Origin of the sequence: Rhodococcus sp. MALMAid1271, assembly GCF_049195265.1 — a bacterium.
Taxonomy (GTDB): Bacteria; Actinomycetota; Actinomycetes; order Mycobacteriales; family Mycobacteriaceae; genus Rhodococcoides.
On the sequence record NZ_JBMIRQ010000111.1, the window covers coordinates 1 to 112518 of the forward strand.

Sequence of the window (112518 nt, forward strand, 5' to 3'; positions counted from 1 at the left end):
GACATGCACCACGCACTCGTCGGCACCGGCCCCGGCACATGGGCCACCACCAAAACCACCGCACGCCACCGCTACCCGGGCCGCACCCTCTGGCACCCACCCGCCGACATCGACCCCCAACGTCGCGGGCTGATCAACCACGCACACCACCCCGAAGAAGTACTGCACCCACCCGACCACCACAACCACAACACCGGGGACACCGAGGACACCGGCCGAACCGGCGACGAAGAACCACGACAACCCGCGTAACCACCCATACCAGCACCAGGGCACAGCCCTGCCTACTGCACCCACCTGCGCTGAAGCCAACGGCATGCCACACAGCGAGGATCCACGGTTGCGCCCACTACCGATCAGGTCTTCGATGAGAGCCACGATGACCGGAAAGGCGCAAGCGCATGGCGTACGACGAGCTTCTTGCCGATCGCATCCGCGGCATCCTCACCGACCAGAAGAGTCTGCGGGAGCAGAAGATGTTCGGCGGTCTGGCTTTCCTGGTGCGAGGCAAGATGGTGGCGTGCGTCGGCATCGGAGATCGAGCTCTACTGGTTCGAGTGGATGGAGATCGCGAACCCGAATTCCTGCAGTTCGACGGAGCCCTGCACGCTGTCATGGGCCGAGGTCGCTCGATGGGCGCAGGGTGGATCACTGTCGACGCAGCGGCACTGGAGAACGAGGCAGCACTGCAGTTCTGGGTGTCCGCGGCTCTCGAGCACAATGCGAACACAGCCGGCAAGTAGCAACCGTCGAAGCCCCTGCCTCGACAGCACCGGGAAAACCTGGAAACCGAATCACGTTGACTCGAAACCTTGCCCGGTGCAGAGATTCTCGCGACCATCGTTCGAGTCAGTCACCGATCGAGGGAACGGGGGAGTCATGATCGAGCACGTCGAATCGTGGAACTGCTCCCGCCGCCGTCGAACCGTTCGGCGTCTGGGGTGGCACCACGGCCCGCGAAACGCCAACTTCACAGAGCCAACTCCCGGCTCGCCGAAGATCGAGCGGCAAGTTGGTAGCAGGACCGAAGCCGGCGGAACGACCCGATAGTTCGGCAGTCGAGCCTGAGCGCGACCGGCGTAGTTCACAATGGAAGGGTGAGCGAAACAGACAAGCCCCAGCCGTGGACGTATCTGATGGACATGGACGGTGTCCTCGTACACGAAGACCACTTGATCCCCGGCGCAGATACGTTTCTCGCCGAGTTGCAGGCCAACGAGATTCCTTTCATCGTGCTGACCAACAACTCGATTCGTACCCCTCGCGACCTGCGGGCCCGTTTGGCGTTCACCGGTTTGGACATTCCGGAGAAGTCCATCTGGACATCGGCTCTGGCCACCGCGACGTTCCTCGGTAATCAGCGCCCCGGCGGCAGTGCATACGTGGTCGGCGAGTCGGGTCTGACCACGGCTCTGCACGACATCGGCTACACGCTCACCGACTCGAGTCCCGATTACGTGGTGCTCGGCGAAACCCGGACGTACTCGTTCGAGGCCATCACCACCGCCATTCGTCTCGTGGAGAAGGGGTCGCGTTTCATCGCCACCAACCCCGACGCCACCGGCCCGTCCCGTGAGGGTTCGCTGCCCGCGACGGGTTCGGTGGCCGCGTTGATCACCAAGGCCACCGGCAAGGAGCCCTACTACGTGGGCAAGCCCAACGCGTTGATGATGCGTTCGGCGCTGCGCGCGATCGGCGGCCACTCCGAGAACACGTTGATGATCGGTGATCGGATGGATACCGACGTACTCTCGGGTCTCGAGGCGGGGTTGCAGACGATCCTCGTTCTCACCGGAATCTCGACGGTCCAGTCCGTCGAGCAGTATCCGTTCCGGCCGACCATGGTCCTCGATTCCGTCGCCGACTTGGTGGGCCGCACTCAGAACCCCTTCCGATGACACTCGAATTCGTGCTCTCCCGCCTCGATCATCACGTCGTCGGACGGGGCGTTCGGCACGCGTTTCCCGATATCGCCGACGCGGTGGCCGCGGTACGCGAGGGCCGAAATGTGCTCGGTGCGATCCCGTTCGATATGTCCGAGGCCACCGCTCTGATCGAACCGGAGGAGTTCTACCGACTCGACGGGCCCTGGGCGACGGTGGATGCTCAACCGCCGCTACCCACGGTCACCGTGGCAGGACAGGTCCCCGACCCGAGCGTCCATGTGCAGCGAGTGCGAGATGTCGTAGAACAATTGAAAGCCGGTGTCGCCGAGAAGATCGTGCTCGCGCGGGCCATCGAGGTGACCGCGGATTCACCGATCGATCCCGCCTCGATGTTGAGCGCGCTGGTCGCGCGCGATCCGATGGGCAACGGTTTCCTGGCCGACCTCGCCCCCACGAGCGAATCCGGCAGGCACATCGTCGGTGCGAGTCCTGAGTTGCTGGTTCGCAAGCGCGGCAACATCGTCAGCTGCCACCCGTTCGCGGGGACGGCTGCCCGCTCGGCCGATCCCGATGAGGACACGCGCATCTCGGCGGCGTTGACGGCGAGCGCCAAAGACCAGGCCGAGCATCGATTCGTCGTCGACGAGATCCGTGCTGCATTGGCACCGTTCTGCGAGACGCTCGAGGTGCCCGAGACACCCCAACTGAGCAGCACTCCGCAGCTGTGGCACCTGTCGACACCCATCGTCGGGGACCTGACCGATCCCAGGACATCGGCGCTCGACCTGGCGCTGGCCCTGCATCCCACCGCCGCCGTCGCCGGGGTTCCCAGGGCCGCAGCGATGGATGCCATCAGAGACCTCGAGGGTTCCCGCGGCTTCTACGCCGGTGCCGTCGGGTGGACCGACGGCAGCGGAGACGGCGAGTGGATGGTTGCGATCCGCTGCATCGAACTCGCCGCCGACGGGTTGTCCGGTACCGCCACCGCAGGCGGCGGCATCGTCGCAGGGTCCGATCCCGACGCCGAACTCGAGGAGACGACGGCCAAATTTCGCACCGTTCTCAGCGTGTTCGAGCGCTGATACCGCTATTTCAAAGCCTGGTCCAAGTCTGCGAGCAGATCCTCTGTGTCCTCCAGCCCGATCGAAATGCGCACCACCCCGTCGGTGATGCCCACTGCCGCACGACCTTCCGGCCCCATCGCACGGTGTGTGGTGGTGGCCGGGTGGGTGATGAGCGACTTGGAGTCACCCAGATTGTTGGAGATGTCGACGATACGCAACGCGTCGAGTACCTCGAAGGCGCGCTTCTTACCTTCCCCCTCGGGGGCGTCGAGCTCGAACGTCACCACGGTGCCGCCGCCGGACATCTGCGATTTCGCCAGCTCGTGCTGCGGATGTGACTGCAGGAACGGATATTTCACCCAACGCACCGCGGCGTGACCTTCGAGGAACTCGGCGACCTGCAGCGCGGAGTTCACCGAATGTCGCACTCGCACCGGCATGGTCTCCAGTCCTTTGAGCAGCGTCCAGGCATTGAACGGGCTCAGCGCCGGGCCGGTGTGACGCATCAGAGTCTGCACCGGTCCGTCGATGTACTCCTTCGATCCGAGGATCGCTCCGCCGAGCACCCGACCCTGACCGTCGATGTGCTTGGTGCCGGAGTACACCACCACATCGGCACCGAGTTCGAGGCTGCGCTGCAGCAGTGGCGTCGCGAACACGTTGTCCAACACCACCGTTGCACCGGCAGCATGAGCCATCTCCGAAACACGCCTGACATCGACCAGCGACTGCATCGGGTTGGACGGCGTCTCGAAGAACACGGCCGTCGTCGGCACCGACAACGCCTGCTCCCACTGCTCGAGGTCGTCTCCGTCGACGAAGACGGTCTCGACGCCCCAGCGCGGCAGGATCTCGTTGCACACCACGAAGCAGGATCCGAAAAGGCTACGCGCAGCGACCAATCGGTCTCCGGCCTTCAACAATGCGCCCAACGCGGTGAACACCGCAGACATTCCGCTGGATGTACCGAAGCAGGCCTGCGCCCCCTCGATCAGTCGCAGACGCTCCTCGAACATCTTGACCGTCGGGTTGCCGTAGCGCGAGTACACGAAATGATCGATGTCACCGGTGAACGCCTGCTCCGCCGCACCGGCACTCTCGTAGACGAAACCCGAAGAGAGATAGAGCGCCTCGGCATTCTCGTCGAACCCCGATCGCATCAGGCCGCCGCGGACGCCCAGCGTTCCCTGACCGACCCCCTCGGGCAAGGGCTTGTCGAATCCGCCGCCGCGTGGCATCCCCTTGTCGCTCCGCTCCTGCCCGCCGGTAGAACTCCCCGTGTCGCTTCGCTCCTGCCCGCCGGTAGAACTCCCCTTGTCGCTTCGCTCCTGCCCGCCGCCCGGAATACTCACGACTGCCTCCACGGCAACCCGACCGCACGCCAGCCCGTGGCTCCGCGGTGTCCCTCGGCATCGGTGGCTCCTTCGAAGCCGTCGAGCACGTTGTAGGACGGGCCGATCCCGGCGGCCGTCGCGGCTTGCGCGGCACCGATGGACCGCTGACCGGAGCGGCACAGGAACACCACCGGCCGTTCACCGTCCACTCCCGCTGCTTTCAGGTCCTCGACGAAGTTGGTGTTTCGGGCACCGTCGGGAAAACTGACCCATTCGATCAGGTGGGTCGGACGGTCGATGCTCGATGTGTCCGGGACTCCGACGTACTGCCACTCGGCGCGCGTCCTGACGTCCACGAGCACGGCCTCGGGGTCCCGTGAAAGCAACTCCCACGCCGCCTCGGGAGTTATGTCACCTGCGTAGGTCACTTGATCAGCCTTCCGTCACTCACTGTTACCTCGACACCGGTCCACGAATCAGACATTGCATACCAACCACTTGTCGTCGATGCGCACGAACTTCCACTTCTCGTCGGTCTGCACTCCGGATTTTGCTTCCTTCAGCGGGACCGTCACCACACCGCGGTCGCCGTTGATCTCGTAGTTCGAGGGCACGCCGTCGATGGAGGTCTCGCCGTTGCGCTCCACCTCGCCTTCCCGATCGAGTCGGTACTGCGCATCGTCGCCGGGAATGAGCAGCGCAACCTCGTCGAAGCAGGTGTTCTCGCGCAGCAGATCCGCGTTGCCGGTGTTCTGCGCCTCGAGGAATCCCTCGACGCTGTCGGTGAGCAGCTGAGCTTGCGTCACGTTGTTCTCGGCAGGAGCGAGTTTCGAGGCCACGAAAATGCCGACGAGCAGGACGACGGCGACGCCTGCGGCGATGATGAACGGCCATGCGTTGGGCTGACGCTCCTCGCCGGAGTTCGCAGCCGTCGCCGACGCGTTGTTGCGCGCTTCCTCGCGACTGTCGACCCATTGCTGTCTACGTTCACTCCATGACGCCATGCGGCCAATCTTCCTCGATCCGACCGTTCAGTCACTAGTTGGGGCCGACCGGGATATCGCCACGCAGGGTGATGCGGTGCATTGTGCGATGCTCGGTGCCGTAGTCACGATTGGCGTAGTGCGAGGTGCTGCGGTTGTCCCACAGCACCAGATCGCCCAGCTGCCAGCGGTGCCGCACGATGTGCTCGGGCTTGGTCAGGTGCGCGTACAGCATGTCGAGGATCCCGCGGCTCTCGGCCTCCGACACCCCGACGATGTGGGAGGTGAAACCCGGATTGACGAACAGCCCCTTGCGGCCGGTCTCCGGATGGACCCGCACGACGGGATGTTCGACGGGGACCAGGGCGGTGACTTCCTTGCCGTCCCACACGTTGCCTTTTCCGCCGCGTGTGCGCGCGAGGTAGTAACCGAATTCGCGGTTGCCGTCGTGTACTGCCGTGAGCCCGTCGATCATGCTGCGCACCGGCGCGGACAGCGACTCGTAGGCCAGTTGGCTGTCGGCCCAGTTGGTGTCGCCGCCGTGCGCGGGCAGCACGACGGGCCGCAGGATCGAGCCCATCGGTGGCCGTTCCATGAACGTGACATCGGTGTGCCACACGTCGGCGAATCCGTTGTCCTGACTGTCGAGGGCGTAGACCTCGGGAGCGACGTGGCCGCTGTCGTGTACCGGGTGGCCTGCGGTGAGGTCTCCCAGACGTCGACCGAATTCGATGTGTGCCGCGTCGTCGAGCGTCTGTCCGCGCAGCACCAGCACCTTGTGTTCGACGAGGGCTGCCCGGAGGGCGAGGATCTGCGCATCGGAGGCCGAGGCGACGTCGAGTCCGAGGATCTCGGCTCCGAACGACGGGCCGAATGTGGCGACGGTGAGAGTGGCGGGCTGTTCCAGAGTGGTCATGTGTCCTCGAATCCGTGCACGGCGAGCGAATTGCATTCAGGCAGCGCTGCCGTCGAGAGAGGTCCCGTCCTGATTTTCTCGAGGAACCGGGATTGTGGGCGTCGGGTCAGGTCACCGACAACACATGTTGGTGCAGGTACGACAGAAGTCGACGGTGAACCGCCGGACCAGGAATGTCGTCTGCACAGCCAATTCCTACCGGAAACCGGGAAATACGGCAACTTGCCCACCGCCCCAGCTCAGGTAGTGCTTAATTTATGCTGGGGTGTCCGCACTTCCCTCGAAGAAGGTAGCTCGCTGCACATGACTGATCAGACTCGTCCACTCCGCGTCGCCATCGTCGGTGCCGGACCGGCAGGCATCTATGCCGCCGACGCGCTCATGAAGTCCGACCACAATGTCAGCGGACCGGGCGTGAGCATCGACCTCTTCGAGCGTATGCCTGCCCCGTTCGGGCTCATTCGCTACGGCGTGGCCCCCGATCACCCGCGCATCAAGGGCATCATCACCGCGCTGCACAAGGTGCTCGACAAGCCACAGGTTCGCCTGCTCGGCAACATCGACTACGGCACCGACATCGACCTCGACGACCTGCGCCGCTTCTACGACGCCGTCATCTTCTCCACCGGAGCCAACGCCGACCGTGCGCTGAACATCCCCGGCATCGACCTCGACGGTAGCTACGGCGCCGCCGATTTCGTCTCCTGGTACGACGGCCACCCGGACGTGCCGCGCACCTGGCCGCTCGAGGCCGAGAAGGTCGCAGTACTCGGCGTCGGCAACGTCGCCCTCGACGTCGCGCGCGTCCTGGCCAAGACCGGTGACGAACTCCTGCCCACCGAGATCCCGTCCAACGTCTACGAGGGCCTCAAGGCCAACAAGGCCCTCGAGGTACACGTCTTCGGCCGCCGCGGGCCAGCTCAGGCCAAGTTCACCCCGCTGGAGCTGCGCGAGCTCGACCATTCACCGAACATCGAGGTGATCGTCGCCCCCGAGGACATCGACTACGACGAAGGCTCCGAGCAGGCCCGCCGCAACTCCAAGCAGGTCGACATGGTCGCAAACACCCTGCAGGACTGGGCCATCCGCGACGTCGGTAGCCGCCCGCACAAGCTGTTCCTGCATTTCTTCGAGTCCCCCAGCGAGGTACTCGGCGAGGACGGCAAGGTCGTGGGTCTGCGTACCGAGCGCACCGAGCTCGACGGAACCGGCAACGTACGCGGCACCGGAAAGTACAACGACTGGGAGGTCCAGGCCGTCTACCGTGCCGTCGGTTACCTGAGCCAGAACATCAGCGCGCTCCCCTTCGACGAGCAGGCGGGCACCATCCCCAACGAGGCCGGCCGGGTCATGGAGTCACCGCACTCGAGCACACCCGTGCCCGCCACCTACGTCACCGGCTGGATCAAGCGCGGCCCCGTCGGCCTCATCGGTCACACCAAGGGCGACGCCAACGAAACCGTCGCGAATCTGCTCGAGGATGCGCCGAGCTTCGCCGGTGCGGCCGAGCCCGACCTCGATGCCGTCACCTCGTTCCTCGAGGGCAAGCAGGTTCCGTTCACCACCTGGGACGGCTGGTACCGCCTCGACGCACACGAGCGTTCCCTCGGTGAGCCCGAGGGCCGCGAGCGGGTCAAGGTCGTCGAGCGTGAGGACATGCTCAAGGCCTCCGAGCCCGACAAGGCCTAGAGCGGCTGGCACCGCATGTGAGTGCGGAGCCTGCGGGTCGTTCCGCAGGCTCCACTCCTGCCTCGGCCCCTGCTACGAAGTTCCACTCACATGCGCGAAGCGCTCTACACCCGAACCGCCAGCAACTTGCCCTCGGTTTCGACCTTGCGCTGATGTTCGTTGAAATCCGGTGCAGCGCAGACGAACAGCGTGCGACCGTCGACGCCGCCGAGCCCGCAGGCGAACACCCCGAGGTCGAAATCGAGCTGTTCGAGAACCTCACCGCCTTGCTCCACGTGCAGTACTCGCTGTCCCAGCGCATCGGCGATCCACATCGTGCCGTCGGAGTCGATGCAGCACCCGTCGGCGGCAACCTTCACCTCACCGATCGCCGTGGCCATATCCGTCGACGTCGGCACATCGCCGAAGATCGCCCAGTCCCGCCGCTCCCCCAGCGACCCGTCCGCTGCGATGTCGAACGCACTGACCCTGTTGCCGACCGTCTCGTCCACCAGCAGCTCGCCCGATGCCGTGAACGCCATTCCGTTGGGGAAGTACAGGTCCGAGGCAACGACATGGGCCGAACCGTCCGGGTCTACGCGAATCAGTTCGGCTGTCTCCACCGGGGCGAAATTCATCAGATCGAACCCGAAGTTCCCGACGTAGGCGCGGCCCTGCGGGTCGACGAGCATGTCGTTGAGGTTCGCGGTCACATAGGTCGAGAGGTCGGCGTGGACGGTCAGCGAACCGTCGTGCTCACGCAGCAGCAGCTTGTAGTCGCGCATGGACACGATCAGCAGTCGGCCGTCGGGTAGCCACCCCAGCCCCGAGGGCTGATTGGGTACCTCGGCTTCGACTCGTGCATCGGAGCCGTCCTCCAGAGCAGACACGACGCGGTGAGAGTAGAAGTCCGATACCCAGATCCTTCCCTCGTGCCAGCGTGGACATTCGAAATAGGTGTAGCCGTCGAGAACGACAGTGGTCTCCGGTTTCATGTTTCGCATTCAAACACCGCGACGGTCGGTCGCAACGGCAATTGCTCGAGCTGGCATGCTTGGACCCGTGTTCGACGCCCACCTGCACATCATCGACCCTCGGTTTCCGCTGGTCGAGAACCACGGATTTCTGCCCGATCCCTACACGGTTTCGAACTACCTGTACGACGTCGACGGGCTCGGCATCACCGGAGGAGCGGTGGTATCGGCCTCGTTCCAAGGTACCGATCAGAGCTATCTGCTCTCGGCCCTCGCGACCCTCGGGCGCGGCTGGGCCGGCGTCACTCAGATCGATCCCGAGTGCTCCGACGAGGACATCCTCGCGTTGCACGACGCGGGCGTGCGGGGAATGCGGTTCAACCTCAAACGCGGCGAGACCGACGTCGAGATGCTCACCACTCAGGCTCGGCGCGTGCACGAGTTGGTCGGCTGGCACGCAGAGCTGTATGTCGATGCATCCCTGCTGCTCTCGCTCGAGCCCATTCTCGCGAAGCTACCGGCGGTGAGTATCGATCACCTCGGCCTGTCGACTCAGGGGCTGCCGTATCTGCTCAACCTGGTCGACCGCGGAGTACGCGTCAAGGCAACGGGATTCGGCCGCGTCGACCTCGACATCGCCGATACGCTGAAGCAGATTCATCGGGTCAATCCCGAGGCGTTGATGTTCGGCACCGATCTACCTGGTACCCGCGCCCCACGTCCGTTCTCGGAGAACGACATCGACATCATTTCCCATGCCGTCGGCGGCGATCTCCCCGCTGTGCTCGACGGTAATGCCAGGGCCTGGTACCGGATCGACTAAACCAGCACTGCTCCGCCGAGCCACACTGCGGACGCGAGCAAAGCCCCGAACAGCTCGACCAAAATCGACAACCCGGCCGCCTTGGTGGCGTGAACTGTCGATTGCCACGCCTGGGAATGATTGCGATGCCTGGGCACTTCCGCGATGTACACCCCGCCGATGAAGCCGATGAACAGTCCGACGACGGGGATGACGAAGAACCCGACGATCCCGAGCAGTCCGCCGAGCACCAGCGATCGCATCGGCACGCCGGCCTCCCGCATGCGTCGGCCCGGCCACGTGTATTTGACGACCCCGCTGATCACCAGCAGCAACGTCGCGATCGCGAACACGGTCCAGGCGGCGGCGCCGCCGGTGAGCCACGCCCACACTGCGACGGCCGCGAAGATCACGATGGTGCCGGGCAGAATCGGGACGACGATGCCGACGAGCCCGATCACAATCGCAAGGCCGACCAGGGTCTCTCCGAACACACTCATGCGCTCAGTGTGCCTTGTCCCGGAAGCAGGCGCGGTGGGTCAGGCAGTGGGTCAGGCAGTGGGCCGCACCTCGCCCGCGGCCTCGCGTGCCCTGGCCCTGGCGGTGTCGATGTCCGAGGCCGTCGACACCGCGACGCCCATCCGGCGGCGGACGAAGCTGGTCGGCTTGCCGAACAGCCGCAGGTCGGTCTCGGGGACTTTCAGCGCGGCGGCGACGCCGCCGAAGTAGATTCCGTCCGCGTCGACGCCTCCGTAGATCACTGCCGAAGCGCCCGGCGAGAGCAGTGTCGTGTCGATCGGCAGACCCAGTATCGCGCGGGCATGCAGCTCGAACTCCGAGAACCGTTGCGTACGAAGCGTGACCAGGCCGGTGTCGTGCGGCCGAGGACTGACCTCGGAGAAGTACACGTTGTCGCCCTGAACGAACAGCTCGACGCCGAACAATCCGTACCCACCGAGCGCCGTCGTGATGCGCTCGGCGACTTCGCGGGCACCCGCGAGCGCTGCGTCGGACATCGGTTGCGGCTGCCAGGATTCGACGTAGTCACCGGATTCCTGGAGGTGGCCGATCGGCTCGCAGAACGACGTTCCGTCCACCCCGCGGACCGTCAGAAGTGTTATCTCGTAATCGAAGTCGACGAACCCCTCGACGATGACGCGGCCGAGGTCGACCCGGCCGCCTTTCAGCGCGTACTCCCAGGCCGCCTCGACATCGTCCTCGCTGCGAACGACGGACTGGCCCTTGCCCGAGGACGACATGACCGGCTTGATGACGGCGGGAAAGCCGATGGTGGACAACGCTTGCCGAACGTCGTCGAGCGAATCGGCGAAGGCGTAGGGCGACGTCGGCAGTCCGAGCTCCTCGGCTGCGAGTCGCCTGATGCCCTCACGGTTCATCGTCAACTGCGTAGCCCGAGCCGTCGGAACCACCGTGGTTCTGCCCTTGGCCTCCACCTCGGCCAGTGCATCGGTGGCGATGGCCTCGATCTCCGGGACGACGAAGTCCGGCTGTTGCGCATCGATCAGTGCCAGCAGCTCTTCGGGGTTGCTCATGTCGATGGTGAACGCGTGATGGGCCACTTGATGGCCGGGGGCGTTGTCGTAACGGTCGACGGCAATGATTTCGACACCGAGGCGCTGGAACGCGATGATCACCTCTTTGCCCAACTCACCTGCTCCGAGCAGCATCACCCGGGTGGCCCCGGGAGTCAGCGGAGTACCGATGCGAACGGAATCTGGGGCAGTCACGGCCATCATTATCCACACCCGAATCGGTTGGACGCCCTAGTACACGTTAGTCTCCAGTCACATTCGCAGCTGACGAGTCGGAACGGGGCAACAACGTGTCGAACAATGGTGGACCGCTCGCAGGGCTTCGCGTCGTCGAACTCGCAGGCATCGGACCCGGCCCGCACGCGGCATTGCTGCTGGCAGACCTCGGCGCAGACGTCGTACGCGTCCAACGCGCCGGGCAGATCGCGCCCCACGACCACCAGCTACGCAGCCGCACCGTCGTCGAGGCGAATCTCAAGGACCCCGCCGACATCGAGAAGATTCTCGGGCTGCTCGAGCGCGCCGACGTGCTGATCGAAGGTTTCCGCCCCGGCGTCACCGAACGCCTCGGACTCGGACCCGACGACGCCCTGGCCCGCAATCCGCGCCTGGTCTACGGCCGGATGACCGGCTGGGGGCAGGACGGCCCGTGGGCGCAGACGGCCGGCCACGACATCAACTACATCTCGGTCACCGGGGTGCTCAACGCCATCGGCCGCGCCGGCGAGCGTCCGGTGCCGCCGATGAACATGGTCGGCGATTTCGGTGGCGGTTCGATGTTCCTCGTCTTCGGCATCATGGCGGCGCTCTACGAGCGTCAGAACTCCGGGCAGGGCCAGGTGGTCGACGCGGCCATGGTCGACGGCACCGCTGCGCTGTCGCACATGATCTGGGCGTGGCGCGGGGTCGGCGCGTGGAGCGATGACCGCGGCACCAACTTGTTGGACACCGGTGCCCCGTTCTACGACACCTACGAGACGTCCGACGGCGGCTACATGGCCGTCGGATCGCTCGAGCCGCAGTTCTACACCGAACTGCTGAAGGGCCTCGGCCTCACCGACGCCGACCTGCCCCCGCAGATGGACAAGTCCCGCTGGCCGGAGCTGCGCGAGAGATTCACTGCCACATTCCTTTCGAAGACCCGCGACGAATGGGCCGCGATCTTCGACGGCACCGACGCGTGCGTGTCGCCGGTCCTCACTTTCGCCGAGGCCCCGGCGCACCCTCATATGAAGGATCGCGGCTCGCTCATCGATGTCGGCGGCGTCACGCAGCACCGTCCGGCGCCGCGGTTCTCTCGCACCGAAAACGCGGTCCCGACGCCACCGCCTGCTGCGGCAACCGATATCGCCTCGGTCTGGAGCTAGCCTGCCGCACAACTGGGTCATTCCGCAGGCTCCACTCCCGGTGCCGAACTCGAAGTTATGGATGCTTTTCAGCTGATTTCCGTCCTTGACTTCGAGTTCGCCGACAGGACTGGGCCACTCAGAAGACCAACGCGGGCTGCTCCGATTCGACGCCCGTGGCGAGGGCTCGATACGCTGCGGCAGTGGCCACCACCGCGGCCCGAAGCTCTTGCGGCTCACGGGTGTACGGGAGCCTGAGGTAGCGCTCGAAGGCACCTTCGACGCCGAATCGCGGCCCCGCCGCCAGCACCGCCCCGAAGGCAGGAGCGGTAGCGGCCAGAGCACTCGACACCGGCGCAGGCAGCTGCAGCCACAGCGACATACCTCCGGAGGATCGGCGATAGCGCCAACTCGGAACATGCTCGGCCAGAGCGTCTTCGAGCGCGTCGCGGCGCTCACGCAGCTGTGAACGGCGTAGCTCGAGGGCTGGTTCCGCGTCCTGCAGCAGAAACGAGGACGCCAATTGATCCATGATCGAGGTGCCGAGGTCGTGGGCGGCGCGCGAGCCTGCGAGCTGCGAGACCAAGGACGGGTGCGCCCTGATCCACCCGATGCGTAGACCACCCCAGAACGATTTGGATGCCGAACCGATCGTGATGATGTCCGATCCCGACACTCGCCCGAACGAGGCCACCGGGGGCGGCGGCGGAGCGTCGAGCCACAGATCCACCATCGTCTCGTCGACGATGAGCGTCATGCGGGCATCTCGGGTGATGCGGGCCAGTTCGGCCCGACCCTCGGCGTCAAGAACCTGCCCGGTCGGGTTGTGGAAATCCGGAATAAGATACGCGATCTTCGCGGCGGTTTGTCTTGCAGCACTACCGATTCCGTCGAGATCCCAGTCGCCTTCGGCGGGGCGCACCGGCACCGGCACCGGCCGAGCGCCCACCCGCCTGATGGCTTCGAGCGCATTGGGATAGGTGGGGTGATCGATCAGGACGCGGTCGCCGGGCGCGGTCAACGTACCGAGCAGCAGCCGAACCGCTTGCTGCGCACCGGACGTCACCATGATCTGATCTGCAGTGGTGGGCAGCCCACGTTCCACGAAGCGTTGCGTGATGGCCTCGCGCAGCACGGCCAACCCGATGGGTTCCATCCCGTGTGTCGACAAATACGTCGGGAGGGCTTGTAGCGCGGATTCGTAGGCGTCCGTCATGGTGCCGTCGGCCGCGGACATCGCGGCGTGAGACATGTCCACCACCGGTCCTGACGGCGCGCTCGAGTGGATCAGCAATCCGTTCGGGGTGAGCGGAGCGGGCAGCGCCACGGTACTGCGCGAGCCCTGCTTGCTGATCAGATAGCCCTCGTCACGGAGTACCGAGTACGAGGACGTGATGGTGGTACGACTCAGGTCGAGGGCCGCCGACAGGTCACGTTCACTCGGCAGACCGACTCCGAGTGGAATACGTCCGTCGTGAATGAGCAGTCGCACGCCGTCCGCCAACGCACGATAAGTCGGACGCGAGGTCTTGCGCTTGCCCGATCCTTCCGAGGACGCCTCACCCCGCCAGCTGCCGAGATCGCGGGCCAGTGACGTTGCGTTGAGGACTCTGGAGGCCATGATTGCCAGTATTCGCCCACTGGCATCGAATATTCAAGTCCATTGCCTGACCTACTGGACTGCTGGACGCACTCAGGTGGATACTGAGGCAATGCCGAGCTACACGCTCTTCGACACCGCCATCGGCCGCTGCGGACTTGCGTGGACCGAGGACGGTGTCATCGCCGTTGCGCTGCCCGAGCCGTCGAGCGAGGCCATGACGGACTACCTGGCCGGCTTCGGAGCCACGGCGGGTCCGATCGAAGCCGTGGCGGCCGACGCGATCGCTCGAGTCTCCGAACTCCTGGAGGGCAGGACGGTGGACATGAGCCCGATTCCACTGGTACTGAACGTCTCCGAATTCGATGCGGCGGTCTACACCGTCTGCAGCACGATTCCCCGTGGTGCGACACTGACGTACGGCGATATCGCGCGCAGACTCGGCCACCCCGGCGCAGCCCGAGCGGTGGGCGGGGCGCTCGGACGCAACCCGGTGCCGATCATCGTTCCGTGCCATCGCGTTCTCGGGGCGGGCACGGAAGTGGGCGGCTTCTCGGCACCGGGTGGTGCGAATACCAAACAGCGAATTCTCGGCATCGAAGGTGTCGCGGGATTCGACGAGCCGACTTTGTTCTGAACTAATTCCGAGGGGTAATTCGAACTTTCGGACCGGATAATCAGCTCGAAACAGCGGCGAAGAATTCTTTCAGGCAGACACCTCGAAGAACGACTGATCTTCTGGCACCGACTCCACACCCGATTCCTCATGCCGACCGCCGATGGTGAAGGCACCCAGATCCGGCAACCATCCTATGGCTCCGCGTTGAAATCGATTGTATCGACCGGATCCCGTCGGCGTCGGACGCTCGTTGCTGATCGGATAACCAAGTGCACCATAGGGTCCGCCGTGACCGAGATACCAGTCGAGGATGGGGCCGTGCACCTCGTGCGCACCTCCATCGGGCAACGCGAAGACCGTGGCATGTGCAAATTCGAGCATTCCCCCGCCTTCGGGGCCGAGCATGAATTCGCCGGTTTGCGCGCCGATCCATGGATGTTCGTAAGCGAAGCGATCGAATTGGTACCCGAAAACTTCCAATCCGTTGTAATTCTCAGTCATCGACCGGCCCTCCGTCGCTGTACGTGAGAGCAATTATCCACATTCACCCGGGTCGGCGCAGTCCAATTCGGACATATCTGGAAAAGGGTCACTGTTCGATTTCTCGATAGAAAGAGAACAGCCCCGAGGCGATAAGCCTCGGGGCAGTCGATTCGCGCGAACTACCTACCGCAGAATGTCTCGACGCACGATGGTCTCGTCGCGCCCCGGTCCGACGCCGATGCACGAGATGTATGCGCCCGACAGCTCTTCGAGGCGCAGCACGTAGTTCTGCGCGTTGATCGGCAGTTCTTCGAACGTGCGGGCACCGGAGATGTCCTCCCACCAACCGGGCATCTCCTCGTAGATCGGCTTCGCATGATGGAAACCGGTCTGTGTCATCGGCATCTCGTCGTGCCGAACGCCGTCCACGTCGTACGCGACGCAGATCGGCACCGTATCGAGGCTGGAGAGCACGTCGAGCTTGGTCAGGAAGTAATCGGTGATGCCGTTGACACGGGTGGCGTAGCGCGCGATGACGGCATCGAACCAACCCGTCCGCCGTGCGCGACCGGTGGTGACACCCACCTCGCCGCCCTGCTTGGCCAGGTACTCACCGTGATTGTCGAACAGCTCGGTCGGGAACGGACCCGAACCGACCCGCGTCGTGTACGCCTTGAGGATGCCGAGCACCGTGGTGATCTTGTTGGGACCGATTCCCGATCCGACCGATGCGCCGCCCGCCGTCGGGTTCGAGGACGTGACATAGGGGTAGGTGCCGTGATCTACGTCGAGCAGGGTGCCCTGCGATCCCTCGAGCAGCACGGTCTCGCCGCGCTCGAGTGCCAGGTTCAGCTGCAGCCTGGTGTCGGTGATCCGGTGCTTGAAGCCCTCTGCCTGTTCGAGCACCTCGTCGACGACCTGCTGCGAATCCAAGGCGCGCCGGTTGTAGATCTTCGAGAGCACCTGGTTCTTGAATTCCAGTGCCGCTTCGACTTTCTGGGTCAGGATCTTCTCGTCGAGCACATCGGCTGCTCGCACTCCGACCCGCGCCAGCTTGTCCTGGTAGCAGGGCCCGATGCCGCGCCCGGTGGTGCCGATCTTCTTGGCTCCGAGGAAGCGCTCGGTCACTTTGTCGATGGCCACGTGGTACGGCATGATCAGGTGCGCATCGGCGCTGAGCAGCAGGTTCGAGGTATCGACCTCGCGCTTTTCCAGGCCGTCGAGCTCGGTGAGCAACACACCCGGATCGACGACGACGCCGTTGCCGATCACGTTCTTCACGCCAGGGGTGAGGATTCCGGAAGGAATCAGATGCAGCGCGAACTTGTCGCCGTTCGGAAGAACGACGGTGTGCCCGGCGTTGTTGCCACCCTGGTAGCGGACGACCCACTGGAGGCGTTCGCCGAACAGGTCGGTGGCCTTGCCTTTGCCCTCGTCGCCCCACTGGGCGCCGATCAGGACTATCGCCGGCATGTGCTCTCCTACGTTGCTTTCGTGCGAGGACGTGCTGCGGGTCTGCTCGAACGAACCCAGCAGTCACCATTTGCCGCAGGCGCGACAGTGGCCGGGAGAACAGTCTAGCCGAGCCGGTGAGCTGGCCCGCATGCCACTACGGTCGGGCCGAAACGGGGGCACTATGGTCGTGACGAGGATTCATCGGAGATCGAGGAGCGCTGTGACACCGTTCGTTCTGCAGTGCGGAAGCCCGCCGCTGCCGATCACGCTGACCGACGTCCCTCTGCGCAGCGCACAACCGGTTCCAACCGATGACGACTGCAGCGCGATCTTCTCCGACATCGAATCGGCCTCGACCCCCCGCATCATCGTCCTGGGCGACGATGCCTCGCTGGCCGCGGTCCTGACCCGGTTGATGCGCACCGACCGCCTACACATCGAGATCGCGTTCGTGCCGGAGACCGCAACCAACGCAGCGCACATCTACAAACTCGGCACCGGATCACGCGCGGCCAAGGTGGCACTGACCGGCACGGCGTCGAGCACGCCCCTGATTCGCGACGACGCAGGCAAAGCCGTCGTCGGTCGGGCCCTTCTCGGTGGTGCCGACGGCGCCGAACTCGAGGGCGAGGCCTACGTCGACGACGCTCGGCTGTTCTCCGGCTTCGTCCCCGGCGTCGAGGTGGCACCGACCCCGGAACTGCCTGGTCTGCGTGCACGCGTGATCAGTCGACGACGCCTGCTGCCCCGCCGCTGGGTGAGCGGGCGGGCGATGCAACTCGGCTCCCCCGCCGCTCAACTGCTGCGCGACGGCATTGCCGGCGACCGAACGGTGAAGCGTTCGACGTTCTACCGCCACGATCAGGAATGGCTGCTGGTCCGATGACCGTGCCGCTGCGCCGCAGCCCCGTTCTGCCCAGCCCGGTGTTCGTGGCCGTTCTGGCCGTCGCCGCAGTGGGCGGAGCTCTTGCCTGGACGGCCGAGGACGTCACGTCCGTCACCGCGCGCCTCGGAGTGTTCGTGCTGGTCCTGGCCGGATGGATCGTCTCGGTCTGCTTGCACGAGTTCGGCCACGCGGTCACCGCATTTCGCGCCGGAGATCGCGAGGTCGAACTTCGCGGCTATCTGACGCTCAACCCGCTGAAATACACCCACCCGTTGCTCTCGATCGTGCTGCCGGTGGTTTTCATCGCAATCGGCGGTATCGGCTTGCCGGGCGGTGCGGTGTACCTACGCACGGGCCAGTTCACGCCGTCGACGCAGCGACGCATCGCTCTCGCCGGCCCGCTCGCCAATGCCGTTGTCGCCGTGGCTCTTCTGGTCACCATCAGGCTGTTCGGCACCGACGGCACCCACTCCGCATTCTGGTACGGGCTCAGTTTCCTGGCGTTCCTGCAGATCATGGCCACTGTGTTGAACCTGATTCCGGTGCCCGGTCTCGACGGATATGCCGCACTCGAACCCTCGCTCTCACCCGCCACTCGGGCGTCGCTGGCCCAGTTCAAGACCTACGGTCTGCTCGTCCTCGTAGCCCTGCTGTTCGTACCGGCAGTCAATTCCGCATTCTTCGGGGCGATATACACCCTCTTCGGGCTGTCCGGCATTCCCGAGTTCTACGCGGGCAACGGCAACTTCCTGATGCGTTTCTGGTTGTAGCTCAACGGTTGTCGAGAGCGATCTCGGACGCGAGGTCATGCAGAGATCGCCGCAGCGACGCCGGCACCTGAACGCGAACTCCCCCGCCGAGGGACAGGAGCTGCCCCAGGGCCACTTCCTCGCTCTCGAGCACGAGGTCGAGGGTAGTCCAGCCATCGCGGTCGGGCGGTGCGACGGCAGGCATCGCCGTGGTGCCGATGAACCGCGGCAGTGCACGACATGCTCGATCGGACAGTCGAACTCGACACCGATACTTCAGCAACGATCGGTCGAACTCCGCCATCGACGCGGTCCACCACTGGGCCAGATCGAACCCCTCGGGCCGAAACACGGCCGACGCCAACTCCGTTACCTCGCCGACCCGGTCCACCCGAAACGACAGTATTTTCGTTCCCAGCCGCGCCACCAGATACCAGACCGAAGCTTTCACCACCAGACCCAGCGGACCGACGACGCGTCGTTCGCCTCGGTAGGTCATCTCGATATCGTGACCGGCCAGCACTGCCCGGGCCAACACGGGAACGACGTCGTTCGATGCGGGAACGGTGAACCACCCGGGCACGTCCACGTGGAGGCGATCACGCCACAGTCGAGCACTCGACCGAAGCGGCGCGGGCAGCGCGCCGAGGAGTTTGCTCTCGGCCGCCGCCGTGGCATCGGACAACCCCAGATCGGCGGCGACCGACGGCAGGCCGAGGAACATCAGTGCCGATGTCTCGGTGCCGGTCATGCCGGTCAGCGCGGAGTTCCAACCGTCGAGCAGCCGGATGCCGCCGCCGGGGCCGGTTTCGGTCCACAGCGGCACGCCCGCCGCACCGAGTGCACCGATATCGCGGTAGATGGTCCGGACGGACACCTCGACCTGCTCGGCCAGCGATTGCGCCGTCGCCGTCCGCCCGCTCTGGAGCAGCAGCATGATGCGGAGCAACCGCGCGGAACGCATTGCTCGATATTACTGACACAAGATGTCAGTAATAGTGGCGAATACTCGAATTCATGACGACGTGGAACGAGTTCTCGACGGCAGCACCACACCTGGCATCGGCAGTCAGGGCCAGATTCACCGCCCACAAACACCACGTGCTCGCGACGCTGCGAGCGGACGGCTCACCCCGGGTGAGCGGTACCGAGGTCGAGTTCACCGACGGTGGCCAAGCGCGGCTGGGTTCGATGCTCGGCGCGGTCAAGGTCCTGGACCTGCAGCGCGACGGACGGTGTGCACTGCACAGCAATCCGGGTCATCACACGATGGAGGGCGGGGACGCGAAGATCGGCGGGCGAGCCATCGAGATCACCGACCCGGCTGTGCTGCAACCGATATTCGAAGCCGCACCCGACATGGCCCCGTACCACGTGTTCGACATCGACATCACCGAGGTGGTACTCACCTCGCTGGTGGACGATCACATGCAGATCGACCTGTGGCGGCCCGGACGCGAGGTCCGCACCGTCACCAGGTGAGCTCTTCCTTGCATGTTCGACCGTGTGCGGCCGGCTCGACCTGCACCGTCGCGTGGTCGAGTCCGTAGGTCGAGAGCAACGACCTGGCGCGGTCCAGCACCATCGACGTTGCCCCCTCGCACTCGAGATGCACTGTGGCCACATCCATTCCGGTGGTCAGCGTCCACACGTGCAGGTCGTGCACGCCCGTCACCCCGGGCAGCGCCCGCAGATCCCCGGTCAGCGCGTCGACGTCGATATCGGCCGGGCTCGCCTGGGTGAGAATGCGCAGCGCCGAACCGGCGAGCTTGATCGCACGCGGTATCACCCACAGAGAGATCAGGACGCCGACGACGATATCGGCCCAGGTCCACCCGAATGCGACCATCGAGATGCCTGCGACGAGAACTCCGACACTGCCGACCGCGTCGGCCAGCACTTCCATGTACGCGCCGCGGACCGCGAGGGAATCCTTGGCGTCGCCGCGAATGAGAAGCATGACTACGATATTGGCGGCCAGTCCAGCGGTTGCCGTGAGAACGAGTGGCACACCGGGGATTTCCGGAGCGTCGCCGATGCGGGATATGGCCTCGTACATGATGAAGGCCGCAACACCTAGCAGCAGAACGGCATTCGCGATGGCCGTGAGGACCTCGGCGCGGTGCCAGCCGAAAGTTCTTCCGGCAGCGGCACTTCCCTTGCGGGCCAGCAGCAGGGCAATCAACCCCATCGACATTCCGAGCACATCGGTGAGCATGTGCCCGGCGTCGGCGAGCAGACCCAATGATCCGATCGCAAGCGCGACGGTGGCCTCCACGACGAGGAACACCACCAGAATCGCCAAGGCGATGACCATCTTGCGAACCCGGGACTTCGGCGGCCCCGCACCGGCGTGGGAACCTCCCACGCCGTGACTGTGCCCGTGACCCGCGCCCATGACTCCCCCTCGCTCACCGAAATCTGCTTCCGGGAGTCACCATATGCGTACATACGCATATGTGCAATGGTCTGCCGTCTTCAGACCCTCTATTCCTCCGGCGGGACGTGCGGATTCTTCACCGTCGGCGGAAGCGTGGCCAAGGCGGAGATGCGTTTGAGCCCGGCGACCTGCAGCAAATCGACGATGATCGACCGCAACTGCGCCAGCACCACCGTCGCCGACAGACCGGCATCGGCGATCAGCTCCGGCTTCGCACCGGCGGCGACCGAACGCAACACCCGAGCCGCCTCAGCCGCATCCGGCTTCTGCCCCGGATCGGCGAGAACCATCTGACGCAGCACATCCACCGCATGCGCCAGTTTCTCCACCTCGTCGACCACGCGGGGATCGAGAATCTCGTCGTCTCGCACCAGCGTCAGCGATCGCCGCGCAAGGACCCGAATGTTGCGTACGGCATTGTCGATGGGATCGGCGGTCGCCGCGAGAGCCGCCAAACGCGTGCGGTGATTCCAGTACATCGGCGAAATCCGGGCAATTTCCCGACCGCCCCTGAGATCGGTCCGCAGAGCATCGATACCGGACTGTGTCGCGCGCGCCTTCCGCAAGGCCTCTTCGATCGGCTTGGGATCGTTGGCCACCAAGCCGTCGGCCACCTTCTGCAAGATGTTCGACGCCGTAGCCAGCACGTTCGCCGCGTCCTTACGAGCCCGCCAGACCGGATGCGTCGGAATCAACGCCACGATCGCGATGCCCACCAGACCACCGACCAACGCGTCGACCATGCGGTTGGGGCCGCCCATGTCGCCCGGCGGTATGAGGGTCGCCACCAGAACCGCCGACGAGCCGGCCTGCATCGAAATGATGGGGCCGCCGTCGAGGAACACGGCACCGGACATCGCCAGCACCACCACGAGCGCGATCTGCCAGGGCCCGCTACCGATCAGCGCAATCAGCAGGTCGCCGACGCCGATGCCGACGGTCACCCCGACGACGAGCTCTGCCGATCGGCGCAACCGCGCGCCGAGCGAGACGCCGAGCGAGACGACAGCGGCGATCGGCGCGAAGAACGGCCGTTCGTGACCGACGATGTCCGTCGCGACCCACCACGCCACCCCTGCGGCAAGAGCGCACTGAACGATCGGCAGCATCGACAATCTCAGCCGGGCCGAACCCGTCGTCAGTCGCGTCCGGCCACGCGCACGACTGGCGCGGGCTCGATCAGCCCAGGCCGAGCGCTTCTGCTGCCCTGGGATCACAGTCTTCGAGGAGGTCGAGGCAGCGCGCGTACTCGTCGTGCTCGCCGATGTCACGGGCAGCTTTGGCGAGGACTGCGACGCATCGGAGGAATCCGCGGTTGGGCTCATGGCTGTACGGGACGGGCCCGAATCCCTTCCATCCATTACGACGCAGCTGGTCGAGACCTCGGTGGTAACCGGTACGTGCATAGGCGTACGCGGTGATGGTCGCACCCGAGTCGAGCGCCCCCTCGGCGAGATATGCCCAGGCTATGGACGCAGTCGGATGCGCAGCGGCCACCGTCTCGGGGGCCTCGTGGTTCAACAGTGCGGATTCGGCCTCGTCGTCGCCGGGCAACAGGGTGGGTTGGGGTCCGAGCAGATCACCGAAAGAAGTCATGGCGCTCATTGTGCCCCTACGTCACCGAATCGTGTCCGAACACCCCCGGTGCCGCTCACGCCGGGCCGCACAGACGGTCGATAGGCTGCCAGCGGACGAAATCGAGACACACCGCTCGGAAGAATTCGGTGAACGAGGGAGAACGCATGCCGGACGAGAAGAACAATGCGCCCCCCGAGGTCGAGTCCACTGCTGCCCCTGAGTCCAGCGCCGAGGTCGAGTCCACCACTGCCCCTGAGTCGGACCCTGCCGAGAACGTGCCGACCGAGAAGTCCTCCGCGACCGTCGATGAGGACTCGGTCTCCGCCAATGAAGACTCGGTCTCCGCCGATGAAGACTCGGTCTCCGCCGATGAGAACTCGGTCTCGGCCGACGAGGAATCAGTGTCGAAGACCGCGAAGCCGACCCCGGCGGCGGAACCTCGAACCGACGAACCTGAGCAGTTCGAACCCAAGCAGGTCGAACCCAAGCAAGACAGGCCCCAGAAGGTGGTTCCCAAGAAGGTCGGACCCCAGCGCATCGGGCCCGCGCCTGCCCGGACCGAACAGCCGAGCCACAAGAAGTGGTGGGCGGCACTGGTCGCGGCGGTGGTCGTCATCGCTGCGGTGGCCGCCGGAGCGTACCTGCTACTCGACCGCTCCAGCGTCGACGATTCCCCGGAGGCGCAGATCCGGTCGACGGTCGAATCGTTCACCAGGGCGCTGGCGAGCGGGGACCTCGCGACGTTGCGCAGCAGCTCGTGCGGGGATCTGGCGGCCTTCTATCGCGACATCCCGGACGCCGAGTTCGCCGACGTCCACCGCGTCACGCAGGAACAGGGCAGCATCCCGACCCTCGACAGCATCGACGCCATTCAGGTCGCCGACGACGGCACCGCCATTGCTCAGGTGATCACGCACACCGAGGACAACCCCAGTGATCGGTCGCCGCGCACCTTCGACCTACGCCTCGAGGACGATCGGTGGAAGGTGTGCAGCTGACGCTGCATGTGAGCGGAAATTCGTAGTCCACTACGAATTTCCGCTCACATGCGGCGAAGCCGCTCTATCCGGCGCTCACGCTACGACCGGCGGACTTGAGGTCGTTGCACGCCTCGACCACGCGCGCGCTCATGCCTGCCTCTGCCTTCTTGAGGTAACTGCGCGGGTCGTAGGTCTTCTTGTTGCCGACCTCGCCGTCGATCTTGAGGACACCGTCGTAGTTGGAGAAGAAGTGCCCGGCGATGGGGCGGCTGAACGCGTACTGGGTATCGGTGTCGACGTTCATCTTCACCACGCCGTACTCGAGCGCCTCCTCGATTTCGCTCTTCGCCGAGCCGGATCCGCCGTGGAAGACGAAGTCGAACGGCTTCGAGCCCGAGGCCAGGCCGAGCTTCTCCGACGCGACCTTCTGACCGTCCGCCAGCACCGAGGGCTTGAGCTTGACGTTGCCCGGCTTGTAGACGCCGTGCACGTTGCCGAACGTCGCCGCAAGCAGGTACCGCGAGCCCGCGTCACCTGCGCCGAGAGCCTCGACCGTCTTGAGGAAGTCCTCGTTGGAGGTGTAGAGCTTGTCGTTGATCTCGGCCTCGACGCCGTCTTCCTCGCCGCCGACAACACCGATCTCGATCTCGAGAATGATGTTGGCCGCCGCAGCGCGCGCCAGCAGATCCTTGGCGATGTCGAGGTTCTCGTCGATCGGGATGGCCGAGCCGTCCCACATATGCGACTGGAACAACGGGTTCTTGCCTGCGTCGACGCGTTCCTGCGACACCGCGATCAGCGGGCGCACGTACGTGTCGAGCTTGTCCTTGGGGCAGTGGTCGGTGTGCAGAGCGATGGTGACGTCGTACTTCGCGGCGATCACGTGCGCGAACTCCGCGAGCGCGACTGCGCCGACGACCATGTCCTTGACGCCCAGGCCGGATCCGAACTCGGCACCGCCGGTCGAGAATTGGATGATGCCGTCACTACCTGCGTCGGCGAAGCCTTTGATGGCGGCGTTGATGGACTCGGAACCCACACAGTTGATTGCCGGAAAAGCGAACTTGTGTTCCTTCGCCCGGCCCAGCATCTCGGCGTAGACCTCGGGAGTTGCGATAGGCACGGCGTCATTCCTCCATTGAGAGTTCGATTGTGTCCTGTGCAGTATGGCAACCTCGCGCCCCGGTGTCGTGCGTACCCACTCGCGTTCACCATTCGAACCCGGCCACCGAGTCCCACGAACAGGCAATCGCGTTCACAGCAGCCGGACACCAGCTGTTCAGGAATTCACAGCCTCGGCCGGTAGTGTGGGCGCGGTGAGTCTTCAAGCTGCATCGGAATCGGTGACGACAAATCTGGCCCTGCTGCCTGGATTCCTCGACCCGGTGAACCTGCTCAACTCGTTCGGCCACTGGGTGCTCATCGGCCTCCTGCTGGTGGTGTTCATCGAGTCGGGGCTGTTGTTCCCGCTTCTCCCCGGCGATTCGCTGCTGTTCACGGCCGGTCTGATCGCCGCTTCGAAGTCCACCGAGATCGAGCCGTTCGCGTCCATCTGGACACTGGTCATTCTGATTCCGATCGCGGCAATCCTCGGTGACCAGGTCGGCTACCTGATCGGCACCAAGGGCGGTGCTGCCCTCTTCAAGAGCAACGACGCGCGATTCCTTAAGAAGAAGTACATCGACGAATCGCACATCTTCTTCGAAAAGCATGGCCCGATCACCATCGTTCTGGCCCGCTTCGTGCCGATCGTGCGTACGTTTGCGCCCGTGGTCGCCGGTGCTTCGCATATGAGGTACTCACTGTTCCTGACCTACAACGTCATCGGCGGCGTCGCCTGGGGCGCGGGCGTGACCGTCCTGGGCTACTTGCTCGGCCAGATCGATTTCATTCGCGAGCACGTCGACATCATTTTCCTGCTGATCGTGGCGGTCTCCGTGGTGCCCATCGCGATGGAGGTCGGCAAGCGCATGGTCAAGGCGCGCAAGACTCCGCTCGGCGAGGCGACGGACGCGATCGAGGCCGACGCCTCGGACTCCACGTCCTGATCCAGATCTTGCGAAAGCGATCAAGACCGTGCATTCGATTACCACTGCGCTGAGCGCCGCGGCCCTGCCGACGGTGTCGCATGACGCCGCAGGCACCTTCGGTCCGCTGCAGAGCGCGGGCCCGCTCGTCGTATGGATCGTCGTGATGACATTCGTATTCGTCGAATGCGCTGTGATCATCGGCCTGTTTCTGCCCGGAGATTCGATGCTGATCACGGCGGGCATCGTGATGGCCACTCACGCCTCGGGCACCGGACACATCTGGGCGCTGTCGGTCGGTGCGATGGTGGCCGCGATCGCGGGCAACCAGGTGGGATACATGATCGGGCACCGGACCGGGTCGACGTTGGTGGCGCGCAAGAATGGCAAGTACCTCAATACCAAGAACCTCCACCGAGTCAATGTCCTGCTGGAGAAGCACGGATTCAAGGCGGTGCTCGTTGCGCGGTGGATCCCCTGGGTGCGCACACTGTGCCCGCTGGTGGCAGGCGCGGCAAAGATGGATCACCGCAGGTACACCATCGCGAGCACGCTCGGCGCGATCATCTGGGCCCCGGTGCTGCTGTTGGTCGGGTTCTACTTCGGTTCGTTCCTCGAGAACATCCCGTGGCTGCTGCCCGCAGTTCTCATCGGCATGATCCTGGTGTTGGTGGTCGGCACCGGTCTCGGCATCTGGCAGTACCGGAAGGAAATGGCTCGACCCGAGGAGACCATCGAGGTCGACGAGGTCGTCGAGTAGCGGCTGCGGGCAGTATCGAAATCCAGCAGCTCAGGATCCAGCAGCTCAGAATCCACTAGCTCAGAATCCTGCGGCCGAGACGCGGTAGGCCGCCTCCATGAGCATCCAGCCACCCAGCTGCACCGAGAGGTCTCGCTCGGGCACCTCGGAGGGGCGCACGGTCCCCTCGGCGAAGGTGGCGATGCGCAAGCCCTGCCCCGGGAACCGGGCCTCGCGGGTCCAGTCGGCCCCGAACAGGGGGTTGTCCTCCACTTCGAGTCGGTTCTCCCACGCGGCCTCGGCCGAGTTCAGCACGATCGCCGCTGCGGTTTCGCGCGCTCGGTCGTCGGCGTCCGAGTTGCTGGGTAGTTCCACGGCGACCACGGCGAGGTAGCGGGCGAGGATGGAGTTGAACAGGCCACCGTCTCCCCCGCCGCCGCCGGTGATGACGAGAGTGCGGGTCAGGTGGTTCTCGACGGCGTCGACCAGCGCATGAACCCGCTCCGCGTGCCTGGCTTCGCCGAGCCGCACAGCGAGTTCGGTCTCGAGGCCCAGGGCGACGCCCTGACAATAGCTGTAGATCGCGCGCTCGAGCTCGCCCGGTTGTCCTGCTTCGACGAGTGCGCGCGTGGAATGCATCCCGTCGAAGATCAAACCGGTTCGGGTGTCGAGCAAAGTGCGGTTCATCCAGTCCGACATTTCCTGCGCTCGCCACAGTCGACCGGTGCGCGCGAGCATGATCGCGGCCGGACCGTTGGCCGGGGCATTGTAGAAATCGGACTTGCGACGCCAGGGAATGCCGCCGCCCTCCGCCGGAGCCCACGCGTCGAACAGCGCCATCTCTATCTGTGCGATGCCGTGGCGGTTGGCGACGAGCTGCTGTCGTTGGGCCCGTTCGAGCGCCAACCCGAGCCAGGCCATGTCGTCGTAGTAGTTGTTGGTCCACCCGGTGATGTTCCGAATGCGGTGTGCCCGGGTGATCTTGTTCAGTCGGCGACGACGTTTGGCGGTGGGATTGCGGTCTGTGGCGTCGACGGCGCAGTCGAGCAGATGTGCCTGCCACCAGTAATGCCAACGCAGGAATAGTCGCTCGCGGCGCGCCGGGGGCCAGGCGACGACGCCGAGCGTCGTTCCCGGCAAGCCCCAGAGCCGGCGCGCATGCCGCTCGAGGACGGCCCCCTCCGCAGCGTCTGCACGCTGCGACCACAACTGCTGCATTCTTCTGATCCTGCCACTACCGTTGCTGATTCGTTACATCACGCCCAGAAACCGGGGGCAGGCTCACCACGCGGCGTCGAGATCGGCGTGCTGCCGAATCCACGAGTGCATGGCGATCCCCGCGGCAACACCTGCATTGATACTGCGGGTGGACCCGAATTGCGCGATGGACACCGTCATCGAGGCCGCCGCACGTGCATCGTCGGTGACACCCGGTCCCTCCTGGCCGAACAGGAGAAGACACTCTCGCGGCAACTCGGCTGTCTCGATCGGTACCGATCCCGGGGTGTTGTCGACGGCGACGACGACGAGGCCCTGCTCCGCTGCGAACGCCATCAGCGCCGCCACCGAATCGTGGTGCTGGATGTGCTGGTACCGGTCGGTCACCATCGCGCCGCGGCGATTCCACCTGCGTCGCCCGACGATGTGCACCGTCTGTGCGGCAAAGGCATTCGCTGTGCGTACGACCGTGCCGATATTGGCATCATTGGTGAAGTTCTCGATGGCAACGTGCAAGCAGTGCCGTCGGGTGTCGATATCGGCGACGATCGCCTCACGTCGCCAGTAGCGATAGGCGTCGACGACGTTGCGGCGATCGCCCTCGGCAAGTAGTTCGGGATCGAACCGCGGATCGTCGGGCGGAGGTTCGGTGTGGGTGTCGACCCAGGGCCCGACACCGTGGGGATTGACGCCCCACTCGGTGGGACCGACGTCCTCCGGGGAACGGCGGTCGATCGGCTTCTCGCTCAATAGACTTCGTTGCTGTCGGGCGCGATTCGGAATCCGTGGCCGGTGGCATCGTCGACGCACGAGATGCCGTTCTCGGCGGACGAGCAGGTGAAGCCGTTGCCGGTGATGGTCGCGCCTACAGCCAGCGGTGGATCGATCGTCTCACCGCCCGAGGTGTACACCACTCCGCCCGAGCACATGAACGCGGCGGGGCCCTCGTTGGTCACCCGAATGCCATTGCCCCAGTTGACCATGCAGTCGTCGGGCCGGGGCGGGACCGGCGTGGTCGTGCCCTGACATCCGGCCTCGGTGCGGCTCGACAACGGCACGATGCCGCACTGGAACAGGCCGTCGGGCGAACTGAAGTAGTACGCGCCGCCTATCGGGGCGTATGTCGTCTGCGGTTCTGCGGTGGGTGGCTCGACCGGCGGCGGAGGCGGCGGAAGCGGTTCCTCGGTGGTGGTCGGCGGCGCAACCTCGGTGGTCGGCATCGTCGTGGTGACCGCGGGCTCCGTGGTCGTGGTGGTCGTCGACGCCGGCGGCGGAGATTGGGCGGCGGATTCACCGCCGCATCCGGCGAGGGCGAGAACCGTGCTCGCGCCGATCCCGATGGTCCAGGCACGCACCGAGCCCGGTTTCGCGGCCCAGCTCGACCCCGACGTTGGCAGCATGAACAAACCCCGACCCACCTCTCGACACAGCGCTCTCGAAAGACCGACGATACCGGCGGCGGGCCGGCATCGTCCGGGGAGGAGTCCTAGGTGTGGCTCAGCCGCCGGTTCACCTCGCGGGTGAGCCACGCGGGTGAGAAGCGTGAACCCAGCGAGAGGGCCTTGGACTGCAAGCCGACCGGGAAATGCACCTTGTGCAACCGACGCTTGACCGGACGGGTCGCGTCGAAGATCGCCTCGGAGACATCTTTCACGGTGAGCTTGACACCCAACGAGCTCGTGGTTCCCGTCGAGACGTCCTTGGTCATCGCCGTCTGGACGAACAGTGGCCACATGGCCTTGACCGAGATGTCGTACTTACTCCACTCGAGATCCAACGCCTCGGTGATGCCGCGCACGGCGAACTTGGTTGCGCCGTACGTCACCAACTCGGGCTGACCGTAGATGGCCGACGCCGAACACAGGTTGATCACCTGCGCCCCCGGGGTGTCCTTCAAGTACGGGAACGCGGCAAGCGTGCCGTAGACGACGCCGTTGAAGTTGATGTCGATCTGGCGGCGATGCACCGCAAGGGGCATGTCCTCGAACGGGCCTGCCACCAGAATGCCTGCGTTGTTGATCAAGATGTCGAGTCGACCGTCGCCCTCGCCGACGAACTCCTTCAACCGGGTTTCCCACTGGTCGGAGTCGGTTACATCCAAGGTACCGGTGATCACGCGACCGCTGAGCGAGGAGGCCTCTCGGCCCAGCGACGCCAAGCCGGTCTCGTCGATGTCGTATGCACCGACGAGGTAGCCACTGGCTGCGAACTTGAGAGCAGTCGCTCTACCGATTCCTGCTGCTGCGCCGGAGATGAAAACAGTTGGTCGAGTCACATCGAACACCGTACATGTAACCCTACTTACCGGTAACCCCATATCGTCGAATACCGAATCACCGCCGCCCGCGGCCCCAGGAGCACCGAAGTGAACGACGCGAGAATCGTACGAGCCGTGGTCAGCGTGACGATCGCCTACGCGATAGCCCTGGCCGTCTGGATCGGTTGGCTCCGCGATCGAACTCCCCCGGAAACGCTGCCGTATCAATTGGCGGCCCTGGTCGCTGGATTCGGTGCGGCCCTCGGGCTGGCAATGATGATCGCCGGACGCCCCACTCGCGAGCAGAAGGCCCTGATCGAACACGGCGTCGAGGGTTGGGCCACGGTCGATGCCCTTCGCCGCATCGACGACGAGACGGCCGAGTTGGATCTGGAATTCACCGTGCCCGGTTCGGGCAGTTACTTCGGCACGATCGTCCACGCCGTCCCGAAGTCGGACACGACGCGGTTCGAGCCGGGCACCGTCATCGCGGTCCGCGTCGACCCTGCTCATCGCGAACGGGTGCTACTACTGCCCCGACCTCGCGGCCTCGACGAGTAGGACCTGCGCAGCCACGTACGACGACAGAACGAGGGCCTCCGCAATTCGGCGATGCCGCTCCCGGGTCAGGAAGAGTCGCCGAAAGACGATCAGCGCATCGGAGGCGGTGAACAACGCGCCGCCGATCACGAGCCGTCGATCGCCGCCGCGCGACGGCGAAGCGGCAGACAGAGTCGATGTGGTGGCCAGCACTGCGCCGTACCCCGACAGGGTCGCCGCCACGGCGGGCTGCCGCTCGAACAGCAGTACCGTCACCGCCGCCCACCCGCCGTACCGAGCAATGGCGTCGATCGGGGTGGGGCGCGCGCCCCGGCGCAGGAGCAGGTACGCATAGCTGCACTGCATCACCGCGAAGGCGCGTGCCCCCCACTCCAGTGCGGAGTCGTCGTCAGGATCGATCAACAGCACGTCGCCGACGGTGGCCGCGGCGAGACCCGTCAACAAGACCCGATCCCGGGCCGGATCGAGCCCGGTGGCCAGGGCCGGGACGATCAACGGTTTGGCGAGGCGTTGCAGCGCCGACGAGCCGGTGCAGGCCCCGACCACCGTCACGGCACCGGCGACCAGTGCAGCTGCGCGAGCACGACGTATCCGAGTGTTCTTCAATCCGCCACCTCCATCACGACGATCGTCACATGTGACGCTGCCCCCTATTGCTTGATACTCGCAGTTCGCGTGGGCATCGTGGACTGGTAGGTCGGATCATCTCGAACACTGTGGGGAACCATCATGCGCCGAAAAGCCAGTGGGCAGAGCAGTTCCGCACACGACGACATCGCCGGCCACCTCAATCCTCTGCTGCGCGACTGCGATGTCCGCCAGACCCGCATCAAGCATTGGGTCATCGCACTGATGGTCGTCATGATTCCGGTATCGCTGTGGATCGGTGCGTCCGCCCATACCGCTCAGCAACAGCGTCTCGACAACCAGCGAAGCTCGATTCACCAGGTCACCGCGACCACGACGGCAGCGGCAGAGGCCGCGCCCGTCGGCTCGACCGAATTGGGCTCGACCGTCGTCGCATCGAGCACCTCGGTCGACTCGCGCTGGACGTATCAAGGCGTCGAGCACACCGGACTCGTCAGTGTCGACACCGGTTCTCCGGTCGGCACCACCACACCGATCTGGGTCGACAACAACGGTGACCGGACGGTACGGCCACTGACGTCCGCCGATGTCACCACCGCGTACATCTTCGACACGATCGGTAGTTGGGTGCTGGTGGCGACCGTTCTTCTCGGCTTCTACCACCTGATGCGCTTGCGCTACGACGGCATGCGGTACGCCGAGTGGGATCGCGAGATCGCCGATCTCCTCGGCAAGCACTGACCGGGCTCGACCTGTTTCGTTCGAGGCCGTTTTCCCGCCTTGTGATAGATAGTTAGAGTATGTAACAATAAATCGGTGAGCCACGACGACGACATCATCCGGGACCTGCTCTCGCAGCTGGTCACCAGTTCGTCACGCTTCGTCCGATTGGCCGCACGGTTCGGCAGTGACGAATGGCCCCGCGCCTGGATGCGCGCCCTGTCGCTGCTCGAGGAGTACCAGCCCCTGCGCATCAGCACCTTCGCCGAGCTGGACCGCTGCTCCCAACCATCGGCGACGGCACTGCTCGCCAAGCTGAACACGGCCGACCTCGTCACCAGGAGACCCGATCCCGAGGACTCGCGCGCCGTTCTCGTCGAGATGACCGAGGCAGGCCACCGATGGCTCGCCGCGAGTCGACGCCACATCGTCGACGGCCTGGTGCCGTACCTGTCCGACCGTGACCCAGAACAGATTCAGAAACTGACCGACGGTCTGAGCGAGCTGCGTAGCATCCTCGAACCCGTCGATCGCACAACGAGAGGAACCCTGTCGTGACCACGAGCACGTCCCCCGACAGCCTGCTGAAACAGCCGCGCGCGGTATGGGCCGTCGCGTTCGCCAGCGTCATCGCCTTCATGGGCATCGGCCTGGTCGACCCCATCCTCAAACCCATCGGCGAGCAGCTCGACGCCTCACCGTCTCAGGTGTCCTTGCTGTTCACCAGCTACATGCTCGTCACCGGTGTCGCAATGCTGATCACGGGAGTGGTGTCCAGCCGTTTCGGACCCAAGCGCACCCTGCTGGTCGGCTTGGCGATCATCGTCGTATTCGCTGCTCTCGCAGGCACGTCCGGATCGGTCGGCGAGATCATCGGTTTCCGCGCCGGTTGGGGACTCGGCAACGCCCTGTTCATCGCGACTGCGCTGTCGACGATCGTCGGCGCTGCATCCGGTGGGGTCGCGCGGGCGATCATTCTCTACGAGGCAGCACTGGGAATCGGCATCGCGACCGGCCCCCTCGTCGGCGGTGTTCTCGGCGGGTTCAGCTGGCGCGGGCCGTTCTTCGGCGTCGCCGCCTTGATGGCCATCGCGTTCATCCTGCTGATCGTCATGCTCCCGGACACCCCCAAGCCCGCGCGCACCACGTCGATCCTCGATCCGTTTCGCGCGCTCAGGCACCGCGGACTATTGACCGTGGGCATCACCGCTCTGCTCTACAACTACGGCTTCTTCACCCTGCTCGCGTACACACCGTTCCCGCTGGACATGGGCACGTACTCGATCGGTTTCATCTTCTTCGGCTGGGGCCTGTGCCTTGCGGTGGCCTCGGTGTTCATCGCACCGAAGCTGCAGCGTGCCTACGGAACGCTGAACATGATGATGCTCTCGCTGCTGCTGTTCGCCGTCGATCTGGGCGTGATGGCGCTGTTCACGGAGAACAAGACCGTCCTGATCGTGGGAACCGTCGTCGCCGGGTTGTTCCTCGGCGTCAACAACACCTTGATCACCGAGACCGTGATGATCTCGGCACCGGTGGAGCGTTCTACGGCATCGGCGGCGTACAGCTTCGTTCGTTTCGTCGGTGGCGCTGCCGCGCCGTACCTGGCCGGAAAGCTGGGCGAGTCGAACATGCATGTGCCGTTCTGGGTGGGTGCCGTGTGCACACTGCTCGCGATCATCGTGCTGTCCACCGGCCGCACTGTTCTGGCGCACGTCGACGATCACGATCCTGCGCCACACAGCATCGACGAGGCGCGCGCGGTGACCGTGGGGGACTGATCCGCCCGATCGAACAGGCATCGACGACGGCCGAGATCACCGATCTCGGGCGTCGCGCCGCATCGGCAACCCCTTTCGTCACATTGACCCCATACGTAACACTTTTATAACCAAACGACTGGTAAAGGGCTTTTCGGTTTGTTGGACCGTCCGGTTGGTTTACGGTTCCGGGATCACGCTTGTTCGTGTGACTCACCAACAACACTCGTTCCGCGCGGGAGGACGAGTGCGCGCAGCACGATGCTGCCACCGACCGAAGGGCCACCATCTCCATGTCGCACAAGTCGATCGCCAGGTCCAAGAAGGCGCGCCTCGCCGCTGCCGGGGCCGCCATGGCACTGTCCCTCTCCATCGCCGCACCGGCAATCGCCAGTGCCCAGCAGCCCACGACGCCCGGAAGCTCCGCCGTCGAGCAGCCTCCCACCGAGGGCGATACCGAGTCCGGAACTCCCACCGGCGAAAACGGTGCAGCCGTCGAAGGATCGGCCACCGCCGACGGGCAGGTCGAAGCACCAGCCCCTGCGGTCTCCCCAGAAGATGCAGCAGCGGCAGCCGCCGCTGCGGTTCCGGCTCCCGAGACCCCGTCCGCCATCCGCCCGTTGCCGCAGGTGACCGGTGGCGTCGTCTTCAACGAGGACGGAACAGCGACGGTCAATCTCGACGTCATCCCACAGCTCTCGGATGCCGAGAAGAAGGCGATCACCGACGCCGAAGCACAGAGCAAGGATGCAGCCGCTGCATCCGCAGCCGCTCAGGTGCGACTCGAGACCGCCAAGGCGGCCGAGGCCACCGCGAGCAACGACGCCACCAAGGCCGAGGTCGCCGCAGCCGAGGCAGACGTCAAGGCCAAGACCGCTGCCGCAGAGGCCAAGGCCGCCGGAGTTGCCAGCGCGGCTGCCAGTGCCGCGGTCACCGCGGCCAAGAGTGATGTGCAGGACTTGCAGAACAAGGCCGAAGAGACCAAGTCCGCGGCAGACCAGGCCGCAGCCGACGCTGCCGCCGCCGAGCAGATCGCCGTCGAACTCGAAGCCGAGGCCGTCTCCGGCGACCCCGAAGCCACCGCAGCGGCCGCCGCCGCTCGCGCCGACGCAGACGCCAAGGCCGAACTCGCCGCCAGCGCGCAGGCAGAAGCGGAGGCGTCGAACAAGGCGGTCGAAGACGCGGCGCAGGCATTGCAGGACTCCTTCAAGACCTTCAACGTCGCCAAGATCGCAGCTGCCACCAGGGCCGCAGCTGCCACCGCGGCCAAGTCGCTCGCTCTGCACGTCGAAGCACAGACTGCAGCCGCAGTGGCCGCTATGGCCGAGCAGAACGCCAAGAACCTTCAAGCAGCAGCTGAGGCCGCGGCGGGCGAGCAGACCGAATCCCAGAAGGCGGCAGCCGAGGCAAGGACAGCCGCCGACTCGGCCAAGGCCGATGCCGATGCCAAGGCCGAGGCAGCTGCCGCAGCCCAGGCCGCACTCGACGCGGCACCGTCCGACGCCGACATCGCCGACCTGCAGACGACAGCCGATCAGGCTGCGCAGGCACTGGCGGACGCGAACGCCGCAGCCGAGGCCGCAGACGAAGACCTGCAAGCCAAGACCGAGGCCGCCGCCGCAGCCGAGGAGAAGGCCGCCGCGGCCGCCGCAGCGCTGAAGACCGCCCAGGACGACGCGGCAACAGCCAAGGCGACCGCAGACGAGAAAGCCGAGGCCGAGGCCGAACTGAAGGCTGCAGCAGCCGAACTGGCCGCGAGCGGACCGAAGTTCGAGTGGACGATCAATCTCGGCGACACCGTCCGTGACGATGTTCCGGTTACCGAGGTCGACGAGAACACCGTGGTCGTCGACGAGACAGGGGTCTCCCTGATCGGCGTCAAGAACGAGGACGGGTCGTTCACCGTCGCGGACTACTTCACCACCGACGACAACGGCGTCGTCAGTGTTGCCGGCAATCTGCCGCCGGTCGATCTGGCCCTCGGCGACTCCTCCGACGAGGCCTCGGGCGGCTCCGACAGCTCCTCCAACACCCCGGCCATTCTCGCGGGCGTCGGCGTGGTCGTCGTGGCCGCTGCGGGTGGAGCGTTCTACCTGCGTCGCCGCAACTCCACCGATGCCACCTCGTAACACCTGCTGGTTGTCGGCGGCGATCCTGACCTTCGTTCTACTCGTATCAGGTTGCGCGAGTGACGAAGTCGGGATCGCCGCACCTGATCGATCGCCGGTGCAGTCACAGATTTCGGTGGCTGCCCCGGCGAACGATATCGCTCCCGCTGCGCCGGAACACATCGAGCTTCGATCCTCGGACGGCACGACCTATCTGAGCAGCCCTATCCATCCCGATCCGCTCTACCGCGGCGGCGAGAGCGGTCAGGTACTGAATCCGGTGGACGAATTGCCGGCCTGGTGGGCCGAGAGCGGTATGCCGGGAACCAGCACCGAACAAACGGTAGTTGTTGCCGGACACAACTACTCGAAGCGTGACGCTCCGTTCAAGGCCTTGCGGGTGGTGACGCCCGGGGACACCGTCGTATTACGCACGGCCAACGGCGTTCTCGAGTACACGGTCGAATCCGTCGGGCCCCTGTCCAAGGGATCATTGTTGGCCGACAACGAACTCAGACGCTCGGTGCCGGGACGACTGATCCTGGCCAACTGCGATGTACAGGGCGGCGAACCCACCGACGACAACTACGTCGTCGTCGCGCAACTGGTTCGTTAGCGAGCGGTTCGTCAGCGAGCGGTTGTTCAGCGAGCGGTTGTTCAGCGAGCGGTTCGTCGGGCCCCGGTCACAGGCCGAGGTCCGACAAACCGAGCAAGGAACGATATTCGAGACCCTCGGCAGCGATGACCTCGTCCGCCCCGGTCGCCCGGTCCACCACAGTGGCCACCCCGACGACGGTCGCACCAGCGTCCCGCAGCGCCTGGACCGCGGTGAGGGGCGAATTGCCGGTGGTCGTCGTATCCTCCACCACCAGAACACGTTTGCCGACGATGTCCGGCCCCTCGATCTGACGCTGCATGCCGTGCGCCTTGGCTGCCTTGCGCACCACGAACGCGTCGATCGGACGCCCCTGGGCATGCATGATCGACATCGCAACCGGGTCGGCACCCATGGTCAACCCGCCGACGGACGCAAAGTCCCAATCGGCGACCAGCTCACGCATCAACGAACCGATCAACGCACCCGCCCGATGATGCAGCGTCGCGCGCCGAAGATCGACGTAGTAGTCGGCTTCCTTGCCCGAGGACAACGTGACCTTTCCGTGCACGACGGCCAGCTCCTTCACCAAATCGGCAAGTTCTTGCCGAGCCGAATTCGCGGCACTGTCGGCCATGATCGGGTTCCTCTCGTCGCACACGGATTTTCGATGAGTCGGTACGAACTTACCCACCGGACACGCCGGCCGTTGCTGCCGGCTCCACTGTCCCCGTCGAACCCGGTACGACCGGGCCTCTACGCGACCGCCTGGACCGACCGCTGCTCGTCGGACTGCTCCCTGGTCTCCACGAACGGTTCGGGCGCAGACACCGAGCGAGACTTGGCAACGATCGAGGACGGAAAGGTGCCGACGGCCCGCGACAGCCGATACGCAGTGTCGTTGTACACCCGCACTGCGCCTGCGATTCGCCGCTCGGTGACGATCAGCTCGCCCGCTGGCCCCTGAAAGGCCCAGTTCCCCAATACGTTACGGCCCGCGTCTGCTTCCGCGAGAACCGAGTGAAATGCGGCGGACAATGCGTTCTCGGCGGCGGCCTGCGTCTGCAGACCGAGTCCACGCTCACGCACGGCCTTGGACCACGAGCGGGCACCGCTCAGTTGCAGCAGCAAGTCGGCGGACAGCCCGGATTCCTCAGCGGCATCGAGAAACGGAACCAGCTGCGCGTGACGCCGTTCGATCTCGACGTCCACCAGATGCAGACTCTGCACAGTCTGCTCGCGGTACCGACCGAGGCGACGCACCGAGCCGGCGACGTACACGACCACGGCGATCACCAACACCAGGATTGCTACAAGCACAGAAACCGTCACGAGGTACGAATTTAGTCGTCTCGACGCTGCCGGGGCCGTCAACACGCCCGAACGACATCAGGGCTGCTTGCGTCGACGCTCCGCATCGAACGGAATGGGACGCGAGGCGGGCGGACGCGGCACCGACCGCGGCGGGCTCGCGGACCGCTCGCTCTGTGGGCCGGCCGAATCCGGCCGGGGAGGACGAGGCCTGCGATCGGGATCCCAAGTAACGGGCTCCTGGGGCCGCACCGCCTGAGGGCGGACCGCTTGAGGGCGCACTGCTTGAGGGCGCTCCGCTTGGGGGCGCGCATCCGACACGCGCGGCGGTCGAACCCGCGGATCGGGTGTTCTGGGCTCGGCGACCCGCGGCTCCGGGTCTCGAGGACCCTGGACACCGGACTCCGGCGCCCTCGGGCCACTGTTCTGCGGCTGCTCGGCCTGCCGATCGCGGGGCTCCTTGACCAGCGGCCTGCCCGGGTCCGAACGATCACGGCCCGGCTCGCCGCCCGCACGAGCACCGTACACCGCGCTGCCACGCACCGGAGGCAACACGTGCAACATGCCCGACAGTCGCGCCACAGCGTCGATCGCCGCATCCCAGTCGCGTCCCGAACTGCCGAGCGGCAGCGATCCGAGCGTCCAGTCCTGCTCGCTCCACAGCAGCTGCAAATTTGCCGGAATGGACTCGGTGAACGCAGCCATTCGTTGGTCGCAGACACGACGAGCGATATCGACATCGGTAGCGAAGACCACCCGGGGACCGATGGACCCGAGCAGTTCCATGTCTTCCTCGCGCGGCGGTGGCGTCGACCTCGGGCGCAGATCTATATCGACATCCGAACCAACCGAGCGCTGCACGGCCACGATGGTGCCCGTCTCCTCGACGTCGAAGAGTACGAACTCCTCACCGCGCCGAACTCCCGTCACCACGCCGAGAGCCACGTCGAATTCAGGCTTGGCCAGGGCCGCACGAGAGAACCTGGTGACCAGTTCTCGATCATGCGCTCGATACTCGTATCCCTGCGCCTTGGCCCACATCTGCCGCAACCGCCCGGACTGATCTCGCTTGGACCTGTCGATGTAGAGCAGCGCCACTGCACCTATCAGTGCAATCGCCGCAAGGCCGAACCACATTGCCGTCATCGGGAACCACCTTAATCGACATCCACACCATCTCCGCCCACCACCGCCAGGTCCTGTGAACGATCCCTACGAGTACCTCGGTTGCCTACCCGCCGAAGTTCGGGGCTTCGATGATGACGTTCGCGCGGATCGTTCCGTCCTCGACCGACTCGCCCTGCACCACGACCCCCGCGCCGACCGTCAACGACGCCACATCACCACCACTGAGCGAAATGATCTGGGTCTGCGCAGTGGTCTGCACCGTCACCGGAGCACCGTCGAGTCCGTTGATGGTCAACGTCGAACCGTCGTTCGCGGTGATGGTGCCCACGGCCGAACCGAGTTGACCGAGAATCTCGGGAATTCCCCCTGGGATCAGCCCTGGTGTGGTGGTCGTACCCGTTTCGGTTGGCTGTGGGGTGGTCGTCGGAGCACTGGACGTGCTCGGCCGGATCGACGTGGACGGAGCGGCGGCGACGCTGCTGGAATCGTCCGAGCCGCCACTGAGGAAAGCAATTCCGAACGTGACGACGATGACCAGCACGACGAGGCCGATCAGTGCCAGCACCCACGGGCGAGGCCCCTTGCTGCCTGTGCCTTCTTGCTCCGCTGTGCCCTGCTGCTCCGCTGTGCCCTGCTGCTCCGCTCCGGGCGCAGCTCCGTACGGCGGGGGCTGGCCGTACTGCTGGGGCTGGCCGAACTGCTGAGTGTGGCCGTACTGCTGGGGCTGGCCGTATTGCTGTGTCTGTCCGAACTGCTGAGTCTGGCCGTAGGCCTGGTTGGCCGCAGCGTGCTGGTCGGGATCGTACGGCGGGAGGGCTTGCGTCGGGTTGTAGCCCGGCGGATAGGCGGGCGGGTCCGGATTCTGGCCGGTCGGGTCCTGGTACGCGGGGTCCTGGTAAGCAGGGTTCTGGTACCCGGGGTTCTGGTACGCGGGGTTCTGGTAACCCGGACTTCCATAGGCCTGAGTCGGATACACCTCGGTGGGATGAGCGTCATCGGGATACTGCTGGGCATCGGGGTACTGCTGGGCACCGGGGTGCGGCCCGCTCTCGTCCTGAGGCTGTGCCGACTCCGGCTGATGCGCCGCGTCCTGATCGCGCTCGCGAGCGGACCGCGGTTCGTCCGGATTCGTCATTCCTCGAGGGTACCTACCCGGTAGCCCGCAGGTGGCGGCATGAAACGGCCCACACGAGCCGAGCTCGTGTGGGCCGTGTCGTCCCTGGTGACTAACCCAGGATCAGCTGTTCGCCGTCCGGGCTGACGTTGACCGAGACCACGTCGCCGTCGTGAACATCGCCGGCGAGCAGCAGCTTCGCCAGTTGGTCCCCGATCGCCTGCTGGATCAGCCGACGCAGTGGCCGAGCACCGTACAGCGGATCGTAACCACGCACCGCCAGCCACATCTTCGCCGGCGACGACACCTCCAACGTCAGGCGACGAGCCGCCAGCCGCGTGGCGAGGAAGCCGAGCTGGATGTCGACGATCGACTCGAGCTGGTCCTCGGACAGGGCGTCGAACACCACGACGTCGTCGAGACGGTTGACGAACTCGGGCTTGAACGAGCGCCGCACCGCATCCATCACCTGCTCCTTGGTGCCGCCTGCACCGAGGTTGGAGGTGAGGATCAGGATCGTGTTGCGGAAGTCGACCGTCCGCCCCTGACCGTCGGTGAGCCTGCCCTCGTCGAGCACGGCGAGCAGGATGTCGAACACATCGGCATGCGCCTTTTCGACCTCGTCGAACAGCACCACCGTGTACGGACGCCTGCGCACCGCCTCGGTCAACTGCCCGCCGGCCTCGTAGCCGACGTAGCCCGGAGGCGCACCGACGAGGCGAGCAACGGCATGCTTCTCGCTGTACTCGCTCATGTCGATCCGCACCATCGCGCGTTCGTCGTCGAAGAGGAACTCCGCCAACGCCTTCGCGAGCTCGGTCTTACCGACACCGGTGGGACCGAGGAACAGGAACGACCCCGTCGGGCGGTTGGGATCGGCCACCCCGGCGCGGGAGCGTCGGACGGCGTCGGACACCGCCTGTACCGCGTCCTTCTGTCCGACGACTCGCTTGCCGAGTTCGTCTTCCATCCGAAGCAGCTTGGCCGTCTCGCCTTCGAGCATCCGGCCCGCCGGAATTCCCGTCCAAGCCGCCACGACATCGGCGACGTCGTCGGGACCGACCTCTTCCTTGAGCATCACCTCGCCCTGCGCGGACGAGGCCTCGGTCTTGGCAGCGAGCTCCTTCTCGAGCGTCGGGATGCGTCCGTACCGCAGCTCGGCGGCCTTGCCGAGATCGCCGTCGCGCTCCGCCCGGTCGGATTCACCGCGTAGATTCTCGAGTTCCTCCTTCAGTGCCCGCACCGAGTCGATGGCACCCTTCTCGTTCTGCCAGCGCGTGCTCAGACCGGCGAGCTTCTCTTGCAGATCGGCCAACTCCTGACGGAGCTTGTCCAGCCGCGCCTTCGACGCGTCGTCGGTCTCCTTCGCCAGCGCCATCTCCTCGATCTCGAGGCGACGCACGGCCCGTTCCACTTCGTCGATCTCGACCGGTCGTGAGTCGATCTCCATGCGCAGTCGCGATGCCGCCTCGTCGACCAGGTCGATGGCCTTGTCCGGCAGGAAGCGTGCGGTGATGTACCGGTCACTGAGCGTGGCCGCGGCGACCAGTGCGGAGTCGGTGATCCGCACGCCGTGGTGCACCTCGTAGCGTTCCTTGAGTCCGCGCAGGATGCCGACGGTGTCCTCGACCGAGGGCTCGCCGACGTAGACCTGCTGGAAGCGACGTTCGAGGGCAGCGTCCTTCTCGATGTACTTGCGGTACTCCTCGAGCGTCGTCGCACCGACCAGCCGCAGTTCGCCGCGCGCAAGCATGGGCTTGATCATGTTTCCCGCGTCCATCGCCGATTCACCGGTCGCTCCGGCACCGACGATGGTGTGCAGCTCGTCGATGAACGTGATCACCTGGCCTGCGGAGTTCTTGATGTCGTCGAGCACCGCCTTGAGCCGTTCTTCGAATTCACCGCGGAACTTCGCTCCGGCAACCATCGAACCGAGGTCGAGGGAGACCACGGTCTTACCCCGCAGGCTTTCCGGAACGTCACCGGCGACGACCCGCTGGGCGAGCCCTTCGACGATGGCGGTCTTGCCGACGCCGGGTTCGCCGATGAGCACCGGGTTGTTCTTGGTGCGGCGCGAGAGTACCTGCACGACGCGCCTGATCTCGGTGTCGCGGCCGATGACCGGATCGAGCTTTCCCGATCGGGCAAGCGCGGTCAGATCGGTGCTGTACTTCTCCAGGGCCTGATAGGTGCTCTCCGGGTCGGCGCTGGTGACCCGAGCACTTCCCCGCACCGCTTGAAAGGCGTCACGCAGCTCGTTCGGTCCAGCTCCGTGGCCGGTCAAGAGCTTGGCGATGTCGTCGTTTCCCGAAGCCAAGCCGACCATCAGATGCTCGGTGGAGACGTACTCGTCGTCGAGTTCGGTGGCCAGGTGCTGTGCTGCAGTGATCGCGGCGAGGGTTTCACGGCCGAGTTGCGGGGTCGTGGTGGAACCGGATGCCGAGGGCAGTCGATCCACCAGGTTCTGCGCTTCTCGACGCACCGTTGCAGGGTCGACGCCGACGGCCTTCAGCAGCGGTGTGGCGATGCCGTCGGTCTGATCGAGCAACGCCACCAACAAATGTGCCGGACGGATGTCCGGGTTGCCGGCCGCGGACGCGGCCTGCAGGGCAGCGGACAACGCTGCCTGCGACTTCGTGGTGGGAGTGAAACTGTCCACCGGTCACCTTCTTTCCAGAGTGGGATTCGAGCCTGTCGCTGGGTACAACCATAGCAAAGTTGAGTCTGTTCCGCTCAACCCTGACTTTCTTGTCGTGCGCACGAGGGCGAAGCCCGTGCGAGATGGTCTCGATCGGTCTACTTTGGTGTCCGTCGACAAGGTCAAGCAGTGGGGGTGGAGGTTGCTCGACGCACGAACGATCTCCTTGGTGCGTACCGGGTTCAAATCGGTGATCGCGGCCGAGGACGGTCCAGCCCGTTTGTCGCGGTCGTTCTACGCCCACCTGTTCGCCGAATACCCCGACTTCCGCGCGCTGTTTCCCGCGTCGATGGACGCCCTGCGCGAACATTTCGTGTTGGCCCTCGGGTACGTCTTCGAACACCTCGACGACACCGACCGGGTGGAGCCGTTCCTCGCTCAGCTCGGCCGGGATCATCGCAAGCACGGAATATCGGGCGCCCATTTTCGTGCAGGCAGCTCGGCTCTGATCAACGCGTTCCGGACGTTCGTGGGCAACGAGGTGTGGACCGACGAGGTCGAGAGGGCCTGGCACGACACCCTCACCGTGGTGAGCAATGCCATGGCCGTCGCCGCGGACGACGACGAACTGCCGCCTTACTGGAGTGCGACCGTCGTCGAACATCAGCGCCTGCTCGACGATCTCGCAGTGGTACGGCTGAAGACCGACGGCGAGATTCCCTACTTCCCCGGCCAGTACGTCAGCGTGCAGATTCCACAGCGACCCAAGCTGTGGCGCTACCTGTCCCCGGCCATTCCGAGCAACCCGTACGGCGAGATCGAGTTCCATGTTCGACGCGTATCCGGTGGCTGGGTGTCTCCGGCGATGGTCACCGAGACCGCCGTCGGCGACCGCTGGTCCATCAGTCCGCCGTTGGGCGGGATGTACGTCGATCGCGCAATCCGCGAGGACGTGTTGATGATCGCGGGCGGTACCGGCCTGGCACCGTTGCGCGCGCAGGTGATGGAGATGGCGCAGCGCAGCAACAATCCGCGAGTGCACCTCTTCGTCAGTGGTACGTATCCGTGCGATCTCTACGATCTGGACACACTGTGGCAGTTGTCGCTGTCGAATCCGTGGCTCACGGTCGTTCCGGTGACCGAGGAGTCCGAGGATCCGTGGTGGTATTCCGGTCCCCCGCGCGAATTGCCGTGGGGAATGCACCATCGATTGCACGGCGCGGTGGGCAAGGTGGTGACCCAGTTCGGATCGTGGGCGGATCGCCAGATTCAGGTCTGCGGGTCACCGTCGATGGTTCGTACGACGCTCTACGCCCTCCGCAAGGTCGGTACCCCGATAGAGCACATTCAGCACGATCCGTTCTGAAATCGCGATGCGCGGTAGTCGCTCAGCTCGACAACGACCGCGGCGACACCTCCTCGACCACACCGCCCGCCACCAGCCGTGGGGTCCAGGCTTCGGTGACGAGTCGACCGTCTCCGGTGATGATCGCGTCGGGATCAGGATCGATCAGGATGGGATATCCGGTGTCGGCCTCGGCCTGGACGTTCTGCACCAGCAGGCCGTTCTCGATGGTGTAGTACACGTGGACCGGATGCAGATCGGCATCGAAGGCCCATGGGCGGCCGATGAATATCACGGCCTCGCCGAGTTCATCGAGTACCGACACCGAACCGTCGGACTCGAGCCGCAGTTTCCACGACGGCGGCATCGAGGTCACGAACTCGAATTTTCGCGGCGCACTCGCGTCGAGCAGATGGATCATCAGCAGCGCTCCGTCTCGCGGATCCCGCTGCGGCACAATCACTTCGAATGAGCCACATTCGTAGAACCTGGACCCGAACGGACCTGGAATTCCGGAGTCGAGATCGCCCGCGATGACGAGTTCGAGCCGAATGGTGCCGGAGCCGTTCTCGGCTCCGAGAACGATCCCCTCGGACGGATGCGGTGTGGGCGACTCGTCCCGCGGGGCGTAGGACAGCACCGCACGTAGCAGCGGCTCGACCACCTCCGCGTCCCCATCTCGTGAATCGAACGTCCTTCGTCGACGATCGGTCATGTCCACCCCCTTCGCCTGGCGATCCAGTCTGCCACCGAGGCCGGGCTCACGCCGACGGTTCCACGGAAAACCATCCGTTCGAACCGAACCTGCGGGGCGTGGACGCGCCGGTGCAAGAAACCGAACAGTACTGTTCTCGCTCGAGTTTGCGCAGGTCAGCCCTAGTTTTGCCGAAACTCGGCAGCGGCTACTATGAGCCGGTTCGATCCGCGGCGGATCGATCTGCCCGGGTGGGCAGCGGTCAGATCAGAAAGGCACACACGTACCCGATGTCCCCTGACTTCGCCGCGCGTCTGAACCACCTCTTCGCCACAATCCACCCGCCCGGACGCAAACCGCACACCAACGCCGAAGTCGCCGATGACCTCGCCCTGCGCGGCCACCAGATCTCCAAGCCGTACATCTCGCAACTACGTTCGGGGCAACGGGCCAACCCATCGGCCGACACGGTGACGGCCCTGGCCGCATACTTCAAGGTCAAACCCGACTACTTCTTCGACGACATCTACGCATCCAAGATCGATCACGACCTCGAATTGCTCACCCAATTACAGGGATACGGCCTCCGCCGCCTGTCCGCCCGGGCATTCGATCTGTCCGAGGAGTCTCAGAACCTCCTCAGCTCGATGGCCGAGAAGCTGCGCGTGAGCGAAGGCCTCCCCGAGGTGCCTCCGGACAGCACTCGATAGGTCCGCCTCTAGGACCCGGCCTTGGCCGCGATCCTGGCCTGCACTTCCGGACGCCTCAGCGGCGGCACCGTGGGAGGGGGCTGACGCCGCTCCGGCAGAGCGTGGAGCAGGCGATGCGTCGTCGCGGTCACCTCGGCGACGGCCAGCTCGAAGGCTTCACGGGTGGCGTCGGAGGTCTTCTGCACGCCACTGATCTTGCGGACGTACTGCCGCGCGGCCGCTTCGATCTCCTCGTCCGTGGCATGCGGTTCCAACCCTCGCAGGGTGGTGATGTTTCGGCACATACGTCGACGATAGCTCCGCAGCTCACACCTCGAGAAGACCCGAAATCGCTTTCAGGCACAGCTCGCGAACCTGTTCCCGCTCGAGCGTTCGACGTTCGACCCAGTCGTGACAGACCTCGCGCACGAAAGCCACCCACCCACGTAGCGCGGCCCGAACCACCTCGTCGTCGTGGAACTCGACGGGCAATGCGGAGAGAATGCGCTGTTGCTGAATATCGAACTCGCGCGTCAGGATGTCGTTGATGCGGGCATCGCCGAGCAGCGCGCCTCGATTGACGGCCCGGATGCCGTGCGCGTGTTCGTCGGTGTAGGCGATGTAGGCGTCGAGCCCGGCGGCGATCTGCTCCAGGACCGGCAGCGACACGTCCGGGGCCGTGATGGCCAGGTTGCGCTCGGATTCCGTTCGTACTATCTCGACGAAGAACTCTCGCTTGGACGGGAAATAGTGGTACATCAACCCTCGCGACACTCCCGCGAGGTCGGCTACCTCCTCGATCCACACGTCCTCGTAGGGCCGCTCGGCAAACAGGGCCGATCCGATCTCGATCAATTGCGCACGCCGCTGCTCGGGCGTCATGCGTGTGCGGCGATTCGTCATGGGCTTCGAATGCTAGTTGACACGGATTCAACAGTGGGTACGGTCTCTATTAGACGCCGATTCAACAAGAGTCGGCCTCGACTCGATGGGGTGCCGATGTCGACACGATTCGCAGCACAGGGCTACTCACTCCCGCATCCACCGCACCGACTTCCCGTGCTCGGTGACATCGTCGGCGTCGACCCGCGCACTCCGATTCAGGATTCGACCGCGTTGGCGGCTCGGCTCGGACCGATGTTCGAGCGACAGATCCTCGGCCGGCGCTTCGTCTTCGCCTCCGGTGCCGACGTGGTGGGCGAACTGTGCGACGAGAAGCGCTTCGAGAAGTTCTTACCCCCGGGAGTGGAGAGTCTGCGCGACATCGGAGCCGACGGGCTGTTCACCGCGTACAACCACGAACCGAACTGGCGACGAGCCCATGATCTGCTCCGCCCGGCGTTCACGGCCGGTGCCATGCGCGGATACCACCGGATCATGGTCGAGGTCGCGGACGATCTGATCGAGCACTGGGAACGCCTCTCGCGCAACGGTTCGCCGACCGACGTGTCCTCGGACATGACGAAGCTGACCCTCGAGACCATCGGCCGAACAGGGTTCAGCTACAGCTTCGATTCGTTCGCGTCCGTCGAGACACACCCGTTCGTGTCCGCCATGGTCGGGGCCCTGACCTACAACCAGCGGCGATCACTGCTGTCGGTGCCCGCGTTCGCCAGGCCACTGTTCGCCCGGTCGGATCGTCGATACAGCCGCAACAAGCAGTACTTGGCCGAGGTTCTCGCCGATGTCGTTCGCACCCGTCGGCAATCCACCGGAGACTTCACCGACCTGCTGCAGATCATGATGGACGCAGCGCGAGATGTCGACAATCCGAATGCGCTCAGCGAAGCGAACATCGGTTACCAGATCCTGACATTCCTGATCGCTGGCCACGAAACGACCTCGGGGGCGCTGTCGTTCGCGTTGTACTACTTGGCGACGCATCCCGAGGTGTTCGAGCGCGCACGCGCCGAGGTCGACGAGGTCTGGGGCACGGGCTCGCCGGAGTTCGGCCAGGTACCCAAACTCCGGTACGTTCGCCGAGTCCTCGACGAGTCTCTGCGGCTGTGGCCTACGGTTCCCGCGTTCGGCCGAGCCGCACGAGCACAGACCGTCATCGGCGACGGTTACCGCATGGACGCCGGGGACTGGGCCGTCGTGCTGGTGACGGCCCTTCATCGCGATCCGGTGTGGGGTGATCACCCGGGCGAGTTCGACCCGGACAACTTTCTACCCGAGCGCATCAAAGCTCGCCCGGCCCATGTCTACAAACCCTTCGGAACTGGCGAACGAGCTTGCATCGGAAGGCAATTCGCCATCCACGAGGCGGTCCTGGTCCTCGGAACAATTCTGCAGCGCTTCGATCTGCGGGCCGATCCCTCGTACCGACTACGGATTCAGGAAAGACTGACCATGATGCCAAGCGAATTTCGCGTGAGACCCTCGATCCGCCGCTGATCAGTCCGGCAGCAACGGAACGGAGATTCCCGGATCGCGCCCGAGCAGCACCCCGCGGGTCAGCGAGGTGGACCCGAACTTCTTGTGCACCCCGTCGAGGGCACGATCGAGCGCTGACGCCTCCGGCGGGGTCCGCACCGCCTTGCTGTCGAACTGCAACTCCAATTGCTCGGACCCGCCCTTGTCGATGCTCGACACCGTCACACCGACCAGAGTGATGCCCTTGTCCGCGATCAGCGGTGCTGCTTGGCGGAGCAACGCCAGTGCCGCCTCGAGGATGACCTGGGTGTCAGCGGTCGCACGATCGAGAGTATGCGACCGGGTGGCCCGGGTGAAATCGGCAAAACGCAAGCGCAACATCACGGTTCGACCGGTTCGCTGCGCCCCACGCATCCGGTGCGTGACGCGGTCGACGAGCCCGATCAACGAGGCCTCCACCTCGGCCGCGTCGTGCCTGCCGCGTCCGAGCGCTCGCTGTGCGCCGATGGAACTACGCGACTTCCCCGGCGTGACGCGTCGCGGATCCTGGCCCATGGCCAGCGCGTACAGGTGTGCGCCCGCACCCTTGCCGAGCACCGCAGCCAACGACCGCTCGCCGTAGGCTGCGATATCGCCAACGGTCCTGATATCGAGGACATGCAGCTTCTGAGCGGTCACTTTACCCACGCCCCAGAGCCTTTCGATGTTCAACGGGTGCAGAAACTCCAGTTCGCCACCGGGCGGAACGAGCAGCAGGCCGTCGGGCTTGGCGAAGGCGCTGGCCACCTTGGCCAAGAACTTGGTGGTCGCGATGCCGACGGTGATCGGTAACCCCACCTGCTCGGCGACGTCGCGTCGCAGTTGTTCCCCGATCTCGAGGGCGCTGCCCGCGATATTCCGGAGGCCGCCGACGTCGAGGAACGCCTCGTCGATCGAAATGCCCTCCACCAACGGGGTCGTGTCGTGGAAGACGTCGAACACATCCTTGCTCGCCTGCGAATACGCCTCCATACGCGGCGGGACCACGATGGCCTGCGGGCACACCGCCCGCGCCTGACCGCCGCTCATCGCCGTGCGCACCCCGAACGTCTTGGCCTCGTAGCTGGCGGCGAGCACCACTCCCCCACCGACGATAATCGGTTTACCCCGCAGCCGAGGATCGTCGCGCTGCTCCACCGAGGCATAGAAAGAGTCGAGGTCGGCGTGCATGATGCTCGCCGGATTCCGATTGTTCGACTCCACGAAATCATGCTCGCACGTGCTACCGACACTCCTGTGGGCACAACCCGAGCAATCGGGTTGGACGAAGTGACCCAGATCACCAAGTGTGCCATTGTTGAAACCGTCGGATCGGCGTGAACGGCTGGAGAGAATCGTGACGGCCTGGTGGCGGTGGTACGCAGTACTCGGCGCATTCGGCTGCGTCGCCTACTTCCTCGTCCCGACCGTGGTCATGGCGCAATCAGTGTTCGTACTCGTCGGAGCCTCCGCCGTTGCTGCCACCGTGATCGGCACCAGGATGCACCGACCGCGCAACCACACGGCATGGTTGACCATCGCCGCGGGAACCGCACTGTGGGTGCTCGGCGACATCGCCTTCGAGTGGATCCACATCACCGAAGGCAGCGTCCCGTATCCGTCGTTCGCCGATGCGCTGTACCTCGTCGGCTATCCGGTGTACGGCTTCGGCCTGTTCCTGCTGGTTCGGCACAAGTGGCGAGCCAGCGAACGCGGCCATGTCGCCAACAGCGCCATCGTCATGGTCGCATTCGGTTTGTTGACCTGGACGTTCGCGGTCCAGCCCGCACTGTCCGACGGCGGCATCTCGGGAACCGCGGGGCTCGTCGACGTCGCATACCCCGCCATGGACATCTTCCTCCTGGGATTGTTGGCCCACTTCGTCGGCTCGCATCAGTGGCGTGCGGTGTCCTACCGGCTACTGACCGCTGCAGTGCTGCTCCTCGTGGTGACCGACACCCTCACCAACTTCGCTATCGTGTCCGAATCCTCCGCCGACCGCTCGATACTCGACGTCGGGTGGACGCTGTCGTACGTGCTCGCCGGAGTCGCCGCACTCCATCCTTCGATGCGGAGAATCACCAGGCCGAACATCGAACCCGACGCCCACCTGATGGCGTCGTTCACCGCTCCCACCGTGGTCGTGCTGACCGCGGCGACCCTCACGGCTCCGATCGTGATGTACATCGAGGTGATCCGCGCCGAACCCATCTCGGAATGGGGCTGGGCGGTACTGATTTCCGCAGGAGCCCTGGTGATCCTCGTGATCCTCCGCATCACCGATCTGCTGCGGTTGCTGCACACCCAAACTGTGCAGCTCCGCGCCGTCGCCGACACCGATCACCTCACCGGCCTGGCCAACCTGCGCGCCCTCGAACACAGAATCTGGGAAGGTGCGGGCGACACCACCGTGCTGGCCGTCGACATCGACCGATTCAAGGAAATCAACGACACCTTCGGACGCGGCCTCGGCGACCGTGTTCTCGTCGCCGTCGCCGAGCGTCTGCGCGGCGTCGTCGACGAGTCGATCATGTTGGCGCGCTTGGCAGGTGATGAGTTCGCACTGTGCGGGCCGACGGATTCGATGGATCCGGCCGCCCTGGCCCTCGATATTCAGCGCAGATTCGCCACCCCGGTGGAACTGGGGAACATGACGCTGCTGATCGAAGCGAGTGTCGGTGTGGCATCGAACTCTCCCGCCGCCGAGGACGACGAGATCACGCCGGACCGGCTCGTGCAACGCGCCGACCTCGCCGTCCAAGCGGCGAAGGCAACGCAATCACGCGTTGCGTTCTACGACCGGTCGATGGACCGAGACAAGAGCGAGCAGCTGATCATGCTCGGCGAGCTCACCACCGCACTGGAATCGGACCAGCTGCAACTGCTGTACCAGCCTCAAGTCGATCTCGCGTCGATGACGGTCGTAGGCGTGGAGGCGTTGCTGAGATGGCACCATCCGAACGGCACAGTCCTTGGCCCCAGCGCATTTCTGCCCACTGCCGAGCGCACCGGCCTCATCAGGCCGCTGACCCGCTACGTCCTCACCCAGGCGCTTGCTCAGCATGCATCGTGGGAGCAGGACGGGTTACCGCTGAGGATGGCCGTCAACATTTCCACACGCAACCTGTTCGACGACACCCTGATAGATCAGGTTCGCACCATCTTGGATGAATTCGATTGCCGTGCAGAACAGTTGACGCTCGAGGTGACCGAGACCTCGGCCATGACAGATCCGGTGGGTGCCACCGAGGTGTTGTCGGCACTGCACGCCATGGGGGTGCAGGTCGCCATCGACGACTACGGAACGGGGTACAGCTCACTCGCCTACATCGAACGATTGCCGGTACAGGAACTCAAAATCGACCGAGCCTTCGTCAGCGGGATGGCGCACAGCCCAGCCCACGCGGCCATCGTCCGATCGACCATCGACCTCGCCCGTACGCTGGGACTGTCGGTGACCGCCGAGGGCGTGGAGGACGAGATGACGATGACCACGCTGCGCGAACTGCGTTGCAGCCGGGCCCAGGGTTTCCACCTCGGCAGGCCGAGCACGGCACACCGCATACCCGCCGTCGTCGCCGAAGTGAATGCACATCTGAAAACTGCTACAGGAGAACGGATATCATGACCGAGGCAGCCCTGTCGGTATACGCCGCGATTCGATCGCGTCGCGATGTGCGCGCGGAGTTCGACGGTACCGTCGTCGAGGACGAGACTCTGCGCCGCATCCTCGGCGCAGCCCATCAGGCCCCGAGTGTCGGCAACACCCAGCCCTGGGATTTCGTCGTGGTCCGTAAGCCCGAGACGCTGCGTGCTTTCGCCGCACATGTCGCGGACTGTCGGCAGGATTTCGCGGACAAACTCGATCCGGAACGGCGCAAGACATTCGATCCCATCCGGATCGAGGGTATCGAGTCCAGCGGTACCGGGGTGGTGGTCACCTATGATCCGAGCCGGGGCGGACGGCACGTGCTGGGCCGCGACACCGTCGACGACACCGGACTGTTCTCGGCTGTTCTGGCCATCGAGAACCTGTGGCTGGCAGCGATAGCCGAGAACGTCGGCGTCGGCTGGGTCTCGTTCTACGACGAGGGCTACCTGACGCAGATGCTCGACATCCCTGCTCCGGTCCGTCCGATAGCCTGGCTGTGTGTGGGTCCGGTCGAATCGTTTCAGGAGGTACCCGACCTGGAGCGCTTCGGCTGGCGTACTCGTCGACCTCTCGACGACGCCGTGCACTTCGAGCAGTACCGACGATGAGGGCGCGCCTGGTTGCAGTCGCCGCGGCCTGCCTGATGGCAGCCGGTTGCTCGACGCCCGAATCGCCTCCCGAACCATCCACTCCGGCAACCACTCCCGCGGCCGAGCCCGCGCAGGCCCCCGAATCGTCCGACCCGATCGGAACCGTCATCGCATTTCCCGGTGCTCCCGAGGGTGTGGTGGTCGGCTCGTCCGGGATCGCTGCAGCGGCGGTCCGTGGGCCCGACGGTGTTGTGTTGTTCGACGCGGCCACCGGAGCTGTTCGACAGATGGTCTCGACGAGCGGTGCGCCGCGCCACCTATCCCTCGCCGGGCCCGACGGTCCGGTGCTGGCACCACTCGAGGGCAGTGACGAGCTGGTCGAGGTCTCGCTCGACGATGGCGCGATCCTGTCGACCGCCACCGGTGTCGGCCGGCAACCACACGATGCGGTTGCGACCTCCGACGGCACGATCGTGGCCACCAACGAGATGGGTGGCGGCGTGATATTTCTGCGCGACGGCTCGGTGGTCTCGGAACTGCCGCCGGGCCCCGTCCAGCCCGGTGGAGTGGCCGCCCTCGGGCCGTACGCGGCCGTCGCGGATGTGCAGGGCAACGGCGTGTGGGTGTACGACGGTGCGACGCGGCGGGAGGTCGCTCAGGCCCCGATCGGTGTCAAACTCACGCACGCGGTGACGGTGAACGAGACGACAGCCGGATTCGCCGACACCGACGGCGGGGCAGTGATTCTCGCGACCGTCGACGCCGCCGGTGGCATCCGTCAGATCGCGTCGATAGACGCACCCGGCAACCCGTACGGGCTTGCCGTGGACTCCGACCGTCAGCTGCTGTTCGTGACATTGACAGCGTCGAATGTGCTGCGAGTGGTCGATGTGTCGGATCCGGCCGCTCCACGAACACTGGGTGACGTCCCGACAGTGACGCAGGCCAATTCCGTCGCGGTGGATCCGCGTACCGGGAATGTGTTGGTGACCGGCAGCGACCCGGGCGCAACGAGTTCGATTCAGATCATCGCTCGGGCCGAGTTGCCCGGTAGCTGAGGCGTCACCACCCGTAGGAGCCCGGGATTCCCTTGAACGGTCCGACGACGTCGTCGGTGATCCAGCCCTCGTAGAACCCGCCTTCCTGTGGCCGGACCGCTTCACCGTCGATTTCGCAGTCCAGGCGGCTGGGCGAGAACGCCAGGTATCCGGCAATCTCGGCGAACCGAGAAGTGGGATTCTCGTAGCTCCACCCGGCGGCCTCGGAGATGGCGTCTCCGCCGTGCACGTCCCAGTAGGTGGCGGCACCTTTCCACTCGCAGTGAGTCGAACGGGCCTGCGAGGGTGTCAGCGCACCCGGGACGATGTCGGCGGGTGAGATGTACCAGGTCGGCGGGTGGCTTGTTTCCAGAACTCGGTACGCGGCGGTGGTGCGGGCCACCACCTCGCCGCCGAGCCGAACGACGAGGGAACGGTTCGAGGCCTCGAGCTTGGGCGGACGGGGATAATCCCAGACCGACTCCTGGCCCGGCTTCGGCTTCTCGGGAACGACCGATCTCGGCAGGTGTGAACTCATCCTTCGATGGTGCCACCGGATCTCACTTGATGTCTGTCATGGTGCGTCGACGGGGTAGAGATCGTCTGCCCGTTCCTCGTCGAGAATCCAGCGATCGACCTCGTCGAGGGGCTCGGTGGTGCGGACCGAAAGCTCGGGTGCGGGGTTTTCGATGCGGACCCGCTGGGTGGATGCGTCATCCGGGAGAGGCACCGGCATCGCGGGCACCGGCGTCTCCTGGCTGGGCCGTGTGGGAGCCGCCGCGTCGACTGTAGAAACCGTAGCGACGGGCACAGAGGTATTTGGCACTGCGGTATCGGGCACCGCGGTATCGGGCACAGAGATATTTGGCACGGCGGTATCGAGCACCTCGGTATCAATCGCTGCGGCGTCCGAGGCAGCGGCGGCCTGCGGCGATTCCGCAGGGACACGGACGAGGATGCCGAGGCCATGCGTCGCGGCCAAGAGGCTCACCGGTGCCACGGTCGCAATTGCCGCCGACAGCGCCGGATGCAGCATGCCGGCGTCGGAGATGAAGGCGTGCATGGCATTTGCGCTGATACTCACCAATGCTGCGGTGATCAACACGCCCCAGAAGAAGCGTCGGCCACTGCGTTGATCCTCGAATTGAGCGAGTGCGATGACGGAGATCGTGGCTTGGAGAATGGTGCCGTCGACGATCACCGGCCACAACCACGAGAGCGAGCGCGGAACGCCTGCCATCGTGGCGAGGTCCCACAACGCGGCAAAACTCAGCACGAAGGACGCGATACCGATGACGGTGGTGATGACGACCGCACTGATGAGCGTCGCACGCAGGACCTTGTTCATGGGTCGTCATGAAACACGACACCACCGACAACTTCCCTCCGCGGCCGCGAGGTCAACAAGCAAAGGCGGCTCGGACGATGGCGTCGTCGCCGTCGATGTCGACAAGACCGAGTGCCTGAGCAGTGTCGACATCGAGTGCGCCGGCTGCAAGCCCGAGAAGACCTGCGGGGTCGGCACGGACCGTGGCTTCGAGCGGTCGGCCGTCGTGTGGGTCGACCTCGAAACCGGACTCGGTCGCGCTGAGTTGAAGGAGTTCGCCGCCGACGTCCAAGCCGATTGCCGTCGCCGGGCGGGCAGTTGCTCGGCTGTCGAGCAGCGCGGGAATGGCCAGAGCAAGCCAGGTGGGCCGGAACGTGTCGCTGTCTTTCGGCCCGCTGACCATCAGGGGCAGCGACCAGCGAAGAAGTCCTTCGATCGGCGTGCGTAGTTCAGCACCCCACGCGGTGAGCGCGTATTCGACCGCATTGCTCTCACCCGCGAGCCGTCGTTCGACGACGCCCGTCGCTTCGAGGTGGCGAAGCCGGTCCGCCAGCAAGTTGGTTGCGATTCCCGGTAGCCCGGTCTGCAAGTCCCGATAGCGGGCCGGGCTGATCAGGAGCTCGCGGACTATCAGCAAATTCCACCTGTCGCCGACGACCTCGAGCGACCGCGCCAATCCGCAGTACTGGTCGTAGCTCCGCATGGTCGACCTTTCACTTGTTTTTCTCAAGCACGGGTGAGATTCTCAATCGTACAGCCCGCCGATGAGGGAGTCACCGATGAACGACACCGCACCCAACCGTCGACCATCATGGGTGGACGACGAACTGTTTCCCTTCCGAAGTCGATTCATCGACATCGATGGACACTCCGTGCACTACATCGACGAAGGTTCCGGGCCCACCCTGCTCTTCCTGCACGGCAACCCCACCTGGTCGTTCCTGTGGCGCGAGGCAATAATCTCGCTTCGAGAGAACTTCCGATGTGTTGCGCTCGACTACCCAGGCTTCGGGCTGTCGACCGCGAAGACCGGTTACCTCTATCTCCCCGAGGAGCACGCGGACGTCCTCACCACATTCGTCGACGCCCTCGGCCTCGAAGACACCACCGTGGTCGGGCAGGATTGGGGCGGGCTACTGGGATTGTCTGTCGCACAACGCAGACCCGATGTGTTCGACCGACTTGTGCTCGCGAACACGTGGGCATGGCCGGTCAACGGCATCCTTCATTTCGAGGCGTTCGGTCGACTTGCCGGGAATCCGGTAACCCAATTTCTAGGGCGACAGTTCAATCTCCTCGTCGAAATGTTCGTTCCCACCGGCCACCGCCGCCGAAAGGTCACCTCCGCAGAAATGACTCACTACCGCTTGGCACAGAACACTTCCGAGCGCAGACAAGCCTCGGCGATTCTGCCCAGCCGAGTCCTGGCGAGCAGCGCATTCTTCGTCGAGGTCGAAGAGGGTCTTTCCGACCTCGCTCATCTACCGACTCTCATCGTGTGGGGTGATGCCGACATCGCATTCCGACCTCAGGAGCGCGAACGGCTCGAAGCCACGTTCCCCGACCACAAGACGGTGATAGTCGAGGGTGCGGGCACATACGTCGAATCCGACGCACCGGAGGAGTTCGTCGCTGCGATTATGGAGTGGTTGCCTGCAACGAGCGTGTAAGTCCGAATATTGTTCAGCAAGAATGGGTTATGGATACCAAGACCGGAGACCCGCCCGAAGGACGCCGGCCCTATTCTTGCCATGCTCGCGGGACCCAGGTCTGCGAAGAGGGACGAACCTTCTGCACACTTCGCAAATACTCGAGGAATGCCCGCAGCGTGGGTTGCGCGTTATCGGCCCGCCAGATGATCGAGTGAGGATAGACCGGCGTGGGGTCGATAATCGGAATGCGCCGCAGATCATAGGATTCGGGCCAGAGATACCGAGACCCTTCGCCAACCAGTGTGCACAGATCGGCGGAGGTCGCGAGCTCCTCGAGAAGCACGTCCACACCGAAACTTGTTCCGATAGAGTCGATTCGGATTCCAAACGCTTTGCCTAGCTCACCGTAGTATGCACCCCAGTCGGTATCGGCACGCACACCTGGCATCCAGATACTGTGCTTGCGAAGATCGGAGAGGGAGACCGACGCCGCGTGCGCCAGAGCATGCTGCGGTCCGGTGAGCAATTGGTGACGATCGTCGATTACGCGGGCAGATCGAAGTTCGGACGGCAGTCGTCGGCTTCGAGCGGCACTGATGACGCGGAAAGTCGCGTCCACATCGCCGCCCAAGACCGCGTCGAGGGCAGAATCGGTGTTCACGCCGGGAAGCGTGACGACATCGAGATCGACGTGTGGATGACGCCTATGAAAGGCATGCAAAGTTGTCGCGGGTGCCGTACGGCGATTGAGCACATCCACTCGCAATGCTCTGTTGCCTGGCGCGACCGAGTCGACAGCACGCAGCGCGACCTCGACCAACTCGCGCGCATGGGGTAGAAAGACCTGTCCATCGATGCTCAACCGAGCACCCCTGCTCGATCGCACGAACAGCGAGACGCCGAGACTGCGCTCCAGCGCCGCAATTCGCTTGGACACCGCCTGCTGCGTCAATCCCAATTCGTCTGCAGCAATTTGGAATTGGCCCGCCTCAGCGGCAGCAACGAAAGTCCGCACGGCCTCGATATCCACCAGCGCACCGTACCCGCACAACTATCGGTTGTGGCTCGCCGCCACAGCAGTTGTTCGGCCGCATCCGCACATTCCAGTGTGCTGGAGCTGCCCACCTCGAGATCCGTCGAAGACAGGACCACTATGAATTTCGCAGATACCGTTCAGCGTGCGATAAGGCTTTCCGGCAAGGTCAGCGCACTTCGATACGCAGACCAGAAGGCCATCCGCGAAGTCTGGCAAGAACTCACTGGACAGCAGGTCGACGAGACGTTCCACCTGATTCCACCGGTCTACTCGGACCACGGGGTCAACATTCGCATCGGCAGAAACGTATTCGTGAACCAGAACTGCCGCTTCAACGACATCGGCGGGATCGACATCGGGGACGATGTCATGCTGGGTCCCAACGTAAGCCTGATCAGCTCGGGTCATCCGATTGATCCCGTCGGGCGACGGGACGGGATCACCTCGGCACCGATAGTCATCGGACGAAACGTCTGGATCGGGACATCGGCACTGATCCTGCAAGGAGTAACCGTAGGCCCGGATGCCATCATCGGTGCCGGAGCTGTCGTCACTCGGGATGTGCCACCACGAACACTCGTGGCCGGAGTTCCAGCAACCGTGGTCAAGTTTCTGGAGTAAAACGCCGATGCGCCGACTGCCTTTACTACTCGACGTCTTCGAGGACAAGAGGGTCCATACAGCCCGTCGAACGCAATCAAGCGGTACGGACGGCTCTGCGGTAGAAGTCGGCGCGATCGTGAGCAGACATTCCGCCCCACACACCGTAGGGCTCGTTCGCTTCGAGCGCGTGCTGACGGCACTGCTCGAGCACCGGGCAACGGCCGCAGACCTGTTTCGCTGATTGTTCCCGCGAGGCACGGGCGCGGCCTCGTTCGCCCTCGGGGTGGAAGAACACGGACGAGTCGAATCCACGACACAGACCGTCGAGTTGCCAGTCCCAGACGTCTGCGTTGGGGACGGGGAGTTGTACCGGTCTGGCGGGTGCGCCTCGCACCATGAGCTGCCTCCTCGCTAAAAGGTGAACAAGGTCACTCTCCCGCATTCGTCATACTTTTACAAGTTCCTTCGTTAATTCGTAGTACTTAAAATCAAGCGTGCTTGATTGAAAACAGCACCGCGCCGATGATCTGGTCCTCGCCGGCCGATGGTTCGCCGGACATGGACGAATGCCCCGTTCACGCCCTCAGCGATCGAATGTCGCATCCGTCGCCACCAGCGCGTACGAACCACGACACCCGACCGCCCGACCGGTCAGTGACTTTCCGACATCCCTGCACGCTTTTCCAACTCGATGAGGACCTTCTCGGCGATCTTGGTCGGCGGAGGACCGATGTCGACGACGATCGCATTCTCGTCCTCCCCGAGTGGCTCCAGCGTCGAGATCTGGGTGTCGAGCAGCGACGACGGCATGAAGTGATCCATTCGAGCATTCAGGCGTCCACTGATCCGGTCCTTGCTTCCCGCCAGATGCACGAATATCACCTCCGAACCCTCCCTGGACCCCGCGCTCAACACGTCCCGATACGAGCGCTTGAGGGCCGAACACGTCACGATGCCCGAGATGCCCTCGGTGGTGTGGTCGGTGATCCATTGGGCGATGACGTCCAGCCACGGCCACCGATCCTCGTCGGTCAGTGGCTCACCTGCCGCCATCTTTGCCACGTTGGCGTCCGGGTGAAGATCGTCGCCCTCCTGCAGGTCCCATTTCAACGCTCCGGCGAGAATGCCCGCCACTGTGGACTTGCCGGATCCGGACACTCCCATCACCACGAGAACCGGATGGTGCGCTCTGCCTGTCGTCTGTGCCATCCCTCGATACTGCTCCATCCGAGCCAAGCGGATCGGACAGACGCGAGAATCCGGGCCACCCGTGGGACGATCGGTGGACATGACCGAGACCAACGATTTCCGCCAGCTGCACGATTCGGTGCTCGACGAGCTCGGGCGCGACATCGTGAGCGGCGCTGTCCCCAGCGGGACCCGAATCTCGGCGGACGACGTCGCTGTCCGGTTCAACGTCTCGCGGACCGTCGTCCGCGAAGTCGTCCGCGTGCTCGAGTCGCTCGGTCTACTCACCGTTCGTCGACGCGTCGGAATCACAGTGCAGAGTTCGGAGAACTGGAACTCACTCGACCCGGTCGTCATCCGTTGGCAGCTGGCCGGTCCCGCACGTGCCGAACAGTTGCTCCTGCTCAGCGAATTACGTTCGGGCATCGAACCTTTGGCCGCCAAGCTGGCAGCCCACCGAGCCACACCAGAGCAGTGCGGCGCATTGACAGCAGCCGTCATCGGCATGTCCTCGACGTCACGGTCCGCCGATTCGGAGGCCTACCTCGAGCACGATTGCAATTTCCATCGCACGTTGCTCGCCGCGTCGGGCAATCCCATGTTGCGGTCCATGTCGGACATCGTGGTGGAGGTACTCGCCGGACGCACCCGCCACGCGCTGATGTCACGGCAGGCCGATCCGGAGGCGATTCGTCTGCACGGCGTGGTGGCCTCGTCGATCCAATCCGGCGATGCCGACGCCGCGCAAAGGGCGATGTTGGCCATCGTCACCATGTCCGCCGCATCGATGTCGGCCGCCTCCGGTGTGACGCCTTCGCCCGGTCTGGTGCCCGACCAGCAGTGATGCACCGAGCGCCCGAAGTCAGGTGCACCGACCCGAGGATTATCGCCTAGATTCGACTGGTGACTGCTCTCGAATTGCCGCTCGAACTTCGCCGCGCACTAGTGGGGGTAGCGCGAACTCCGCGCCTACTCGTGGCCTCGGACTACGACGGCACCATGGCACCGATCGTCTCCGACCCGCAGAAGGCGTTTCCGCACCCCGAGTCGGTCAGCGCGATGCGCGGGCTCGCCTCACTCGTCGGCACCAATGCGGCCGTGATCTCCGGCCGTGCACTCCGTGATCTCGCGATCTTGTCCCGGCTGCCCTCGGAGGTGCAGCTCGTGGGTAGCCACGGCAGCGAGTTCGATGCCGGTTTCGTCAGCGCCATCGACGAGGACGCCAAGAAACTTCTCATCGTCATCACCGGCGAACTACAAGCAATCGCCGACGCCTATTCCGGCGTCAGCGTCGAGACCAAGCCCGCCAGTGTTGCGCTGCACGTACGCAATGCCGAAGCCGCTGACGGAGAGGAGGCACTCGCGGCCGTCCGTGCCGGCGCGGCGACCCGCGACGGAGTTCAGGTGACCGAAGGCAAGTCCGTCATCGAGCTCGCCGTCATCGTCACCGACAAGGGCGTCGCCCTCGATATTCTCCGCCATCAGGAAGCATCCACCGCCGCAGTCTTCTTCGGTGACGACGTGACCGACGAGAAGGCCTTCTCGCATCTCCACGGGCCCGATATCGGAGTCAAGATCGGGCCGGGCGACACTCTGGCCGAGTTCCGCATCGACAGTACCGAGCAGGTCGCGCTGGCCTTGGCATTCCTACTGGAGGAGCGCCGACAATGGCTCTCGGGAGCCGACGCCCCCCGCATCGAGCGGCTGACGATGCTCGCCAGCCCCAACGCCATCGCCCTGCTCACTCCCGACGCAGACGTCACCTGGCTGTGCCACCCCGAACCCGATTCCGCAGCCGTGTTCGCGCACCTGCTCGGCGGCGACCAGGCCGGACACTTCAGCGTCGGCCCCACCCGGGCATCACTGCCGCTCAGCCAGCAGTACGTGGACGGCACGATGACGGTGCAGACGAAGTGGGCCAGCCTGCAGGTCACCGATTATCTGCCACACGACATCGGCCAGGGCCAGACGGCCCTCACCCGCGTCATCACCGGCAAGGCCTCTGCCGTGGTGACCTTCGCGCCGCGTCCGGAGTTCGGAAAGGCCTGGGCCTCGATCGAACCCGATGCCGACGGCTTACGCATTCTCGGAACTGCGGACCCGATGGTGCTGCGTAGCCCCGGCGTGACGTGGAACATCGTCTCCGATGGATCGCAGCAGACCGCGCATGCAGAGGTCGATCCTTCGAACGGGCCGATCATCCTCGAATTGCGGCTGGGCACAGACAATCTCGGTGAACACTCCACACCCGAGCTGGAACGTCGACGCGCCGCCGAGGCCTACTGGAAAGACTGGGCCGACGGCCTCGACCTCCCACCACTCAAGCGCGATCTGATGAAGCGTTCGGCGCTGACGCTCCGTGGGCTGGTGCACGCCGAGTCCGGATCGATCATGGCAGCTGCCACCACGTCGCTACCGGAAGACATAGGCGGGGTGCGCAACTGGGACTACCGTTACTGCTGGCTGCGTGATGCAGCACTCACCGCGAGCGCACTGGTTGACGTGGGATCGGTTGCCGAAGCAGAGAACTACCTTTCCTGGATCCACGGCGTACTCGAATCGGTGTCCGGCCCCGAGCGGCTGCACCCGCTGTACACCATCTGGGGCCTCGGGCTTCCCCCGGAAGCTGTCATCGACGAACTGCCCGGATACGCAGGTTCGCGTCCGGTCCGCGTGGGAAACGCTGCCAACCAACAGGTTCAGCTCGACGTCTTCGGCCCCATCGTGGAGTTGGTCTCCGCCCTCGCCCATGCACGCAAGGCAAAAGGCGGCGAAAACGCACTGTCCGACGACGATTGGGAACTCGTCCGCGCGATGGTCGAGGCCGTCGAGCGACGTTGGTTCGAGCCTGATCACGGCATCTGGGAGATTCGCGACAATCCCCGTCACCACGTCTACTCGAAGGTGATGGGCTGGATCACCGTCGACCGAGCCATTGGACTCGCCGAAACCTTCGGCCGCACAGCAGAATCGAGCTGGACGACTCTGCGTGAGACCATCCGTGCGGAAGTTCTCGCGAATGGATGGAACGACGAGGTCCAGTCCTTCACCGCCGCCTACGACGGAACCGACCTCGACGCCGCGACGTTGTTCATCGGCCTGTCCGGGCTGATCGATCCGGCCGATCCTCGTTTCGCCGCCACCGTCACCGCCACCGAAGCCGAACTGCGCAGCGGATCCACGGTGTACCGATACCGCCACGACGACGGCCTGCCCGGCGGAGAGGGCGGATTCCACCTCTGCGCGGCCTGGCTCGTGGAGGCCTATCTGCTGGTCGGCCAGCGCGAGGAGGCTGAGGCGTTGTTCGCACAACTCGTCAGCGCCGCCGGGCCCACCGGACTGCTCAGCGAGGAGTACGACCCCATCGCCGAACGCTCCCTCGGCAACCATCCGCAGGCCTACAGTCACCTGGGTCTGCTGCGCTGCGCCAGATTGCTCAGCGCTCAGCCTGCCTGACCCCTCGCCCGCTGCCCCCGCGTCAATGGACCAGTGCATACGTCTGACCGGTGCAGTGGTTCATTGACCCGCTGGGCTCGGCTGCGTCAATGGCGCGTTGCATACGTCTGAGCCGTGCAGTGGTTCATTGACGCGAACGGGAGGGCGGGCGAACGCGAACGGGAGGGCGGGCGAACGGGAGGGCGCGCGAACGGGCGGACGGGCAACCAAGGGTCCTGTCGACGCCAGCTCAGGCAATAGCGGGCGGTCGCTCCGGCGGCGATCCTGCTGTTCGCCCTCGGACGAGTTCGGTCGGCAGCGTTTCGGCGGCGACGACGCCCGAGTGCGAGGAGGAGAGCACCAGTTTGCCCGCCCGGCGGCCTTTTTCTTCGGCGTCTTGGCGCACGGTGGTGAGGTTCTCGCGGATGGCGTCGGAGATGCCGTCGAAACCGGTCACCGAGAGTTGGCCCGGCACATCGATTCCGGAGACTTTCGCGAAGTTCAGTGCGCCGAGGGCGATGACGTCGGTTGTGCACAGCAGGGCTGTGGTCTCGCGGTTGGCCTGAAGTGCTTGGGCGGCGGCGGAGTGGCCGGAGCGGACGGTGTGGTCGAATCGTTCGACGACGGTGAGGGTGTCGGGGTCGAGTCCGGCGTCGATCATGGCCGCTTGCACTCCGGCGATTCGTTCGCGTTGCACGTGGAAGTGGCTCTCCGCCAACCGCCCGGGGGGTACGACGCCATCTCGCCGGTCGCGTCCGAGCCTCATGCACAGCACTGCGAGGTGTTCGTGCCCCTGTGAGATCAGGTGTTCGGCAAGCATTTTCATGGCACCTCGGTCGTCGATGGCGACGAGGGCTGCTTCGGGGATGTTGCGCGGCTGATCGCAGACGACGATCGGTAGGTGCCGTTCACGTACCGCTGCGAGGTACGGGTCGTCGTCGGCGACGGAGTAGACGACGAAACCGTCGACTCCGGCCTGTTGGACGACGGCGGCGGCTTGGACGTCGTCGCGTTCGGCTCCGGCCGGGATCAACAACAGGCCTTGTCCGGCGGCTTCGCAGGATTCGGCGAGACCGGCGAGGAAGCTCATGGCGGCGGGGTCGCGGAAGGAGTAGCTGAGGGCTTCGGTGAGGAGCAGTCCGATGGCCCCGGCCTTGCGGGTGCGCAGCGATCGCGCGACCGGGTCGGGGCCTGCGTAGCCGCGACGTTTTGCTGCCTGCAGGACGCGTTCGCGAAGCTCCGGGGAGAGCTGATCGGGCCGGTTGTAGGCGTTGGAGACGGTGGTGCGTGAGACCTTCAGTTCGGCGGCGATCGACGCCAACGTCGCTTGACGTCGCGGTTCGCTTGACCTGGCCATAACCGGGACGTTAGTCCCACTACGCGCCGCAGGAAAACTCGCGGTCCTGATCGTCCGATTCGATCGCCGACCCCGGTGCGCGCTAGAGTACAACGGTAACGGTTTCCATTAACGTCTAGTCTCGCTCATCAGGAGTCCACCGATGTCGCCCATCTCTCGCCCGTCCGGGACCAAGCTCACTGCTCTAGTTGGCCTGACCTGCGCCGCAGCCCTCACTCTCAGCGCGTGTAGCTCCACCGAGACCGCGAGCACAGAGTCGGCCCCCGCGACCCCCGTCGACGGTCCGATCACGATTGTGGCGTCCACGAACGTGTGGGGAAGCGTCGCCGAGGCGGTTGCAGGCAACCTCGCGACCGTGACGTCGATCATCTCCGACCCCTCGGCCGACCCGCACTCCTACGAGGCGAGCCCGGCCGACGCCGCCTCGGTCGCAGAGGCCTCGCTGGTGGTCTACAACGGCGGTGGCTACGACCAGTTCATCGAGGACATCCTGGACTCCGAAGGCAAGAACGTGCCGTCGGTCGACGCCTTCTCCCTGCTCGACGAGAGCCACGATCACGATTCGGAGTCCAGCTCCGACACCGAAGCCCACACCACCTCCGAGGACGGCCACGCACACGGCGAGGTCAACGAACACGTGTGGTACAACGCCGAGGTCGCTGCCCACACCGCCGAGGAGATCGCCGACAAGCTCGGCCAGCTCGACCCGAGCAACGCCGCCCAGTACACCGCCAACGCCGAGACCTTCCACGAACAGGTCCACGCGATCACCGACGTGACCGACCAGATCGCCGCCGACTTCCCCGGTGCGCCGGTGGCACAGACCGAACCGATCGCGCATTACCTCCTCGAGGAGTCCGATCTCGACGATCGCACCCCCGAGGACTTCAAGGACTCCATCGAGGAAGGCAACGATCCGTCACCGGCGTCCATCGCGGCGACGCGAGATCTGTTCACGTCCAAGTCCGTTCGTGCACTGGTGTACAACATCCAGACCGAGGACGCGGTCACCCAGGACATTCGCTCCACCAGCGAGGCCGCGGGAATCCCCGTCGTCGAGGTGACCGAAACACTGCCCGCAGGCATGACCTACATCGAATGGCAGACCAAGGCTGCCAAGGATCTGCAGGCCGCGCTCACCACCGGTTCCTAGACCGATCCGGCGTGATGGAAAGCTGTAGTACATGTCTGCTGTAGAACTGCGCGACGCCGGTCTGGCGTTCGGCGAGCGCACCCTGTGGCAGAACCTGGATCTGACGGTCGAGAAGGGTGAATTCGTTGCCGTTCTCGGCCCCAACGGGTCCGGCAAGACGTCTCTGCTCAAAGTGCTGCTCGGGCAGAATCACCTCACCTCCGGCACGGCCGCGATCGGCGGCAACCCCGTCCGCCGCGGTCAGTCGGGTGTCGGGTACGTCCCCCAACAACGCAATATCGACGACGATCTGCCGCTGCGCGGACGCGATCTCGTCGGCCTGGGCTGGGACGGTCATCGGTGGGGCATGGGCCTGCGCGGTATGCGGCAGCGCAAGGAGACGGTGCAACGAGCGATCGACCAGGTCGATGCCAATTCGTTTGCAGGCGCGCCCGTCGGCTCGATGTCCGGAGGTGAGCAGCAGCGGCTGCGCATCGCCCAGGCCCTCGTCGGCGATCCATCGGTGCTGCTGTGTGACGAGCCCCTGCTCAGCCTCGATCTCGCCAACCAATCTCTGGTTTCGAGCCTCATCGATCGCCGACGACGCGAGCACGACACAGCAGTACTGTTCGTCACCCACGAGATCAATCCGATCCTTCCGTTGGTCGACCGCATCGTCTACATCGTCGACGGCCGGTTCCGGATCGGAACTCCCGAGGAAGTCATGACCACCGAGGTGCTGTCGGAGCTGTACCGCACCGAAGTCGAGGTACTGAAGGTTCGCGGTCGGCTCGTCGTCGTCGGAACCGGCGATTCGATCGATGCGCTCGGCTCGGCCGGGGCTCACCACCCGCCTGTGCCGCAGGACGGAGAAAGCACAGCATGAACGAGAAGGTTCTGGACGCATTCTCGAAGATGCTCGACTTCCACACCACCGCAAACCTGTTGACGTACGACTTCGTTCAGCAGGCACTGATCGCGGCCGCGATCCTCGGTCTGCTCGCAGGCGCACTCGGCCCGTTGATCGTCAGCCGCCAATGGGCTTTCGCCGTGCACGGATCGAGTGAGCTCTCGCTGACGGGTGCCTCGGCGGCTCTGCTCGTCGGCATCACCGTCGGACTGGGGGCCATCGTCGGATCCGTCGTCGCGGCGGTGATGTTCGCGCTCCTCGGCAACAAGGCCCGCGACCGCGACTCGGTGATCGGCGTCATCATGTCCTTCGGCCTCGGCCTGTCGGTGCTGTTCATCTGGCTCTATCCGGGCCGAACCGGCACCAGCTTCTCGCTGCTCATCGGTCAGATCGTCGGCGTCGGTCAGAGCGGTATCCAACTGTTGCTGGTGTGCGCTGTGGCGGTGCTCATCGTCCTCACCGTCGTCTACCGCCCGCTGCTGTTCGCCAGCACCGATCCCGAGGTGGCGCTTGCCCGCGGTGTCCCGGTTCGCGCACTCTCGGTGGTGTTCGCCGTGCTCGTCGGCGTCGCGTGCGCGCTCGGCGTTCAGATCGTCGGGGCACTTCTGGTTCTGTCGCTCCTCATCACTCCGGCCGCTGCCGCCGCTCGGGTGACCGCCAGCCCGCTCAAGGCGACGCTGCTGTCCATCCTGTTCGCGGAGATCGCCGCTGTCGGGGGGATCCTGCTCTCGCTCGCTCCCGGTCTGCCGGTCTCGACGTTCGTCACGACCATCTCGTTCGTGATCTACCTGATCTGCCGCGCGATCGGCGGAGCACGCAAGGCCAGCTCCGGACGGCTGGTTGCCGCATAGGATGTCGAGGGTGACGTCCATCGACCTCAACGCCGATCTCGGCGAAAGCTACGGCGCGTGGACTCTCGGCGACGACGACGCCATGCTCGCCCTCGTCTCGAGTGCCAACGTCGCCTGCGGGTTTCACGCCGGTGACCCGACCACTCTGCTGCGCACGTGCCGCTCGGCGTCGAACGCCGCCGTGCGAATCGGAGCGCAGGTCGGCTATCACGACCTCGCCGGGTTCGGTCGTCGCTTCCTCGATATCTCCCCTGCCGACCTCACCGCCGATGTGATCTATCAAATGGGCGCTCTCGACGCGCTCGCCCAGGTCGCCGGCTCGGCCATTGCCTACGTCAAACCGCATGGGGCGCTGTACAACGCGATCGTGCACCACCGCGAGCAGGCCAAAGCCGTGGTCGACGCCGTCACCGCGTACGACGCGACGCTGCCGGTCCTCGGGCTCCCCGGTTCGGTGTTCCTCGAGGAGGCCGAGCGGGCCGGGCTCCGCACTGTCGCAGAGGCTTTCGCAGACCGCGCCTACACCCCGCAGGGGACGCTGGTCTCGCGCTCGGAGCCCGGCGCGGTGCTCTCCGACCCCGACGCGGTCGCGCAGCGGGTCTTGATGATGGTCACCGACGGCACCGTCGCAGCGGTGGACGGCTCGCGGGTCGACGTCCGGGCCGAGTCGATCTGCTTGCACGGCGACTCACCCGGTGCGGTCGCGATGGCCACCGCGGTATCGACGATGCTGCGCACCAACGATATCGACGTCACCGCCTTCGTCTGATGCGTATCCTCTCGGCCGGTGAGAGCGCTGTGCTCGTCGAGTTCGACGGACTGGACGAGACGATGGCCCACTATCGCGCGCTGGCAGCCGACCCGCCATTTGCTGTCATCGATCTGGTTCCTGCCGCGCGGAGCGTGCTGGTGATGTTCGACGGGACGAGGCAGCCGGTCCTGGACTGGATCTCGGCCACCGACCCCGTCGACCCGAGCACGGCAGACCGGACCGAGACCGTCACGATCGAGGTGGTCTACGACGGCGCAGACCTCGACGCGGTTGCCCGCCTGACCGGCCTGTCCACCGCGGACGTCGTTGCAGCTCACACCGGTCAGAGGTGGACGGTGGCATTCGGCGGCTTCGCGCCCGGTTTCGGCTACCTCGTCGGCAGCGACTCGCGACTGCACGTCCCGCGCCGCACATCGCCGCGGACCAGCGTTCCTCCTGGTTCGGTGGGGCTGGCAGGGGAGTTCTCGGGCATCTATCCGCGGCCGTCCCCGGGCGGGTGGCAGCTGATCGGGCACACCGACGCGCAGTTGTGGAATCTCGATCGGGATCCACCGGCCCTGCTGCGCCCGGGCACCGAAGTCAGATTCGAGCAAGCATGAAAGCCCTCACCATCGTGCAGCCCGGGCCGCTGTGCACCGTCCAGGATCGGGGCAGGCCGGGGCACGCGTCGATCGGAGTGGGGCGCTCGGGTGCTGCGGATCTGCGCTCGCACGATGCAGCGAACAGACTGGTGGGCAACAACTCCGACGCCGCCACTCTGGAAGTGACGTTCGGCGGTCTCCGCCTGCGTGCCGAGTTCGACGTTCTGATCGCCGTTACCGGGGCGCATGTGATCTGCCGCGTGGACGGCACCGTGCAGGGACTGCATTCGACGCTCGCGGTCCGAGCCGGTCAGGAACTCGAATTGTCCACACCTACCTGGGGCCTGCGCAGCTATCTGGCCGTGCGGGGTGGGATCGACGTCCCGGCAGTTCTCGGTAGCCGTGCGACGGACACGATGTCCGGTCTCGGGCCTGCGGCGATCTCCCCCGGCGACGTGCTCGCCATCGGCGACGACAGCGAGCTGTGGCCCGCCGCGGACTTCGTGCCGCCGCCGTCGAACGGGGCCACACTGCACGTCACGTTCGGGCCGCGCGAGAACTGGTTCACCGAACGGGCCAGGTCGCTTCTGCTGGCACAGCCGTGGACGGTCACGCAGGACACCGATCGAGTCGGGATCAGGCTCGACGGCTCCGAGCCGCTGACCCGTGCCATCGACAGCGAATTGCCCAGCGAAGGAACGATTCTCGGATCCCTACAGGTGCCGCCGTCCGGGCAGCCGGTGCTCTTTCTCGCCGACCACCCCGTCACCGGCGGCTACCCGGTGATCGCCGTCGTCACCGCGGCAGACGTGTGCGCCGCAGCGCAACTCACGCCGGGAACGACCGTCCATTTCCGCCGGGCCCACTGATCCCCGCCGCTGCCGATCGACCGGCGCGCCCGTTCTGCAGACCTCACACCCGCAATCACGCGAGAGCCGGTGTGTGAGGTCGCCACAAAGGGTGTGAGGTTCGCGAGGAGAACGTCCGACTACGCCCGACGCTGCCGCGCGATATCGGCCAGCACGACGCCCGCGGCCACGGATGCGTTGAGCGATTCCACCGGCCCAGCCATCGGGATCGACAGGATGTGATCGCAGGTCTCGCTGACCAGACGCGACAGGCCCTTGCCCTCGGATCCGACGACGATGACGACCGGACCTGTGCCGTCGAAGGTGTCGAGGTCGGTGTCGCCGCCAGCGTCGAGGCCGACAACCGTGACACCCTTGGACTGCCAATCCTTCAGTGTGCGAGTCAGATTGACTGCGCGTGCGATCGGAAGCCGCGCAGCCGCGCCTGCGCTGGTCCGCCACGCGACGGCCGACACGCTCGCGCTGCGACGCTGCGGGATCACGACGCCGTGGCCGCCGAACGCACCCACTGAGCGCACCACCGCGCCGAGATTGCGTGGGTCGGTGATGTTGTCGAGAGCCACGAACAGCGCGGGCTCCTGATGCGTGCGCGCGTTCGAGAGCAGATCGTCGGGGTGCGCGTAGCGGTAGGGCGGCACCTGCAGCGCAAGGCCCTGGTGTAATCCGTTGGCGCTGAGCTTGTCCAGGTCCGAGCGGGGAACCTCGAGGATGGAGATGCGTGCGTCTCCGGCCCGTTGAACGGCTTCCTTGAGCCGCTCGTCACTGTCGGTACCCACGGCGACCCACAGGGCCGTCGCAGGCACTCCCGCGCGCAGGCACTCCACAACCGGGTTGCGGCCGAGCACTACCTCGGGGCCGTCCTCTGCCTTGCGTCCGGCCGGTCGGCCACCCGCCCGGCCTGCTCCGCCGCGGTTCTGTGCGGACTTCTCCGCGAGCTTGGCCCGACGCGCAGCGGGATGTTTGGTGCGCTCGGACGCAGGTGGCGTAGCGCCTCGCCCTTCGAGACCCTTACGACGCTTGCCTCCGGAACCGGCGACCTGCCCCTTCTTGGTGCCGTCCTTGCGGACTGCGCCGCGTCTACTCGAATTGCCTGCCATCACAAACCTGCTTCGTCGGTCTTGCTCGTACCCAGCGACCATTCGGGCCCGTTGGGTGTATCTGTCACGTCTACCCCGGCCTGAGCCAGTCTTGTTCGTATGTCGTCTGCGGCGGCCCAGTCCTTGGTCGCCTTTGCCGTTGCTCGACGCTCGAGCTCGGCCTCGACCAGAACGCCGAGGGCGCTGAGAGCTGCTGCGTCGGAACCACTGTCGTTGGTCCAGTGGGGATCGAGCGGGTCGACGCCCAGGATGTCCAGCATCGCCCGCACACTGCCTGCGTACTCCACTGCCGCCGGTAGATCGCCGGACTCGAGCGCGGTATTGCCGAGCGTGACGGTGGCGTGAATCTCGGCCAACGCCTTGGGAACTCCCAAGTCGTCATCGAGGGCCTCGGCAAATCCGGTGGTCCACTTGCCCATCGGTACCTCACCGGCCCGTTCGACGGCTCGCTTGACGAACCCTTCGATGCCCCGATACGTCACGGCGGCGGTCTCGAGCGCCGTATCGGAGTACTCGAGCATCGAGCGATAGTGCGCGCCGCCGAGATAGAACCGAAGCTCTTGCGGCCGAACATTTTTGAGCACATTCGGTACCGAGAGAACATTGCCGAGAGATTTCGACATCTTCTCTCCGCCCATCGTCACCCAGCCGTTGTGCAGCCAGTACCGCGAGAAGCCGTCACCGGCCGCCATCGACTGCGCCCGCTCGTTCTCGTGGTGCGGGAACACCAGATCGAGCCCTCCGCAGTGAATGTCGAAATCCGCACCGAGGTAGTTCTCGGCCATGGCCGAGCATTCGAGGTGCCAGCCCGGACGGCCGTCACCCCACGGCGTCGGCCACGACGGCTCGCCGGGCTTCGCGCCCTTCCACAGAGTGAAGTCGCGGGGATCACGCTTGCCCTCCGCGACGCTCTCACCCTGGTGCACGTCGTCGAGCTTGTGACCGGACAGCGCGCCGTACCCCGGAAAGCTCTGCACGGAGAAGTACACGTCCCCGCACTCGTCGGCGTAGGCGTGACCGCGTTCGATCAAACGCTCGATCAACTGGACCATCTGTGTGATGTGCCCGGTGGCGCGCGGCTCCGCCGACGGCGGCAGTACCCCGAGTCGGTCGTAGGCCCAGGTGAAGGAACGCTCGTACGTCGCAGCCCACTCCCACCACGGACGACCGGCGTCTCGGGCCTTGTTCAGAATCTTGTCGTCGATGTCGGTCACATTGCGAACGAAGGCGACGTCGTAATCGTGCGCCAGCAACCACCGCCGCAGTACGTCGAAGGCGACACCGCTACGCACATGGCCGATATGAGGTTCGCCCTGCACCGTCGCCCCACACAGGTACACCGATGCATGGCCAGGGACCAAGGGGGTGAATTCCCGCAAGGCCCTCGTCTCGGTGTCGTGTAGGTGAAGGGTCACGACCAGCAATGCTACCGGTGGTATTACCCCGTCACGACAAGTGCGGTCGCGACGGCCGCGATTCCTTCACCTCGGCCGGTCAGCCCGAGGCCGTCGGTGGTGGTCGCAGACACCGATACCGGTGCACCGAGCACGCGGGAGAGAACCTCCTGCGCTTCGACGCGGCGCGGCCCGATCTTCGGCCGATTACCGATGATCTGCACCGCCGCGTTCTCGATCGCGTACCCGTCGGCGTCGAGCAGACGTTTGACCTCGGTCAACATTGCCGCTCCGCTGACCCCGTCCCATTCCGGACGCCCAGTGCCGAACACCGAACCGAGATCGCCCAGGCCCGCCGCCGACAGCAACGCGTCGCACAGGGCGTGGGCGGCGACGTCTCCGTCGGAATGCCCGTCGAGCCCATCCGCGTCCTCGAACAGCAAGCCGGCCAGCCAACACGGCCGACCGGGCGCGATGGGATGAACATCGGTGCCGATGCCGACTCTCATAGTTCGCCTTTCACGAGCGCCTTCGCCAGCAGCAGATCGAGTGGGGTGGTGATCTTGAACGCGAGCTCGTCGCCGATGATGGTGTGCACCGTCTCGCCGATGCGCTCCACCAAGCCCGCGTCGTCGGTGGAGATGTCCGTGGTCGCGTCGTAGGCGCGGCGTAGCACCTCGGCGGCGAAGCCCTGAGGGGTCTGCACCGAGCGCAGACTCGCGCGATCGGGGGTGCCGATCACCGCGCCCATGATGTCGACGGATTTGATCGTGTCGACGACCGGAAGGACCGGGATGACGGCGGAGCGGCCTGCTCGTACCTCGGCCACGACGCGAGCGATCAACGTCGGCGGGGTCAGTGCGCGAGCGGCGTCGTGGACGAGCACGACGGCGGCGTCGCCGACGGCATCGAGGCCGGCTCGCACCGAATCGGTGCGCTCGAGACCACCTGCCACGACGATCACATCGGCACCGACATGGTCACGGGCGGCATCGACCAGATCCGCAGGAACGATGACGACGATGCGATCGACCGCACCGGAGGCTCGAAGCCCGTCCACGGACCGCGTCAGAAGAGAGTCGGTACCCAGACAGACGAATGCCTTCGGCTCGTCGAATCCGAGCCGAAGGCCTTTGCCTGCAGCGGGTACCAGGGCGACCACGTCGCCGGAAGTACCGTTCACTCTGAGAAAACTGTCGATCTACGACGCTGTTGCGAGAACTTCGTCGAGCATGGTGTCGGCCTTGGCCTGGTCGGTTCCTTCCGCCAGTGCCAGCTCACCGACCAGAATCTGACGTGCCTTGGCGAGCATGCGCTTCTCGCCTGCCGACAGTCCACGATCCTGTTCGCGTCGCCACAGATCGCGGACGACCTCGGCTACCTTGTTGACGTCACCGGAAGCCAGCTTCTCCAGGTTCGCCTTGTAGCGGCGCGACCAGTTGGTGGGCTCTTCGGTGTGCGGTGCGCGGAGCACCTGGAAGACTCTGTCGAGGCCTTCTTGCCCGACGACGTCGCGAACGCCTACGTACTCCGCATTGTCTGCGGGGACTCGAACGGTGAGGTCGCCTTGCGCAACCTTCAGAACGAGATACTCTCTCGGTTCACCCTTGATGGTGCGTGTCTCTATCGCTTCGATCAGCGCCGCTCCGTGATGGGGGTAAACGACGGTGTCTCCGACCTTGAAAATCATGTGACAAGTGCCCCTTTCGATTTACCCAGAATACCACGCCCAATATCAACGGTGCAGGTCAGGGGCATAGTGGCACCGAATCAGGGGTTGACACAGACGCGGCGACGTGTATCCGGGGCCACATCGAGGACCGTGCCGTTCCGCATCCTCACTTGGCGGCAGGCACCCTTACCTGGCATCCTTCGGCCGGTGGTGGACCCCACGAGCGGCCGGTGGACGAGAACTACTACTCTCCCTAGTGGACAATATGGACCGAGCCGGCCCGGCACCACATGGAGGACGACCGAAGTGACTGCAATCGACGCTGCGACACCGCTTGGCCGCCACCGCAGAACGGCCGCCGCCCTCGCTCTTCTGGCCGGAGGTGCGTTGGCCCTCACTGCGTGCGGCGCAGGTCAGATTTCCCAGACGGCAAGTCAGGTGGCCGCGGTCAACGGCAACTCCGTTGATGTCGGAGACATTCAACTGCGCAATGTCCATGTGGTGTACCCCAACTCGGAGGAATACAGCATCGAGCCGGGCGGCACCGTCGAGCTCGGCTTCACGGCCATCAACTCCAGCCCGGCCGTCACCGACGAACTGACCGACATCTCCTCTCCCGAGGCTCAGATCACCATCGTCGACGAAGCGGAATCGGGCAGCAACGAGATCCAGCCGTTGACTGCTCTCGGTGCAGGCTCACCCGCGGACACTCAGCTCGACGATCCGCTGGTGCCGATCCAGCTGATCAAGGTCGAGATGGCAGACATCAGCGAAAATGTTCGGCCCGGCCTGACGCTGCCGGTCACCTTCGAGTTCGCGAATGCAGGCGAGGTCGTCGTCAACGTACCGGTCGATGCAGGGCACGAGCTGGAGCGTTCCGAGGACGCAGTCACCGAGCACAGCGGAGGACACTGACCCCTCGCGGCCCAGGTCGCGCGGTACTGTCGGTGCCGATCGTTAGGCTCCCGGCGTGGTCAAACTGAAGTCGAGCTACCGCTGTTCCGCATGTCATCACTCCGTCTCGAAGTGGGTCGGCCGCTGTCCCGAATGCGGCGACTGGGGCTCGATGGACGAGGTGGCGGCCACCGCAGCTCCGCTGACGTCTCGTGCAGGCGCGTCTGCACTGCGTTCCGGGGGCGGGGCCATGATCCCGACGACGCCTGCGGCCGCTCTGACCACCATCAGCAGCGCCACCTCGCAGGCCAACACCACCGGTATCGACGAGTTCGACCGCGTCCTCGGCGGCGGATTGGTGCCCGGTTCGGTGGTGCTGCTTGCCGGTGAACCCGGAGTCGGCAAATCCACCCTGCTACTCGAGGTGGTTCACCGTTGGGCCCGCTCGGCACCGGATCGACGCGCGCTCTACGTCACGGGCGAGGAGTCCGCGGGGCAGGTCCGGTTGCGTGCCGACCGCACCGGTGCCGTGCACGAGCGCGTCTTTCTCGCCGCCGAGTCGGATCTGGCCACTGTGTTCGGACACGTGGAACAGGTCGCGCCGAGCCTGCTGATCGTCGATTCGGTACAGACGATGCTCGCCGCGGACGTCGACGGCGTCATCGGCGGTGTCACCCAGGTTCGCGCCATCACCAGCGCCTTGACCACGCTGGCCAAAACCACCGGAGTCGCGGTACTGCTCGTCGGACACGTCACCAAGGAAGGCGCGGTGGCCGGCCCGCGTTCCCTCGAGCATCTGGTCGATGTGGTGCTCAATTTCGAGGGTGACAAGCACTCCACCCTGCGGATGATTCGCGGAGTCAAGAATCGGTTCGGTGCCTCCGACGAGGTCGGATGCTTCGAGTTGCGGGAGACCGGAATCGTGGGCATCAGCGATCCATCCGGATTGTTCCTGCATCACCGAGGCGACTCGGTACCCGGGACGGCCGTCACCGTCACCATGGACGGCAAACGGCCGTTGCTGGCGGAGCTGCAGGCCCTGATCGTCGACACCGCGATGCCCTCTCCCAGGCGTGCGGTCAGCGGACTCGACCATGCCCGCGTGGCGATGATCCTGGCCGTCCTCGAACGGCGGTGCGGGGTCAGGGTGTCCAAGGCCGAGGTCTATGCGGCCACCGTCGGTGGCATGCGTACCAGCGAACCCTCGGCCGATCTTGCGCTCGCGGCCGCTGTGGCGTCCGCCGTTCGCGATCAGCCCCTGCCCTCGGGCATGGTCATTCTGGGCGAGGTCGGTCTGGCAGGAGAGGTGCGCCGCGTCGCGGGGTTGGGTCGCCGTCTCGCCGAAGCTGCGCGCCTGGGCTTCAACTACGCCATCGTTCCCCAGGACGCCGGACCCATCCCCGACGGTATCAAGGTCAAGACAGTCACCAACGTCGGCGAGGCGTTGACCTACACACGTATGCGACCCGTATGACGGGCCCGTATGACACCGGGCAGTATTCTTTATCGGGCTGTCCGCACGGAGCAGCGCAGTAGTGTTTGTTCGCACGCGAAGTATCCACAGCACGAGCTGAGATCCACTGCGTTCGGTCGACACGCTGACACGACACGAGGGGGTTGGCCATGGACAGCTCGACACCGTCCCCAGCGTTGCGCGAGACCATCGCCCGGCTCGCACCGGGAACTGCCTTGCGTGACGGTCTCGAACGAATTCTGCGGGGGCGCACGGGCGGATTGATCGTTCTCGGCTACGACGAGGAAGTCGAGTCGATCTGCGACGGCGGTTTCGAGCTCGATGTCGAGTTCGCACCGACCAGGCTGCGTGAGTTGTCCAAAATGGATGGCGCAGTAGTGCTTTCGACCGACTGCACGCGCATCGTTCGCTCCAACGTCCAGCTGGTACCGGACCACACGATCCCCACCGTCGAGTCCGGTACCCGGCACCGCGCCGCCGAGCGCACCGCGATGCAGACCGGGTATCCCGTGGTCTCCGTGAGTCAGTCGATGAGCATCGTCAGCGTCTACATCGGCGGCATCAGACACGTCGTCGAGGGCTCGGCCACCATCCTCTCGCGCGCCAATCAGGCCGTTGCCACCCTCGAGCGTTACAAGGCGCGGCTGGACGAGAACACGCGGCAACTCTCGGTCGTCGAGATCGAAGACTTCGTGACCTTGCGCGATGCGTTGACCGTCGCACAGCGGCTGGAGATGGTGCGGCGAGTGTCGGTGGAGATCGAGCAGAACGTCCTCGAACTCGGCACCGACGGACGCCAGCTCGCCCTTCAGCTCGAGGAACTGTTGGGCGACAACGACGTCGATCGTCAGCTGATCGTGCGAGACTACTTGGCCGGTAACGAACCGTCGAGCACCACCGGGGTGGAGAAGGCACTCGCCGCCCTCGACAAGCTGACCGATGTCGATTTGCTGGACCTGACGACTCTCGCTCGCGCGTTCGGCTATCCCGCGACCATCGAGGCCCTCGACACCCCGATGAGTCCCCGGGGGTACCGAGTACTGACCCGGGTTCCGCGACTGCAGTTCAGCCAGATCCACCGTCTCGTCGGCGCGTTCGGCACGCTGCAGGGGCTGCTCGCCGCCACCGCCGCCGACCTGCAATCGGTCGACGGCATCGGTGGGCTGTGGGCCAGGCACATCCGAGAAGGTCTGTCCCGGCTGGCCGAGGCCTCGATCTCGGGGCCGTACGACTAGAACACCGTACGACTTGTCAAGACCTTGTTCAGCGCTTCTTGGTCCCCGGTAGGAACCCGGCGTCGATCACGGCTTTCACGTACGGTCGCACACTGGTGATCAGCTCCTCGGCATCCGGGACATCGCGCCAGACGGCCGAGGCCATCACATCGGTGCGCTCCTCGATGTGATGGTCGAGCGCGACCCCGTCCTCTGTCAGCGTCTCTCCCTCGGAGGAGATGGTGAGCAGCCCGCGTGTCGCGAGTCGTTCTGCAGCACTTCCCCATTCGCTTTCGGACCACTGCCGCGTCAGCTGCGTGATCCGCTTGCCGAGTGCTCGACGGCCGGGCTCCGGTGCGGTGCGGTGCGCCTCGTGGAAAACGGCGGCTTCCGTGGGATCGAGTTCCGAGTCGATCAATGCAGCGAGGTGCCCGTCCCCACGCCACTCACGCAGAACGGTTATCGAGTGCCACAGGGCGAGGTGTGGTACCTCGGGGCGATCGGCGGCATGCCACGCGGCCGAGAGCGGTCGTCCTGCGAAGGATGCCGCGTCGCCGATCTCACGCAGACGATCCGCGATCGTCGCGATCTCCTTGTCTGCGGCGAGGGTGCCCAGGGCGGTGCCGATGACCGAATCCAGCAGCGTCCATCGACGTTCGGAGATCGTGTCGAGACCGACGGCCACGGCGGCCGGCCAGACGCGCTCGATGAGCGCCGGGTTGAAGTTGTAGAACGCCGCAGCAACGACGCTCGGTGCGCACTGCCCCATCGGGGCAGCGCGTGCACCGACGTACCACGCGTGACCGTCGAGACCGGTGTCCTCGTACGCCGACGCCAGCTCCGGATTGAAATAGGAGGTGACGTGGAAAGGCTCGAGGGTTCGGTAGGCGGCGCGGGCGAGCGCGGTCGGCGTGGTCATGACTACCGAACATACTCGAGAGCGCCCCGCTGCGGAGCCGGAGCCGACAGTCAGCCGGTGATGTTGAACGGCTCCGGCACGCTCTTGAGCTCGCCGAGTTGCGCGATCGCCTGGTAGGCACCGACGCCGACGGGGATGCGTTCGTCGCCGCATCCGGGAACCGAATTGGTTCCGGACCACTTGACCGTGAAACCTGCTTGCTCGCCCGGCTTGAACGTCCGGAGATCGGATGCCGCGTTGGGGAAGCAATCGATGTTTGACCAGATGCGCTGATTGTCGAGGGTGTAGACGAGCGCTTGCTGCAATCCGGCACCGACATCGCGTTGGCATTCGGTCGAACCGATGTTGGTGATGATCACCGTGAACACAGGCTCTTCACCCAGCCGGTAGGTGGCCTTGTCGGGCGTCACCTTGATCGCGAGGGACTGATCCGGGCACTGGTTGGAGATCACCGGGGCCGGCGCACCGCTGTCGGTCGCCGCCGTGGAACCACCGCCGGCGGAGTCGGAACCGCCGCCGGAGCCCCCGGAACCCGAACCACCGGAACCGCCCGAACCACCCGACCCGCCGCCTGAGCCTCCGGAATCGCCGGGGGTGGCAGTGGAGCTCGGTGACGGCAGAGCCGAGGTGGTGGACGGTGCGACGACACCGGCGGGAGCGGCTTCGGGGTCGTCGGAGCGGCCACTGAGCGAGGCGATGAACCACACGATCAAGCCCAGGACGACAACGGCCGCACCGATGGCGAGCGCGCGGCGTCGCCAGTAGATTTCGGGAGGCAATGGCCCGGTCGGTTCCAACACGAATCAACCGTATGCGGCCGGAGGCAACCTATCCCTGAGCCCACGCGGCGTGTCGCGGGAGCGAAACCGTCGGTTCCCCGGTCCAGATGGGTTCAGGCGGGCTGTTCGCCGATCTCGCCGATGACCTCACGCAGTTGCACGCGCCCCTTGGACAGCTGATAGGTGAGCCCGACGATCGCCAGATCGCCTGCCGCGACCGTCTCGGCCACGATGCGTGAGCGCTGCATCAGCAGGTTGCCGGTCTCCTGGACGTGCCGTGCCTCGAACTCGTCGACGGCTTCGTGACCGTCGCGGCGGGCCGAGAGCACGGACGGAGTGACGCGCTCGACGACATCGCGGATGTATCCACCGGGGACGTCTCCGCTACCGAGTGCGTCGACAGTCGCCTGGACCGCGCCGCAGTGATCGTGGCCGAGGACGACGATCAGCGGCGCTTTGAGCACAGCGACTCCGTACTCGATGGAGCCCAGAACGGCCGAGTCCACCACGTGACCGGCAGTGCGCACGACGAACATGTCACCGAGGCCCTGATCGAAGATGATCTCGGCTGCAACACGGGAATCGGCGCATCCGAACAGGATGGCACCGGGGTGCTGAGCGCTTTCGAGGCGAGCACGGTCCTCGACGCCCTGCGAGGGGTGCAGGACCTCTCCGGAGACGAACCGTTGGTTGCCTTCCTTGAGTGACTTCCAGGCAGCGATAGGATTCGAAGCAGGCATGGGTTTCATTGTGCACGTGCATCCGGTTACCGGCGAGTCGGGTTTTCGGGGGGTGCAACCGACTGCACACCGAGAGAGGGGCACCAGAAGTTGCCGATCGATGCCGAAGCTCTGCTCGGGTGGTTCGACACCGACGGGCGCGACCTGCCGTGGCGCCGCCCCGGCGTGAGCGCGTGGCAGATCCTGATGAGCGAGATCATGCTGCAGCAGACGCCGGTAGTGCGAGTCGCGCCGATCTGGGAGCAGTGGGTGCAGCGGTGGCCGGTCCCGTCGGCGATGGCCGCATCCTCGCAGGCCGAGGTGCTGCGTGCGTGGGGCAAGTTGGGTTATCCGCGTCGGGCATTGCGGTTGCACGAATGCTCTCGGGTGCTCGCCGCGGATCACGGCGACGAGGTGCCGAGCGATGTCGAGACATTGTTGAGCTTGCCCGGCATCGGCGCCTACACCGCCAGGGCTGTTGCCTGTTTCGCATACGGCCAGCGAGTGCCTGTGGTGGACACCAATGTCCGACGCGTCGTCGCCCGCGCGTTGCATGGCAACGCCGAGCCCGCGAACCCCTCCACCACAAGGGATCTGGCCGATATGGAAGGCCTGCTCCCGACGAGTGTCCCCCGCGCCGCCAGATACTCGGCAGCGGTGATGGAACTGGGCGCACTGATCTGCACCGCCAAGAATCCGGCCTGTCTGTTGTGCCCGCTACCGCAGTGCGCCTGGATCGAGGCAGGTAGGCCCGCGCACACCGGGCCTGCGAAGAAGGTACAGAAGTTCGCCGGCACCGACCGTCAGGTCCGCGGCAAGCTCATGTCGGTTCTGCGTGAGAGCCCCGGCCCCGTCGAGCGGGCTCGGCTCGACATCGTCTGGCCGACCGATCCGACCCAACGCGATCGTGCGCTCGATTCCCTGCTGACCGACGGATTGATCGAACAAACCGAATCGGGCCTGTTCGCTCTCGCAGGCGAGGGTTCGGACGGCTGAGATCAGCGACCGGTCCGGTCAGGCAGTCACCGCCCCGGGTCACCTCGGGTGACGGCATCGAAAGCGGGCGGCAGGCAGGTGACTCCATCGCCGGCGAGGAAGTGGCCCGCGCCGGGGACGATCTGCACCGTCGTCTCGAGCAGTCGAGCCAGGCGATCGGTGTGCGCGAGCGGAACGATCGGATCATCGTCCGAGCGCAGAACCGAGATCGAACCGACACGATCGGCCATCCCGGACAGCGTCACGCCGCCGGCAACGAAGCCGTCGAGATCGGGTAGCGCCGGTAGCGGGTCGACGAACCCTGCAACCAACACGAGTGCCCCCATCCGCCACGGCCCCACGAGGGTGGCGAGGTGCCGCAGGACGGCAAGAGAGCCCAGACTGTGCGCGACCACGATCGTGTCGGGTCCCGGCGTCCCGAGCGTGGCAGCTACCTGTGCCGTCCAACGGTCCCGGTCCGGCGACGCAGGATCGGGTAGTGCAGGGATGAGCGTGGGGATTCCCGCACTGTCGAACCGGTCGGCGAGCCAACCGAACCAATGATCCTCGGGCGTCGCCTTGTAGCCGTGGAAGATCACGGCTCGTCTGCTGGTTGTGTGTGCCATGCTGCCGGACGATAGGGGTTGACGCCGGCGAGAAGGTCAAGTCAGGGAGGCAACAGATGTTGATCAGCGAGCTCGCCGCGCGAACCGGGGTGTCGGCGCGCGCCCTACGCCACTACGACAGTCACGGGGTACTCGTTCCCCATCGCGATCCCAACGGCTACCGGGTGTACGCCGAGTCCGACGTACCGCGGGTGCTGCAGATCAAGACCATGATCGGCGCTGGGCTCGCGATGGCCACCATCGGCCGGTACCTCGACTGCGCACGAACCGGCGACCACGGCGTCACCCTGGACATGTGCCCTCGACTCCGCGCAGAGGTGGACGCGATCGCCAGCCGCCTCGAGCGAGAACACGCCGCACTCGAGCAGACACGGACGCGTCTCGGCGCACTGACCTCGTAGCCCGACGCCGTCCGCGATGCCGCTACCGAGAGAGAAATTCGATGATCGCGGCATTGACCGCGTCGGGGCGTTCGAGGTAGCCGAAGTGGCCGGTGTCGGCGATTTCGACGTACTGCGCTCCTGGTATCGCTGCGGCCACGTCGCGGCACTGCTGCACCGGAATCATCCGATCGTCGGCGAAACCGATGACCAGAGATTTCGCCGAAATCTGTCGATACGCCGTCAATCGATCTGTCCCGGCACGCATTTCGAGTCCGATCTGCGCCCGCATGCCCGCAGTCTTGCGGCCACCCGAGTACTCGAGAACCGCCAGCCAATCACCGATCGCGGCGTCGTCGGCCAGGGTCTTCGGTGAAAAGTTCTGCATCGCAGTCATCGCCGCCCGATACGAGGCGGGTAGTTCGATTCCCGCATCGTGCACGTCCTTCTCGGCCTTCGACAGATGCGCACGGAACGCGGTGGTCCTACCGAACGTGGCCATCATCACCGCGTGCGAGACCAGATCCGGCCGGGCCAAGGCCAGTTCCTGCGTGACGCGGGCACCCATCGAGGTGCCGACCACACGTGCCTGCCCGCCGCCGAGGTGCTCGATGAGAGCAGCGGTATCGGCGACCAGGTCGTCGAGCGTCATCCCTCCCGCGCACTCCGAAGATGGTGCGATACCACGATTGTCGAAGGTGACGACGCGATATCCACTCTTCACCAGGGCCGGAACCTGATGGGTACGCCACACGCGGCCCGGGCTTCCGGTGCCCATCACCAACACCACCAGTGGGCCATCGCCGGTGACGTCGTAGTTGAGGTCGATTCCGTTGAGCTTCGCGAGCGGCATTCGGCTCACTCTAGTGTGCGCAGGAACGCCTCGACCGCCACTCGATACTGTTCGGGCGCTTCGTCGTGGATCAGGTGCGCAGCCTGTTCGATCAGCACATATGTCGATCCGGGCCTGCGCGAGTGCATCCGACTCATCTGACCGGCCGGAGTGATGGTGTGTTCGCCCTCGATCAGCAGAACCGGAGCGTCGACGCGATCCCACTCGTCCCAGAAGTGCCTCGTCCCCCATTCCTGCGAGATCGCTTCGAAGGTATCGATCTCGCCGTGCAGCCGCCATCCCTCGTCACTGCGCTCGAAAGAGTCCAGAAAGTACTGCCCTGCAACATCTCCGAAGTACCTTAGGACAGCGTCGGCAGCGGGAAACGGCTGCGGCCAGGCCCGCATCATCGCGGCCCAGTCGTCGGCGGTGCGGCCCCGGAAATCCGGTGCGATGTCCTCGACCACGAGGGCAGTGACCAAGTCGGGTCGACGCGCCGCCGCACACCAGCCGTGCAGCGCTCCCATCGAATGACCGATCAGCACACTCGGACCGAGGGTCTCCAGATGCTCGAGAAGGTCGGTCACGAAGGCTTCGGTCGTCAGCTCCGGCGTCGGCGGCCGTCGATGGCCCGGTGCGTCGTAGGTGTGCACGTGCCCGAATTCTCGAAGCCAGGGAACCTGTCGACGCCACGTGGCTGCACTGCCCATCAGCCCGTGCAGCAGCAGTATCGAACGGCCGGATCCACCCTCGTCGTAGAGCATCGTTGCCGAGCATATCGGCGGAGTAATCTCGCGAGCATGTCCATTGTGAAGATCAACGCCATCGACGTCCCCGAGGGCGCGGGACCCGAACTCGAGAAGCGCTTCGCCGCGCGGGCAGGCTCGGTCGACGGCTCCCCCGGTTTCCTCGGTTTTCAGCTGCTCCGGCCGGTCAAAGGTGAGTCACGCTATTTCGTCGTCACCCAGTGGGAAGACGAGGAGTCGTTCCAGGCATGGTCTGCCGGACCGTCGAGGCAGGCTCACGCCGGAGAGCGCAGCGGAAAACCGGTCTCCGCCGGCGCATCGCTGCTCGAATTCGAGGTAGTACTGGACGTGCCTGCTCCGTCCTGAGCCGAAGGAGTGCCGACGCAGCGCCATTGATCCGGATCAAATGTGTTGGCGGGCAAGCTCCCACTCGAGTTTCGTCGGCATCTCCGAATCCAGTCTGATCACCGCGTCGGCCAGGAACTCTGCGGCCATGGGCTCACCGAGAAAATAGCCCTGGGCTCCGTCGCAGCCCAACAGTCGAAGCGCATCGAGCGTGCCCGCGTCCTCGACGCCCTCGGCCATCACCCGCATCCCGAGGCTTCGAGCCAGGTCCACGGTCGAGCGCACGATCGAGGCATCCGTGTCGTCGGTGTTCATCTTCGACACGAACGAGCGGTCGATCTTGAGTGTCTGAACCGGCAAGCTCTGCAGATAGGCCAACGAGCTGTAGCCGGTGCCGTAATCGTCGATGGCAATGGTGACACCCAGCGCACGCAGGGATGTCAACGCGTTCACCGAGCGCACCGGGTCGGTCATCGCTGTGGTCTCGGTGACCTCGAATTCCAGGGCGTGCGCTGGAACGGAATACTTGGCCAGCGCCGCGGAGACCTGTTCCACGAGCGTCTCGTCCAGCAGGTTCCGAACCGAGAGGTTCACCGACACCGACACGGTGATGCCGCGTCGACGTAGGGCGCTGCACTGCGCAAGAGCTTCGTCGAGCACGAGCGCGGTGATGGCAGGCAACATGCCGGTGCGCTCGGCGTCGGGCAGGAAGATCGACGGACCGATCAGACCTTCACGCGGATGTTGCCACCGCAGCAGCGCCTCGAGGCGATCCACGCTGCCGGACGCCAGATCCAGACACGGTTGGAAGAACACCCGCAGCTGACGATCACGAATCGCCTTGTCGAGCTCTCCCAGCAACCGCATCTGATTGTGCCGGTCGCGATCCATCTCGGGCTCGTACTGCCCCACGTGGGCGTGGCCGGCCTTGGTGGCTGTCAGCGCCACGTGCGCGCGCTGCAGCATCGCCTCGGCATCGACTGGATTGGCGTCCGCTGGATTGGCCTGCGCTGGATTGACCTCGGACTCCTGCGATCGATGAGGACACGCCACGGAATCCTGCGTCGAGGCGATTCCGACCGTCGCGTCGAGAGCAACATTGATGTCGTGCACGAACATCGTTCTGCTCACTGCGAACTGCAGCCGCACGGCAGTGTCGGCGATATCGATCTGGGTAGAGCGCCTGCGCATCGCCACGACGAACTGATCGCCTCCGAGACGGCCGACCAGATCGCCGGATCGAACCGAGGCGACCAGACGATGGCCGAACTCGCGCAGGACGGTGTCTCCGACGCTGTACCCGAAGGTCTCGTTGATCTGCGCGAAGCGATCGATGTCCACCACCAGGGTGAAGACCTCGGCGTCGCCTCGCGTGGCGAGCATGGTGTCCAACCGCTCACGGAGCAGGCGGCGGCTGGCGAGTCCGGTGACCGCATCAGTGCGGGCGACGTCCTCCAGCACTTCGGCCTGCCTGCGCAGCGTCCCGAGAAAACATGCCACCCGGCACCCTACGAGGCTGATGACCAGTGCGGAGGACACCACGATGACCCAACCCCACTGCCCGACGGGCACACCGCGGGCCAATTGCACTGCCATCACCAGCGGCGTGATGGCCACCGCGAGTGAGAGGCAGGCAAACCTCGCCCGACCGAATGCGAACGGGTTGGACCTGTCGACCCGCACGATCGTCTCGTCCGTGACGTGCACGGCGACCACTCCGAAGCACACATAGGCCGCCAGCCACAGCGTGTTCAGCGGGGTCGACCGGTAGAGCTCGGTGCTGGTGACCCCGGCATAGGTCGCGAAATCCGCCAGCACGAGAAGCCCGACGCCCACCGCGGCGGCGAGAAAGGGAACAGTGGTCGAGCGAGTCAGCAGATAGAGGATTACGACCAGCGTCAGTAGGAATACATCGACGGTGAGATACGCGGTGGCAGGCAGAGTCGCGATCGCAGAGGACAACGACTCACCCGAATCGTCGGAGATGACGAAAATCCAGGTGAAGAGGCCGACACCGACCGCGACGATCAGACCTTCCAGAAGTTCTTCACGCCCGAATACCAGCCCATTTTCGTCTGCCGCTCGGGCAACGCCGACGGCGATGAGCGCGTAGCCGAGAAGGTAGAACCCGTCTGCGGCCGAGAACGTCGGGACCCGCCCGTCGCCGACTTCCATCATGGCCACGAAAGCATCGGCGATACCCCAGCACCCGATACCGAGGGCCAGGTACTTCCACGCCTGCTTGTCCGGCCCGGATTCCTGCAGGTAGCGGCGGACGCAGACCACCACGGTGGCCAGAAGCACGATTGCGTAGATCGAGTTCTGGAGCAATCCAGCCGGGGTGATCGCGTACGCCGCCACCGCGAGCGCGCCCAGGCCCAGGAACCGCGTCCACGACACAGTGGGACCGATCCTTCCTGGGTCGGTCGGTGCGTACCGCGAACGTATGCATCAGCCGATCGAACCCGACGTTGTCCTCGATTCGTCACCGAGGAATCCACAGATGGGTCAAAAAGAAAACTATTTCAAACCCATCGATGGTTCGCCAGTCTCACATCGGGGTAACGACCCGTTCAGCTCTCCAGAGCTGCATCCAAGGTGATCTCGACGCCGGTGAGTGCCTTGCTGACAGGGCACGTTTCCTTTGCCGCCTGAGCTGCTTTGGCGAAACCGTCGGCGTCGAGGCCGTCCACCTCGCCTCGGACCGTCAGGGCGATACCGGTCAGCTTGAACCCTGGCTCGTCCGGACCGAGCGAGACATCGGCCGTGACCTCGAGACTCTGTGGAGTGCCGCCGGCCTCGGCGATCAGGGCCGACAACTGCATCGCGTAGCAGCTCGAATGGGCTGCGGCGATCAGTTCCTCCGGGCTGGTCGTGCCGTCGGCGTTCTCGGCCGCGCGCTTGGGAAACGACACGTCGAATGTAGCCGCGCCGGAACTGGACAGCTCGACTTGACCGGAACCTTGTTCCAGAGTGCCGTTCCAAGCTGTGCGTGAAGTACGAGTTGGCATCGAACCGATTCCTTCCGTTGTCGACCCTGTGCAGGGCCTCCACCCAGGCTAACCTCAGCGAGGTGGCGCAGCCATCGAGTGTGCGAATCCCGACACGAAGGGTGCGACAGGTGCGGAACTTCCTGCGGACGGCAGCGATGACCTCCAGCATGGTGGCGATCGCGGCAGTCACCTCGGCTCCCCCGGCCCAGGCCGATCGGCTCAGCGACTTCTACGACACACCGGTCGCCACGATCGATACCGCAACCCCAGGCGAGGTGGTCCGAGAACTACCGCTCGGCACGCCCAAAGGATTCGGACTGGGCTTCGACATCGAACGTATTCTCTATCGGTCCACAGACACCCACGACCGACCCATGACCGTCTCCGGCTACAGCGCTGTTCCCATCGCTCCGTGGCCGGGTCCCGGCCCGCGACCGGTGATCGCCTATGCACCCGGCACCTCCGGCATGGCCGATCGTTGCGCCGGATCCGCAGTCCTGGGAACCGTCGGCTCGTCGCCGGCGATCCTGCCACTGCTCCTGGCCGGATACCGCGTCGTCGCCACCGACTATCAAGGGCTCGGCACTCCCGGCGGACACACCTACCTCAACCGGCTGGCCTCGGGCCGAGCCCTGCTCGACGCAGCCAGAACAGCCGCCGACGATCCCTCGACCCCGGTGGTCCTGTTCGGCTACTCCGAAGGCGGTTTCGCTTCCGCAGCCGCGGCGGAACTCGCCGCCACCTACGCCCCGGAGGTGACCGTCGTCGGAGCGTACGTCGGCGCGCCGCCGGCGGACCCGAGGCTCAACATCGAGCCATTGGACAACACCGCCCTGGGCAGCGCGGTGCTCTTCGCAGTCGACGGCATGATCAACGCCTATCCGGAGCGGGCGGAGAGCATCCGCTCCCTCTTCCACCCCGACGGGCTCGCTGTGCTCGACGCCGCACAGGAATGGTGCACCACCGACTCCGCGGCCTCCGACATGGTGCACACCAGAGACCTCACCCGTGACGGCCGACCACTGACCGCGCACTCGGACGACCCCGCGCTGGCCGAGCTGACCGACGCCAACACTGTCGGACGCATCGCCCCCGCCATGCCGGTGTACCTTGCGCACGCAGTCGAGGACGACACCGTGCCGGTGGAGCAGAGCCGCACACTGCTACGACGCTGGCAAAGCCTCGGAGCCGACGTCACCTACCGGGAATACCAGTTCCCGACCCTCCCGTACCCGGGCACCAATCATCTTCCCGGGGCGCTGGCTGCCTACGAGGACGTGTTGCCCTGGATAGCTGGACTCGTCCGCACGGACTGAAACAACGCCCAGTAACACTGATCTCAGGCAAGAAATCAGGGTGTTCACCGAGGCGTCGAACACGGTGCCGTTGATTCACTCCGATCATGCGCATCGTGCACGCTCTTCTGACCGTCGCAGCAGTCCTGACCGCATCCCCGACGATGCCCGCCGATGACACCTCCTCGGACGTCGCGGTGCTCGCCGAGGAGCTGGGTCTGCCGGGGGTGGCTTTCCGGGTCGTCTCCGAAGACCGAGTGATCGAGAACATCGAGCTCGGAGTGGACGGCAACGGTGTCCCGGTCGACGCCCGCACACCGTTCGTGTGGGGTTCGGTATCGAAGTCGGTGACGGCTGCGACGGTGCACGCCCTCGTCGATCATCAGCGGCTGTCCCTCGAAGAATCCGTCAATTCTGTTCTACCGAAGAGCGATTCGATTCTCTCGGAGGAGGTCACGATCGAGGACCTGATCCACCACACCAGCGGACTACCCCACCAGGTGGACGACCTCGACCAGTGGGGACGTACGCAGCGGGCCCTCGACGTCGTGCCCACCCTCACCGTCACTGCCGCCGACCGCGGCACTTTTCGGTACTCCAGTTTGAATTATCTACTGCTGCAGGCGATCGTCGAAAAGGAAACCGGCGAACCGTTCGCGGAGGTCGTGGCTGGTGAGACCGGAGTTCACACCGCCGACGCCGTTGCACCAGGATACGTCCCGTTCTTCACCTTCCCCCGACGCGTCGACACCGGCATCGACGGTGCCGGTCTCGGCTACGGCTATCTCGGTGGTTCCATCGACGAGCTCTCGCGGTACGCCTCCCGGCAACTGACAGCTGCCGCGTCGAACACGCCCGAAACGGTGCCCACCGGCTCCGGTACGGCCTACGGGTACGGCTGGTACGTCGAAACTCTGCCCGACGGAACCGAGATGCGATGGCATTCCGGTGCCGTCCCCGGCTACTTCACGCATGTCGCACTGATCCCCGAACGCCATCTGGCCGTGGTCTTCGCGACCAACCGATACGGCGAACTCGAGGCCGACGCGCTTGCCTCTGGTGCCCGCTCGCTCGTACTCGCTCGACTCGGTATCGACGAGCCGCACGTCTCCGGCCTCGGGCACTACCACCTGGCGTTGATCGGATCGACTGCCCTCGCGCTGGCGCTGGCGGTATGTGCGACAGCGTCGCTGATCCGATTCCGAACTGCTCCCGGACGATGGGCACCCGCGCGCATCCTCGCTGCCCTCGGCGCAGGCGCACTGCTCTACTTCTCGCTACCCGCACTCGCCGGAGCGCCGATCTCGACCCTGGCCCGCTGGGCTCCGGATGTGACCCTGTTGTTCTGGATCGTGCTCGCCGAACTGGTTGTCATCGCTGGTGCGCTCGTCGCCCGGGCCGGACGGACCAGAAGCCCCAGGCACGACAACGGGCGACCCTCCGAAGAGGATCGCCCGTAGTCGGGTGCCGTGGAACTTACTCGCTGTCGCTGTCTCCGGTGGCCTTGGCCAGATCGACCGGGACCTCGTCGGGGACGATGATTGCCTTCTTCTCGCCGCGGAACGTGAACTTCGCGTCCTCGCCCGCGCCTTCGCCGTCCCAGTTCTCGACGTCGACCAGGATGATCTGGCCGGCTTCGATCTCGCCGAAGAGGATCTTCTCCGACAGCTGGTCCTCGATCTCGCGCTGGATGGTGCGACGCAGCGGCCGCGCACCCAGGACGGGGTCGAACCCGCGCTTCGCAAGCAACGACTTCGCCTTCTCGGTGACCTCGATGGCCATGTCCTTGTTCTTGAGCGCACCCTCGACTCGGCTCAGCATGAGATCGACCATCTGGATGATCTCGTCCTTGGTGAGCTGGTGGAACACGACGATGTCGTCGATACGGTTCAGGAACTCGGGACGGAAGTGCTTCTTGAGCTCGTCGTTGACCTTGAGCTTCATCCGCTCGTAGTTCGAGCCGGTGCCTTCACCCGAGGAGAAGCCGAGGCCCACTGCCTTCGAGATGTCCGAGGTACCCAGGTTCGAGGTGAAGATGAGCACGGTGTTCTTGAAGTCGACCGTGCGTCCCTGGCCGTCGGTGAGACGGCCGTCTTCGAGGACCTGCAGGAGCGTGTTGTAGATCTCCTGGTGGGCCTTCTCGATCTCGTCGAACAGCACAACGGAGAACGGCTTACGGCGCACCTTCTCGGTGAGCTGACCACCCTCTTCGTAGCCGACGTATCCGGGAGGAGCACCGAACAGACGCGAGGCGGTGAAGCGGTCGTGGAACTCGCCCATGTCGATCTGGATCAGGGCATCGTCCTCGCCGAACAGGAAGTTCGCCAGCGCCTTCGACAGCTCGGTCTTACCGACACCCGAGGGGCCGGCGAAGATGAACGAGCCCGAGGGACGCTTCGGGTCCTTCAGACCTGCACGGGTACGACGGATCGCCTTGGAGACGGCCTTGACTGCCTCGACCTGGCCGATGATCCGCTTGTGCAGCTCGTCTTCCATGCGGAGCAGACGCGTCGTCTCCTCCTCGGTGAGCTTGAAGACGGGGATGCCGGTCCAGTTGCCCAGCACCTCGGCGATCTGCTCGTCGTCGACCTCGGCGATGACGTCGAGGTCGCCGGAGCGCCACTGCTTCTCTCGCTCGGCACGCTGCCCGACGAGGGTCTTCTCCTTGTCGCGCAGGTTCGCAGCCTTCTCGAAGTCCTGGGCATCGATGGCCGATTCCTTCTCCCGGCGCGCATCGGCGATCTTGTCGTCGAACTCGCGCAGGTCTGGCGGTGCGGTCATTCGGCGGATACGCATCCGCGCGCCCGCCTCGTCGATGAGGTCGATGGCCTTGTCCGGCAGGAACCGATCGTTGATGTACCGGTCGGCCAGCGTGGCGGCCGCGACGAGAGCACCGTCGGTGATCGAGACGCGGTGATGCGCCTCGTAGCGATCGCGCAGACCCTTGAGGATCTCGATGGTGTGCTCGACGGTCGGCTCGCCCACCTGAACAGGCTGGAAACGACGCTCGAGGGCGGCATCCTTCTCGATGTACTTGCGGTACTCGTCGAGGGTGGTGGCACCGATGGTCTGCAGTTCGCCACGAGCCAACTTGGGCTTGAGGATCGATGCTGCGTCGATGGCACCTTCGGCAGCACCTGCGCCGACGAGCGTGTGCAGCTCGTCGATGAACAGGATGATGTCGCCGCGGGTGTTGATCTCCTTGAGCACCTTCTTCAGGCGCTCCTCGAAGTCACCGCGGTAACGGCTGCCGGCCACCAGCGAGCCGAGGTCGAGAGTGTAGAGCTGCTTGTCCTTGAGCGTCTCGGGAACCTCGCCGTTGACGATCGCCTGGGCCAGGCCTTCGACCACGGCCGTCTTACCGACACCGGGCTCGCCGATGAGGACGGGGTTGTTCTTGGTTCGACGCGAGAGCACCTGCATCACGCGCTCGATTTCCTTCGCGCGGCCGATGACCGGGTCCAGCTTGCCTTCGAGCGCGGCCTGGGTCAGGTTGCGTCCGAACTGGTCCAGCACCAGCGACGTCGACGGGGTGCCCGCCTCGCCGCGGCCGCTGCCGGACTCGCTCGGCTCCTTGCCCTGGTAGCCCGAGAGCAGCTGGATGACCTGCTGCCGGACGCGGTTGAGATCGGCTCCGAGCTTGACCAGGACCTGAGCTGCGACGCCTTCGCCTTCGCGGATCAGACCCAGCAGGATGTGCTCGGTGCCGATGTAGTTGTGGCCGAGCTGCAGCGCCTCGCGGAGGCTGAGCTCGAGCACTTTCTTGGCGCGCGGAGTGAACGGAATATGACCGGACGGAGCCTGCTGCCCCTGGCCGATGATTTCCTCTACCTGGCTGCGAACTCCTTCGAGGGAGATGCCCAGCGACTCGAGGGACTTGGCTGCTACACCTTCGCCCTCGTGGATGAGGCCGAGCAGAATGTGCTCCGTGCCGATGTAGTTGTGGTTGAGCATCCGGGCTTCTTCTTGAGCCAGGACGACAACACGCCGCGCGCGATCGGTAAACCTCTCGAACATCGCTCTCCCTCACTTCTTGGCGGGTGGTAGCTCGCCCACCAGTTCTTCTAGCGCCGCAGTGTCCTCAACGCTACGGTCGCTTGTGCATTTGAAGGTAAGACTGCGTCTCACTGTAGTTGGCCGACGTCACGAACGCCGACCCTCCACCCCCGAAATGCTGCGCGACCGTCCTCGAATGCGGACTGCCTTGCCTGCTTATTGTTGATAACGCAGGCACGATGCAAAACGTTTCCCGCTCACTGTCCGCTGCTGGCGAACAGTGCCCGACCGTCCGGTCAGGCCTGTGACGGCTTGACGATAGGAAACAGGATGGTTTCGCGGATGCCCAACCCGGTCAGTGCCATCAACAACCGGTCGATGCCCATGCCTGTTCCCGTGGTCGGCGGCATGCCCTGTTCCATCGCGGCGAGGAAGTCCTCGTCGAGGACCATGGCCTCGTCGTCGCCCGCGGCACCTTGACGCGCCTGGTCCTCGAATCGTTCGCGTTGGATGACCGGATCGACGAGTTCGGAGTACCCGGTGGCCAGCTCGAACCCGCGAACGTAGAGATCCCACTTCTCGGTGACGCCGGGCTTGCTGCGATGCTGACGCGTCAACGGCGACGTTTCGACCGGGAAGTCGCGGACGAACGTCGGCTCGGTCAATGCGTCGCCCACCTGGTGTTCCCACAGTTCTTCGACCAACTTGCCGTGACCGTAGATCGGGACGCCGTCCTTACGTGGCACCTCGACTCCGACCTTGTCGGCGATCGCCAACAGTTCGTCGACGGTGGTGTCGGGGGTGACGTCGAACCCGAGCGAGCTCGACAACGACGGGTACATCTCCAGCGTCGTCCATTCGCCACCGAGGTCGTAGCTGGTGCCGTCGGGCAGCGTGACGACGGTCGACCCGAGCGCCGCGACGGCCACTTCCTGGACGAGCTCTCGGGTCATCTTCGCCGAATCGTCGTACGTGCCGTAGGCCTCGTACGTCTCGAGCATCGCGAACTCGGGCGAGTGCGAGGAGTCGGCACCTTCGTTGCGGAAGTTTCGGTTGATCTCGAAGACCTTGTCGATGCCGCCGACGACGCACCGCTTGAGGAACAGCTCCGGCGCGATCCGCAAGTACAGGTCGGTGTCCATCGCGTTCGAGTGGGTGACGAACGGACGGGCGGCCGCACCGCCGTGCAGGGTCTGCAGCATCGGCGTTTCCACTTCGAGGAAGCCGCGACGCTCGAGGGCATTGCGCAGTTCGCGGACGACGGCGATGCGCTTACGTGCAGTCTCGCGCGAGGTGGGGTTGGTGATCAGATCCAGGTAGCGCTGCCGGATCCGCGTCTCTTCGTTGAGTTCTTTGTGCGCGACGGGCAACGGCCGCAACGACTTCGATGCGATCTGCCAGCCGTCGGCCATGACGGACAGCTCGCCGCGGCGGGAGCTGATGACCTCGCCGTGTACGAACACGAAGTCGCCGAGATCGACGTCGGACTTCCATGCCGCGAGCGCGTCTTCCCCGACGCCCGCCAGGCTGATCATGGCCTGCAGCTGGGTTCCGTCACCCTCCTGCAGCGTGACGAAGCACAGCTTGCCGGTGTTGCGCACGAAAATCACGCGCCCGGCGACTCCGACGATCAGACCCGTCGTCGTGTCAGCGTCGAGCTCGGGAAAACGGGTTCGTATCTCGAGCAGGGAGTGGGTGCGCGGAACCGACACCGGGTACGCCTCGACCCCGCGCTCGAGCAGCGCAGCGCGCTTGGCACGACGAATCCGTAGTTGCTCCGGGGTGTCGTCGGCCTGCTGGGGGGAAGCTGTGTCACTCACGCGCACACACTTTACAGTCCGCGCAGAGGTGGACAGTCAGTGCGCGGCGACGGCCTCGGCCTCGCGAACGCAGTGCTGTGCCTGCGTCAGCACAGCGAGCAGACCCGCCGATTTCAGTGCCTGATATCCGCCGACCAGATCGGTGGCCTTGCGCAGACCCAGCAGTTGCAGAGACGCGGCGGCCAGAGAGGAGGTGTACCCCTCGGAGCAGATGACGATCCACTCGACGTCGTGATCGACGGCAATCGCCAGGCGCGCATCGCTCGTCGGGTCGAGACGCCATTCGAGAACGTTGCGTTCGATGGCCAGAGCGCCGGGAAGTGTTCCCTCCACCGCGCGCTGCGCCTGCGGTCGGATGTCGACGACGACGGCGCCGCGCTCGACCGCGTCGCGCAGCTCGAAGACGGTCATCCTGTCGATGGTCTCGCGCGCGGATTCGAGCATTTCGACGATGGTCATGGTGTGGATGGTCACAGCGCGGCCTTCTCGGGTTCATCGGTGAGTTCGCTGCGGGTACGACGCAGCGTCGACCGGTCGGTCACTTCGTAATACGACATCGCCGTCAGAGGTGGCGAGTAGGCATGCACGCTGAGCGTGGGGCCGGTGATCGTGGACGCCGGATCGTGCATCACGTCGTGCACCCATCCGAGCGGAAATGCTGCCTGGTCTCCCGCGCCGAGGCGTCGTCGCTTCAGTTCGGTTCCAGCCCAGCGATATTCGAGAAGGGAGCCGCTCAGGACGGTCATCGCCCCGAGCGAACCCGCGTGATCGTGGAGTTCGGTGGCCCGGTCGGGGACCCAACTGATCAGCCAGAGGTCCAGGTCGTCGTCGGAGTGGAGGCGACCGGCCCAACGTTCGTCGGTGGGCCAGCGACCGCCGTCGGGAAGCAGGTGATCGAAGCGGCCGTCGAGCACGTCGGATGCGCCCTGATCGGTACTGCGCAGCAGGTCGTGCGGGCGTAACCGCGTCGGCGACGTCGCGAGCGAACGGGGTGAAGAGGATGCAGAAAACACAGGTGTGGAAAGCATGAAGCTCTACTCCAGGGGTGTGTAACGAACGAGGCAGGGGTCAGCCTCGACAACACTCCTGGGTGGCCATGCACGTCATCACGCCGACGATTCTGACACACCGGCACCGGATGCGCTAGCGGCAGCCCGCACAGCACCGGACGTCCCGACGTCGAAACAGTCAGCGCGGACGCCGTTTTGCCATGTTGCGTTCGTACACCAGCCGCAGACCTTCGAGGGTGAGGTCCGGTTCGTGATGCTCGATCGTGGTCGACTCGGGCAGGATCAGTGCGGCGATGTCTCCGGTACCGATGATGGCGGTATCCACTCCGCTCAGCTCGGGCACCTCCCGCCGGATTCGGTCGACGAGCCCGTCCACCAGGCCCGCGAATCCGAAGATGGTGCCGGACTGAATGCACTCGACGGTGTTCTTGCCCAGCACGGAGCGCGGCCGAATCATCTCGACCTCGCGCAACGTTGCGGTACGGGTGGACATCGCCCATGCGGACATTTCGAGTCCGGGAGCAATGGCACCGCCGAGGAACTCCCCTTTGCCGGATACGACGTCGACGCAGGTGGTGGTTCCGAAGTCCACAACGATGCAGGCCGACCCGTACAAGTCATGTGCAGCAAGGGTATTGACGATGCGATCGGCACCGACCTCTTTGGGATTGTCCACCAGCAGCGGCACACCGGTCCGCACGCCGGGTTCGACCACCACGTGCACCACGTGATCCCAGTAGCGTGCGAGCATGGTGCGCATCTCGCGTAGCACCGATGGCACGGTCGAGAGCGCCGTGATTCCGGTGATCTGTTCCGCTTCGGCTCCGAGCAATCCGCGCAGCATCAGCGCCAGCTCGTCTGCCGTCACATGAGGATCCGTTCGAATACGCCAGTCACGCAGCAACTTCGAGTGATCACCCGTACCGGTGAACAATCCGACCACGGTACTGGTGTTGCGTACGTCGATCGCAAGTAGCATCGAATCAGACCAGCACGGAATCGGCCCGCAGATCGCGTGGAGTGATCAGCCCCGAGCCTGCGGGCGCATGCGCCGGATCGCTACCGAGTTCGACCGGGCGGTTCTTCTCGTCGACGAACACCACCCGCGGGGAGTAGTCCGCCACTTCCTGCTCGTTCATCACGCCGTAGGCGATCAAGATGACCAGGTCGCCTGGGTTCACCAGATGAGCTGCGGCTCCGTTGATTCCGATCACGCCACTGCCCCGCTCACCGGTGATCACGTATGTCTCCAGCCGCGCTCCGTTGTCGATGTCGACGATCGTGACCTGCTCGCCTTCGAGCAAATCGGCCGCCTCCATCAGATCCTGGTCGACGGTCACCGAACCGACATAATGCAGGTCCGCATGCGTGACGGTGGCGCGGTGGATCTTCGATTTCATCATCGTTCGAAACATGCTGTCACTCTCCACTTTTCGGATCGTCGGAACTACTCGTTCTGGTCATTGCGCAGGCTCGACTTCTGCGAGAAACCCGGTGCCGACGGCGACGCCGACGTTGTCGATCAATCTCGTGGTGCCGACCTTGGCCGCCACGAGCAGTCGTCCGTCCCCGAGTTCGGGAGCCGGCCCGAGATGTAGGTCACGCACCTCCAGGTAGTCCACGTGCACCAGCGGCACCTCGTCCAGGACGGCGCGGGCAGCAGCGAGGATGGCCTCGACGCCACCCGCTGCCGCGTGCGCACCGGCCACCAACGCCGCCGAGAGCGCCATCGCGGCATCGCGCTGTTCGGGGTCCAGGTAGCGGTTTCGTGAGGACAACGCGAGACCGTCCCGCTCACGGACCGTCGGAACACCGATCACGTCCACGTCGAAGTTCAGATCCCGCACCATCTGCCGAATCAACGTCAACTGCTGGTAGTCCTTCTCACCGAAGTACGCGCGATGGGGCGCGGCGATCTGCAGCAGCTTGGCGACGACGGTGAGCATGCCGGCGAAATGCGTCGGCCTGCTCGCTCCTTCGAGCTCGGCACCGATCGGGCCGGGATGGACCGTGGTGCGCGGTCCGGACGGGTACATCTCGGCCGCGGACGGCGCGAAGACCAGTTCGACGCCCTCCGATCGAAGCAGCTCCACATCGGCGTCGAGGGTGCGCGGATACGCATCGAGATCCTCGCCGACGCCGAACTGCAACGGATTGACGAAGATCGACACGATCACCACCGCACCGGTGAGCTTCGCCTGCCGCACCAGCTGGATGTGGCCGGCATGCAACGCGCCCATGGTCGGCACGAGAGCGACCTGTTTGCCGACACCGCGCAAGGCCTTCGACACGGACGAGATCACCGCGGGATCGTGGTGAACAGTCAACTGCCCCTTGGTGTAGCTACCCGCGAGCGTCATTGCTTCCCTTCCAGAATCTCGATCAGAGCTGCGGGGGCACCGACGCGCTGCGCGGACCGCAACGACAACGCTCGGTACCCCGCGGCGATGCGCGAATCCACATCCTCGAGAACCTCGAGGTGCTTGCCGACTGCCGCCGCGTCGCCTCGGGCAACCGGCCCGGTGAGCGCCGACTGCCCCTTGCGCAACGCGTTGTCCAACGCAGCTTCCAGTAGCGGAGCCAGAACTCGTTCTGGCACACCGCGTTCGGCGTCGGATCCGGGAAAGCCCGGTCCGGACAACGCAACCCGAAGTGCCTCGACGGCATCGACCACGAGCGTGACGAGGTGATTGCTACCGTGCGCGAGGGCCGCGTGGTAGAGCGCCCGATTGTTCTCGGGCACATGGACCGGCTCGCCGCCGATCTCGAGGACGAGGGCCTGCGCGACGGCGTAGCCGATCTCATCGCCTGCGGTGATGCCGAAGCATGCCGCCGTCATCCGATCGGTGTCCTCGACTCCGCCGCTGAACGTCATGGCCGGATGAATGGCGAGGGGCACCGCTCCCAGGGCGGCAAGAGGCTCGAGTACGGCGACTCCGTTCGCACCGGAGGTGTGCGCCACCAACTTGCCCGGTGCCACCGCTCCGGTGGCTGCCAGTCCTGCAACGATCGACGCCAACTCGTTGTCCGGGACAGCGAGAATCAGCAATTCCGCGCGACGAGCCACCTCGTCGACCGGCAGAATCTGCGACTCGGGCAACCTGGACCGAACCCGGGCGATGGAGTCATCCGACACGGCGGCGGCACCGACGACGACATGCCCGACGCGTTCGAGCGCCTCACCGAATGCGGTCCCCACCCGCCCGGCCGAGACGACACCAACGGTCAACCGAGCCGGGGACAGACCACCAGTGAACCCTGATGAGGTCACCGAAAATTTCCTCTCGTTCGTTCCAGTCCCGCGCGGCGGGTACCAGACGTCCTGCAGGGAACAATAGCGACCGCGAGGGCTCGCGTGCCAGGGAAGTGAGGTGTGATCTGGTTCTCAGTCTGCGCGACGGCGGCGGCGACGCGTCCCCGAATCGAGGTTGGCCGCATCGGCCGCGTCCCCACCTTGCAGGCCCGCCATGATCTCGGCCACCGATCTTCCGTTCGAGTGCGCTCCGGTCGCGTCCTCTTCCGTCGACTCGGCACGGCGACGGCCCCGTCGCGAAGTCTTTGACGTGTCCTCGGCGGGTGTCTCGTAGTCGCGATCGGCAGCGAAGAACGCATCCGCCGAATCGCGAAGCGAGGCACGCGAGGAGGAGACACCGTCCCACTCGGCCGAGGTGGATCCGTATGCCGGTTCCGCCGAATAGTCGGTCGACGAAAATGCGGTGGAGGAATCAGCGGTCGAAAAATCAGCGGCGTAGTCGGCAGCCTCGTCGGCGGAGTCGGCCGCAGCTGTTGTCGCAGCTTCGTAGTCCGTCGCAGCTTCGTCGTCCGTCGCAGCTTCGTAGTCCGTCGCAGCTTCGTAGTCGGTACCAGCGTCGTAGTCGGTAGCTGTCTCGTGATCCGTCGCCGGTTCCGGCTCGGCGACCGGCGGACGCGTCTGATCGAAGTTGTATGCCGTGAAAGGCGAGCTGGGCGGAGTGACTCGTCCAGCTGGTCGTGGCGCACTGTCCGGGCGAGCCTGCGCAGCAGGCTGGGCGTAGGAATCGGCCTCGTCCGGCTCGGACTCCTCCGAGTACTCGGAGTACCGCTCCTGCGACTGCGATGCCGTCGACGCACCGGTGGCCTGCGGCATCTGATCCGGATCATCCGGGTACACCACCGAGGTTTCGGCCGTCACCGGTTCGTCGTACGGGGTTCCGACACCGCTCAGACCGGTGTCCGGACCCGAGGGACCGTTGCCGCTTCCACCCCCGGGGACGTACAGCCCGGACGGTGCTGGCTGATAACTGTCGTAACGGCGACCGCCGAGCTCCTGCATCCTCATCGCCTCGGCCCGCAAGGCGACGCGCTCAGTGGGCAAATTGCCGTCGAACAGCACCTGCAGGTTCTGGCGGAGCGCGGCCAGCTCATTGCGCAACGCGGCGACTTCGTCGATTTCCATCCGCGATTCGCTCCGCAGCCGAGCCTCGACATTCATCTCGTACTCGCGTCGCGCCGAAATCTCCCGAGCCAACTGCAACTCGTACACCGTCTGAAGGTCCTTGGCCTTCGTCTGGTCGGCGGCCGCCTCTCGGCGGTACTTCGTCATCGCGAAGGCACCGATCACCGCGGCCCACAGAGCCGACAGCACACCGACCCGCATCCATTGCACGCTCTCGGTGAACAGCAACAGCACGCTGGCGACGATCCCGAACACCACGAGCGCCGCGAGAAACAGCTGGCTCGCACTGCGCCTGTTACGGCGCCCCTTCTTTGCGCGAGTCTGATCGGTCATGTTCACAAGGGTAACTGGCAATTCGTTCGCAAATAGTCACCCCGGACCGATCGCTTACACAACCGAGGTAACAATCAAACAATCAATGCGTTACCGAGAATGTTCGTCGTCCCGGTCCTTGGGAGTCCGGCAGCACTGCTCCAGCCACACCGCAGCGGCGACGACAGCCAGCCCGGCGACCAGTGCCACGATCGCTCCGGGCCGATCGGAGGACGCTGCACGCACCGTCGCCGCGCGCGGAAGCACATACGCCAAGAACCCGCTGCACACTCCGACGACACCGGTCCCCACCAGCAACGATGCCTTCGCCAGCACCAATGCCCTGTACACCGTCACCGGATGCAGATCATGCAGACCGGTACCCACCCGACGCTCGGCGATGCGATTGCGCACGATCACCGCGGTCACCACTTCCACCACCGCAACCAGATACAACGACGCCCCGGCATACACCGGAATCGGCGGAAACGAACCGTAGAAAACCCGAACCAGTAGCCAGGTTCCGACCGAAGCAACAAGGAAAAGGCCCATTACGTCCCAGACCTTGGTGGGATTGGTCACCACGACCGTTCACCTGCGCCTCCGTGTCGCCCATCCAGTCGTTCCGACAGGCTCCACTCCTGCTTCACGACTCCGGCCCGCTCCTGCGCACTCAGTCGCCCCAGCAACTCGATCACGGGCACATCGCGGTCGCCGACGCGCAAGCTCGCATCCGGTTCGATGTCCAACCACGGCATCAGCACGAACGCCCGCTCGTGCGCGCGGGGATGCGGAAGGATCAGCTGCGGGTCCGCGCTGATCACGTCGTCGCACACCACCACATCCACGTCGAGGCTTCGCGGACCCCAGCGCTGCACGCGGACGCGGTCCGCTGCCTCCTCCAACCGTTGCCCCAGCCGCAACCAATCCCAGGCGTCGCAGGCGTCGTCTTGCACCACGAGGACCGCATTGAGGAAGTCCTGCTGCTCCACCCCGCCCCAGGGAGCGGATCGGTAGACGGGCGAACAGGCCGTCGCCCTGGAGCCCAGTTCATTAGTCACAGAACGCAAGTGCCCCAGAGAGTCACCGATGTTGCTGCCGATCGACAGCACGGCCCGGGTCACGGCCGTTCCCGGTAGGCCACCACTGCCACGTCTGCGAACGACAGCGGGATGGGAGCCGACGGCTTGTGCAGCACCACCTCCACCCCCTCGACGCGGGAGTCGTACGCCAACACGACCTCGGCGATCTCGGCGGAGACCGTCTCGATCAGGTCTCTGGACGGGCCGGAGACAACGGCGGCGGCATGCTCGGCGAGTTCCCCGTAGTGCAGCGTTGCGGTCAGATCATCGGACTCGGCCGCGGGGCGCAGATCCATCCAGACGGTGATGTCGACAACGAAGTCCTGGCCGTCTCGCTTCTCGAAGTCGAACACTCCGTGATTGCCGCGCACGGTCAGGCCACGCAGTTCTATGCGGTCGCCGCGACGCGTACCGGTGCCGCTACGGACGCTGATCTCACTCATGCCCGATCACCCTGCCATGCCCCGACGACGGCGACCGCGTCGAGTGAAGCCTGGACCTCGTGCACTCGCACACCCCACGCTCCGCCGGCCAACGCCAGCGCCGACACCACGGCCGTGGCGATCTCGCGTCCGTCCGGTGGGCGCGGCGTACCGTCGGCCTCGGCGAGCAACGATCCGAGAAAGCGTTTACGAGAGGCACCGACGAGAACCGGGAAACCTGCCGCCACCAGGTTCGGCAAGCCGCGGAGCAGTTGCCAGTTGTGGTGGGCGTTCTTGGCAAACCCGAGACCGGGGTCGAGCACGATCCGCGATGCGTCGACACCCGCCTCGACCGCATGGTCCACCTGTTCGAGAAGTTCGCGCCGTACGTCTTCGACCACGTCGTCGTATCGATCGGCGGATCCGGCATGTCGGTACTCGGGTCCGGCGGCGCGCCAGTGCATCAGAATCCACGGCAACCCGCCGTCGGCGACCACCCCTGCCATGGCCGAATCGGCGCGGCCACCCGAGACGTCGTTCACTATCGACACCCCGGCCTCGATTGCGGCCGCGGCCACCGAGGCGCGCATCGTGTCGACGCTCGTGACGACGCCTTCGGCGGCCAGTGCCGTGATCACGGGCACCACCCGCTCGGCCTCGACGGCCGGGTCGATCCGGTCGGCACCGGGGCGGGTGGATTCACCACCGACATCGACGACGCCGACACCGCGACGATGCATCGCCAATCCGTGCTCGACGGCGGAATCGACGTCGAGGTACCTACCACCATCGGAGAACGAATCGGCGGTGACGTTCAGAACGCCCATGACGACGGGTGCCGGGGGAATACTCCGCGCAGAAATCATCGAGAATCGGCCGGCTCGGTCATTTCCGCAGAATCAGGTCCAGTGCTTCCGAGCGCGACGCCGCGCTGGACTGCAACAGACCGCGCACGGCCGAGGTGGTGGTGCTGGCACCGGGCTTGCGGATGCCGCGCATCGCCATGCACAGGTGCTCGGCCTCGATCACCACGATCGCCCCGCGCGGGTCCAGTTTGCGCATCAACGCGTCGGCGATCTGGCTGGTCAACCGCTCCTGCACCTGTGGACGCTTGGCGTACATGTCCACTACGCGCGCCAGCTTCGACAATCCGGTGACCTTACCGCTCTTGCCTGGGATGTATCCGACGTGAGCGACGCCGTGAAACGACACCAGGTGGTGTTCACAGGTGGAGAACATCGGAATGTCGCGAACGAGAACGAGTTCTTGATGTCCCTCGTCGAACGTCGTGTTCAGCGCCGTGTCCGGGTCGGTGTAGAGACCGGCGAATATCTCGCGGTAGGAGCGCGCGACCCGAGCCGGGGTGTCCAGCAGGCCAGGACGATCGGGATCCTCCCCGACTGCGATCAGTAACTCCCGCACCGCTGCCTCGGCGCGAGGTTGATCGAAAGCGGATCCGGTGGCAAAGGCCACCGTCTGTTGTTCGACTACCGGGACTTGTGCCGAGTCCGTTGTCGACTCGACGGTCCGATTGACTGACACGTGAACGTCCCTCCGGTTGGGCTCCGCGAATGTGACAGCTGGGCCTGCTGCTTCGGTCCCGATTGGACCGAAACCTCGACTCAGCGCACGGTTCGAACGGCGTACTGGGCCGACCGTGACGAGTCGACCCAGTAAGCCTAATGATCAGGTCAGCGGTAAGAACCGCCCGGCCCTTCCCAACGTTGCGTCTGGGGACCTTCGTTGCCGTGTTCCTCGGATCCCTCTCCGCCCCGGGAATCCTCGGACGGGGTGTCATCGGACCGCTCGTCGCCGGGCAGGGGGTAGTTCTGCGAGGGGTTCGGAACCTCCCACGTCGGAGTCGACGGTTCACGTGCTGCTCCGTCGTCCCCGTGCTCGGCGTACGGCGGCGCGTGCCGAGATGTCCGTCCCTGATCGCGGGTATCCGGTCGGAACGGATCCGGCTGATACTGCGGGGGCTGGTACGACGGCTGCGGGTTGCCGGGCGGCTGGTACGCCTGCGGTGGCCGATACGTCGGATCCTGCCCGTGTTGCGGCTGTCCCTGTGTCGGATGTCCCTGTGGCGGCTCGTATCGATTCTCGTCCGATTCGGACGGATCACGCCTCGGCGGCCCCTGGGGCGGCGTGCTCGGCCCCTGGTAGCGAGGCACCGATGGCTGATCGCGCGGCGGCCAGCCCGGAGCAGACCATCCGGCCGGGGCGCCGTAGTCCGGCCGCGAACCGGTGCTGGGCCCCGATCGAGGATCTGGTCGGCGGTATCCCTCGGAATATCCACCGCCGTTCGGAGCGCCGCCGTTGGGTGCACCGCCGTTGGGAGCACCGCCGTTGGGAGCACCGCCGTTGAACGGCTCGCCGTAACCACCGACGGGGCCACCGCGGCGACCGGCACCGGTATTGGGTGCGCCACCGGCAGCACCGTTCGGCGGACCTCCATTGGGGGGTGCACCGTTCGTCGGGCCACCGTTCGTGGGGGCACCGTTCGTCGGGGCACCGTTGGTCTGGTTACCCGGGGGCGGTGCGCCGTTGTATCCGTTGCTTCCGTTCGGGTAGCCACCCTTGCTCAGCTGCGGCGATCCGGAGTAGCTCGGCTGCGGAATCTGTTGCGGCGGAAGCTGCTTCGGGGCCGGAGGCACCGGGGGCCACGGCTCGCCGCGCTCGGCGGCGAGTTCACGAGGAGTCTTGACCGGAGGCTTGTCCGAGGGCTTGCGGTCACCGAAGTCGTTGAACAGGGTGATGCGCGGCCGCTTGGTCACGCTGTGGAAGATCTTCTCGAGATCCTTGCGCGTGAGTGTCTCTCGTTCGAGCAGCTCGGATGCAAGGGTGTCGAGTAGGTCGCGGTACTCGTTGAGGATTGCCCACGCCTCGGTGTGCGCAGCCTCGATCAGCTTGCGCACCTCCTCGTCGATCTCACGGGCGACCTCGTGCGAGAAGTCGGATTGCTGGCCCATCGAACGGCCGAGGAACGGGTCGCCCTGTTCCTGCCCGTACCGGACGGCTCCGAGCTTGCTGCTCATGCCGTATTCGGTGACCATCGCGCGGGCGATCTTGGTCGCCTGGTCGATGTCCGAGGACGCTCCGGTAGTCGGCTCGTGGAAGACGAGCTCCTCTGCCGCGCGCCCACCCATGGCCATGACCAGTCGAGCGATCATCTCCGACCGGGTCATCAGGCCCTTGTCGTCCTCGGGCACGGTCATCGCGTGGCCACCCGTGCGGCCGCGAGCGAGGATGGTGACCTTGTAGACGGGCTCGATGTCCGGCATCGCCCACGCGGCGAGAGTGTGCCCGCCCTCGTGGTACGCAGTGATCTTGCGCTCGTGCTCGCTGATGATGCGGCTCTTGCGGCGCGGGCCACCGACGACGCGGTCCACGGATTCCTCGAGCGAGGCCTCGGTGATGACCGTGCCGTTCTCGCGCGCGGTGAGCAAGGCTGCTTCGTTGATGACGTTGGCCAGGTCGGCTCCGGACATTCCGACGGTTCGCTTGGCGAGACCTTCGAGGTCTGCGTCCTGAGCGACGGGCTTGCCCGCCGCGTGCACCTTCAGGATCGCCCGACGGCCGGCCAGGTCGGGAGCGCCGACCGGGATCTGACGGTCGAAACGGCCGGGACGGAGCAGGGCCGGGTCGAGAATGTCGGGGCGGTTGGTGGCGGCGATGAGGATGACGCCGGTGCGCTCACCGAAGCCGTCCATTTCGACGAGCAACTGATTCAGTGTCTGCTCGCGCTCGTCGTGACCGCCGCCCATACCTGCGCCGCGCTGCCGTCCGACGGCATCGATCTCGTCGACGAAGATGATGCAGGGGCTGTTCTGTTTGGCCTGCTCGAAGAGATCGCGTACGCGTGATGCACCCACACCGACGAACATCTCGACGAAGTCCGAGCCCGAGATGGTGAAGAACGGAACCCCGGCCTCGCCTGCGACGGCGCGCGCCAGTAGCGTCTTGCCGGTTCCCGGAGGCCCGTACAGCAGCACGCCGCGCGGAATTTTCGCTCCCAGCGCCTGGTACCGCGACGGGTTCTGCAGGAAGTCCTTGATTTCGTAGAGCTCCTCGACGGCCTCGTCCGCGCCTGCGACGTCGGCGAAGGTGGTCTTGGGCATGTCCTTCGTCAACTGCTTGGCCTTGGACTTGCCGAAGCCCATGACGCCACCGCGGCCGCCGCCCTGCATACGGCTCATCACGAAGATGATCACGCCGAGGATCAACACCATCGGAAGGATCAGCAGCAGGAACGAGCTGAACCAGCTTTCCTGGGAGACGGTGGTGTTGTAGCTGGTCAACCCCTGGGAGTCGACCTTGTCGAATATCTGCTCGGACGCCGAGGCCGGGTACTTCGCGATGATCTTGGTCTGATTGTCGGTGGCGTCGGACGCCTCTTTGAGGGTCAGCCGGATCTGCTGCTCGCGATCGTCGATCTGCGCGGACTCGACGTTGCGGTCGTCGAGCTGGGCGATCGCCACCGAGGTGTCGACCGTCTTCCAGTCCCGCGTGTCGTTACCGAAGTAACTGAAGGCATAGATCACCAACAGAATGCCGAAAACGATGGCAAGATTTCGTATTACTGTCTTCCGATTCATACAGCTTCAGCCGACTCGGCCGTGTCCTTTCAGTCCGCTCCCGCGCGCTGGCTGCTCCCTGCCCGCCGGATGCTCCAGGCTACCGCGAGACCCGGACATCGGACTCGCTCATACCTGGCACTCTGCGTCCACGCACCTGTCGGCGTCGACGCTTCTTCCCCTCCAACGACCGCACTCCCCCTGCAGTTCCCCACCTTCTGGGGCACCCTATCCGCATCCGATGGACCATTGCACACGTCTGAGCGCGTCAGTGGTCCATTCACGCACCGCGTCAGTGGTCCACTGCACACACGTCCGAGCGCGTCAGTGGACCATTGCACACGTCTGGGCGCGTCAGTGGTCCATTCACGCGAACCGGGTACCCCGACGAAGCCCAACCGAACTCAGCTGTAGACCTTGGGGTCCAGCAGGCCGATGTACGGCAGATCCCGGTAGCGCTCGTTGTAGTCCAGGCCGTATCCCACGACGAAATCGTTGGGGATGTCGAAGCCCACGTTCGCTACCTCGACGTCGACCTTGATGGCTTCGGGCTTGCGCAGCAACGTCACCACCGCCAACGACGCGGGCGATCGGGTTGCGAGGTTGCGCTTGAGCCAGCTCAACGTCAGACCGGAATCGATGATGTCCTCGACGATCAGCACGTGGCGTCCAGTGATGTCCCGATCGAGATCCTTGAGGATGCGAACGACCCCGGAGGACGACGTGGACGAGCCGTACGAGCTGACCGCCATGAACTCGAGCTGCGCCGGGATGGGCAGGGCCCTGGCGAAGTCGGTCATGAACATGATCGCGCCCTTGAGCACACCGACCAGCAGCAGGTCGCCTTCGGGTGAACCCTCGGGGTATCGCAGGGCGATCTCGTCTGCCAGTTCCTGGGTGCGCGTTTTGATTTGTTCCTCGGAAATGAGAACCGATTCGATGTCGCCCTCGTACACGGGGTTTCCCTTCATTCGTTCTCCAGGCCGACGCTCAGCCTGCCATGCCGACGCGTGCACACCAACCTCGCCTCGGGCGTTCCCCCAGGCAGCGCAACTCCGCCCTGCCCGGTCCACCGTTCGACGAGGGCATCGACCGCGCGGAGCTGCCGGTCGGTCAGCGATCTCACACCCCGGCCGAGCAGCCAGCGCCGCAGTACTCGGCGACGAACGGCCGGCTCGACCGGCTCGATCGCCGCGATCTCGATCTCGGCCGCATCCGCATCGACGACGGACTCGGCAATCGCATCGAGCACCAGGCCGTCCTCGCGCAACTGCTCGGCGGTGCGCGCGAGCGCGGCGGCGACGCCGCCTCCCAGTACGTCCTCGAGCAGAGGCAGCACCTCGTGACGCAACCGCACCCGCGTGAAGTCGGTGTCGGTGTTGTGCGGATCCTCGAACGGTCGAACCCCCAGTTCGACGCAGGCAGCCCGAGTTACCGAGCGCTCGACGCCCAGCAGTGGCCGACCCCACGGGGCGTCGAATGCCGCCATCCCGGCGATCGACCGCGGCCCCGATCCGCGCCCCAAGCCCAGTAGGACCGTCTCGGCCTGGTCGTCGAGGGTGTGCGCCACCAGGACCGAGGCGTCACCACGTGCGGCGTTCAGCGCCTCGTACCGTGCTCGTCGTGCGGCGGCTTCCATTCCACCGGAACCGGACACCTGCACCTGCAGAACCCGTGCCTGCACCGCTCCGAACTTCACGGCGTGGGCCGCTGCGGCGGAGGCGACCTCCGCCGAGCCGGGCTGAAGGCCGTGATCGACGATCAATGCACGCACGTTCGGTGCCTCGGCCACGGTCGCCGCCGTCAGGGCCAGCGAATCGGCACCACCGGACAACGCGACGGCGACGGGCCCGGGATGGGCCGCCGACCAGGCCCGCACCGCATGCCGAATCTCGAGTAGGGCGCGCCCTTCCGGTAACAGGGCAGACGGCGCGGGCCGGTGCACTGCTATCCCAGGACCCGGGCGATCCACGCGTCCGGGGCCTCTATCTCCGACAGCAACGGCAGGGTGTCGGGATCGGTCCACACGGTGTTGAAGCGTTCCATCCCCACCGCGCCGACGACGTGGTCGACGAATGCCTTGCCGCGCACGTACTGCGCCATCTTCGCGTCCATGCCGAGCAGTGCGCGGACGACGCGTTGCAGCGGACCGACCTTGCGTCGACGACGCTGGTCGAACGCACTGCGAATGTGGGCGACGGTCGGCACGACGGCGGGTCCGACGGCATCCATCACGTGGTCGGCGTGCCCTTCGAGCAGGGTGCCCAACACCAGGAGTCGGTCTATGGCGTCGCGCTGCGGCTGCGGTTGGGTGGCGCGCAGCAGGCCGACGATGCCTGCATCCTCGGACTTCGACACCCCGCCCGGATGTCGGCGGGCCTTCAGTGCACCGGTCAGCCGATCGGCGAGGTCGGTGAGGGGCTCGTCGGCACCGTCGGAGAGCACCCCGACGTTCTCCCGCATGTAGCCACCCAGCCACGGAGCGGAGGAGAACTGCACTCGGTGCGTCACCTCGTGCAGGCACACCCACAGCCGAAAATCGCTCGGCGACACCCGAAGTGCCCGCTCGACGGCAATCACGTTCGGCGCGACCAGGAGCAATGTTCCGTGTTCCCCGGTGAACGGGTCGTACTGCCCCAGGATGGCACCGGACAAGAACGCCAACATCGCTCCGGCCTGCAGCCCGGCGGGCTTTCCGGCGAGTAACCCGGATGGCGACTCGTCGTCGCCTGTCAGATGCTGCATCGACGACGCGGCCGCGGTGATCCAGCCTGCACGGTCGACCACCTGGGCGTCGGGCACGGGCAGTCCGTCGGCCAGTCCGGTCGTATCGCGGACCGGCCCCTCGGCTCGAATCGATGCGGCGGCAAGCTCTTCCACGGCCGCCTGCGCGGTGTAGCGGGAGGTGGCCGGGCCCTTGCGGGCCAGCTTGATTCCGGTCTTGGCGGCGACGGACCAGTCGACTGCGCCCGCGAATCCGGATGCGCCTTCGCTTTCCCCGGTGTGTGGGGCTTTTTCGCTGTTCGCTTGCGTTCCGCTGTTCACTGGCAACCACACGATCTCAAGGTCGATGCCACGGCATCGAGGGCGGGACGACTGGCCTCGGGCGGCCGATCGTTCGACATCAGCGCGAACGTCAGGATTCGACCGTCGACATCTACGACGTAACCTGCGAGAGCACTTGCAGTGGAGAGGGTTCCAGTCTTGGCCCGCACCCATCCTGCACCGGTGCGGTCCCCCGAGGCGTATCGATCCGACAGCGTTCCGGTGGCTCCGGCAACGGGCAGGTAGTCGAGCATGGGACGTAGCGACGGCTGCTCGCTCCCGGCGGCGGAGGTGAGCACCTGGTCGAGCAGCCGCGCCGGAATCTTCCCGTCCACCGACAATCCGCTGGCATCGTGCAGGGTCAGGCCGGCCATGTCGAATCCGGCGGAGTACAGGGTCTGTCCGATGGATGCGACCGCGCCGGAGAAGCTTGCGCTCGTGTTCATCTCGATCGCGAGCTCACGCCCGACCGCCTCGGCGAGGACGTTGTCGGAACGATAGATCATCTGCTGCAATCGGTTTCGGAGCGGGGCGGACTGCACGGAGGCGATTTGATCGGCGCCCTCGGCGGCCGTGCCGGTCGTCACTGCTGCCGGGTCGACGCCCAGTCCCGCGGCCAGGGCACGGCCCGCATCCAGGGCCGGGGTGGTGCTGCGCGGCGACTCGTCGACCAGTGGTTGTGATCTTCCGCCGTCGAGCATGATCGGTTCGATCGGGGTGATCGAGCCGGCTCCGATGTCGGCGGGGAACCAGCCTTCGGCCATGGTGTCGCCGGAGTAGATCGAGGTGTCGACGGTGATGCTGCGCACGGTGGTTCCGCTGCGACGGATCTGCTCCACCAGGTCGTCGATCCGCGCGGCACCCGGGTAGAACCCGTCGGTCCCCACCGGCTGCGCGGTAAGCGTGGGATCACCGCCTGCGATCAGCACGATGTTTCCCTCGCCGGTGCCCTGAACCACGCGGGTGGTGACCCGGTGGTCCGGCGGAAGCGCCAGCATCGCTGCCGCCGCGGTGAGCACCTTGGTGGTCGATGCGGGGGTCATCGGTGTATCGGGGTTCTGCGACCACAGGACCTGCCCGGACTGCGCATCGGCGACGGTTCCGGTGAACGTGCCGAGATCGGGGTTGTCGATCACCCGGGCCAGTGCGTTCGCCAGACCCGCGGAGGTGGGTGCAGGCGCGGAGCTGGGGAACGGGGTGATCTCCGGGTTCGGCAACACCGTCTCCGGTGGCGGTGCGATCGTGATCTCGGCACCGTCGGACACCGACGGAAGTACCAGCGCTGCTGTCGTTGCGGCGAGGATCGCCACGAACACGGCACACAGCGTCAGTACCAGCCGCTTCTTCCTGCGCCGTCGTCCCGCTGTGGGACCGAGGAACCGCCGTGTCAGCCCCGCCACCGTTCCTCCGTAACTGCCCTTGTCTTACCCGAGATCGTTCTGTCAACAGTATCCTCGGGTCCGGTAGCCTTTGCGCCGCCACCATCGACACACATACCGCAACTACTCGAGCCCACGGGCTCGACGAAGACAGTGAGGACTGCACGTGCCGTTCGACGTCACCATCGAGATCCCCAAGGGGCAGCGCAACAAGTACGAGGTCGACCACGTCACCGGACGTGTTCGCCTCGACCGCTACCTTTACACCGCGATGGCGTACCCAGCCGATTACGGCTACATCGAGAACACGCTCGGCGAGGACGGCGATCCGCTGGACGCACTGGTGCTGTTGCCCGAGTCCGTCTTTCCCGGCGTCATCGTCGAGGCGCGCCCGGTTGCCATGTTCAAGATGGTCGACGAGGCCGGTGGCGACGACAAGGTGCTGTGCGTTCCTGCAGGCGACACCCGCTGGGATCACATTCAGGATCTGAGCGACGTGTCGACCTTCGAGCTCGATGCGATCAAGCATTTCTTCGTCCATTACAAGGATCTCGAACCCAACAAGCACGTCACCGGGGCAGACTGGGTGGGACGTGCCGAGGCCGAGGCCGAAATCGCTGCGTCGATCAAGCGTTTGACGGACAATCCGGGTCACTGATCGTTTCGGTACCGCACCTCGTCTCGGCCGTGAGCCGGCGACATACAGTTTGGGGAGACCTATGACCGACAGCAGTTCCAACGGCACCGCCGGTGATCGGCGGAATCTCGAATCGAGGCCGATCTCGGACCCGACGCAGTTTCCCGATCTGCCGGTGACGGTCGTCCTCGACCGTATTCCCGTGCCGATCCTCGCTGTCGACCCCACCGGCGCAATCGTGTTCGCGAACGAGGCCTTCGACGATCTGTTCGGTCTCGACCGCACCGAACGTGAAGATTTCCACCTGCACGACATCTTTCCCGATCGGGCTCCGGAGGGCGTCAACGTCGCCGACATGTTTCTCACGACGGTGGCCACCCGCGCCGATTCTCTGTGGCGGATGACCGACAAGACCGGTGACATCGTTCAGGTGCGCGCCAGCAAGTCGATCCTGCGTCGTACCGAGGACACCATCGTGCTCGTCGCGCTCGAGGACTTCACCGATCAGTTGTGGAACGACCCCAAGAGCGCGCTGCGCTGATCGTTCCTCCCCGGACGAGGTACCTGGACGGTGTGCGTCGGCGAGTCACTCGCCGGCGTACACCGTCGTTTTGTTTCCACCCGCATGCTTCGACTCGTACATCGCGGTGTCCGCGTCGAGCAGAACGTTGTGCAGCAGATCCGAGGTGCTCCCGAACTCTGCAGCAGTGGACCAACGGTTGCCCGCGATCAGCGCCACTCCGACACTGCCGGTGACCGGCACCTCGTCGAGCGGATCGTGGATTGCCTCGCGGATCTCGTCGGCGCAACGACGCACCGTGGTGTCGGCGACCGACAGCGCGATGGTGAACTCCTCGCCTCCGGTGCGGGCTACGCACGGCCGCCCACCCGCGGCAGCAGTGAGTCTGCGGGCCGTACGCCGCAGCACGTGATCGCCGACCGCATGTCCGTATGTGTCGTTGACCAGCTTGAATCGGTCGAGGTCGACCACCATCAACGCCACCGAGCCCTCCGCGTCGGGAGTGGCCATCATGCGCTGGAACCGCAATTCCAGGCCGCGCCGGTTGAGCAGGCCCGTCAACGAATCGGTGTTGGCGAGATCGAGTTGACGCCGAATGACTGCACGGAACGCCAGCACGGAGTTGACCACCAGAACCGTCACCAGTACCCGCGCGAGGATCGAGGCGGGATCGTCCGGCTTCTCGACCAGGGCCAGCAGTGCGAGGACCACGATGACGGCGTTGACGAACGCAGTGTGAAACTTGAGCAAGTTCCGTCGCGAGAAGTACGCGATATAGGTGCCGATCACCGCGAACAGGGCCGCCCCGTTGAGGGCCAGGTGCCGGTCTCCGAAAGACAGCAGCATCGCCGAGACGCCCATGTCGGCGTACACCACGAACCATCCGGGCATGTGGGAGACGTCCACGGAACGCAACCACCACCACGCTCCTACGGGGATGGTCGAGAGCAACACCACCACGCAGACGGCCGTTGCTGTCACTCCGACCGGACCGTCGGAGGACAGCATCACGATCACCCCGATCAGACCGAACGAGGGCACCAGCAGCGCAATGCCCCGCGCCACCCGGCGTTCGAGCCAGACCGAACTCGTATGTGATCCAGCGTCGAACGACAGTGGCGACGCACCGCGACCGGTTGGCACTGCACCCCCTCCATCCGTGCTGAATCGACGAGCGCCCTCGCATGGCTGCCGATCACCCCGACGATCGACCACCGGGTGCTCAGACGTTACCGGGGCTGCGGTCCGGCGGGTCCCGGCCCGATGGTTTCGTAATCGGTCAAGAATCGATCCAACAGCGCAACCAATGATGCCCGGTCGTCGAGCTCCCATCCTCCGATCACCCTGCCCAGAGTGTCGGTCCGACGCTGCTGAATCGCCGCGGCCACTTCCCGACCGGACTGCGTCACCGCGAGAACGAAGGCTCGCCCGTCCCGCTCGTCGGGCAGACGCTCGACGTGCCCTCGTTCCACGAGCTGAGCGACCTGGCGACTGACTGTCGATGGATCCGAGTTCACCATTGCCGCAAGTTCACTCGACCGCATCGGACCGTCACGCAACAGCCGGAACAAGCATACGTACGCGGCACCGTCGACGCCGCCCGAGGACGAGATCTGCGCAATGTTGCGCTCCCGGATGCGTTGCAGTCGAACCAGTTGTGTGCCCAGCTCCTCGGCGAACTCGACCATGTCAGCTACCGGTGAACTGAGCAGGCCGCTTCTCGAATACCGAGGTGACCGCCTCGGTGAGATCGTGAGAGGCGAGGAAGGCTGCGTTCCAGGCCGCGACGAAGCGCAGGGAGTCGTCGACGCCTGCAGATCGGGAGTGGTCCAGAACGGTCTTGATGCCCTGCACCACCAACGGGGGATTCGCGGCAATGGCTGCCGCGCACTCGCGGGCGGCGGCGAGTGTGGCCTCATGGTCTTCGAACACGTCGTTGACCAGACCGATCTTCTCGGCGCGAGCTGCGTCGATGTCCTTACCGGTCAGCGCGAGTTCACGCATGTGGCCGTCACCGATGATCGCGGGGAGTCTGGCCATCGATCCCATGTCGGCGACGATCGCGACCCGCACCTCACGCACACTGAACTTCGCGTCTGCACTGGCGTACCGCACGTCGGCTGCGGTGATGAGGTCGACACCACCACCGATGCACCAACCCTGAACGGCCGCGACAACGGGCTTGCGGCAATCCGCGACCGCGTTGACGGCTTTCTGCATCGTCTTGATGGTGTCGTGAAACGTGGTCCGCGGGCCGGCCAACGCCTGGTCCGCCATGAGCGGACCGAATGTTCCTGCCATCGCAGCGAGGTCGAGTCCGTACGTGAAGTTCTTGCCGGAGCCGGCGAGCACGACCGCCCGAACCTCGGGATCGACGTCCAACTGCGCGAACAGCTCCGTGCTCTCACTCCAGAAGTCGGGGCCCATGGCGTTGCCTTTGCCCGGTCCGAGAAGGGTCACTTGCGCAATGTGGTCTGCGATCTCGACCGAGAAGGCTTTCCAAGTACGTTCCGTCATACTTGGCAAGCCTAGCGGGGTCGCTGCGGATTCCCGCACGGCATGTTACGGCGCGTAACATCTGGACTAAGACCCTGCTCAGCTCTGGTATGCGATGCAGATCCGGCCCATCATCGAAGCATGCTGATGCATCAGGGACTCGGCCTCGACACCTTCAACGACCTGCCGCGTCGCAAAGCGGTGCACGCACTGTACGAGTGCTGTTGCTCGGTGACCTGGGC

Annotated in this window: 117 protein-coding genes and 1 pseudogene (1 of these 118 only partly in view); 47 read left to right on the forward strand and 71 right to left on the reverse strand. The window is 65.3% G+C overall.

The window, feature by feature from the left end; translation table 11 throughout:
* The 4 genes and pseudogenes from ACOQFP_RS21115 to ACOQFP_RS21130 form a co-directional block, all read left to right on the forward strand.
* A pseudogene (locus ACOQFP_RS21115) lies at window positions 1-252 on the forward strand (HNH endonuclease); the annotation flags it as partial.
* 149 nt (window positions 253-401) lie between these two features.
* A complete protein-coding gene (locus ACOQFP_RS21120; protein WP_421585436.1) occupies window positions 402-743 on the forward strand; it encodes a TfoX/Sxy family protein in 342 nt (113 codons plus the stop codon).
* Between the two features lie 393 nt (window positions 744-1136).
* Window positions 1137-1898: an HAD-IIA family hydrolase gene (locus tag ACOQFP_RS21125; RefSeq protein WP_206489082.1), complete on the forward strand. Its 762-nt coding sequence runs from the start codon at window positions 1137-1139 to the stop codon at window positions 1896-1898.
* Complete coding sequence (locus ACOQFP_RS21130; protein WP_421585437.1) at window positions 1895-2968, forward strand: isochorismate synthase; 1074 nt, start codon at window positions 1895-1897, stop codon at window positions 2966-2968. Before ACOQFP_RS21125 ends, ACOQFP_RS21130 begins: the two co-directional genes overlap by 4 nt.
* Window positions 2969-2973: 5 nt before the next feature.
* Here ACOQFP_RS21130 and ACOQFP_RS21135 read toward each other — a convergent pair whose 3' ends face one another.
* The 4 genes from ACOQFP_RS21135 to ACOQFP_RS21150 all read right to left on the reverse strand — a co-directional run bounded on the left by ACOQFP_RS21135 (window position 2974) and on the right by ACOQFP_RS21150 (window position 6183).
* Window positions 2974-4188: an O-succinylhomoserine sulfhydrylase gene (locus ACOQFP_RS21135; RefSeq protein ID WP_206489081.1), complete on the reverse strand. Its 1215-nt coding sequence runs from the start codon at window positions 4186-4188 to the stop codon at window positions 2974-2976.
* A gap of 110 nt (window positions 4189-4298) precedes the next feature.
* Window positions 4299-4712: a rhodanese-like domain-containing protein gene (locus tag ACOQFP_RS21140; RefSeq protein WP_421585438.1), complete on the reverse strand. Its 414-nt coding sequence runs from the start codon at window positions 4710-4712 to the stop codon at window positions 4299-4301.
* Window positions 4713-4760: 48 nt separating this feature from the next.
* Entirely contained in the window at window positions 4761-5288 is a 528-nt protein-coding gene (locus ACOQFP_RS21145) for a hypothetical protein (RefSeq protein ID WP_421585439.1), read from the reverse strand.
* A gap of 34 nt (window positions 5289-5322) precedes the next feature.
* Window positions 5323-6183, reverse strand: a complete 861-nt coding sequence (locus ACOQFP_RS21150; RefSeq protein WP_341244763.1) for a TauD/TfdA family dioxygenase — start codon at window positions 6181-6183, stop codon at window positions 5323-5325.
* A 303-nt stretch (window positions 6184-6486) separates the two neighbouring features.
* On the opposite strand from ACOQFP_RS21150, the gene ACOQFP_RS21155 reads away from it, so the two are divergent.
* Window positions 6487-7872, forward strand: coding sequence for an FAD-dependent oxidoreductase (locus tag ACOQFP_RS21155; RefSeq protein WP_206488866.1), 1386 nt, complete (start codon window positions 6487-6489; stop codon window positions 7870-7872).
* Between the two features lie 104 nt (window positions 7873-7976).
* Here the strand turns inward: ACOQFP_RS21155 and ACOQFP_RS21160 are convergent, their stop codons facing one another.
* Window positions 7977-8846, reverse strand: coding sequence for an SMP-30/gluconolactonase/LRE family protein (locus tag ACOQFP_RS21160; protein ID WP_421585440.1), 870 nt, complete (start codon window positions 8844-8846; stop codon window positions 7977-7979).
* A 67-nt stretch (window positions 8847-8913) separates the two neighbouring features.
* On the opposite strand from ACOQFP_RS21160, the gene ACOQFP_RS21165 reads away from it, so the two are divergent.
* Window positions 8914-9648, forward strand: coding sequence for an amidohydrolase family protein (locus tag ACOQFP_RS21165; RefSeq protein ID WP_206489080.1), 735 nt, complete (start codon window positions 8914-8916; stop codon window positions 9646-9648).
* Here ACOQFP_RS21165 and ACOQFP_RS21170 read toward each other — a convergent pair.
* Both ACOQFP_RS21170 and purT read right to left on the reverse strand, forming a co-directional pair.
* On the reverse strand, window positions 9645-10127 hold the full coding sequence (locus ACOQFP_RS21170) for a DUF456 domain-containing protein (protein WP_206488864.1): 483 nt from the start codon (window positions 10125-10127) through the stop codon (window positions 9645-9647). The genes ACOQFP_RS21165 and ACOQFP_RS21170 overlap by 4 nt on opposite strands.
* Window positions 10128-10178: 51 nt before the next feature.
* The gene (gene purT / locus ACOQFP_RS21175; RefSeq protein WP_421585441.1) at window positions 10179-11384 is read right to left on the reverse strand and encodes a formate-dependent phosphoribosylglycinamide formyltransferase; all 1206 of its coding nucleotides are present in this window, start codon (window positions 11382-11384) and stop codon (window positions 10179-10181) included.
* Window positions 11385-11470: 86 nt separating this feature from the next.
* On the opposite strand from purT, the gene ACOQFP_RS21180 reads away from it, so the two are divergent.
* A complete protein-coding gene (locus ACOQFP_RS21180) occupies window positions 11471-12547 on the forward strand; it encodes a CaiB/BaiF CoA transferase family protein (RefSeq protein WP_206488862.1) in 1077 nt (358 codons plus the stop codon).
* Between the two features lie 118 nt (window positions 12548-12665).
* Here ACOQFP_RS21180 and ACOQFP_RS21185 read toward each other — a convergent pair whose 3' ends face one another.
* Window positions 12666-14147, reverse strand: a complete 1482-nt coding sequence (locus tag ACOQFP_RS21185; protein ID WP_421585442.1) for a PLP-dependent aminotransferase family protein — start codon at window positions 14145-14147, stop codon at window positions 12666-12668.
* Between the two features lie 91 nt (window positions 14148-14238).
* Between ACOQFP_RS21185 and ACOQFP_RS21190 the strand changes: the two genes are divergently transcribed.
* Window positions 14239-14763, forward strand: a complete 525-nt coding sequence (locus ACOQFP_RS21190; protein ID WP_421585443.1) for a methylated-DNA--[protein]-cysteine S-methyltransferase — start codon at window positions 14239-14241, stop codon at window positions 14761-14763.
* Window positions 14764-14832: 69 nt separating this feature from the next.
* Here ACOQFP_RS21190 and ACOQFP_RS21195 read toward each other — a convergent pair whose 3' ends face one another.
* Both ACOQFP_RS21195 and ACOQFP_RS21200 read right to left on the reverse strand, forming a co-directional pair.
* Window positions 14833-15246, reverse strand: a complete 414-nt coding sequence (locus tag ACOQFP_RS21195) for an LGFP repeat-containing protein (protein ID WP_421585444.1) — start codon at window positions 15244-15246, stop codon at window positions 14833-14835.
* 165 nt (window positions 15247-15411) lie between these two features.
* On the reverse strand, window positions 15412-16701 hold the full coding sequence (locus ACOQFP_RS21200) for an adenylosuccinate synthase (protein ID WP_421585445.1): 1290 nt from the start codon (window positions 16699-16701) through the stop codon (window positions 15412-15414).
* A gap of 163 nt (window positions 16702-16864) precedes the next feature.
* Between ACOQFP_RS21200 and ACOQFP_RS21205 the strand changes: the two genes are divergently transcribed.
* Entirely contained in the window at window positions 16865-17569 is a 705-nt protein-coding gene (locus tag ACOQFP_RS21205; RefSeq protein WP_206488853.1) for a hypothetical protein, read from the forward strand.
* Window positions 17566-18339 carry a site-2 protease family protein gene (locus ACOQFP_RS21210; protein WP_206489077.1) on the forward strand — a complete coding sequence of 258 codons (774 nt, stop codon included), beginning with the start codon at window positions 17566-17568 and terminating at the stop codon, window positions 18337-18339. Before ACOQFP_RS21205 ends, ACOQFP_RS21210 begins: the two co-directional genes overlap by 4 nt.
* A 1-nt stretch (window position 18340) precedes the next feature.
* Here ACOQFP_RS21210 and ACOQFP_RS21215 read toward each other — a convergent pair whose 3' ends face one another.
* Window positions 18341-19282 carry a helix-turn-helix transcriptional regulator gene (locus ACOQFP_RS21215; protein ID WP_421585446.1) on the reverse strand — a complete coding sequence of 314 codons (942 nt, stop codon included), beginning with the start codon at window positions 19280-19282 and terminating at the stop codon, window positions 18341-18343.
* 53 nt (window positions 19283-19335) lie between these two features.
* Here ACOQFP_RS21215 and ACOQFP_RS21220 point away from each other — a divergent pair, with 53 nt between their 5' ends.
* Window positions 19336-19800 carry a pyridoxamine 5'-phosphate oxidase family protein gene (locus tag ACOQFP_RS21220; protein ID WP_341245154.1) on the forward strand — a complete coding sequence of 155 codons (465 nt, stop codon included), beginning with the start codon at window positions 19336-19338 and terminating at the stop codon, window positions 19798-19800.
* Here ACOQFP_RS21220 and ACOQFP_RS21225 read toward each other — a convergent pair.
* The 3 genes from ACOQFP_RS21225 to ACOQFP_RS21235 form a co-directional block, all read right to left on the reverse strand.
* The gene (locus ACOQFP_RS21225) at window positions 19790-20716 is read right to left on the reverse strand and encodes a cation diffusion facilitator family transporter (protein WP_341245155.1); all 927 of its coding nucleotides are present in this window, start codon (window positions 20714-20716) and stop codon (window positions 19790-19792) included. The genes ACOQFP_RS21220 and ACOQFP_RS21225 overlap by 11 nt on opposite strands.
* 89 nt (window positions 20717-20805) lie before the next feature.
* Window positions 20806-21867, reverse strand: coding sequence for an FUSC family protein (locus tag ACOQFP_RS21230; RefSeq protein ID WP_421585447.1), 1062 nt, complete (start codon window positions 21865-21867; stop codon window positions 20806-20808).
* Between the two features lie 70 nt (window positions 21868-21937).
* Complete coding sequence (locus ACOQFP_RS21235; protein ID WP_341245157.1) at window positions 21938-22354, reverse strand: DUF3151 domain-containing protein; 417 nt, start codon at window positions 22352-22354, stop codon at window positions 21938-21940.
* Between the two features lie 146 nt (window positions 22355-22500).
* On the opposite strand from ACOQFP_RS21235, the gene ACOQFP_RS21240 reads away from it, so the two are divergent.
* Window positions 22501-23334, forward strand: coding sequence for a hypothetical protein (locus tag ACOQFP_RS21240; RefSeq protein WP_421585448.1), 834 nt, complete (start codon window positions 22501-22503; stop codon window positions 23332-23334).
* Window positions 23335-23398: 64 nt separating this feature from the next.
* On the opposite strand, the gene fbaA is transcribed toward ACOQFP_RS21240, so the two are convergent.
* The gene (fbaA, locus tag ACOQFP_RS21245) at window positions 23399-24439 is read right to left on the reverse strand and encodes a class II fructose-bisphosphate aldolase (protein ID WP_421585449.1); all 1041 of its coding nucleotides are present in this window, start codon (window positions 24437-24439) and stop codon (window positions 23399-23401) included.
* Window positions 24440-24623: 184 nt separating this feature from the next.
* On the opposite strand from fbaA, the gene ACOQFP_RS21250 reads away from it, so the two are divergent.
* Together ACOQFP_RS21250 and ACOQFP_RS21255 are read left to right on the forward strand one after the other, a co-directional pair.
* Entirely contained in the window at window positions 24624-25364 is a 741-nt protein-coding gene (locus ACOQFP_RS21250; protein ID WP_374222364.1) for a VTT domain-containing protein, read from the forward strand.
* A 145-nt stretch (window positions 25365-25509) separates the two neighbouring features.
* On the forward strand, window positions 25510-26103 hold the full coding sequence (locus tag ACOQFP_RS21255; RefSeq protein ID WP_241256554.1) for a DedA family protein: 594 nt from the start codon (window positions 25510-25512) through the stop codon (window positions 26101-26103).
* A gap of 60 nt (window positions 26104-26163) precedes the next feature.
* Here the strand turns inward: ACOQFP_RS21255 and ACOQFP_RS21260 are convergent, their stop codons facing one another.
* The 4 genes from ACOQFP_RS21260 to ACOQFP_RS21275 form a co-directional block, all read right to left on the reverse strand.
* Window positions 26164-27300, reverse strand: a complete 1137-nt coding sequence (locus ACOQFP_RS21260; protein ID WP_206488845.1) for a glycoside hydrolase family 76 protein — start codon at window positions 27298-27300, stop codon at window positions 26164-26166.
* 63 nt (window positions 27301-27363) lie between these two features.
* Window positions 27364-28050, reverse strand: a complete 687-nt coding sequence (locus ACOQFP_RS21265; protein ID WP_241256530.1) for a TrmH family RNA methyltransferase — start codon at window positions 28048-28050, stop codon at window positions 27364-27366.
* Window positions 28047-28700 carry a DUF6636 domain-containing protein gene (locus ACOQFP_RS21270; RefSeq protein WP_341244760.1) on the reverse strand — a complete coding sequence of 218 codons (654 nt, stop codon included), beginning with the start codon at window positions 28698-28700 and terminating at the stop codon, window positions 28047-28049. Before ACOQFP_RS21270 ends, ACOQFP_RS21265 begins: the two co-directional genes overlap by 4 nt.
* 86 nt (window positions 28701-28786) lie before the next feature.
* Window positions 28787-29617, reverse strand: coding sequence for an SDR family oxidoreductase (locus ACOQFP_RS21275; RefSeq protein WP_206488843.1), 831 nt, complete (start codon window positions 29615-29617; stop codon window positions 28787-28789).
* A gap of 48 nt (window positions 29618-29665) precedes the next feature.
* Here ACOQFP_RS21275 and ACOQFP_RS21280 point away from each other — a divergent pair, with 48 nt between their 5' ends.
* Window positions 29666-30118, forward strand: coding sequence for a hypothetical protein (locus ACOQFP_RS21280; RefSeq protein ID WP_421585450.1), 453 nt, complete (start codon window positions 29666-29668; stop codon window positions 30116-30118).
* Here ACOQFP_RS21280 and ACOQFP_RS21285 read toward each other — a convergent pair.
* Window positions 30086-30724 (reverse strand): lysoplasmalogenase family protein, encoded by a 639-nt coding sequence (locus ACOQFP_RS21285; RefSeq protein WP_421585451.1) that lies wholly within the window; start codon window positions 30722-30724, stop codon window positions 30086-30088. The genes ACOQFP_RS21280 and ACOQFP_RS21285 overlap by 33 nt on opposite strands.
* Before the next feature lie 123 nt (window positions 30725-30847).
* Between ACOQFP_RS21285 and ACOQFP_RS21290 the strand changes: the two genes are divergently transcribed.
* The 5 genes from ACOQFP_RS21290 to ACOQFP_RS21310 all read left to right on the forward strand — a co-directional run bounded on the left by ACOQFP_RS21290 (window position 30848) and on the right by ACOQFP_RS21310 (window position 35910).
* Window positions 30848-31447, forward strand: a complete 600-nt coding sequence (locus ACOQFP_RS21290; RefSeq protein WP_206488841.1) for a hypothetical protein — start codon at window positions 30848-30850, stop codon at window positions 31445-31447.
* A gap of 75 nt (window positions 31448-31522) precedes the next feature.
* Complete coding sequence (locus ACOQFP_RS21295) at window positions 31523-31984, forward strand: MarR family winged helix-turn-helix transcriptional regulator (protein WP_421585452.1); 462 nt, start codon at window positions 31523-31525, stop codon at window positions 31982-31984.
* Window positions 31981-33207, forward strand: coding sequence for an MFS transporter (locus ACOQFP_RS21300; protein WP_341244756.1), 1227 nt, complete (start codon window positions 31981-31983; stop codon window positions 33205-33207). Before ACOQFP_RS21295 ends, ACOQFP_RS21300 begins: the two co-directional genes overlap by 4 nt.
* 272 nt (window positions 33208-33479) lie before the next feature.
* Window positions 33480-35315 carry a hypothetical protein gene (locus ACOQFP_RS21305; protein WP_421585453.1) on the forward strand — a complete coding sequence of 612 codons (1836 nt, stop codon included), beginning with the start codon at window positions 33480-33482 and terminating at the stop codon, window positions 35313-35315.
* Between the two features lie 97 nt (window positions 35316-35412).
* Window positions 35413-35910: a class F sortase gene (locus tag ACOQFP_RS21310; RefSeq protein ID WP_421585454.1), complete on the forward strand. Its 498-nt coding sequence runs from the start codon at window positions 35413-35415 to the stop codon at window positions 35908-35910.
* A gap of 67 nt (window positions 35911-35977) precedes the next feature.
* Here ACOQFP_RS21310 and pyrE read toward each other — a convergent pair whose 3' ends face one another.
* The 5 genes from pyrE to clpB form a co-directional block, all read right to left on the reverse strand.
* Window positions 35978-36526 carry an orotate phosphoribosyltransferase gene (gene pyrE / locus ACOQFP_RS21315; protein ID WP_206488836.1) on the reverse strand — a complete coding sequence of 183 codons (549 nt, stop codon included), beginning with the start codon at window positions 36524-36526 and terminating at the stop codon, window positions 35978-35980.
* A 119-nt stretch (window positions 36527-36645) separates the two neighbouring features.
* On the reverse strand, window positions 36646-37221 hold the full coding sequence (locus tag ACOQFP_RS21320) for a LemA family protein (protein ID WP_421585455.1): 576 nt from the start codon (window positions 37219-37221) through the stop codon (window positions 36646-36648).
* A 57-nt stretch (window positions 37222-37278) separates the two neighbouring features.
* Window positions 37279-38346 carry a hypothetical protein gene (locus ACOQFP_RS21325; protein WP_421585456.1) on the reverse strand — a complete coding sequence of 356 codons (1068 nt, stop codon included), beginning with the start codon at window positions 38344-38346 and terminating at the stop codon, window positions 37279-37281.
* Window positions 38347-38431: 85 nt separating this feature from the next.
* Window positions 38432-39463, reverse strand: a complete 1032-nt coding sequence (locus tag ACOQFP_RS21330) for a DUF5666 domain-containing protein (RefSeq protein ID WP_421585457.1) — start codon at window positions 39461-39463, stop codon at window positions 38432-38434.
* A gap of 91 nt (window positions 39464-39554) precedes the next feature.
* The gene (gene clpB, locus ACOQFP_RS21335; RefSeq protein WP_206488832.1) at window positions 39555-42101 is read right to left on the reverse strand and encodes an ATP-dependent chaperone ClpB; all 2547 of its coding nucleotides are present in this window, start codon (window positions 42099-42101) and stop codon (window positions 39555-39557) included.
* Window positions 42102-42282: 181 nt separating this feature from the next.
* On the opposite strand from clpB, the gene ACOQFP_RS21340 reads away from it, so the two are divergent.
* Window positions 42283-43446 (forward strand): globin domain-containing protein, encoded by a 1164-nt coding sequence (locus tag ACOQFP_RS21340; protein ID WP_421585495.1) that lies wholly within the window; start codon window positions 42283-42285, stop codon window positions 43444-43446.
* Between the two features lie 22 nt (window positions 43447-43468).
* Here ACOQFP_RS21340 and ACOQFP_RS21345 read toward each other — a convergent pair whose 3' ends face one another.
* Window positions 43469-44140: a hypothetical protein gene (locus tag ACOQFP_RS21345; protein WP_421585458.1), complete on the reverse strand. Its 672-nt coding sequence runs from the start codon at window positions 44138-44140 to the stop codon at window positions 43469-43471.
* A gap of 269 nt (window positions 44141-44409) precedes the next feature.
* On the opposite strand from ACOQFP_RS21345, the gene ACOQFP_RS21350 reads away from it, so the two are divergent.
* Entirely contained in the window at window positions 44410-44829 is a 420-nt protein-coding gene (locus ACOQFP_RS21350) for a helix-turn-helix domain-containing protein (protein WP_421585459.1), read from the forward strand.
* 8 nt (window positions 44830-44837) lie between these two features.
* On the opposite strand, the gene ACOQFP_RS21355 is transcribed toward ACOQFP_RS21350, so the two are convergent.
* Together ACOQFP_RS21355 and ACOQFP_RS21360 are read right to left on the reverse strand one after the other, a co-directional pair.
* On the reverse strand, window positions 44838-45113 hold the full coding sequence (locus ACOQFP_RS21355; protein ID WP_341244693.1) for a DUF2277 domain-containing protein: 276 nt from the start codon (window positions 45111-45113) through the stop codon (window positions 44838-44840).
* 22 nt (window positions 45114-45135) lie between these two features.
* Window positions 45136-45711, reverse strand: coding sequence for a TetR/AcrR family transcriptional regulator (locus ACOQFP_RS21360; protein WP_206488828.1), 576 nt, complete (start codon window positions 45709-45711; stop codon window positions 45136-45138).
* Window positions 45712-45807: 96 nt separating this feature from the next.
* Here ACOQFP_RS21360 and ACOQFP_RS21365 point away from each other — a divergent pair, with 96 nt between their 5' ends.
* Window positions 45808-47205 carry a cytochrome P450 gene (locus tag ACOQFP_RS21365; protein ID WP_421585460.1) on the forward strand — a complete coding sequence of 466 codons (1398 nt, stop codon included), beginning with the start codon at window positions 45808-45810 and terminating at the stop codon, window positions 47203-47205.
* On the opposite strand, the gene dinB is transcribed toward ACOQFP_RS21365, so the two are convergent.
* A complete protein-coding gene (gene dinB, locus ACOQFP_RS21370) occupies window positions 47206-48426 on the reverse strand; it encodes a DNA polymerase IV (protein ID WP_421585461.1) in 1221 nt (406 codons plus the stop codon).
* Window positions 48427-48559: 133 nt separating this feature from the next.
* On the opposite strand from dinB, the gene ACOQFP_RS21375 reads away from it, so the two are divergent.
* From ACOQFP_RS21375 to ACOQFP_RS21385, 3 genes are read left to right on the forward strand one after another with little or no spacing between them, the layout of a single operon-like run.
* Window positions 48560-50830, forward strand: a complete 2271-nt coding sequence (locus ACOQFP_RS21375; RefSeq protein ID WP_421585462.1) for a putative bifunctional diguanylate cyclase/phosphodiesterase — start codon at window positions 48560-48562, stop codon at window positions 50828-50830.
* 11 nt (window positions 50831-50841) lie between these two features.
* On the forward strand, window positions 50842-51462 hold the full coding sequence (bluB, locus tag ACOQFP_RS21380; protein WP_341244701.1) for a 5,6-dimethylbenzimidazole synthase: 621 nt from the start codon (window positions 50842-50844) through the stop codon (window positions 51460-51462).
* Window positions 51459-52502 carry a hypothetical protein gene (locus tag ACOQFP_RS21385; RefSeq protein ID WP_421585463.1) on the forward strand — a complete coding sequence of 348 codons (1044 nt, stop codon included), beginning with the start codon at window positions 51459-51461 and terminating at the stop codon, window positions 52500-52502. The genes bluB and ACOQFP_RS21385 overlap by 4 nt, the downstream gene beginning before the upstream one ends.
* A gap of 4 nt (window positions 52503-52506) precedes the next feature.
* Here ACOQFP_RS21385 and ACOQFP_RS21390 read toward each other — a convergent pair whose 3' ends face one another.
* Genes ACOQFP_RS21390 through ACOQFP_RS21400 form a run of 3 tightly spaced genes read right to left on the reverse strand, consistent with a single transcriptional unit; the run spans window position 52507 to window position 54511 of the window.
* Entirely contained in the window at window positions 52507-53019 is a 513-nt protein-coding gene (locus tag ACOQFP_RS21390) for a DUF427 domain-containing protein (RefSeq protein WP_421585464.1), read from the reverse strand.
* Between the two features lie 36 nt (window positions 53020-53055).
* Window positions 53056-53829 carry a DUF2637 domain-containing protein gene (locus ACOQFP_RS21395; protein WP_421585465.1) on the reverse strand — a complete coding sequence of 258 codons (774 nt, stop codon included), beginning with the start codon at window positions 53827-53829 and terminating at the stop codon, window positions 53056-53058.
* Window positions 53830-53881: 52 nt separating this feature from the next.
* Window positions 53882-54511 carry a winged helix-turn-helix transcriptional regulator gene (locus tag ACOQFP_RS21400; RefSeq protein ID WP_421585466.1) on the reverse strand — a complete coding sequence of 210 codons (630 nt, stop codon included), beginning with the start codon at window positions 54509-54511 and terminating at the stop codon, window positions 53882-53884.
* A 76-nt stretch (window positions 54512-54587) separates the two neighbouring features.
* Here ACOQFP_RS21400 and ACOQFP_RS21405 point away from each other — a divergent pair, with 76 nt between their 5' ends.
* Window positions 54588-55478 carry an alpha/beta fold hydrolase gene (locus ACOQFP_RS21405; RefSeq protein WP_421585467.1) on the forward strand — a complete coding sequence of 297 codons (891 nt, stop codon included), beginning with the start codon at window positions 54588-54590 and terminating at the stop codon, window positions 55476-55478.
* 70 nt (window positions 55479-55548) lie between these two features.
* Here ACOQFP_RS21405 and ACOQFP_RS21410 read toward each other — a convergent pair whose 3' ends face one another.
* Window positions 55549-56490 (reverse strand): LysR family transcriptional regulator, encoded by a 942-nt coding sequence (locus ACOQFP_RS21410; protein ID WP_421585468.1) that lies wholly within the window; start codon window positions 56488-56490, stop codon window positions 55549-55551.
* Window positions 56491-56613: 123 nt separating this feature from the next.
* On the opposite strand from ACOQFP_RS21410, the gene ACOQFP_RS21415 reads away from it, so the two are divergent.
* Entirely contained in the window at window positions 56614-57117 is a 504-nt protein-coding gene (locus tag ACOQFP_RS21415) for a DapH/DapD/GlmU-related protein (protein ID WP_421585469.1), read from the forward strand.
* A 76-nt stretch (window positions 57118-57193) separates the two neighbouring features.
* Here ACOQFP_RS21415 and ACOQFP_RS21420 read toward each other — a convergent pair whose 3' ends face one another.
* The gene (locus ACOQFP_RS21420) at window positions 57194-57496 is read right to left on the reverse strand and encodes a WhiB family transcriptional regulator (RefSeq protein WP_206488821.1); all 303 of its coding nucleotides are present in this window, start codon (window positions 57494-57496) and stop codon (window positions 57194-57196) included.
* A gap of 254 nt (window positions 57497-57750) precedes the next feature.
* Window positions 57751-58308 (reverse strand): gluconokinase, encoded by a 558-nt coding sequence (locus ACOQFP_RS21425; protein ID WP_206488820.1) that lies wholly within the window; start codon window positions 58306-58308, stop codon window positions 57751-57753.
* 79 nt (window positions 58309-58387) lie between these two features.
* On the opposite strand from ACOQFP_RS21425, the gene ACOQFP_RS21430 reads away from it, so the two are divergent.
* Both ACOQFP_RS21430 and otsB read left to right on the forward strand, forming a co-directional pair.
* Window positions 58388-59131 carry a FadR/GntR family transcriptional regulator gene (locus tag ACOQFP_RS21430; protein WP_206488819.1) on the forward strand — a complete coding sequence of 248 codons (744 nt, stop codon included), beginning with the start codon at window positions 58388-58390 and terminating at the stop codon, window positions 59129-59131.
* Window positions 59132-59190: 59 nt separating this feature from the next.
* Window positions 59191-61743: a trehalose-phosphatase gene (gene otsB, locus ACOQFP_RS21435; protein WP_421585470.1), complete on the forward strand. Its 2553-nt coding sequence runs from the start codon at window positions 59191-59193 to the stop codon at window positions 61741-61743.
* Between the two features lie 229 nt (window positions 61744-61972).
* Here the strand turns inward: otsB and ACOQFP_RS21440 are convergent, their stop codons facing one another.
* On the reverse strand, window positions 61973-63079 hold the full coding sequence (locus ACOQFP_RS21440) for a LacI family DNA-binding transcriptional regulator (protein ID WP_206490706.1): 1107 nt from the start codon (window positions 63077-63079) through the stop codon (window positions 61973-61975).
* A gap of 142 nt (window positions 63080-63221) precedes the next feature.
* Between ACOQFP_RS21440 and ACOQFP_RS21445 the strand changes: the two genes are divergently transcribed.
* From ACOQFP_RS21445 to ACOQFP_RS21470, 6 genes are read left to right on the forward strand one after another with little or no spacing between them, the layout of a single operon-like run.
* Entirely contained in the window at window positions 63222-64232 is a 1011-nt protein-coding gene (locus ACOQFP_RS21445; RefSeq protein ID WP_341245123.1) for a metal ABC transporter solute-binding protein, Zn/Mn family, read from the forward strand.
* A 31-nt stretch (window positions 64233-64263) separates the two neighbouring features.
* Complete coding sequence (locus ACOQFP_RS21450) at window positions 64264-65097, forward strand: metal ABC transporter ATP-binding protein (RefSeq protein WP_206490708.1); 834 nt, start codon at window positions 64264-64266, stop codon at window positions 65095-65097.
* On the forward strand, window positions 65094-65972 hold the full coding sequence (locus ACOQFP_RS21455) for a metal ABC transporter permease (protein WP_206490709.1): 879 nt from the start codon (window positions 65094-65096) through the stop codon (window positions 65970-65972). The genes ACOQFP_RS21450 and ACOQFP_RS21455 overlap by 4 nt, the downstream gene beginning before the upstream one ends.
* Window positions 65973-65982: 10 nt before the next feature.
* Complete coding sequence (locus ACOQFP_RS21460) at window positions 65983-66741, forward strand: LamB/YcsF family protein (RefSeq protein WP_421585471.1); 759 nt, start codon at window positions 65983-65985, stop codon at window positions 66739-66741.
* Window positions 66741-67343: a 5-oxoprolinase subunit B family protein gene (locus ACOQFP_RS21465; RefSeq protein WP_421585472.1), complete on the forward strand. Its 603-nt coding sequence runs from the start codon at window positions 66741-66743 to the stop codon at window positions 67341-67343. Before ACOQFP_RS21460 ends, ACOQFP_RS21465 begins: the two co-directional genes overlap by 1 nt.
* Window positions 67340-68194 carry a biotin-dependent carboxyltransferase family protein gene (locus tag ACOQFP_RS21470; protein WP_421585473.1) on the forward strand — a complete coding sequence of 285 codons (855 nt, stop codon included), beginning with the start codon at window positions 67340-67342 and terminating at the stop codon, window positions 68192-68194. The genes ACOQFP_RS21465 and ACOQFP_RS21470 overlap by 4 nt, the downstream gene beginning before the upstream one ends.
* Window positions 68195-68313: 119 nt before the next feature.
* Here ACOQFP_RS21470 and rlmB read toward each other — a convergent pair whose 3' ends face one another.
* From rlmB to ACOQFP_RS21495, 5 genes are read right to left on the reverse strand one after another with little or no spacing between them, the layout of a single operon-like run.
* Window positions 68314-69291 carry a 23S rRNA (guanosine(2251)-2'-O)-methyltransferase RlmB gene (rlmB, locus tag ACOQFP_RS21475; RefSeq protein WP_206490713.1) on the reverse strand — a complete coding sequence of 326 codons (978 nt, stop codon included), beginning with the start codon at window positions 69289-69291 and terminating at the stop codon, window positions 68314-68316.
* Entirely contained in the window at window positions 69291-70706 is a 1416-nt protein-coding gene (gene cysS, locus ACOQFP_RS21480; protein ID WP_341244140.1) for a cysteine--tRNA ligase, read from the reverse strand. The genes rlmB and cysS overlap by 1 nt, the downstream gene beginning before the upstream one ends.
* Before the next feature lie 23 nt (window positions 70707-70729).
* A complete protein-coding gene (gene ispF / locus ACOQFP_RS21485; protein ID WP_206490715.1) occupies window positions 70730-71194 on the reverse strand; it encodes a 2-C-methyl-D-erythritol 2,4-cyclodiphosphate synthase in 465 nt (154 codons plus the stop codon).
* Window positions 71191-71868, reverse strand: a complete 678-nt coding sequence (gene ispD / locus ACOQFP_RS21490; RefSeq protein ID WP_421585474.1) for a 2-C-methyl-D-erythritol 4-phosphate cytidylyltransferase — start codon at window positions 71866-71868, stop codon at window positions 71191-71193. The genes ispF and ispD overlap by 4 nt, the downstream gene beginning before the upstream one ends.
* Window positions 71869-71886: 18 nt before the next feature.
* The gene (locus ACOQFP_RS21495) at window positions 71887-72375 is read right to left on the reverse strand and encodes a CarD family transcriptional regulator (protein ID WP_206490717.1); all 489 of its coding nucleotides are present in this window, start codon (window positions 72373-72375) and stop codon (window positions 71887-71889) included.
* Between the two features lie 288 nt (window positions 72376-72663).
* Here ACOQFP_RS21495 and ACOQFP_RS21500 point away from each other — a divergent pair, with 288 nt between their 5' ends.
* The 3 genes from ACOQFP_RS21500 (at window position 72664) to disA (ending at window position 75960) form a co-directional block, all read left to right on the forward strand.
* Window positions 72664-73272 carry a hypothetical protein gene (locus ACOQFP_RS21500; RefSeq protein ID WP_206490718.1) on the forward strand — a complete coding sequence of 203 codons (609 nt, stop codon included), beginning with the start codon at window positions 72664-72666 and terminating at the stop codon, window positions 73270-73272.
* A 55-nt stretch (window positions 73273-73327) separates the two neighbouring features.
* Window positions 73328-74725, forward strand: a complete 1398-nt coding sequence (gene radA, locus ACOQFP_RS21505; protein ID WP_341244142.1) for a DNA repair protein RadA — start codon at window positions 73328-73330, stop codon at window positions 74723-74725.
* Window positions 74726-74874: 149 nt separating this feature from the next.
* Entirely contained in the window at window positions 74875-75960 is a 1086-nt protein-coding gene (gene disA / locus ACOQFP_RS21510) for a DNA integrity scanning diadenylate cyclase DisA (protein ID WP_206490720.1), read from the forward strand.
* A 28-nt stretch (window positions 75961-75988) separates the two neighbouring features.
* Here the strand turns inward: disA and ACOQFP_RS21515 are convergent, their stop codons facing one another.
* The 3 genes from ACOQFP_RS21515 to ACOQFP_RS21525 form a co-directional block, all read right to left on the reverse strand.
* The gene (locus tag ACOQFP_RS21515; RefSeq protein WP_421585475.1) at window positions 75989-76858 is read right to left on the reverse strand and encodes an SCO6745 family protein; all 870 of its coding nucleotides are present in this window, start codon (window positions 76856-76858) and stop codon (window positions 75989-75991) included.
* Window positions 76859-76908: 50 nt separating this feature from the next.
* Window positions 76909-77658, reverse strand: a complete 750-nt coding sequence (locus tag ACOQFP_RS21520) for a hypothetical protein (RefSeq protein ID WP_341244144.1) — start codon at window positions 77656-77658, stop codon at window positions 76909-76911.
* Between the two features lie 92 nt (window positions 77659-77750).
* Window positions 77751-78377 (reverse strand): carbonic anhydrase, encoded by a 627-nt coding sequence (locus ACOQFP_RS21525; protein WP_206490723.1) that lies wholly within the window; start codon window positions 78375-78377, stop codon window positions 77751-77753.
* A 90-nt stretch (window positions 78378-78467) separates the two neighbouring features.
* Between ACOQFP_RS21525 and ACOQFP_RS21530 the strand changes: the two genes are divergently transcribed.
* Window positions 78468-79352, forward strand: a complete 885-nt coding sequence (locus ACOQFP_RS21530; protein ID WP_421585476.1) for an A/G-specific adenine glycosylase — start codon at window positions 78468-78470, stop codon at window positions 79350-79352.
* Between the two features lie 26 nt (window positions 79353-79378).
* On the opposite strand, the gene ACOQFP_RS21535 is transcribed toward ACOQFP_RS21530, so the two are convergent.
* On the reverse strand, window positions 79379-79957 hold the full coding sequence (locus ACOQFP_RS21535) for an RBBP9/YdeN family alpha/beta hydrolase (RefSeq protein ID WP_421585477.1): 579 nt from the start codon (window positions 79955-79957) through the stop codon (window positions 79379-79381).
* Between the two features lie 56 nt (window positions 79958-80013).
* Between ACOQFP_RS21535 and ACOQFP_RS21540 the strand changes: the two genes are divergently transcribed.
* Window positions 80014-80358 (forward strand): MerR family transcriptional regulator, encoded by a 345-nt coding sequence (locus ACOQFP_RS21540; RefSeq protein ID WP_206490726.1) that lies wholly within the window; start codon window positions 80014-80016, stop codon window positions 80356-80358.
* 22 nt (window positions 80359-80380) lie between these two features.
* Here the strand turns inward: ACOQFP_RS21540 and ACOQFP_RS21545 are convergent, their stop codons facing one another.
* The gene (locus ACOQFP_RS21545; RefSeq protein ID WP_206490727.1) at window positions 80381-81190 is read right to left on the reverse strand and encodes an alpha/beta fold hydrolase; all 810 of its coding nucleotides are present in this window, start codon (window positions 81188-81190) and stop codon (window positions 80381-80383) included.
* Window positions 81191-81195: 5 nt separating this feature from the next.
* On the reverse strand, window positions 81196-81933 hold the full coding sequence (locus ACOQFP_RS21550) for an alpha/beta fold hydrolase (protein WP_421585478.1): 738 nt from the start codon (window positions 81931-81933) through the stop codon (window positions 81196-81198).
* Window positions 81934-81969: 36 nt separating this feature from the next.
* On the opposite strand from ACOQFP_RS21550, the gene ACOQFP_RS21555 reads away from it, so the two are divergent.
* Window positions 81970-82281 (forward strand): antibiotic biosynthesis monooxygenase, encoded by a 312-nt coding sequence (locus tag ACOQFP_RS21555; protein ID WP_341244149.1) that lies wholly within the window; start codon window positions 81970-81972, stop codon window positions 82279-82281.
* Window positions 82282-82317: 36 nt separating this feature from the next.
* Here the strand turns inward: ACOQFP_RS21555 and ACOQFP_RS21560 are convergent, their stop codons facing one another.
* Both ACOQFP_RS21560 and ACOQFP_RS21565 read right to left on the reverse strand, forming a co-directional pair.
* Window positions 82318-84660, reverse strand: a complete 2343-nt coding sequence (locus ACOQFP_RS21560) for a putative bifunctional diguanylate cyclase/phosphodiesterase (protein ID WP_421585479.1) — start codon at window positions 84658-84660, stop codon at window positions 82318-82320.
* A 173-nt stretch (window positions 84661-84833) separates the two neighbouring features.
* Window positions 84834-85271: an OsmC family protein gene (locus ACOQFP_RS21565; protein ID WP_206490731.1), complete on the reverse strand. Its 438-nt coding sequence runs from the start codon at window positions 85269-85271 to the stop codon at window positions 84834-84836.
* A 137-nt stretch (window positions 85272-85408) separates the two neighbouring features.
* On the opposite strand from ACOQFP_RS21565, the gene ACOQFP_RS21570 reads away from it, so the two are divergent.
* Complete coding sequence (locus ACOQFP_RS21570) at window positions 85409-86569, forward strand: lipase family protein (protein WP_421585480.1); 1161 nt, start codon at window positions 85409-85411, stop codon at window positions 86567-86569.
* An 86-nt stretch (window positions 86570-86655) separates the two neighbouring features.
* Complete coding sequence (locus ACOQFP_RS21575) at window positions 86656-88008, forward strand: serine hydrolase domain-containing protein (protein WP_421585481.1); 1353 nt, start codon at window positions 86656-86658, stop codon at window positions 88006-88008.
* A gap of 16 nt (window positions 88009-88024) precedes the next feature.
* On the opposite strand, the gene ACOQFP_RS21580 is transcribed toward ACOQFP_RS21575, so the two are convergent.
* The 19 genes from ACOQFP_RS21580 to dacB form a co-directional block, all read right to left on the reverse strand.
* The gene (locus ACOQFP_RS21580; protein ID WP_206490733.1) at window positions 88025-90565 is read right to left on the reverse strand and encodes an ATP-dependent Clp protease ATP-binding subunit; all 2541 of its coding nucleotides are present in this window, start codon (window positions 90563-90565) and stop codon (window positions 88025-88027) included.
* Window positions 90566-90840: 275 nt separating this feature from the next.
* Entirely contained in the window at window positions 90841-92364 is a 1524-nt protein-coding gene (gene lysS, locus ACOQFP_RS21585; protein WP_421585482.1) for a lysine--tRNA ligase, read from the reverse strand.
* 36 nt (window positions 92365-92400) lie between these two features.
* Complete coding sequence (locus tag ACOQFP_RS21590) at window positions 92401-92823, reverse strand: rhodanese-like domain-containing protein (RefSeq protein ID WP_206490735.1); 423 nt, start codon at window positions 92821-92823, stop codon at window positions 92401-92403.
* A gap of 11 nt (window positions 92824-92834) precedes the next feature.
* On the reverse strand, window positions 92835-93392 hold the full coding sequence (locus tag ACOQFP_RS21595; RefSeq protein WP_421585483.1) for a cysteine dioxygenase: 558 nt from the start codon (window positions 93390-93392) through the stop codon (window positions 92835-92837).
* A gap of 160 nt (window positions 93393-93552) precedes the next feature.
* Window positions 93553-94353: a type III pantothenate kinase gene (locus ACOQFP_RS21600; RefSeq protein ID WP_206490737.1), complete on the reverse strand. Its 801-nt coding sequence runs from the start codon at window positions 94351-94353 to the stop codon at window positions 93553-93555.
* Window positions 94354-94357: 4 nt separating this feature from the next.
* Window positions 94358-94789 carry an aspartate 1-decarboxylase gene (gene panD, locus ACOQFP_RS21605; RefSeq protein ID WP_206490738.1) on the reverse strand — a complete coding sequence of 144 codons (432 nt, stop codon included), beginning with the start codon at window positions 94787-94789 and terminating at the stop codon, window positions 94358-94360.
* A gap of 45 nt (window positions 94790-94834) precedes the next feature.
* Window positions 94835-95734, reverse strand: a complete 900-nt coding sequence (panC, locus tag ACOQFP_RS21610) for a pantoate--beta-alanine ligase (protein ID WP_206490739.1) — start codon at window positions 95732-95734, stop codon at window positions 94835-94837.
* Window positions 95731-96645 carry a Rossmann-like and DUF2520 domain-containing protein gene (locus ACOQFP_RS21615; protein ID WP_206490740.1) on the reverse strand — a complete coding sequence of 305 codons (915 nt, stop codon included), beginning with the start codon at window positions 96643-96645 and terminating at the stop codon, window positions 95731-95733. Before ACOQFP_RS21615 ends, panC begins: the two co-directional genes overlap by 4 nt.
* A gap of 114 nt (window positions 96646-96759) precedes the next feature.
* A complete protein-coding gene (locus ACOQFP_RS21620) occupies window positions 96760-98142 on the reverse strand; it encodes a DUF6779 domain-containing protein (protein ID WP_421585484.1) in 1383 nt (460 codons plus the stop codon).
* A 90-nt stretch (window positions 98143-98232) separates the two neighbouring features.
* Entirely contained in the window at window positions 98233-98706 is a 474-nt protein-coding gene (locus tag ACOQFP_RS21625) for a DUF3180 domain-containing protein (protein WP_307830843.1), read from the reverse strand.
* Window positions 98700-99245: a 2-amino-4-hydroxy-6-hydroxymethyldihydropteridine diphosphokinase gene (gene folK / locus ACOQFP_RS21630; RefSeq protein ID WP_206490742.1), complete on the reverse strand. Its 546-nt coding sequence runs from the start codon at window positions 99243-99245 to the stop codon at window positions 98700-98702. The genes ACOQFP_RS21625 and folK overlap by 7 nt, the downstream gene beginning before the upstream one ends.
* Window positions 99242-99646 (reverse strand): dihydroneopterin aldolase, encoded by a 405-nt coding sequence (folB, locus tag ACOQFP_RS21635; protein WP_421585485.1) that lies wholly within the window; start codon window positions 99644-99646, stop codon window positions 99242-99244. The genes folK and folB overlap by 4 nt, the downstream gene beginning before the upstream one ends.
* Complete coding sequence (gene folP / locus ACOQFP_RS21640; protein ID WP_421585486.1) at window positions 99643-100491, reverse strand: dihydropteroate synthase; 849 nt, start codon at window positions 100489-100491, stop codon at window positions 99643-99645. The genes folB and folP overlap by 4 nt, the downstream gene beginning before the upstream one ends.
* Before the next feature lie 19 nt (window positions 100492-100510).
* Window positions 100511-101098, reverse strand: coding sequence for a GTP cyclohydrolase I FolE (gene folE / locus ACOQFP_RS21645; protein WP_206491375.1), 588 nt, complete (start codon window positions 101096-101098; stop codon window positions 100511-100513).
* Window positions 101099-101316: 218 nt separating this feature from the next.
* Window positions 101317-104220 carry an ATP-dependent zinc metalloprotease FtsH gene (ftsH, locus tag ACOQFP_RS21650; RefSeq protein ID WP_421585487.1) on the reverse strand — a complete coding sequence of 968 codons (2904 nt, stop codon included), beginning with the start codon at window positions 104218-104220 and terminating at the stop codon, window positions 101317-101319.
* 383 nt (window positions 104221-104603) lie between these two features.
* Window positions 104604-105155, reverse strand: a complete 552-nt coding sequence (gene hpt, locus ACOQFP_RS21655; protein WP_206491377.1) for a hypoxanthine phosphoribosyltransferase — start codon at window positions 105153-105155, stop codon at window positions 104604-104606.
* Between the two features lie 11 nt (window positions 105156-105166).
* Window positions 105167-106171 (reverse strand): tRNA lysidine(34) synthetase TilS, encoded by a 1005-nt coding sequence (tilS, locus tag ACOQFP_RS21660; RefSeq protein ID WP_421585488.1) that lies wholly within the window; start codon window positions 106169-106171, stop codon window positions 105167-105169.
* A complete protein-coding gene (locus tag ACOQFP_RS21665; protein WP_421585489.1) occupies window positions 106147-107244 on the reverse strand; it encodes a zinc-dependent metalloprotease in 1098 nt (365 codons plus the stop codon). The genes tilS and ACOQFP_RS21665 overlap by 25 nt, the downstream gene beginning before the upstream one ends.
* Window positions 107241-108644 carry a D-alanyl-D-alanine carboxypeptidase/D-alanyl-D-alanine endopeptidase gene (gene dacB, locus ACOQFP_RS21670; RefSeq protein ID WP_206490746.1) on the reverse strand — a complete coding sequence of 468 codons (1404 nt, stop codon included), beginning with the start codon at window positions 108642-108644 and terminating at the stop codon, window positions 107241-107243. Before dacB ends, ACOQFP_RS21665 begins: the two co-directional genes overlap by 4 nt.
* Before the next feature lie 145 nt (window positions 108645-108789).
* On the opposite strand from dacB, the gene ACOQFP_RS21675 reads away from it, so the two are divergent.
* The gene (locus tag ACOQFP_RS21675) at window positions 108790-109281 is read left to right on the forward strand and encodes an inorganic diphosphatase (RefSeq protein ID WP_206490747.1); all 492 of its coding nucleotides are present in this window, start codon (window positions 108790-108792) and stop codon (window positions 109279-109281) included.
* Between the two features lie 61 nt (window positions 109282-109342).
* Complete coding sequence (locus ACOQFP_RS21680) at window positions 109343-109801, forward strand: PAS domain-containing protein (protein WP_206490748.1); 459 nt, start codon at window positions 109343-109345, stop codon at window positions 109799-109801.
* A 45-nt stretch (window positions 109802-109846) separates the two neighbouring features.
* Here the strand turns inward: ACOQFP_RS21680 and ACOQFP_RS21685 are convergent, their stop codons facing one another.
* The 3 genes from ACOQFP_RS21685 to ACOQFP_RS21695 all read right to left on the reverse strand — a co-directional run bounded on the left by ACOQFP_RS21685 (window position 109847) and on the right by ACOQFP_RS21695 (window position 112297).
* Window positions 109847-110923: a GGDEF domain-containing protein gene (locus ACOQFP_RS21685; protein WP_206490749.1), complete on the reverse strand. Its 1077-nt coding sequence runs from the start codon at window positions 110921-110923 to the stop codon at window positions 109847-109849.
* A gap of 86 nt (window positions 110924-111009) precedes the next feature.
* Window positions 111010-111468: a MarR family transcriptional regulator gene (locus ACOQFP_RS21690; protein WP_341244604.1), complete on the reverse strand. Its 459-nt coding sequence runs from the start codon at window positions 111466-111468 to the stop codon at window positions 111010-111012.
* Between the two features lies 1 nt (window position 111469).
* On the reverse strand, window positions 111470-112297 hold the full coding sequence (locus tag ACOQFP_RS21695) for a crotonase/enoyl-CoA hydratase family protein (protein ID WP_421585490.1): 828 nt from the start codon (window positions 112295-112297) through the stop codon (window positions 111470-111472).
* Window positions 112298-112417: 120 nt separating this feature from the next.
* Here ACOQFP_RS21695 and ACOQFP_RS21700 point away from each other — a divergent pair, with 120 nt between their 5' ends.
* Window positions 112418-112518, forward strand: partial view of a 2-oxo-4-hydroxy-4-carboxy-5-ureidoimidazoline decarboxylase gene (locus ACOQFP_RS21700; RefSeq protein ID WP_421585491.1) — the beginning only. The gene runs 397 nt beyond the window's last position; only the first 101 of its 498 coding nucleotides appear in the window; the start codon lies at window positions 112418-112420; the stop codon falls past the right edge of the window.

Excerpts from the sequence above, each read along its gene's own strand:
- ACOQFP_RS21120 (WP_421585436.1), top strand. The coding sequence starts at position 402 with ATGGCGTACGACGAGCTTCTTGCCGATCGCATCCGCGGCATCCTCACC.
- ACOQFP_RS21125 (WP_206489082.1), top strand. The coding sequence starts at position 1,137 with ATGGACATGGACGGTGTCCTCGTACACGAAGACCACTTGATCCCCGGC.
- ACOQFP_RS21130 (WP_421585437.1), top strand. The coding sequence starts at position 1,895 with ATGACACTCGAATTCGTGCTCTCCCGCCTCGATCATCACGTCGTCGGA.
- ACOQFP_RS21135 (WP_206489081.1), bottom strand. The coding sequence starts at position 4,188 with ATGCCACGCGGCGGCGGATTCGACAAGCCCTTGCCCGAGGGGGTCGGT.
- ACOQFP_RS21145 (WP_421585439.1), bottom strand. The coding sequence starts at position 5,288 with ATGGCGTCATGGAGTGAACGTAGACAGCAATGGGTCGACAGTCGCGAG.
- ACOQFP_RS21150 (WP_341244763.1), bottom strand. The coding sequence starts at position 6,183 with ATGACCACTCTGGAACAGCCCGCCACTCTCACCGTCGCCACATTCGGC.
- ACOQFP_RS21155 (WP_206488866.1), top strand. The coding sequence starts at position 6,487 with ATGACTGATCAGACTCGTCCACTCCGCGTCGCCATCGTCGGTGCCGGA.
- ACOQFP_RS21160 (WP_421585440.1), bottom strand. The coding sequence starts at position 8,846 with ATGAAACCGGAGACCACTGTCGTTCTCGACGGCTACACCTATTTCGAA.
- ACOQFP_RS21170 (WP_206488864.1), bottom strand. The coding sequence starts at position 10,127 with ATGAGTGTGTTCGGAGAGACCCTGGTCGGCCTTGCGATTGTGATCGGG.
- purT (WP_421585441.1), bottom strand. The coding sequence starts at position 11,384 with ATGATGGCCGTGACTGCCCCAGATTCCGTTCGCATCGGTACTCCGCTG.
- ACOQFP_RS21185 (WP_421585442.1), bottom strand. The coding sequence starts at position 14,147 with ATGGCCTCCAGAGTCCTCAACGCAACGTCACTGGCCCGCGATCTCGGC.
- ACOQFP_RS21190 (WP_421585443.1), top strand. The coding sequence starts at position 14,239 with ATGCCGAGCTACACGCTCTTCGACACCGCCATCGGCCGCTGCGGACTT.
- ACOQFP_RS21195 (WP_421585444.1), bottom strand. The coding sequence starts at position 15,246 with ATGACTGAGAATTACAACGGATTGGAAGTTTTCGGGTACCAATTCGAT.
- ACOQFP_RS21200 (WP_421585445.1), bottom strand. The coding sequence starts at position 16,701 with ATGCCGGCGATAGTCCTGATCGGCGCCCAGTGGGGCGACGAGGGCAAA.
- ACOQFP_RS21205 (WP_206488853.1), top strand. The coding sequence starts at position 16,865 with ATGGTCGTGACGAGGATTCATCGGAGATCGAGGAGCGCTGTGACACCG.
- ACOQFP_RS21210 (WP_206489077.1), top strand. The coding sequence starts at position 17,566 with ATGACCGTGCCGCTGCGCCGCAGCCCCGTTCTGCCCAGCCCGGTGTTC.
- ACOQFP_RS21215 (WP_421585446.1), bottom strand. The coding sequence starts at position 19,282 with ATGCGTTCCGCGCGGTTGCTCCGCATCATGCTGCTGCTCCAGAGCGGG.
- ACOQFP_RS21220 (WP_341245154.1), top strand. The coding sequence starts at position 19,336 with ATGACGACGTGGAACGAGTTCTCGACGGCAGCACCACACCTGGCATCG.
- ACOQFP_RS21225 (WP_341245155.1), bottom strand. The coding sequence starts at position 20,716 with ATGGGCGCGGGTCACGGGCACAGTCACGGCGTGGGAGGTTCCCACGCC.
- ACOQFP_RS21230 (WP_421585447.1), bottom strand. The coding sequence starts at position 21,867 with ATGCTGCCGATCGTTCAGTGCGCTCTTGCCGCAGGGGTGGCGTGGTGG.
- ACOQFP_RS21235 (WP_341245157.1), bottom strand. The coding sequence starts at position 22,354 with ATGACTTCTTTCGGTGATCTGCTCGGACCCCAACCCACCCTGTTGCCC.
- ACOQFP_RS21240 (WP_421585448.1), top strand. The coding sequence starts at position 22,501 with ATGCCGGACGAGAAGAACAATGCGCCCCCCGAGGTCGAGTCCACTGCT.
- ACOQFP_RS21255 (WP_241256554.1), top strand. The coding sequence starts at position 25,510 with ATGACATTCGTATTCGTCGAATGCGCTGTGATCATCGGCCTGTTTCTG.
- ACOQFP_RS21260 (WP_206488845.1), bottom strand. The coding sequence starts at position 27,300 with ATGCAGCAGTTGTGGTCGCAGCGTGCAGACGCTGCGGAGGGGGCCGTC.
- ACOQFP_RS21270 (WP_341244760.1), bottom strand. The coding sequence starts at position 28,700 with ATGCTGCCAACGTCGGGGTCGAGCTGGGCCGCGAAACCGGGCTCGGTG.
- ACOQFP_RS21275 (WP_206488843.1), bottom strand. The coding sequence starts at position 29,617 with ATGGGGTTACCGGTAAGTAGGGTTACATGTACGGTGTTCGATGTGACT.
- ACOQFP_RS21290 (WP_206488841.1), top strand. The coding sequence starts at position 30,848 with ATGCGCCGAAAAGCCAGTGGGCAGAGCAGTTCCGCACACGACGACATC.
- ACOQFP_RS21305 (WP_421585453.1), top strand. The coding sequence starts at position 33,480 with ATGTCGCACAAGTCGATCGCCAGGTCCAAGAAGGCGCGCCTCGCCGCT.
- pyrE (WP_206488836.1), bottom strand. The coding sequence starts at position 36,526 with ATGGCCGACAGTGCCGCGAATTCGGCTCGGCAAGAACTTGCCGATTTG.
- ACOQFP_RS21325 (WP_421585456.1), bottom strand. The coding sequence starts at position 38,346 with ATGACGGCAATGTGGTTCGGCCTTGCGGCGATTGCACTGATAGGTGCA.
- ACOQFP_RS21330 (WP_421585457.1), bottom strand. The coding sequence starts at position 39,463 with ATGACGAATCCGGACGAACCGCGGTCCGCTCGCGAGCGCGATCAGGAC.
- ACOQFP_RS21345 (WP_421585458.1), bottom strand. The coding sequence starts at position 44,140 with ATGACCGATCGTCGACGAAGGACGTTCGATTCACGAGATGGGGACGCG.
- ACOQFP_RS21350 (WP_421585459.1), top strand. The coding sequence starts at position 44,410 with ATGTCCCCTGACTTCGCCGCGCGTCTGAACCACCTCTTCGCCACAATC.
- ACOQFP_RS21355 (WP_341244693.1), bottom strand. The coding sequence starts at position 45,113 with ATGTGCCGAAACATCACCACCCTGCGAGGGTTGGAACCGCATGCCACG.
- ACOQFP_RS21360 (WP_206488828.1), bottom strand. The coding sequence starts at position 45,711 with ATGACGAATCGCCGCACACGCATGACGCCCGAGCAGCGGCGTGCGCAA.
- ACOQFP_RS21365 (WP_421585460.1), top strand. The coding sequence starts at position 45,808 with ATGTCGACACGATTCGCAGCACAGGGCTACTCACTCCCGCATCCACCG.
- ACOQFP_RS21385 (WP_421585463.1), top strand. The coding sequence starts at position 51,459 with ATGAGGGCGCGCCTGGTTGCAGTCGCCGCGGCCTGCCTGATGGCAGCC.
- ACOQFP_RS21390 (WP_421585464.1), bottom strand. The coding sequence starts at position 53,019 with ATGAGTTCACACCTGCCGAGATCGGTCGTTCCCGAGAAGCCGAAGCCG.
- ACOQFP_RS21395 (WP_421585465.1), bottom strand. The coding sequence starts at position 53,829 with ATGAACAAGGTCCTGCGTGCGACGCTCATCAGTGCGGTCGTCATCACC.
- ACOQFP_RS21400 (WP_421585466.1), bottom strand. The coding sequence starts at position 54,511 with ATGCGGAGCTACGACCAGTACTGCGGATTGGCGCGGTCGCTCGAGGTC.
- ACOQFP_RS21405 (WP_421585467.1), top strand. The coding sequence starts at position 54,588 with ATGAACGACACCGCACCCAACCGTCGACCATCATGGGTGGACGACGAA.
- ACOQFP_RS21415 (WP_421585469.1), top strand. The coding sequence starts at position 56,614 with ATGAATTTCGCAGATACCGTTCAGCGTGCGATAAGGCTTTCCGGCAAG.
- ACOQFP_RS21420 (WP_206488821.1), bottom strand. The coding sequence starts at position 57,496 with ATGGTGCGAGGCGCACCCGCCAGACCGGTACAACTCCCCGTCCCCAAC.
- ACOQFP_RS21425 (WP_206488820.1), bottom strand. The coding sequence starts at position 58,308 with ATGGCACAGACGACAGGCAGAGCGCACCATCCGGTTCTCGTGGTGATG.
- ACOQFP_RS21430 (WP_206488819.1), top strand. The coding sequence starts at position 58,388 with ATGACCGAGACCAACGATTTCCGCCAGCTGCACGATTCGGTGCTCGAC.
- ACOQFP_RS21440 (WP_206490706.1), bottom strand. The coding sequence starts at position 63,079 with ATGGCCAGGTCAAGCGAACCGCGACGTCAAGCGACGTTGGCGTCGATC.
- ACOQFP_RS21445 (WP_341245123.1), top strand. The coding sequence starts at position 63,222 with ATGTCGCCCATCTCTCGCCCGTCCGGGACCAAGCTCACTGCTCTAGTT.
- ACOQFP_RS21450 (WP_206490708.1), top strand. The coding sequence starts at position 64,264 with ATGTCTGCTGTAGAACTGCGCGACGCCGGTCTGGCGTTCGGCGAGCGC.
- ACOQFP_RS21455 (WP_206490709.1), top strand. The coding sequence starts at position 65,094 with ATGAACGAGAAGGTTCTGGACGCATTCTCGAAGATGCTCGACTTCCAC.
- ACOQFP_RS21465 (WP_421585472.1), top strand. The coding sequence starts at position 66,741 with ATGCGTATCCTCTCGGCCGGTGAGAGCGCTGTGCTCGTCGAGTTCGAC.
- ACOQFP_RS21470 (WP_421585473.1), top strand. The coding sequence starts at position 67,340 with ATGAAAGCCCTCACCATCGTGCAGCCCGGGCCGCTGTGCACCGTCCAG.
- rlmB (WP_206490713.1), bottom strand. The coding sequence starts at position 69,291 with ATGGCAGGCAATTCGAGTAGACGCGGCGCAGTCCGCAAGGACGGCACC.
- ispF (WP_206490715.1), bottom strand. The coding sequence starts at position 71,194 with ATGAGAGTCGGCATCGGCACCGATGTTCATCCCATCGCGCCCGGTCGG.
- ACOQFP_RS21495 (WP_206490717.1), bottom strand. The coding sequence starts at position 72,375 with ATGATTTTCAAGGTCGGAGACACCGTCGTTTACCCCCATCACGGAGCG.
- disA (WP_206490720.1), top strand. The coding sequence starts at position 74,875 with ATGGACAGCTCGACACCGTCCCCAGCGTTGCGCGAGACCATCGCCCGG.
- ACOQFP_RS21515 (WP_421585475.1), bottom strand. The coding sequence starts at position 76,858 with ATGACCACGCCGACCGCGCTCGCCCGCGCCGCCTACCGAACCCTCGAG.
- ACOQFP_RS21525 (WP_206490723.1), bottom strand. The coding sequence starts at position 78,377 with ATGCCTGCTTCGAATCCTATCGCTGCCTGGAAGTCACTCAAGGAAGGC.
- ACOQFP_RS21535 (WP_421585477.1), bottom strand. The coding sequence starts at position 79,957 with ATGGCACACACAACCAGCAGACGAGCCGTGATCTTCCACGGCTACAAG.
- ACOQFP_RS21540 (WP_206490726.1), top strand. The coding sequence starts at position 80,014 with ATGTTGATCAGCGAGCTCGCCGCGCGAACCGGGGTGTCGGCGCGCGCC.
- ACOQFP_RS21545 (WP_206490727.1), bottom strand. The coding sequence starts at position 81,190 with ATGCCGCTCGCGAAGCTCAACGGAATCGACCTCAACTACGACGTCACC.
- ACOQFP_RS21550 (WP_421585478.1), bottom strand. The coding sequence starts at position 81,933 with ATGCTCTACGACGAGGGTGGATCCGGCCGTTCGATACTGCTGCTGCAC.
- ACOQFP_RS21555 (WP_341244149.1), top strand. The coding sequence starts at position 81,970 with ATGTCCATTGTGAAGATCAACGCCATCGACGTCCCCGAGGGCGCGGGA.
- ACOQFP_RS21565 (WP_206490731.1), bottom strand. The coding sequence starts at position 85,271 with ATGCCAACTCGTACTTCACGCACAGCTTGGAACGGCACTCTGGAACAA.
- ACOQFP_RS21570 (WP_421585480.1), top strand. The coding sequence starts at position 85,409 with ATGACCTCCAGCATGGTGGCGATCGCGGCAGTCACCTCGGCTCCCCCG.
- ACOQFP_RS21575 (WP_421585481.1), top strand. The coding sequence starts at position 86,656 with ATGCGCATCGTGCACGCTCTTCTGACCGTCGCAGCAGTCCTGACCGCA.
- ACOQFP_RS21580 (WP_206490733.1), bottom strand. The coding sequence starts at position 90,565 with ATGTTCGAGAGGTTTACCGATCGCGCGCGGCGTGTTGTCGTCCTGGCT.
- ACOQFP_RS21590 (WP_206490735.1), bottom strand. The coding sequence starts at position 92,823 with ATGACCATCGTCGAAATGCTCGAATCCGCGCGCGAGACCATCGACAGG.
- ACOQFP_RS21595 (WP_421585483.1), bottom strand. The coding sequence starts at position 93,392 with ATGCTTTCCACACCTGTGTTTTCTGCATCCTCTTCACCCCGTTCGCTC.
- ACOQFP_RS21600 (WP_206490737.1), bottom strand. The coding sequence starts at position 94,353 with ATGCTACTTGCGATCGACGTACGCAACACCAGTACCGTGGTCGGATTG.
- panD (WP_206490738.1), bottom strand. The coding sequence starts at position 94,789 with ATGTTTCGAACGATGATGAAATCGAAGATCCACCGCGCCACCGTCACG.
- panC (WP_206490739.1), bottom strand. The coding sequence starts at position 95,734 with ATGACGCTCGCGGGTAGCTACACCAAGGGGCAGTTGACTGTTCACCAC.
- ACOQFP_RS21620 (WP_421585484.1), bottom strand. The coding sequence starts at position 98,142 with ATGACCGATCAGACTCGCGCAAAGAAGGGGCGCCGTAACAGGCGCAGT.
- folB (WP_421585485.1), bottom strand. The coding sequence starts at position 99,646 with ATGAGTGAGATCAGCGTCCGTAGCGGCACCGGTACGCGTCGCGGCGAC.
- folP (WP_421585486.1), bottom strand. The coding sequence starts at position 100,491 with ATGATTTCTGCGCGGAGTATTCCCCCGGCACCCGTCGTCATGGGCGTT.
- ftsH (WP_421585487.1), bottom strand. The coding sequence starts at position 104,220 with ATGAATCGGAAGACAGTAATACGAAATCTTGCCATCGTTTTCGGCATT.
- ACOQFP_RS21680 (WP_206490748.1), top strand. The coding sequence starts at position 109,343 with ATGACCGACAGCAGTTCCAACGGCACCGCCGGTGATCGGCGGAATCTC.
- ACOQFP_RS21690 (WP_341244604.1), bottom strand. The coding sequence starts at position 111,468 with ATGGTCGAGTTCGCCGAGGAGCTGGGCACACAACTGGTTCGACTGCAA.
- ACOQFP_RS21695 (WP_421585490.1), bottom strand. The coding sequence starts at position 112,297 with ATGACGGAACGTACTTGGAAAGCCTTCTCGGTCGAGATCGCAGACCAC.